This window comes from Zwartia panacis (assembly GCF_030410395.1).
GTDB classification, from domain to species: domain Bacteria; phylum Pseudomonadota; class Gammaproteobacteria; order Burkholderiales; family Burkholderiaceae_B; genus Zwartia; species Zwartia panacis.
The window spans coordinates 1-87,109 of sequence record NZ_JAUHHF010000014.1 but is presented as its reverse complement, the minus strand read 5'-3'; the positions used below and the strand labels follow the sequence as shown (position 1 = coordinate 87,109).

73 protein-coding genes and 1 tRNA gene are annotated in these 87,109 nt (G+C 53.4%); 28 read left to right on the top strand and 46 right to left on the bottom strand.

Features of this window, described 5'->3' with window-relative positions:
- Positions 1 to 551: 551 nt before the first annotated feature.
- From rng to QWY30_RS14730, 3 genes are all read left to right on the top strand, one after another.
- Entirely contained in the window at positions 552 to 2,015 is a 1,464-nt protein-coding gene (rng, locus tag QWY30_RS14740; RefSeq protein ID WP_290242287.1) for a ribonuclease G, read from the top strand.
- A gap of 152 nt (positions 2,016 to 2,167) precedes the next feature.
- On the top strand, positions 2,168 to 3,163 hold the full coding sequence (locus tag QWY30_RS14735; protein WP_290242285.1) for a Bug family tripartite tricarboxylate transporter substrate binding protein: 996 nt from the start codon (positions 2,168 to 2,170) through the stop codon (positions 3,161 to 3,163).
- Between the two features lie 2 nt (positions 3,164 to 3,165).
- Positions 3,166 to 4,206 carry a hypothetical protein gene (locus tag QWY30_RS14730; protein WP_290242283.1) on the top strand — a complete coding sequence of 347 codons (1,041 nt, stop codon included), beginning with the start codon at positions 3,166 to 3,168 and terminating at the stop codon, positions 4,204 to 4,206.
- Between the two features lie 11 nt (positions 4,207 to 4,217).
- Here the strand turns inward: QWY30_RS14730 and QWY30_RS14725 are convergent, their stop codons facing one another.
- From QWY30_RS14725 to msbA, 4 genes are read right to left on the bottom strand one after another with little or no spacing between them, the layout of a single operon-like run.
- Positions 4,218 to 5,597, bottom strand: coding sequence for an amidase (locus QWY30_RS14725; RefSeq protein ID WP_290242281.1), 1,380 nt, complete (start codon positions 5,595 to 5,597; stop codon positions 4,218 to 4,220).
- Positions 5,594 to 5,833, bottom strand: a complete 240-nt coding sequence (locus QWY30_RS14720; RefSeq protein ID WP_290242279.1) for a hypothetical protein — start codon at positions 5,831 to 5,833, stop codon at positions 5,594 to 5,596. Before QWY30_RS14720 ends, QWY30_RS14725 begins: the two co-directional genes overlap by 4 nt.
- A 43-nt stretch (positions 5,834 to 5,876) precedes the next feature.
- Positions 5,877 to 6,728 carry a nitroreductase family protein gene (locus tag QWY30_RS14715; protein WP_290242277.1) on the bottom strand — a complete coding sequence of 284 codons (852 nt, stop codon included), beginning with the start codon at positions 6,726 to 6,728 and terminating at the stop codon, positions 5,877 to 5,879.
- 12 nt (positions 6,729 to 6,740) lie between these two features.
- The gene (gene msbA, locus QWY30_RS14710; RefSeq protein WP_290242275.1) at positions 6,741 to 8,516 is read right to left on the bottom strand and encodes a lipid A export permease/ATP-binding protein MsbA; all 1,776 of its coding nucleotides are present in this window, start codon (positions 8,514 to 8,516) and stop codon (positions 6,741 to 6,743) included.
- Between the two features lie 287 nt (positions 8,517 to 8,803).
- On the opposite strand from msbA, the gene QWY30_RS14705 reads away from it, so the two are divergent.
- Positions 8,804 to 9,589: a glycosyltransferase family 9 protein gene (locus QWY30_RS14705; protein ID WP_290242273.1), complete on the top strand. Its 786-nt coding sequence runs from the start codon at positions 8,804 to 8,806 to the stop codon at positions 9,587 to 9,589.
- Positions 9,590 to 9,604: 15 nt separating this feature from the next.
- On the top strand, positions 9,605 to 10,372 hold the full coding sequence (locus QWY30_RS14700) for a YdcF family protein (protein WP_290242271.1): 768 nt from the start codon (positions 9,605 to 9,607) through the stop codon (positions 10,370 to 10,372).
- Here the strand turns inward: QWY30_RS14700 and QWY30_RS14695 are convergent.
- The 4 genes from QWY30_RS14695 to dnaE are packed head-to-tail and all read right to left on the bottom strand — an operon-like array spanning position 10,348 to position 16,900.
- A complete protein-coding gene (locus QWY30_RS14695; protein ID WP_290242269.1) occupies positions 10,348 to 11,502 on the bottom strand; it encodes a glycosyltransferase family 4 protein in 1,155 nt (384 codons plus the stop codon). The genes QWY30_RS14700 and QWY30_RS14695 overlap by 25 nt on opposite strands.
- On the bottom strand, positions 11,495 to 12,199 hold the full coding sequence (locus QWY30_RS14690) for a polysaccharide deacetylase family protein (protein WP_290242298.1): 705 nt from the start codon (positions 12,197 to 12,199) through the stop codon (positions 11,495 to 11,497). The genes QWY30_RS14695 and QWY30_RS14690 overlap by 8 nt, the downstream gene beginning before the upstream one ends.
- 47 nt (positions 12,200 to 12,246) lie before the next feature.
- On the bottom strand, positions 12,247 to 13,386 hold the full coding sequence (locus QWY30_RS14685; protein WP_290242296.1) for a glycosyltransferase family 4 protein: 1,140 nt from the start codon (positions 13,384 to 13,386) through the stop codon (positions 12,247 to 12,249).
- A gap of 25 nt (positions 13,387 to 13,411) precedes the next feature.
- A complete protein-coding gene (gene dnaE / locus QWY30_RS14680) occupies positions 13,412 to 16,900 on the bottom strand; it encodes a DNA polymerase III subunit alpha (protein ID WP_290242267.1) in 3,489 nt (1,162 codons plus the stop codon).
- A gap of 104 nt (positions 16,901 to 17,004) precedes the next feature.
- Here dnaE and QWY30_RS14675 point away from each other — a divergent pair, with 104 nt between their 5' ends.
- The gene (locus QWY30_RS14675) at positions 17,005 to 17,904 is read left to right on the top strand and encodes an aspartyl/asparaginyl beta-hydroxylase domain-containing protein (RefSeq protein ID WP_290242265.1); all 900 of its coding nucleotides are present in this window, start codon (positions 17,005 to 17,007) and stop codon (positions 17,902 to 17,904) included.
- 31 nt (positions 17,905 to 17,935) lie between these two features.
- On the opposite strand, the gene hrpA is transcribed toward QWY30_RS14675, so the two are convergent.
- Positions 17,936 to 21,796 carry an ATP-dependent RNA helicase HrpA gene (hrpA, locus tag QWY30_RS14670; RefSeq protein WP_290242263.1) on the bottom strand — a complete coding sequence of 1,287 codons (3,861 nt, stop codon included), beginning with the start codon at positions 21,794 to 21,796 and terminating at the stop codon, positions 17,936 to 17,938.
- A gap of 82 nt (positions 21,797 to 21,878) precedes the next feature.
- Between hrpA and argA the strand changes: the two genes are divergently transcribed.
- Both argA and QWY30_RS14660 read left to right on the top strand, forming a co-directional pair.
- Positions 21,879 to 23,279 (top strand): amino-acid N-acetyltransferase, encoded by a 1,401-nt coding sequence (argA, locus tag QWY30_RS14665; protein WP_290242262.1) that lies wholly within the window; start codon positions 21,879 to 21,881, stop codon positions 23,277 to 23,279.
- Positions 23,280 to 23,357: 78 nt separating this feature from the next.
- A complete protein-coding gene (locus QWY30_RS14660) occupies positions 23,358 to 23,630 on the top strand; it encodes an oxidative damage protection protein (RefSeq protein ID WP_290242260.1) in 273 nt (90 codons plus the stop codon).
- 5 nt (positions 23,631 to 23,635) lie between these two features.
- On the opposite strand, the gene rpiA is transcribed toward QWY30_RS14660, so the two are convergent.
- Genes rpiA through radA form a run of 7 tightly spaced genes read right to left on the bottom strand, consistent with a single transcriptional unit; the run spans position 23,636 to position 31,177 of the window.
- Complete coding sequence (rpiA, locus tag QWY30_RS14655; RefSeq protein WP_290242258.1) at positions 23,636 to 24,307, bottom strand: ribose-5-phosphate isomerase RpiA; 672 nt, start codon at positions 24,305 to 24,307, stop codon at positions 23,636 to 23,638.
- A 20-nt stretch (positions 24,308 to 24,327) separates the two neighbouring features.
- Entirely contained in the window at positions 24,328 to 25,719 is a 1,392-nt protein-coding gene (locus QWY30_RS14650; RefSeq protein ID WP_290242256.1) for a DNA recombination protein RmuC, read from the bottom strand.
- Between the two features lie 29 nt (positions 25,720 to 25,748).
- Positions 25,749 to 26,108, bottom strand: coding sequence for a Spx/MgsR family RNA polymerase-binding regulatory protein (locus tag QWY30_RS14645; RefSeq protein WP_290242254.1), 360 nt, complete (start codon positions 26,106 to 26,108; stop codon positions 25,749 to 25,751).
- A gap of 29 nt (positions 26,109 to 26,137) precedes the next feature.
- Positions 26,138 to 26,863 carry a 3-deoxy-D-manno-octulosonic acid kinase gene (locus QWY30_RS14640; RefSeq protein WP_290242252.1) on the bottom strand — a complete coding sequence of 242 codons (726 nt, stop codon included), beginning with the start codon at positions 26,861 to 26,863 and terminating at the stop codon, positions 26,138 to 26,140.
- A 16-nt stretch (positions 26,864 to 26,879) separates the two neighbouring features.
- Positions 26,880 to 27,293, bottom strand: coding sequence for a group II truncated hemoglobin (locus tag QWY30_RS14635; RefSeq protein ID WP_290242250.1), 414 nt, complete (start codon positions 27,291 to 27,293; stop codon positions 26,880 to 26,882).
- A gap of 30 nt (positions 27,294 to 27,323) precedes the next feature.
- A complete protein-coding gene (locus tag QWY30_RS14630; RefSeq protein ID WP_290242248.1) occupies positions 27,324 to 29,813 on the bottom strand; it encodes an ABC transporter permease in 2,490 nt (829 codons plus the stop codon).
- Positions 29,810 to 31,177: a DNA repair protein RadA gene (gene radA, locus QWY30_RS14625; protein WP_290242246.1), complete on the bottom strand. Its 1,368-nt coding sequence runs from the start codon at positions 31,175 to 31,177 to the stop codon at positions 29,810 to 29,812. Before radA ends, QWY30_RS14630 begins: the two co-directional genes overlap by 4 nt.
- A gap of 108 nt (positions 31,178 to 31,285) precedes the next feature.
- Between radA and hpnC the strand changes: the two genes are divergently transcribed.
- From hpnC to hpnE, 3 genes are read left to right on the top strand one after another with little or no spacing between them, the layout of a single operon-like run.
- Positions 31,286 to 32,092, top strand: coding sequence for a squalene synthase HpnC (gene hpnC, locus QWY30_RS14620; RefSeq protein ID WP_290242244.1), 807 nt, complete (start codon positions 31,286 to 31,288; stop codon positions 32,090 to 32,092).
- Positions 32,093 to 32,096: 4 nt separating this feature from the next.
- Complete coding sequence (hpnD, locus tag QWY30_RS14615) at positions 32,097 to 32,975, top strand: presqualene diphosphate synthase HpnD (RefSeq protein ID WP_290242243.1); 879 nt, start codon at positions 32,097 to 32,099, stop codon at positions 32,973 to 32,975.
- Positions 32,972 to 34,348, top strand: coding sequence for a hydroxysqualene dehydroxylase HpnE (hpnE, locus tag QWY30_RS14610; protein ID WP_290242241.1), 1,377 nt, complete (start codon positions 32,972 to 32,974; stop codon positions 34,346 to 34,348). Before hpnD ends, hpnE begins: the two co-directional genes overlap by 4 nt.
- Before the next feature lie 5 nt (positions 34,349 to 34,353).
- On the opposite strand, the gene crcB is transcribed toward hpnE, so the two are convergent.
- From crcB to alaC, 4 genes are read right to left on the bottom strand one after another with little or no spacing between them, the layout of a single operon-like run.
- A complete protein-coding gene (crcB, locus tag QWY30_RS14605; protein WP_290242294.1) occupies positions 34,354 to 34,740 on the bottom strand; it encodes a fluoride efflux transporter CrcB in 387 nt (128 codons plus the stop codon).
- A 10-nt stretch (positions 34,741 to 34,750) separates the two neighbouring features.
- Positions 34,751 to 36,160 carry a threonine synthase gene (gene thrC, locus QWY30_RS14600; RefSeq protein ID WP_290242239.1) on the bottom strand — a complete coding sequence of 470 codons (1,410 nt, stop codon included), beginning with the start codon at positions 36,158 to 36,160 and terminating at the stop codon, positions 34,751 to 34,753.
- Complete coding sequence (locus QWY30_RS14595; protein WP_290242237.1) at positions 36,157 to 37,464, bottom strand: homoserine dehydrogenase; 1,308 nt, start codon at positions 37,462 to 37,464, stop codon at positions 36,157 to 36,159. The genes thrC and QWY30_RS14595 overlap by 4 nt, the downstream gene beginning before the upstream one ends.
- Entirely contained in the window at positions 37,464 to 38,648 is a 1,185-nt protein-coding gene (alaC, locus tag QWY30_RS14590) for an alanine transaminase (protein ID WP_290242235.1), read from the bottom strand. The genes QWY30_RS14595 and alaC overlap by 1 nt, the downstream gene beginning before the upstream one ends.
- Positions 38,649 to 38,852: 204 nt before the next feature.
- Here alaC and QWY30_RS14585 point away from each other — a divergent pair, with 204 nt between their 5' ends.
- The 5 genes from QWY30_RS14585 (at position 38,853) to pbpG (ending at position 43,830) form a co-directional block, all read left to right on the top strand.
- Positions 38,853 to 39,302 carry an Mth938-like domain-containing protein gene (locus QWY30_RS14585; protein WP_290242233.1) on the top strand — a complete coding sequence of 150 codons (450 nt, stop codon included), beginning with the start codon at positions 38,853 to 38,855 and terminating at the stop codon, positions 39,300 to 39,302.
- The gene (locus QWY30_RS14580; RefSeq protein ID WP_290242231.1) at positions 39,302 to 39,769 is read left to right on the top strand and encodes a peroxiredoxin; all 468 of its coding nucleotides are present in this window, start codon (positions 39,302 to 39,304) and stop codon (positions 39,767 to 39,769) included. Before QWY30_RS14585 ends, QWY30_RS14580 begins: the two co-directional genes overlap by 1 nt.
- Before the next feature lie 51 nt (positions 39,770 to 39,820).
- The gene (locus tag QWY30_RS14575; protein ID WP_290242229.1) at positions 39,821 to 41,539 is read left to right on the top strand and encodes a PhoH family protein; all 1,719 of its coding nucleotides are present in this window, start codon (positions 39,821 to 39,823) and stop codon (positions 41,537 to 41,539) included.
- A 17-nt stretch (positions 41,540 to 41,556) separates the two neighbouring features.
- On the top strand, positions 41,557 to 42,591 hold the full coding sequence (pdxA, locus tag QWY30_RS14570; RefSeq protein ID WP_290242228.1) for a 4-hydroxythreonine-4-phosphate dehydrogenase PdxA: 1,035 nt from the start codon (positions 41,557 to 41,559) through the stop codon (positions 42,589 to 42,591).
- A gap of 81 nt (positions 42,592 to 42,672) precedes the next feature.
- Positions 42,673 to 43,830: a D-alanyl-D-alanine endopeptidase gene (gene pbpG, locus QWY30_RS14565; protein WP_290242226.1), complete on the top strand. Its 1,158-nt coding sequence runs from the start codon at positions 42,673 to 42,675 to the stop codon at positions 43,828 to 43,830.
- Positions 43,831 to 43,857: 27 nt separating this feature from the next.
- Here the strand turns inward: pbpG and QWY30_RS14560 are convergent, their stop codons facing one another.
- The 9 genes from QWY30_RS14560 to QWY30_RS14520 all read right to left on the bottom strand — a co-directional run bounded on the left by QWY30_RS14560 (position 43,858) and on the right by QWY30_RS14520 (position 50,832).
- Positions 43,858 to 45,234 (bottom strand): replicative DNA helicase, encoded by a 1,377-nt coding sequence (locus tag QWY30_RS14560; RefSeq protein ID WP_290242224.1) that lies wholly within the window; start codon positions 45,232 to 45,234, stop codon positions 43,858 to 43,860.
- Between the two features lie 7 nt (positions 45,235 to 45,241).
- Entirely contained in the window at positions 45,242 to 46,063 is an 822-nt protein-coding gene (locus QWY30_RS14555) for an RIO1 family regulatory kinase/ATPase domain-containing protein (protein WP_290242221.1), read from the bottom strand.
- Positions 46,064 to 46,131: 68 nt separating this feature from the next.
- Entirely contained in the window at positions 46,132 to 46,587 is a 456-nt protein-coding gene (rplI, locus tag QWY30_RS14550; RefSeq protein ID WP_290242217.1) for a 50S ribosomal protein L9, read from the bottom strand.
- A gap of 14 nt (positions 46,588 to 46,601) precedes the next feature.
- Entirely contained in the window at positions 46,602 to 46,874 is a 273-nt protein-coding gene (rpsR, locus tag QWY30_RS14545; protein WP_290242216.1) for a 30S ribosomal protein S18, read from the bottom strand.
- A 12-nt stretch (positions 46,875 to 46,886) separates the two neighbouring features.
- Entirely contained in the window at positions 46,887 to 47,192 is a 306-nt protein-coding gene (gene priB, locus QWY30_RS14540; RefSeq protein WP_435433417.1) for a primosomal replication protein N, read from the bottom strand.
- 12 nt (positions 47,193 to 47,204) lie between these two features.
- Positions 47,205 to 47,579: a 30S ribosomal protein S6 gene (gene rpsF / locus QWY30_RS14535; protein WP_290242214.1), complete on the bottom strand. Its 375-nt coding sequence runs from the start codon at positions 47,577 to 47,579 to the stop codon at positions 47,205 to 47,207.
- 174 nt (positions 47,580 to 47,753) lie between these two features.
- Positions 47,754 to 49,613, bottom strand: a complete 1,860-nt coding sequence (dxs, locus tag QWY30_RS14530) for a 1-deoxy-D-xylulose-5-phosphate synthase (protein WP_290242212.1) — start codon at positions 49,611 to 49,613, stop codon at positions 47,754 to 47,756.
- 8 nt (positions 49,614 to 49,621) lie between these two features.
- Positions 49,622 to 50,536, bottom strand: a complete 915-nt coding sequence (locus tag QWY30_RS14525; RefSeq protein WP_290242210.1) for a polyprenyl synthetase family protein — start codon at positions 50,534 to 50,536, stop codon at positions 49,622 to 49,624.
- Complete coding sequence (locus QWY30_RS14520) at positions 50,533 to 50,832, bottom strand: exodeoxyribonuclease VII small subunit (RefSeq protein ID WP_290242291.1); 300 nt, start codon at positions 50,830 to 50,832, stop codon at positions 50,533 to 50,535. Before QWY30_RS14520 ends, QWY30_RS14525 begins: the two co-directional genes overlap by 4 nt.
- Before the next feature lie 238 nt (positions 50,833 to 51,070).
- Between QWY30_RS14520 and QWY30_RS14515 the strand changes: the two genes are divergently transcribed.
- On the top strand, positions 51,071 to 52,249 hold the full coding sequence (locus QWY30_RS14515; RefSeq protein WP_290242208.1) for an aromatic ring-hydroxylating oxygenase subunit alpha: 1,179 nt from the start codon (positions 51,071 to 51,073) through the stop codon (positions 52,247 to 52,249).
- 72 nt (positions 52,250 to 52,321) lie between these two features.
- Positions 52,322 to 53,203, top strand: coding sequence for a protease HtpX (htpX, locus tag QWY30_RS14510; RefSeq protein ID WP_290242207.1), 882 nt, complete (start codon positions 52,322 to 52,324; stop codon positions 53,201 to 53,203).
- 137 nt (positions 53,204 to 53,340) lie between these two features.
- Here the strand turns inward: htpX and polA are convergent, their stop codons facing one another.
- Positions 53,341 to 56,061 carry a DNA polymerase I gene (gene polA, locus QWY30_RS14505; RefSeq protein WP_290242204.1) on the bottom strand — a complete coding sequence of 907 codons (2,721 nt, stop codon included), beginning with the start codon at positions 56,059 to 56,061 and terminating at the stop codon, positions 53,341 to 53,343.
- Between polA and QWY30_RS14500 the strand changes: the two genes are divergently transcribed.
- Both QWY30_RS14500 and QWY30_RS14495 read left to right on the top strand, forming a co-directional pair.
- Entirely contained in the window at positions 56,060 to 56,740 is a 681-nt protein-coding gene (locus QWY30_RS14500) for an LOG family protein (protein WP_494338499.1), read from the top strand. The two genes, polA and QWY30_RS14500, sit on opposite strands and share 2 nt — an antisense overlap.
- Before the next feature lie 96 nt (positions 56,741 to 56,836).
- Positions 56,837 to 58,321 (top strand): NAD-dependent succinate-semialdehyde dehydrogenase, encoded by a 1,485-nt coding sequence (locus QWY30_RS14495; RefSeq protein WP_290242202.1) that lies wholly within the window; start codon positions 56,837 to 56,839, stop codon positions 58,319 to 58,321.
- Between the two features lie 92 nt (positions 58,322 to 58,413).
- Here the strand turns inward: QWY30_RS14495 and typA are convergent, their stop codons facing one another.
- The 8 genes from typA to scpB all read right to left on the bottom strand — a co-directional run bounded on the left by typA (position 58,414) and on the right by scpB (position 70,015).
- Complete coding sequence (gene typA / locus QWY30_RS14490; protein ID WP_290242200.1) at positions 58,414 to 60,234, bottom strand: translational GTPase TypA; 1,821 nt, start codon at positions 60,232 to 60,234, stop codon at positions 58,414 to 58,416.
- 9 nt (positions 60,235 to 60,243) lie between these two features.
- On the bottom strand, positions 60,244 to 61,059 hold the full coding sequence (gene truB, locus QWY30_RS14485; protein WP_290242198.1) for a tRNA pseudouridine(55) synthase TruB: 816 nt from the start codon (positions 61,057 to 61,059) through the stop codon (positions 60,244 to 60,246).
- Positions 61,060 to 61,082: 23 nt separating this feature from the next.
- The gene (gene rbfA, locus QWY30_RS14480; RefSeq protein WP_290242196.1) at positions 61,083 to 61,484 is read right to left on the bottom strand and encodes a 30S ribosome-binding factor RbfA; all 402 of its coding nucleotides are present in this window, start codon (positions 61,482 to 61,484) and stop codon (positions 61,083 to 61,085) included.
- Between the two features lie 10 nt (positions 61,485 to 61,494).
- Positions 61,495 to 64,572 (bottom strand): translation initiation factor IF-2, encoded by a 3,078-nt coding sequence (infB, locus tag QWY30_RS14475; protein WP_290242195.1) that lies wholly within the window; start codon positions 64,570 to 64,572, stop codon positions 61,495 to 61,497.
- A 79-nt stretch (positions 64,573 to 64,651) separates the two neighbouring features.
- Positions 64,652 to 66,130: a transcription termination factor NusA gene (gene nusA / locus QWY30_RS14470; protein WP_290242193.1), complete on the bottom strand. Its 1,479-nt coding sequence runs from the start codon at positions 66,128 to 66,130 to the stop codon at positions 64,652 to 64,654.
- Positions 66,127 to 66,621 carry a ribosome maturation factor RimP gene (gene rimP, locus QWY30_RS14465; protein WP_290242191.1) on the bottom strand — a complete coding sequence of 165 codons (495 nt, stop codon included), beginning with the start codon at positions 66,619 to 66,621 and terminating at the stop codon, positions 66,127 to 66,129. Before rimP ends, nusA begins: the two co-directional genes overlap by 4 nt.
- A 215-nt stretch (positions 66,622 to 66,836) precedes the next feature.
- A complete protein-coding gene (locus tag QWY30_RS14460; protein WP_290242188.1) occupies positions 66,837 to 69,029 on the bottom strand; it encodes a pseudouridine synthase in 2,193 nt (730 codons plus the stop codon).
- Positions 69,026 to 70,015 carry an SMC-Scp complex subunit ScpB gene (gene scpB / locus QWY30_RS15975; protein WP_435433416.1) on the bottom strand — a complete coding sequence of 330 codons (990 nt, stop codon included), beginning with the start codon at positions 70,013 to 70,015 and terminating at the stop codon, positions 69,026 to 69,028. Before scpB ends, QWY30_RS14460 begins: the two co-directional genes overlap by 4 nt.
- A 76-nt stretch (positions 70,016 to 70,091) precedes the next feature.
- Here scpB and QWY30_RS14450 point away from each other — a divergent pair.
- A tRNA-Met gene (locus QWY30_RS14450) sits at positions 70,092 to 70,168 on the top strand.
- Positions 70,169 to 70,700: 532 nt separating this feature from the next.
- Here the strand turns inward: QWY30_RS14450 and QWY30_RS14445 are convergent.
- From QWY30_RS14445 to QWY30_RS14435, 3 genes are read right to left on the bottom strand one after another with little or no spacing between them, the layout of a single operon-like run.
- Entirely contained in the window at positions 70,701 to 71,186 is a 486-nt protein-coding gene (locus tag QWY30_RS14445; RefSeq protein ID WP_290242185.1) for a hypothetical protein, read from the bottom strand.
- Positions 71,186 to 71,980 carry an enoyl-CoA hydratase/isomerase family protein gene (locus tag QWY30_RS14440; RefSeq protein ID WP_290242184.1) on the bottom strand — a complete coding sequence of 265 codons (795 nt, stop codon included), beginning with the start codon at positions 71,978 to 71,980 and terminating at the stop codon, positions 71,186 to 71,188. Before QWY30_RS14440 ends, QWY30_RS14445 begins: the two co-directional genes overlap by 1 nt.
- A 36-nt stretch (positions 71,981 to 72,016) precedes the next feature.
- The gene (locus tag QWY30_RS14435) at positions 72,017 to 74,353 is read right to left on the bottom strand and encodes an acyl-CoA dehydrogenase family protein (RefSeq protein WP_290242182.1); all 2,337 of its coding nucleotides are present in this window, start codon (positions 74,351 to 74,353) and stop codon (positions 72,017 to 72,019) included.
- 91 nt (positions 74,354 to 74,444) lie between these two features.
- Between QWY30_RS14435 and QWY30_RS14430 the strand changes: the two genes are divergently transcribed.
- Complete coding sequence (locus tag QWY30_RS14430; RefSeq protein ID WP_290242180.1) at positions 74,445 to 75,137, top strand: nitroreductase; 693 nt, start codon at positions 74,445 to 74,447, stop codon at positions 75,135 to 75,137.
- Between the two features lie 26 nt (positions 75,138 to 75,163).
- On the opposite strand, the gene QWY30_RS14425 is transcribed toward QWY30_RS14430, so the two are convergent.
- From QWY30_RS14425 to QWY30_RS14410, 4 genes are read right to left on the bottom strand one after another with little or no spacing between them, the layout of a single operon-like run.
- Positions 75,164 to 76,054 carry an isocitrate lyase/PEP mutase family protein gene (locus tag QWY30_RS14425; protein ID WP_290242178.1) on the bottom strand — a complete coding sequence of 297 codons (891 nt, stop codon included), beginning with the start codon at positions 76,052 to 76,054 and terminating at the stop codon, positions 75,164 to 75,166.
- Positions 76,051 to 76,563 carry a LeuD/DmdB family oxidoreductase small subunit gene (locus QWY30_RS14420; RefSeq protein ID WP_290242176.1) on the bottom strand — a complete coding sequence of 171 codons (513 nt, stop codon included), beginning with the start codon at positions 76,561 to 76,563 and terminating at the stop codon, positions 76,051 to 76,053. The genes QWY30_RS14425 and QWY30_RS14420 overlap by 4 nt, the downstream gene beginning before the upstream one ends.
- On the bottom strand, positions 76,560 to 77,843 hold the full coding sequence (locus tag QWY30_RS14415; protein WP_290242175.1) for a 3-isopropylmalate dehydratase large subunit: 1,284 nt from the start codon (positions 77,841 to 77,843) through the stop codon (positions 76,560 to 76,562). The genes QWY30_RS14420 and QWY30_RS14415 overlap by 4 nt, the downstream gene beginning before the upstream one ends.
- A 16-nt stretch (positions 77,844 to 77,859) precedes the next feature.
- Positions 77,860 to 78,852 carry a Bug family tripartite tricarboxylate transporter substrate binding protein gene (locus QWY30_RS14410; protein WP_290242171.1) on the bottom strand — a complete coding sequence of 331 codons (993 nt, stop codon included), beginning with the start codon at positions 78,850 to 78,852 and terminating at the stop codon, positions 77,860 to 77,862.
- 201 nt (positions 78,853 to 79,053) lie between these two features.
- Here QWY30_RS14410 and QWY30_RS14405 point away from each other — a divergent pair, with 201 nt between their 5' ends.
- The 4 genes from QWY30_RS14405 to QWY30_RS14390 are packed head-to-tail and all read left to right on the top strand — an operon-like array spanning position 79,054 to position 83,071.
- Entirely contained in the window at positions 79,054 to 79,929 is an 876-nt protein-coding gene (locus QWY30_RS14405) for an HpcH/HpaI aldolase/citrate lyase family protein (protein WP_290242170.1), read from the top strand.
- 43 nt (positions 79,930 to 79,972) lie between these two features.
- On the top strand, positions 79,973 to 80,935 hold the full coding sequence (locus tag QWY30_RS14400) for a Bug family tripartite tricarboxylate transporter substrate binding protein (RefSeq protein WP_290242168.1): 963 nt from the start codon (positions 79,973 to 79,975) through the stop codon (positions 80,933 to 80,935).
- Positions 80,936 to 80,940: 5 nt separating this feature from the next.
- On the top strand, positions 80,941 to 82,161 hold the full coding sequence (locus QWY30_RS14395) for a CaiB/BaiF CoA transferase family protein (protein WP_290242167.1): 1,221 nt from the start codon (positions 80,941 to 80,943) through the stop codon (positions 82,159 to 82,161).
- 10 nt (positions 82,162 to 82,171) lie between these two features.
- On the top strand, positions 82,172 to 83,071 hold the full coding sequence (locus QWY30_RS14390) for an amidohydrolase family protein (protein ID WP_290242165.1): 900 nt from the start codon (positions 82,172 to 82,174) through the stop codon (positions 83,069 to 83,071).
- A 24-nt stretch (positions 83,072 to 83,095) separates the two neighbouring features.
- On the opposite strand, the gene QWY30_RS14385 is transcribed toward QWY30_RS14390, so the two are convergent.
- Positions 83,096 to 84,169 (bottom strand): 3-deoxy-7-phosphoheptulonate synthase, encoded by a 1,074-nt coding sequence (locus tag QWY30_RS14385; protein WP_290242163.1) that lies wholly within the window; start codon positions 84,167 to 84,169, stop codon positions 83,096 to 83,098.
- 120 nt (positions 84,170 to 84,289) lie between these two features.
- On the opposite strand from QWY30_RS14385, the gene dinB reads away from it, so the two are divergent.
- A complete protein-coding gene (dinB, locus tag QWY30_RS14380; protein ID WP_290242161.1) occupies positions 84,290 to 85,438 on the top strand; it encodes a DNA polymerase IV in 1,149 nt (382 codons plus the stop codon).
- Positions 85,439 to 85,548: 110 nt separating this feature from the next.
- Positions 85,549 to 86,958 carry an amidase gene (locus QWY30_RS14375; RefSeq protein ID WP_290242159.1) on the top strand — a complete coding sequence of 470 codons (1,410 nt, stop codon included), beginning with the start codon at positions 85,549 to 85,551 and terminating at the stop codon, positions 86,956 to 86,958.
- The last annotated feature ends 151 nt before the right edge of the window (positions 86,959 to 87,109 follow it).

Genomic DNA, 87,109 nt, shown 5'->3' with positions numbered 1-87,109 from the left:
CATGACCTGAGTAAACCCAGGCCGGTGATACGTCGCTGCTCAAAGGAAGTGAGGTTATTTACATCAAGCTTTTACACTTAACATTCATTTCCAAACTTCTTTGTGAGCACTTGATTTCGTTTGCAATTACTGAACCTGTTACAGCCCAGCAACCTGCGACACTCATTCCAAGCGCCCACACTTATCGGTTGTCAAATTTTTAAAGAACAAGGTACTGCGAATTCTGTATTGCCTTTCTCAGCAACTTGCGTTTGGTTATGTGCCAGAAGCAGAGAAACGAGATTATGAAGGAGTTTTTTATCCGTGTCAAATTAGTTTTGTTTGATTTCAAATTATTTCAATCAGAAACTAACTAACTCAATACTAAAGATTTCAACCATTCAACCTGATTTAGAACATCCACTAAAACATCTGTTAGGTCGTGAACAAAGTTTTCCTGTCGGCAACCTTGAATCGCGAAGTACTCATAAAGATGATTCTTATAAAGATGTTTAAAACCAAGCCAGCTACTATAGCACAACTACTTAATGCACGATTTGAATTGAGCCGATATGAACGAAGATATTCTGATTAACGTGACACCCTTTGAAACCCGCGTGGCTTTGGTTGCGCGAGGAGCGGTCCAGGAACTTCATATGGAGCGCAGTACGCAGCGGGGAAAGGTGGGCAACATCTATTTGGGCAAGGTTGTCAGAGTGCTTCCGGGCATGCAGAGCGCATTTGTGGAAATTGGCCTTGAAAGAGCCGCATTTATTCACATCGCCGATCTACGGGAAAATCGAACCGAGCGTGCAATGGCTACGACACCGACCCCCATTGAAAAGTTGTTATTTGAGGGGCAAAGTCTAATGGTGCAGGTCATTAAAGACCCTCTGGGTACAAAAGGCGCGCGTTTATCGACCCAAATTAGTATTGCCGGAAGAATGCTAGTGTATTTGCCGCACGAACCTCTTATCGGCATTTCACAAAAAATAGGATCAGAGGCCGATCGGCAAGCCCTGCGCGAACGAGTACAAGCCTTGGTTCCACCTGAAGAAAAGGGAGGCTTTATTGTCAGGACGCAAGCAGAAGGCGCAACGGATCAAGAGCTCGAGGCGGACTTAGCCTACTTGAAGAAACTCTGGACAAGTGTGCAGCAAGGCGCGCGCACCCTCCCCGCCACGAGCCTGCTGCACCAGGACTTGACGCTGGCTCAACGGGTCCTGCGGGACATGGTGACACCCGAAACGCATCAGATACTGGTCGACTCACGCAGTGTGACCACAGAACTCAAGGCATGGGCGGACATTTACACGCCCTCCGTGTCAGACCGTATCAAACATTACAGCGGTGAGCGCACGCTGTTTGACACAGCGAATATCGAGGAAGAAATCGTACGGGCGCTTTCGAGACGCGTTGATCTTAAATCCGGTGGCTACCTGATGATTGATCAAACCGAGGCGCTCACCACAGTGGATGTCAACACTGGGGGATTTGTCGGGGGACGTAATTTTGATGACACGATTTTCAAAACCAACCTGGAGGCCGCTCAAGCCATCGCGCGTCAGCTACGACTGAGGAATCTGGGTGGCATCATCATCTTGGATTTTATCGACATGGACGACATCGCCCATCGCGAAGCGGTCCTGGCGGAGTTGAACAAAGCGCTTTCCTTTGATCGCACACGCATGACGGTGAATGGCTTTACACAGCTCGGTCTGGTTGAGATGACACGCAAACGCACACGCGACTCTCTTGCCCATCAATTATGCGAGCCCTGCCCGACCTGTCAGAGCCGAGGAAATGTTCGAACAAACAAAAGCATTTGTTATGACATATTGAGAGAAATTTTGCGAGAAGCGAAACAATTCAATCCGCGTGAATTCAGAATACTCGCATCACAGGGAGTGATTGATCTGTTTCTGGAAGAAGAAAGCCAGCATCTCGCCATGCTGGGCGATTTTATTGGAAAGAAGATCTCCCTTGAGGTGGCCACAGACTACACACAAGAGCAATATGACATTGTTCTGACGTAAAAGTCGGTGACTTATCGTCACTTGTCAATACAGGATCATATGGATGCAGGGAGGCATCCGAATCGATGACATGAGCGCTACACTCGACTGATGTTGTCAAGAGCATTTTTAAAAATGCCACACGACATCACATTTACCCACAGGAGACATATATGGCAGAGGCATCAAAAAAACGGCTGACTGGAGCATTCAAACTTGCGGCAGTGGCAATCTCGGGCGCCCTAAGTTTTACGGCTGCGCAGGCTCAATCAAACTACCCCAACAAACCCATTAAATTTGTTGTTCCCTACTCTGCAGGCACCACCACGGATGTGATTGCGCGCGTGTATGCGGACAAGCTAGGTAAGGTACTTGGTCAAAACGTCATTGTGGACAACAAAGCCGGCGCAGGAGGCAATATTTCGGCCGAATCAGTGGCGCGCTCGGCACCTGATGGTTACACACTAACCTTTTCCACCAGTGCAACCCACGCAACGAACCCAGCGCTTTATAAAAACGTGAGTTTTGATCCGATCAAGGACTTTACGCATATTGCGATGATGGTTTCCGCACCCAATATGCTGGCTATCAATCCGAAGATTCCAGTCAACAACATGGCCGAGCTGATCGCTTACGCGAAAAAGAATCCTGGCAAGCTGACTTACATTTCGGCCGGCTCAGGTACCTCACCGCATATGGCTGGTGAATTGCTCAAGACCATGGCGGGCATCGATATTCAACACGTCCCATACAAAAACATCAATCAGGGCTTCACAGACTTGTTCGCCGGCACGGTTTCGATGACGTTCTATCACGTTCCAGTGATCTATCCTCACGTCAAGGAAGGACGCCTCAAAGCACTTGGTGTCGCCACGAGCGAGCGCAGTCCGATCGCTCCCGAAGTCCCACCGATCTCTGATACTGTCAAAGGCTACGACTTGCGACCATGGTGGGGGCTTGCGGGCCCAGCTGGCATGCCTAAGGATGTCGTCGACAAGCTTTATGCCGCCACAACCCAAGTGCTGGCAGACCCAGAAGTGCAAGAAAGGTTTAAAAACCTTGGCCTGATCATCACTCCAATGACGCCTCAGCAATTTAACGATTTCACTGTGACCGAATTGGCCAAGTGGAGCAAAATCGTCAAAGACTCGGGCGCAACCGCTAACTAGTCATGAAACAACAAGAAACAGTTCTTCTACCCACCACTGTGGTGGGTAGCTATCCCCAGCCTGATTGGCTCGTCGACCGCGAACAACTCTCGAAAGGCGTTCCTCGAACGCGTCAGCATGAAATTTGGCGTATTCCAGCCGAGCGACTCGAACAGGCGCAAGACGACGCCACCATTCTTGCGATACGTGACATGGAACGCGCGGGGATCGACATCATTACGGATGGAGAAATCCGCAGAGAAAGCTATTCAAATCGTTTCGCCATGGAACTCGAAGGCGTCGATGGGGACACACCAGCGATCATCACCTCGAAAGCAGGACTCAAAACACCCGTTCCGCGTGTAGTCAGCAAAATAATACGTACACATCCTGTCGAGATTCGCGATCTGCAATTTTTAAAAGCAAACACCGACCGCCTGGCCAAAATCACCCTGCCCGGCCCTTTCACCATGGGTCAACAGGCAAAGAACGAGTTCTATCGTGACGATGAAGAAATGGTAATGGATTTTGCTGCCGCCGTTAATGCCGAAGCGCTGGACTTGCAAGCGGCGGGAGCGGATTTTATTCAGCTCGACGAACCATGGTTGCGTCATGATCCCGAGGCGGCAAAGCGTTACGCAGTCAAAGCCATCAATCGTGCGCTCGAGGGTATTACTGTGCCCACGATCGTTCATTTGTGTTTCGGCTACGCCGCCGTTGTCAAAGGTCAGAAACCCACGGGTTATTCGTTTCTGCCTGGATTAAGCGACACGATTGCAAAACAAATCTCGATTGAAGCGGCGCAACCCCGACTCGATCTCGGCGTCTTGTCGGATCTCGCTGGCAAAAAAATCATGCTTGGTGTCCTGGATCTGGGCACACATGATATTGAAACTTCCGAACAAGTCGCGCAACGCATCCGCGCCGGACTCAAGTACGTTGCAGCAGAAAACATGATTCCAGCGCCTGACTGCGGCATGAAATATCTACCCAGACATGTGGCCTTCGGCAAGCTCCGTGCACTCGCCGAAGGTGCGGCACTGGTCAGAAAAGAATTGTCCTGATTTGAAAGGAATCAGGACAGCTCCGGATGCATCTTGTGCCAGGGGGTGGCTTGTTCATAAGCCGCTCCCACCCGCAACACGGTGACCTCGTCGTAGTTTTTGCCAATCAGCTGCAGCGAAATTGGCAAGCCTTTTCCAGACAAGCCACTCATCATGGCGAGTGCCGGATGGCCTGTTAAGTTGAAAGGCACACGTGCCTGCCGCGTATAGGTACGCACGACCTCTGAGACATCGTCAATGCGGCATGCCGGATCAAGAGAGTTGGCCGCGAGCAAAATATCCACTTCGCCAAATGCATGATTAACGGCGTCGCTCAGTATTCCGCGCAATTGCATCGCATGAACATAATCACCCGCACTCAGAAAAGCACCGCACAAAAGTTTGCGCCGGGACATTTCCGCGTAGTCTTCAGGCCTATTGCGCAGATTCCTTGCATGAATCGCCCAACCTTCTGACATCAGAATAATTTTCTGCGCAGAACTGAACTCTTGAAGTGACGGTAAATGGATATCTTTGACCTCTGCGCCCAGCTCGCGAAAAACTTTGCAGGCTTCGTTGAGCGCCTGGGTAACTTCTGGATCAGCCTGCTCGTCCTTTTCATGAAAATGTCGAACAAAACCGATTCGAAGACCTTTCACGCCCAAGCCAAGGTCTTTCGCATATGAAGTCGGTCTGCGAGAGGCAGGCGCAGCAGAAGTTTTCACCATCGCATCCAGCAATAAGGCGACGTCTTGAACCGTGCGTGCCATGGGTCCGACATGATCAAGGGACATGGACAAGGGATAAACGCCACGGCGAGAGACCAAATCATAGGTTGGTTTGAGACCCGCCAAACCGCATGCCGCTGCAGGGTGACGAACCGAGCCCCCAGTATCCGTACCCAGCGCGAGAGGCAGGAACCTGGCAGCCAGGGCGGTACCAGAGCCGGAGGACGAACCACCGGGATGGTGCGCAATGTTCCAGGGATTTCTTGCGGGCGGAAAAGGCAGATCAAAAGAGGGCCCGCCAATTGCGAACTCGTGGAGAGCCAACTTACCGAACAAGATTGCGCCTGAAGCACGCAACGCTGTAATGACCGAAGCGTCCTCAGCCGCCACGTGATCGAGCATCACTTTTGAATGACAGCTTGTGCGTTGCCCCGCGATATCGATGATGTCTTTGATGCCAACAGGAACGCCATGCAAGGGTCCGAGACTACGACCGGCCCGGATCTCTCGATGGGCATCGCGCGCGGCTTGGAGGACCTCCTCGCGATCAAGCTGAATAAAAGCCCGATATTGTGGTTCTAAGGCATCGATTCGGGCAAGCAACCCTTCGATGACCTCGACAGGAGAAAGCGTCCCCGACGCGTAACCATGGCTTATTTCAGAGGCAGTCATCCAGTGCATCATAGTTTCACCTGCATTACGGGCCAGACCTCAGTGGTGTTGTCTGCTGGTGACGTGAAAGAAGCACGAATCTTCAGAGCAGTCCGTGCAGCTGTAGCGACATCATCGGGAAAATGTGTCATGGCCCGCTCGAGCCCTGCGAGCCTGGCAAGCGTTTCAATATCCACGCTCTCGCTACTTGAGCCACTTGAGCCACTTGAGCCACTGCCTGAACCTGTCATGTTTTTCTGTGTATTCACCTGATATCCCCCTTATTAAAGAATCATTTTTTATTTTTTTACTTTACTTCAAACTGAATTTTTTACTTCTGATAAATGCACCAAAATCCGCTCGCTCCGGCACAGAGTAGTGACGAGCTTTATCCTCAGACCAGCCATTAAAATCCGCATCCGGATATATATTTGCATGGCGCTGACGACGGAGCGGGAAAAGTGCATGTCGACGCACATCATAGGCATCAATGTGCTCTCTGAGATTGGACTCATCGTATTGATTGAGATGCGTTGTCACCGCCAGGGGAAGCCGTGGCGTCATCCGACCAGCCTCCAGGGGATAGCCAACACACAGCCCGGCAACTGGAAACACAGCTTCAGGCAAACCAAGCAGATCGCTGGTTTGTTCAGGGTGATTACGAACTGCGCTGATTGGAACAGTCACCAAGCCAACCGCCTCGGCCGCACGGATAAATTGCGAGAGAACGATGCCGGCATCGACAGCGGCGTTCATGAAATGATCAAGGTGATCGTTGGCAAAAGGTTTGCCACGCCATTGTCCGATCTGTCTGATTCTGCGGTTGTTACCACAAAACATCAAAAATACGGGTGCGTCATTGATCCAAGGCATATCAGGAATCAAATCTGCGATGGCTTTGACACGGAGTGGATCAGCAACATGAATAATGTCGGCTTGCTGCAAATCAGACTTCGACGGAGCCGAAAGCGCACAGGCAAACAACAGATCGAGTAATTCTTGTGAAACAGGCTCTGGTGCCCACTTACGGTGAGAACTATGCGTCAGCATTCGCAGCAGCTCATCTGCGCCCGATAAAGCATCCGGAACCTTGACCGGTGCGCCAAATCTCCTAAGCGCCGCATCGGCGAGTTGTTCAGACAACGAGATGGGGCGTTGGGCCATGACTGACAACTCCTAATCTTCGCGAAATTGCATCTGATAGAGCGCGGAATAAGCGCCTCCGCGCGCAATCAACTCACTGTGGGAACCTTGCTCGACCACCTTGCCATGATCCATGACCACAATCTTGTCGGCGTTTTGAACAGTTGAAAGTCGATGGGCAATGACCAGTGTTGTTCGCCCCTTCATCAACGTCTCAAGCGAAGCTTGGACCTGTCGCTCGGACTCGTTATCTAGTGCGGAGGTCGCTTCGTCAAGAATCAGGATCGGCGCATTTTTGATCAACGCCCGCGCAATCGCAAGTCGCTGCCGTTGGCCTCCGGACAGACGGGTTGCATTTTCTCCCACGGGAGTTTGTAACCCTAGCGGCAGAGCTTTGACAAAATCGAGCAGGTTCGCAGCGGCCAACGCGTTCATGATTTCATCCTCGGAGGCGTCATGCAAAGCGCCGTACCCTACGTTGACGGCAATGGTGTCGTCAAAAAGAACCACATCCTGACTCACCAGGGAGAGCTGTTCGCGCAACGCCCGCAAATCCAGAGAGGCAATGTTGCGACCATCGATCAATACCTCGCCTGAGGAGGGAGAAACAAATCGTGGCAACATATTCACCAAGGTCGTCTTGCCACTGCCCGAGCGCCCCACCAAAGCGACTGTTTGACCAGGCTCCACGGAAATGGTGACATCCGACAATGTGTCAGTCTGCGCGTCCGCAAAGCGATGGGAAACATGACGAAACTCAACGCGACCCAGCGCACGCCCTTCAAAACGCCCCGTTCCGGTCTCTGGTTCGGAAGGCTGATCGACCAATGTAAAAACACTTTCAGCTGCGACCAGCATTTTTTGCATCTTGCCGGCCACCTTGGTTAAGCGCTTGATTGGATCAAAAATTTGGGCAAGTGCAGCCATAAATGCCGCAAAACTTCCGACGGTTAGTGTGCCTGTATTAGCCTGGTTCAGTGCAACAGCAATCACGGCAGCCACAGCAATTGCTGTAATGACCTGAGTAATTGGAGTCATCGCAGCGTCTGAAGTCGCCGCACGCATGTCAAATCTTCTCAATCGACCGCTGACATATGAAAAACGATTCCGTTCGAAGGCATAACCATCAAATAACTTGACGACTCGCTGCCCATCGATCCCCTCACTGACTGCACGCGTCAGTTCAGCATTCATATTGACGGTATCTTGATTGATTCGTCTCATTCTCGCGATAAAAGAACGGGAAATTAAGACTGAAATCGGCATTGTTACCAAAATGATCAGCGTAAGCTCCCAGGACATGTAAAGAAGCACGCCAATCATCGCCAAGACAATCAAGGACTCGCGGACAATAACAGTGATAACTTCAGTGGCGTAACTTGTGACATTGCCCGCATCTACAGTAAATCTATTAAGTAGCCTGCCTGTATCGCCTTTTTTAAACTCACTGTCGGGCATAGTGAGTAACTTTTCAAACATATCGCGTCGGACGCCAAGCAATACGTTATTAGCCACCCACGCTAACAAATAATCGCTAAAAAAATTACAAAGTCCGCGTAAAAAAATCAAACCAATGATGACAATAGGAACCTGCCAAACATACTCGGGCTTTGCACCAGAAAAACCCTCATCAAGCAGGGGCTTCATGGCTACTGCAAGAGTCGGTTGAGTTGCTGCAGCACCCGCCATGCATAGAACAGCAACGGCGAGCCCTTTCCAGTAAGTTCCAACGCGACTGTAAATTCGTTTCCACAGGTTGGTTTTAAGCGACTGAGAAGACGCAGACGCTGATCTGGCATTTGAAGTCAAAATGTGGCTCTAAAATCTGATGATTCATCAATTTTACCCGCCTGAACCATTCTTAGTCATTAGAATGTGTCGAGATTTCTACCTAATTAAACTTAACAATGGCCGCACTACCCTCAATGCAACAATCAAACACCATACTTATACGCCTTCCAAACTGGATTGGTGACACATGCATGTGCCTACCTGCTCTGGATTTATTAAGTCAATCCGGAGTGCCCTTTGTAGTGTGCGCTCGTGGTTGGGCCAAGCCACTCTTGGCAGGGTTGCGTACGGAGGGATTTATAGAAATGACAGACTCACTCAACGCTAATGTTCAAGCGCTACGCCACTGGCGACAAAAGCATCCTTACCACCAGCGTGCCTTACTCATGCCTGACTCTTTTTCCAGTGCACTCACCTTTAGGCTCGCTGGTTTTAAAAGTGTTGGTTGGCGTGATGATGGCCGCTCGTTGCTATTGAAATGGCCGCAAACTAAACCTACTGAAAAAATTCATGCCGTCGAGGCATGGTTCGAACTCACTAAACGTGCACTCCATTGCTGGGGACGGGATACATCAAAAGCTAATCTCAAAGAATCACTTCATTTACCAATTACCAATGAACACAAGCAATCAGCAGCTGCAGCACTGCGGGAGGCAAATTTAAAAATTGGTGAGTTTGTTTTGATTGCCCCGACAGCGAGCGGAAAGCACCATGGTCAAAATAAAGTATGGCCGCATTTTGACGCTCTTGCTCGAATTTTGCAAAACAATCGTGTCAACGTTGCAATGTGCCCTCCCCTGGATGAGCAGGCGCAGGCAAACCGAACTGCCCCGACAGTAGACATCATTCGACCCTTGGATTTAGGCGCTTTTTGTGCCCTGACTAACATGGCTAAACTAGTCATTTGCAATGATTCAGGTGTAGCGCACTTATGCGCTGCAGCTGAAGCAAAACAACTCACTCTATTTGGCGTAACTGACATTGCACGAACGCGCCCCTGGACTCATAAGAGTTGTAACATGGGAAGTTTTGGGCAGTGGCCAACTGCCGGCGAAGTTGTTACACGCGTTCAACAATTATTGGTACTCTAAAGCGGGATAAAATCGTTGCTTGCCTCGATACCTTTCTCAAATCTACTGCTTTATCCACCAGGCCTCAGTCTGATTTTATTGGCCTTAGCCATTTTGCTTAGCGTATTTAAAAAGCACACCTTTTCCATTGCACTTTCGATCCTAGCGATCACTTGGGTGCTGATTTGGTCATTGCCTGCTACCTCTCTTTTTTTAGGCGGCCTGCTTGAATCACGATATCCGTACAAAGATCCAAAAGACTTACCTCGTGCAGATGTGATTGTTGTTTTCGGTGGAAATACCCAGGCTAATCGAGCAAACTGGTTTGAACCTTACAACCGTGCGACCGCCATCGACCGGATTGATCGTGCTGAGGCACTTTATCGATCAGGAAAAGCACCAAGGATTTTATTGTCAGGCGGGGCTAGAGAAGGGAAAGTGAGTGAGGCACAAATCATTGCTAGGATACTTAGACAGAGAGGAATTCCTGACTCTGCACTCTTACTAGAAAACGACAGCAGGAACACCTCAGAAAATGCCAGATTTACTGACATTACCATGCGCAGTCAAAAACTCAGAAGCGCTTTACTCGTCACTTCAGCATTGCATATGCCAAGAGCGTTAGCAACTCTGGAAAAGCGCGGCATTCATGTCACCGCTGCTGGTGGCGCCCCTCAAATTGTACTTCCCTCATCAAACGCACCTAATATATGGTTGCCGCACCTTCGTAGCCTTGATGCGAGCAGAACCATTATTAAAGAGTATCTGGGTCTATTCGGTTACTGGGTAAGGGGTTGGTTGTGATGTGTTTTTTTCAGCGATAAGACCTTCATGTATAGCGTCTCATATTGCTGCGCAACAGAATCCCAGGAAAAAAATTGAACTAGAGTTTCACTTTCTCTGACCAGCTTTGCCCTTAACTCGAGGTTCTCTCCCAGTGAAAAAATAGCGTTAACCATTTCCTCTGCGTCCCTTGGGTTGTTCAAGACCCAAGCATCATGCATGTGTCTAACGTAGCCTGCAAAGCCACAGTAGCTCTCTGCACTCAGAACAACGGGCAATCCATGCGCCATCGCTTCTAAAGGTGCCATACCAAAACTGTCCAACAGTGTTGGATGCACGCAGATATCTGCACTTTGATAATAAGACGATACGCTCGGTGTAGCATCGATCAACTTCACACGCGTCTTTATTTCAGGGTGATAACGAAAAAGATATTGCCTAGCTTCACGATCGGCCCCCAATACAAGAAGTTTGTAGTGCTCGGGAAGTTTTTCCAGAGCTTGCAGTGAAACCGCAAAACCTTTCAAAAGGGGATTACGTGCGACCATGATGCAAACGATATCAGTATCTCGTAAATCCAACTGCTGGCGCATACTGGAACGTAAGAGAGGATCTGTTGCTTGCGCAAGAGCACCTGGTGGAATCAATTCAATCGAATCTACAGAAGGATAGGCAGTGTGAAGCTGTTTGCATACAGTCGGTGATACTGCCACTACCTGTCTCCCGGGAACAAAGCGCAGAGAGGATAACTCTAACCACAAGTAAGCAATATTGCGAGGCTGGAAGCAACTCAAATAACCCTGCCATCTAGATTTCATAAAAAAACGACGATACTTCACCGGAACAACATGAAAAACATGAACATCTCCGGATGAACCCAAGGCATGTGTATGTACCAAGTCATAGCCTGAGGCGGATAGTTTCTTAGTCTGATATGCAAAATAAAGCGCACGTATCCAACTTGGGATCCATTTGATTATTTTGACGTGAACTTCTTTCACCGGCAAATCGTGATCAAATTCACAACCTATTACGGTGACATCATGTCGTCTAGACAATATCTCAAAAAGATTGACGGCATAGGCTTCTGCCCCGCCAAACTTGCGGCCGAAACGTTCTGAGATGAGTGCAATGCGTAACCGCTCAGCCACGCCTTCGATCCTCATAGCGGGTGAAGCACTTCTGAAAAAAACGTAAAATGGGTGTAGATCTCCAGACTCCCACACGGGGCAGTAGAAAGGGGGAATCGTCTGAATTTGCTAACCCACGCTGAGTCGTCGTGGCATTTTGATATCCTGCCTCGAAAACGATATCTGCATGCTGAGTAGTGAGTTGGCCATACGGATAACAAAATGCAGTCACCTCTTCTTGAAGCGCATCAGACAACACACGACGAGAATGGGAAATTTGGTATCGCGCTTCTTCAAAAGACAACTCTGGCAAATGAACGTGATCAAGCGTGTGAGAACCAACTTCCTGCCCGGCTTGAATCCACGCCCTTGCTTCACTTTGGGACATTAGAGGAGAAAAAGGGACATTGTTTTGCGAGTCCCAGAAATTTCCTCCGCCAAACTGATTAGCGACAAGATAGTTTGTAGAGGTAAAACCAAGCTCAGTTAGCACAGGCAGTGCATGCTGATAAACGTTACGGTAACCATCATCAAACGTAATTCCAAATACCTTTCCGGATCGCTCCCCCTTTAAATATGGCATCAGGTCACGCATACTTAGACCGCGATAACCGAACCGATGCATCCAGTACATTTGACGCTTGAAATTTCGAGGATGAACCGTCAAGCTGCGAAAAGATGTTCCTCTTGGTGCAGGCAAATCAATTTGGTGATACATGAGAATAGGAATGGGTCGGGAAGATCCGAGACGCTCTTGCATGTGCATCATGCCGCACCTTTTTTCCTAAAAAGCTTGCGCTGGTCAACCCCTCGATCAAGCCAGCGTCTGTAGCATTGTTCAGTACGCCGCACCAATGCTTGCGGAGTAAATTCAGATTCTGGATTTTTCCAAATCCGATCATATCCTGCATCCCCCATCTTTCGTCTAAGAGAGGGATTTTCGATGAGTGTTGTAATAATGTCTCTCAAACCTTGATCATCGTCAAGCTTAACAAGGAAACCTGTTACGCCGTCAATCAACATTTCAGGTACGCCCCCAACCGCCGTACCAATGACAGGAAGCTTTGCAGAGGCCGCTTCAAGATAAACCGTACCGCTAGCTTCGAGGCGTGTCATTAAACAAAACATATCAAAACCCAACATAAGGCTATGCACGTCATTTCTTTGACCCAGCAAATGTATGCGTTTTTCAAGGCCTAGTGACTTAATTCGTTCTTGAAGAGAGCGCATCACATCGTTACCGCTTCCAACGATGACTAGATGCAATTTGCTGTGAGTTGAAAATAAAGGCTCCATAGCTCGGATGAGCTCTAGATGACCTTTGTTCGGTCGCAAAGCCCCGACACAACCCACTACAATGCTTTGAGGGGTTAGTCCGAGTTCTTGACGTAAGGAGTATTGATCAAGTGCAGAATGTTTGAACACCGGAGTGTAAACATTTTCAATCCGATCAGGGGTAACACCTCTAGAAATCAATTGATTACGAACAAACTGACTATCCGTTGTCACACAATGCGGTAGCCATGTGTAAGATAACAGCGAATTGACACGGTTTGCTAGGTGACGAGAACGCACAATCAGTGGAGTGCCAGCCAACCTACCTGCGATCGCACAAAGAATGGTATCTCGCCGACTATGCGTATTGAGCACATCAAAACGGCCATTTTTAAGAATATGCAGCATCTTGGCAACGCCACGAATGAAATTCAGCGCACCATCCATATTCATAGTGTGTACGACAAACCCCTCAGCTCGTAATCGAGTTGTCAGTTCGGCATGAGGTTGACAAACAGCTTCAAGGTAGTGTCCAGCATCACGCATGGCCATCATTTCTTTGAAAATACGGTGTTCCTGACCACCAAAATCAGTTGCTGCTTCAGAGTGGATAATTCTCAAAGGTTTAATGGGCTGCATATTTATCAGATCTCAATCACTTGTAAGCAACTTCAACATCCCCTGCTGACGTCCAACTGGTCAATTGTTCAACCAGTTTATCGGATAACCTCACACGCCAAGACTCATCAAGCCTCAGCGTACATAGCGCGGTGTCTGTCTGATACTGAATCTCGACTGGAGTACCCGGCATACCATTTTCAGGGGCAGCACGAAATGGATTCAGTACGCGTTTGAGCATCAAAGCATCGGCATTTCCGTTGAGCCGGATACGTAAGGCTTTCGCGCGTGCTTCGCGGGCGAGTTGCAAATCGAAAATCTGCTCGGCCACGACACGCATCCCGCCTGAATACTCGTCATTGGTGACCTTGGCCTGAACAATCAAGAGCTGATCGTCGCGCAAACGATTTCGGTGCTGTTCCATCAGCTCGCCATAGACTGACACCTCGATCTGTGCAGTTCCATCATCCAGGACAACAAACTGCATTTTGCCGCGCCGAGTCATCATCGTTCTTGAACCAGCGATGACACCGGCAAGCCACTGGGGATCTCGTGAAGGCTCAAGCCGACTCAACGCCTTGGTGACAAAATTTCTGACCTCGGCGCGCCAGGCATCAAACAAATGACCACTGAAAAAATAGCCTAGTGCAAGTTTTTCCTCGGACAAACGCGTATGTAAATCCCAGGGAGCGCACTGCGCAAGCTCGCTTTCAACAACGTCCGCACCGTCATCACCAAACAAGGAAACCTGATTGGCGCTGCGGGCGGCCTGCTCCGCCGCCTCAAGCGCGGTGCCGAGCGAGGCGATCAGCGCGGCCCGATTCGGTTCGATTTGATCGAAGGCACCTGCCCGGATCAAAGCCTCGATACTTCGGCGGTTGACAGTATGACGATCAATCCTGCGGCAGAAATCAAACAAGGAAGTAAAAGGACCGGCTGCGCGCGCGCGCAATATTTCCTCAACCGCTGCCTGACCCGTGCCTTTGACTGCGCCCATCCCGTAACGAATCGTGCGCGGAGGCAAACCTTGAGCAGAGTGTTCGTCCGCGACAGGTTCAAAACGGTAGCCTGAGGCATTCACATCAGGTGGCAAGACCTTGATACCATTAGCCAGACAATCACGCCAAAAGATTTGAACCTTGCCGGTGTCGTCCATATCGGAGGACAAGGTTGCCGCCATGAACTCTGCAGGATGATGCGCCTTGAGCCAAGCCGTCTGATAGGCGATCAGGGCATACGCTGCTGAGTGAGACTTGTTAAAACCATAGCCTGCGAAAAGCTCCATCAGGTCGAAAAGCTTGACCGCGAGTTTAGCGTCGTAGCCCTTCTTGATCGCCCCCTGCTCGAACAACTGCCGGTGCGCCGCCATTTCCTCGGGCTTTTTCTTACCCATGGCACGCCTGAGCAAATCCGCGCCGCCGAGTGAATAGCCGCCGATGATCTGCGAAATCAACATCACCTGCTCTTGATACACGATCACACCGTACGTACTTTTCAGTGTGTTTTCAAGATCAGGGTGAAAATAATCAACAGACGCGCGACCGTGTTTACGGTTAACGAAATCGTCCACCATCCCCGACTCAAGCGGTCCTGGTCGGAATAGCGCCAACACGGCGACAATGTCTTCGAAAGTATTTGGACGCAGCTTTTTCAGCAGTTCCTTCATGCCCCGCGATTCGAGCTGAAAAATCGCAGTCGTGTTGGCATCGCACAGAATTTGATAAGTCGCCGGATCATCCAGCGATAAGGACATGATGTCGAATTCACGCATGCCTGGATTGAAAGCACGCACGAAACGCACCGCCCAATCCAGAATTGTCAGGTTGCGTAAACCCAGGAAGTCGAACTTAACCAGTCCAGCGGCTTCGACGTCATCTTTATCGAACTGGGATACCGCGCTGCCCTCCTGACCAGGCTGACAGTAGAGTGGACAAAAATCGGTCAGCTTACCGGGCGCGATCAACACACCACCGGCATGCATGCCAACGTTTCTCGTCAAACCCTCCAGCGGACGCGCAAGATCCACCAAGGCGCGAACCTCCTCTTCGGATTCGTAGCGCGCCTTGAAAGATGGCTCATCCTTGAGAGCACGATCAAGGGTCCAGGGGTCTGCTGGATTGTGAGGGATTAGCTTAGACAAACCATCGCACAGCATGTAGGGCATATCCAGAACCCGCCCGGCGTCCCGCACAACCGCTTTAGCTCCCAGCGTGCCAAAAGTCGCAATCTGGCTCACGGCCTCGCGACCATACTTTTGCTTGACGTACTCGATCACGCGTTCGCGATTATCCTGGCAAAAATCGATATCGAAGTCTGGCATCGATACCCGCTCGGGATTAAGAAATCGCTCGAACAGCAAATCGTAGCGAATCGGATCCAGATCCGTGATGCCAAGGGAGTAAGCCACCAGAGAGCCTGCTCCTGAACCTCGACCCGGCCCCACAGGAACACCATTGCTTTTACCCCAGTTGATAAAGTCCTGAACAATCAGAAAGTACCCAGGGAAACCCATGTTGATAATGGTCTGACACTCAAGGGCCAGGCGAGCCGAATACTGGGGCATCGCACGCGCGCGCTCCTCAGGGTCGGGAAACAACTGCAACATCCGCTTTTCAAGACCGATTTCGGAGAGCTGGATCAGATAATCATCCAGGGACACGCCATCAGGGGTGGGAAAATCAGGGAGCTGTGGCTGCCCCAGCACAAGGGTCAAGTTGCAGCGCTGCGCAATCGCCACCGCGTTGGCTAGAGCCGATGGTACGTCACGGAAGCGCTCCACCATTGCTTCGGTGGATTGGAGATACTGATCTGGCGTGAAATGCCTAGGACGGCGTGGATTCGTGAGAATCTCACCCTCGGAAATGCAGACGCGTGCTTCGTGGGGCTGAAAATCCTCTGGACCCAAGAACTGGACGGGATGCGTGGCCACCACAGGCAGGCCGCACTCAGACGCCAAAGTCAGCGCGGCACGGACGTAGGACTGATCCGCGTCCGCCTCTGTTCGCTGAAGCTCAATGTAGTAGGCACCAGGAAAAGCTTTTTTCCATTGCAAAGCGAATGTCTTCGCCAACTCCGGATTTCCAGCCATCAAGGCTTGACCCACGTCGCCTGCTCGGGCCCCAGACAAGGCAATCAGACCTTGCGTGCCCTCTAGCCACTCGCGGCGCATCTCTGCACGCCCGCGATGCGCATTATTGAGCCAAGCGCGCGTCAAGAGCTCGCATAATGCCAAATATCCCGCACGACTCGCGACGAGAAGTAAAATGCGGTAAGGTTTGTCACGATCTTCGTCGTTTGTCAGCCAGACATCGCAACCCGCGATCGGCTTGATACCGGCAGAACGCGCTTCTTTGTAGAACTTGATCAAACCGAAAACGTTCGACAAATCGGTCAATGCAACGGCTGGCTGGCCGAGTTGAGCGACGCGGCGAATAAGTTCCGGGATGCGGACAGTACCGTCCACCACCGAGTATTCGGAATGGACGCGCAGGTGAACGAAAGGTTGTGATTGAACGGTTTCTGACATAGGTCAATTGTACCTATTGTTGAATCATCTATAGTTATTTTTAGTCACGATTAAAGTACCCGCGCCGTGAGCATACGGCACAACGTTTGAGCAAGGAATACAGCATGAAATGGATTGTTCTGGGAACCTGGATTGGAGCCGTACTATTTGCTCACTTCCGTGGTCGCGTCAGACTTCCGCTGGGTCGCCAGCTGCTGGATCACTCGATTATTTTGGCCCCGATCAACGCTTTCATGGTGTTGACCTCCCGCGTCCCCACCACCCCCTACATTCCAAATGAGACCATGCCCGAGCTCAAGTTGCTCGAGGACAACTGGGAAACCATTCGCGACGAGGCGCTGCACCTCGCGAGCCTGCGTGAAATCAAAGCGCCCGAGCTTCACAATGACATCGGTTTCAATTCTTTTTTCAAATATGGCTGGAAACGCTTTTACTTGAAATGGTATGACGCCAAACACCCCTCCGCAGTCGCGTTATGCCCGAAAACTGTCGCGCTTCTCAACCAAATTCCCTCGGTCAAGGCAGCGATGTTCGCAGAGCTGCCTCCAGGCGGCCAGCTCAATCCGCATCGCGACCCCTTTGCGGGCTCCTTGCGTTACCACCTGGGTCTGGCTACACCGAACGATGACCTCTGCTACATCGATGTGGATGGTATTCGTCACAGCTGGCGTGATGGCAAAGGCGTGATTTTCGATGAAACCTATGTGCACGACGCCTACAACAAATCCCAGCAAAATCGCATCATTTTGTTTTGCGATGTCGAGCGTCCGTTGAAATGGCGCTGGGCGGAATGGTTCAACCACTGGTTTGGCAAAATCGCCATGTCAGCTGCAAGCTCTCCAAATGCAGAGACGGATCAGACAGGGTTTGTGAACAAGCTCACCCATTACCACTGGGTCATTGATCAAAAGCGTCGTGCGTTCAAAAAAGCGAATCGCACTGCTTACAAAGCCACTAAATTTGGCTTGATAGCACTTGCGATCGTCTTATTTATCGTCTGGTAATTGATCGTCTGGTCATTACCCAGTCAGCGGATCAGCGTTGCATGGCTTCCCAGGTTTTTTGCAATCGTTTGACTGACACCGGCATTGGTGTGCGCAGTTCTTGAGCAAAAAGCGCGACACGCAACTCTTCGAGCATCCAGCGAAACTCGTCAAGTCCCGCATCCGGAGCGCCTTTGAGCGCACTGCGGGCGCGGTTGTATTGGTTCAGTACGGGGGCCATTTCAGCCATGAGACGCGCATCCCGGCCAGGGTCCGATTTCAGTTTATCAATCCGTGCGACTGCAGCCTTCAGATAGCGGGGCAAATGGACGAGCTGAGTGTATGGAGTTTCCACGATAAACCGAGCCGACACGAGTTGCTGCAAGTGCTGCTGTAAATCGGCGTAAGCGCCGGGATTCGTTTTAGCCTGCGGGAGCTTGCGCAAAGCTGCAGTCCATCCCTCGAGCACCGCGAACGCTAACCGAGCGACCTCTTGGGCCAGCAAGCCAAGCTTGGTCTTAGCCTCCTGGCGACGTGCCTCGAAGGTCTGTGCATCATCCGGCCAAGGCTCGGACAGGCAAGCACCAATCAACGCGCAATCAATGATTTGATCTCTGAGTTGCTCCTGGGTGCCGAGCTGCAAATACAGCATGCCCATTTTGGTCAGCTCGTGCAGATTCTTTTCGAGAAACTTAACTTGTTCCCGTAAAGCCAGACGAAACAAGCGAACGAGTCCTCGCTTGTGCGCCTGAAGTGCGACCTGCGGATCATCAAAAACATCCAGCGCACAGGCTGCCCCACGCTCGACAAGAGCGGGATAGCCCACAACAACCTGATCTTTTCGACGGATCTCCATCAGTTCAGGGAGTTTGCCAAAACTCCATTCCGTGATTTCGTCCTGAGACAGGACGCTTGCGACCTCCTGGTCCCGGGTGGCGAGTTTCTGAAAGGTGGCTTGCGCCTGCTTGCCGAGTTCGGCTTTGATTTGCGCAAGATTACGGCCCGCCGACAACATGCGTCCATGCTCGTCTACGACTTTGAAAGACATGAACAAATGGGCAGGCAAGGTTTCGGGCTTGAAATCCGTCACCAATGGCCTAATTTTCAGTTGCTGCCAGATATCCTGAATCAGCGCCTCGACCAATCCGCATGGGGGGTGCTCGAGTCGGTCATACCAACGCTCATAAAACCCTGCGGCATAATCAGGCAGCGGCACGCAGTGGCGCCGAATTTTTTGAGGCAGCGACTTGAGCAAGAGCTGCGCCTTTTCCTTGAGCATGCCAGGCACAAGCCATTCACAGCGGGCGGCATCCACCTGATTCAGAAAATAAAGGGGAACCGTCACCGTTAACCCGTCTTTGGGAGAGCCTGGTTCAAAGTGGTAATCCACCGCGAGCCTCACACCCTGCCATTCGAAAAATTTGGGGAATACGTCGGTGGTGACGCCCGCTGCCTCGTGCCGCATCAATGCATCGCGTGTCAACATCAGCTGTTGAGCTTGATCTTTAGTCAAACCCTTGACCCAGTGCTCGAGCGTCGCAGTCTGATAGATTTCAGCCGGCAAAAGTTTGTCGTAAAAAGCTTGAATCAAGGCATCGTCAACCAAAATGTCCGGGCGTCTGGTCTGATGCTCAAGCTTTTCGATCTGAGCGATCAGCTTGCGGTTATGTGCCAGAAAAGGAAGCGGACTATCGATGTCGCCAGGAATCAACGCTTGGAGGATAAAGATTTCACGCGCCTGCTCTGGCGCAATCGGTCCGTAATGCACACGTCGTCCCGAGTAGACCGTCAAACCATAGAGCGTGGCTTTCTCGTTGGCGACGACCTGTCCAAGTTTGCGCTCCCAACGCGGATCGCTCCAGGAGCGTTTAAGCAAGTGACCCGCGACACGCTCAACCCAAGCAGGGTCAATTTTGGCGACGCAGCGCGCGTATAACTTGCTTGTGTCGACAAGCTCTGCGGCCATGATCCATTTGCCCGCCTTTTTCAACAAACGCGACCCTGGGTGAATCCAGAAACGAATATCGCGCGCGCCCAGATAGTGACCCGCCTCCTCTGCTTTAAAACCAAGATTACCGAGCAAGCCGGAAAGCAGGGAGAGATGAATTTGCTCATGCGTGGCCTCAGTCTTATTCAGACGCCAGCCCTGCTCGCCGACAAGCGCCATCAACTGACTATGGATGTCATGCCACTCGCGCAATCGCAGAGGAGAAAGATAATGGGTGCGCAACAGCGCGACCAGTTTGCGTTGGGATTCCTTGTGTCTGACCTGTTCGTGATACCAGTTCCAGAGTTTTACATAAGCGACAAATTCTGATTTGTCGTCGGCAAATTTTGAATGCGCCTGTTCAGCCGCCTCGCGCGCGTGCATGGGTCTGTCGCGAGGATCTTGAACCGATAGAGCGGAGGCGATGACCAGCATCTCGGTCAAACAGTGATGATCGCGCGCAGCCAAAATCATTCGCCCCAATCGCGGGTCGACCGGAAGTTTCGCCAACGCGCGACCTGTCTCGGTGAGTGCGTCGGGTCTGTCGGAATCAGGGTCGATTGCGCCAAGCTCTTGAAGTAAATGATAACCGTCAGCAATCGCGCGTCCGCTTGGCGGATCGACAAAGGGAAACGTTTCAATATCATTCAAACGTAACGCCTTCATGCGCAAGATCACACTGGCCAGTGAAGAGCGCAAAATTTCTGGATCGGTGAATGCCGCACGATCCTTGAAATCTTGTTCAGCGTAAAGCCTGATGCAGACTCCCGGTCCGAGACGGCCGCAGCGTCCTGCACGCTGGTTCGCGGAGGCCTGGCTGATAGGTTCGATGCGGAGTTGTTCGACTTTGTTTCGCCATGAATAGCGTTTGACACGCGCCAGCCCACTATCGATCACAAAACGAATGCCTGGCACAGTGAGAGAGGTCTCGGCCACGTTGGTGGCCAACACAATCCTACGAGCGCTTGTGCGAGGACGAAAAATTTCTTCTTGTTCGTCCTGCGACAAGCGGGCAAACAAGGCGAGCACCTGCGTCCCGGGAGGATGATGCTTGCGTAAGGCTTCGGCGCATTCGCGAATCTCGCGCTCGCCGGGTAAAAACACCAGAATATCGCCCGGCCCCACGCGGGCACACTCATCCACGGCCTCAACTAGCGCATTGATGAGATCGCGTTCCTCATCACGCGCCAAACTGCGCTCGGACAAACCAGTTTGTGTTGGATGCCCCGATGTCAGACCTTCCTCTAGCAATGGGTTGATGACAGGGCGATAGCGTACCTCGACAGGGTAAAGCCTTCCGGAAACTTCGATAACAGGCGCGGGCTCACCCTGTTGATTGGCAAAATGCCTTGCAAAGCGTCCCGCATCGATCGTCGCGGACGTAATGATGACTTTGAGATCAGGCCTGCGCGCAAGGAGCTGCCGAAGGTAACCCAGCAAAAAATCGATATTCAGGCTGCGCTCGTGCGCCTCATCAATGATGATCGTGTCATACCGTCTCAACAAAGGATCGCGTTGGGACTCCGCCAGCAAAATACCATCCGTCATCAGCTTGATGGCAGTTTGGGCGCTGCTGCGATCCTGAAAACGGACTTGATAACCGACCCACTCGCCAAGAGGTGTTTGAAGTTCTTCGGCGATTCGACGCGCCACCGAGCTGGCCGCAAGCCGTCTGGGTTGGGTATGGCCAATCATTTTTTTCAATCCCCGCCCCAGCTCCAGACAAATCTTGGGTAGCTGAGTGGTTTTGCCTGAGCCCGTCTCCCCGCTCACGATCACGACTTGATGGCGTGCGATGGCCCGGGCGATTTCCTCACGGCGTGCGCTGACCGGTAAATCCTCTGGATAGACGATCTTGGGGGGCTGGCGTGGGGAAATGACAACGCTTTCCGGCGTTATGTCGGCTGAGCGCTTTGATTCGGGCATATTTTCTAATCCGATGAACGGCTCATTATAAAATTTATATTTCAAACTCACAGCGCTCACGAGGTTAACAACACAAGCCGCCATGCCAGACAAAAAAGCACCAGAGGTCGGAACCGCCCAAGAATCTCCAAATATCAGCCCCGAAGGGACTGTTTCTGCCCAAGAGGCGCCTGAGTTCGCAGCGGCGCAGTTCGTTCGCTGGTTCAGGGAGGTTGCTCCCTATGTCCATGCTTTCAGAGGCAAAACCTTTGTCGTGGCCTTTGGAGGCGAGCTTGTTCAGGCCAATGCCCTGAACACCCTGATTCAGGATCTGTCGCTCCTTTCCGCGCTTGGTATCAAACTGGTTCTTGTGCATGGCTCCCGTCCTCAGGTTAACGAACAATTACGTCTGAAAGGCTTTAGCCAGCAGTTCGACCGGGGCCGTTCCCCAACCGATGCGGATGCGCTCGAATGCGCCAAAGAGGCCGCAGGTGAAATTCGCCTGGATATCGAAGCGGCATTCAGCCAAGGTTTACCCAATACCCCCATGTCGCATGCCCAAATCCGGGTGATCTCGGGAAACTTCGTGACGGCGCGTCCAACTGGCATCATCGATGGCATTGATTACAAGCACACGGGCCAAGTACGCAAGATCGATGTCGATGCCCTGCGCTTTGCGATCGAACGTGGCTCGATCGTGCTGCTTTCCCCTCTTGGCTTCTCACCGACTGGCGAGGCATTCAACCTCTCCATGGAAGAGCTCGCCACGAGTGTCGCCACCAAGCTGCGTGCTGAAAAGTTGATTTTTCTGACTGAAACGCCAGGTGTGCTGGCTCCAGACGGTAGTGTGGATACAGAGCTTGCGCGACTGGACGCCGATGCCCTGCTTGCCTCGGGCGAACTCGACGAGGACACGGCCTATTATTTGCAATACGCTTCCCGGGCAGTCAAGCGTGGAGTGACCCGCGCCCACCTGATTCCTTTCTCCAGGGACGGTGTGGTGTTGCTCGAGATCTTTACCCATGATGGCGTGGGCACCATGGTGGTCGAAGATACGCTGGATGACTTGCGTCCTGCAACGATCGACGATGTGGGCGCGATTTTGCAACTCATCGAACCGCTTGAACAAGACGGTACGCTGGTGCCACGCGGTCGTGCCGTCATTGAACGCGAAGTTGAAAACTTTACCGTGCTCGAGCATGACGGCGTGATCTATGGCTGCGCAACCCTCAACAACTATCCGGACGACCAGATGGCCGAAATGGCCTGCCTAATCGTTCACCCCGAGTGGCAAGGCGCCGGCGAAGGAGAAATATTATTGCGACACATGGAGTCCAGGGCGCGCGCGCATGGCGCGAAACGGCTCTTTGTATTGACCACACGAACCTCACACTGGTTCATTAAGCGTGGTTTCGTGCAAGGTGGTGTCGCGGATCTTCCGAAAGAAAAACAAGCACATTACAACAGGTCACGCAACAGTCTGATTTTTATCAAACGCCTGTGAAGCTTGGGGCTTTGAGGAACTACCAGACGTCAAACGCCCTACAATGATGAATCGATATGTTTTTGGACAGGACTAAAAATGAGCCGTACCGTTCAGTGTTTAAAGCTTAAAAAAGAAGCCGAAGGCTTGGAATTTCCTCCCTACCCCGGCGAGACAGGCACTAAAATTTGGCACAGCATCTCCAAACAAGCTTGGCAGGACTGGCTCAACGTTCAAACCCGCCTGGTCAACGAGAACAGACTCAACCTGGCAGATGCGCGTGCGCGAAAGTACCTCAAAGAGCAAATGGAAAAGTATTTGTTCGAGGACATTGATGTTGAAGCGCAGGGTTTTGTCCCCCCCTCCGCCTGAGTCCTTCAACCGAGGCGACGCACTCCCTGCTGCGTCGCAAGCAGTGCCGTATCCGCGGGGCTGAGGGCGAATAAGCCATTGGTCACCACCCCAGGTACGTTATTCAGTTTTTTCTCCAATTCTGGAGCGTCCGTGATGGTCAGTCCATGGATGTCTAAAATCTGATTACCATTGTCTGTGATAAAACCCTCGCGCAAGACAGGTTGTCCACCCAGTGCGCGCGCCACGCGCGAAACAGCTTCACGCGCGATCGGCAACACCTCGATCGGTAAAGGAAATCGACCCAAACTGTCCACCAGTTTGCTTTCATCCGCGATACAAACAAACTGCTTCGCAACAGAAGCAACAATTTTTTCACGTGTCAACGCCCCGCCACCGCCTTTGATCATGTGGAGCTGACTATTGATTTCGTCGGCTCCATCAACATAAACAGGCATGGTTTCAACCTCATTCAAGTCCAGTACCGCAATGCCGTGTCCAGCGAGACGCTTTGCGCTGCGCTCCGAACTCGCGACTGCTCCCCGAAACTTTCCGCGATACTTTGCCAGACCATCAATAAATAGATCAGCGGTGGAACCCGTCCCGACACCGATCACTGCTTGAGCAGTCAACATCGGTTCGATCAATGCCAAGGCCGCATCAGCGGCCTGTTGCTTAAGATCTTGTTGTGAAAGCATGCTGGGGATCCTGTTAAAAATTATGGATGTTGATCTGGATTAGAGAGCGCGTCGCGTGAGGGATCATCCTCGGAACGGCCATATTCATCTGACTCAGGGGCAAAAGCCGCGCGAGCCTGATCGTCGGGCAAAGCCTCTACACCTTTCAAACTTCGCAGCATGACACGTGTGCGCGACTCGGTCTGACCGATTTTATGACTCGCTGAATCAAGCGATTTTTTCACATTGGCTAATGAATCGCCAAACTTTCCAAACTCTGTTTTGACAGCACGCAATACCTGCCAGACCTCGGAAGAACGTTGCTGAATGGCGAGCGTCCTGAATCCCATCTGCAGACTGTTGAGCAACGCTGCAAGGTTGGCGGGACCCGCCACATTCACGCGCAGATCATGCAATCTATCCAGCAAACCGGACTGACGCAATACCTCCGCATACAGACTTTCGCTGGGCAAAAACATGATCGCAAAATCAGTTGTGTGGGGAGGAGAGACATATTTAGCCACAATCGTTTTTGCCTGCAGCTCGACTGCCCGCGCTAAGGCCGCACCGGCGGCTTTGATACCCTCTTTGTCGGCTGTATCGTGCGCGTCCATCAGACGCTCATATTCTTCTTTTGGAAATTTGGCATCAATCGGCAACCATACGGGTTGATCCAGGAGACCCTGACCGGGCAACCTGATCGCAAACTCAACCTGGGCGTCGCTGCCTGGCACAGTTTTGATGTTTTGCGCATACTGATCAGGTGTCATGCTGTCCTCGATCAGTCGCGCAAGCTGTACCTCGCCCCATGTTCCACGTGTTTTGACATTGGTCAGCACGCGCTTGAGATCACCCACACCCGCAGCCAAGGTTTGCATTTCGCCTAGGCCTTTTTGAACCGACTCCAGACGATCGGACACTTGTTTAAATGACTCCGTTAACCGAGTCTCCAGCGTCGCATGAAGCTTTTCATCCACCGTACGACGCATCTCATCGAGTTTGGCAGAGTTATCCGTCTGGAGTGACAGTAATCGCTCTTCCACCGCGACACGAAGTTCGGCGATCCGACGCTCGTTGGTTTGGATTAGCGTCTGTAATTGATTCGAGAAATCTGCGGCAAAACGACTGAGAGAATCGGCGCTTTCAGTGCGCCCGGCGGCTGCATCACGCGCCATTGCTGCGCGAAACTCGGCATCGCTTTGGGCGAGCTCCACTCTCAATGCGCGTGAGGATTCAGCCAGCTCTGCGCGCAGTTGGCGTTGCGACTCAGCTTGTTCCGAGCGCAAACCACGCTCCAGTCGTTCCTGACCCGCCACGATCTGATCGAGACGGGGATCAGATTGCGCCGCAAGCGTACGACCTGCACGTAACCATGCAAGAAAGGAAAACAAAACTGCCAGACAAGCCGCAACAGCGATAAGGGGTAACAGCATGTCAGGCACATTGAGCGCGGATAAATCGATCAACGGACACCCAGCTTTTCAGCGTAGCGTTTCTCATTGAAACCCACTGTCACGGACGCGTCAGGAAAGACAGCCAATGGACGTCGTATCAACGCAGGATACTGCGCGATCAATGACAACCACTCTTTGTCTGAACCGGGTGATTTCAAACTTTCATCCAGATTGCGCCAAGTCATCGAGGCGCGATTCACGAGTTTTTCCCAGCCGCCTAATTCTTGCGCCCAGTTCTTAAGGCTCGCAGCCGGGATCGGTACATCGCGATAGTCTTGAAACTGATGGGCAATCCCTTTTTCATCGAGCCAAGCTCTGGCTTTGATGCAAGTACTGCATTTGGCGAGCCCGTAGAGTTTGAGAGACATAAGGAGTCCTGAAAAAATACATCAAGCGTTTAAAAATCCGATTTTAAAGGGTCGGCGTGATATCCCTCAAGAAGCGCCTGCCAATATTCACTCTGTCTTGCAAGAGAGAGTTTTTTGAGTGATCGCAACAGGCGCGCGAGATTTTCAGTACGCTGACCAGGCGTAAGCTTTCCCATACGTCCGCGATCAAAGTCAATCAACCAGACTTTTCCCTTGGCATCATAAAGAATGTTGTAGACGTTGAGATCGGCATGCCAGACCCCAAAGCGGTGCATCCGCGCAATGGCAGCGCCGCCACGCGACCAAATTTCGAGAGCGTCGCTTTGCGCCAAAGGACGGGCACCCGGAATGCATTCGGTCAACAGTGCCGCCCGGTATGTCATGCCCGAGCGCCATGCCGCGGCACCGAGCGGACGCGGCACAGGCAGGCCGGCACGCCACATCATGCGCAACAGATCGAACTCCAAGCTTGAACGTGTCTTTTCTAGGCCTGACCAAAAATAGCGGTCCTGCACAAATCTAGCCACCAACCCGCCTCGCCGGTAATACCTGAGTACCGCATCAAAAGCACCGACGCGGACAAACCATGCCGCGGCGCGTCCGCCGACGGTGACAGGTCGTGCGTTGAGTGAGGGAGTCTGCGCATCGAAACATCCCCATATGGACGTATCGGGCCTGCAGCTTTCGCTCAACGCATGATCCACACGGAACCAGCGATCGGCGAGCGCAAGCTGATCGACTGTTTGATCAAGCATATCCTCATTCATCGGCTCAGCCCTCGCGGTTCCGCATCCAATCGGCGACCCCAAAAAAAATCTCCAGCATCTTGTCCAAAAGAGGCTCTGGATAATCAAGCTCTTTCATCGCCCGTGCCATACACAGCAACCATTGATCTCGTTCGGCAATTCCAATCGAAAAGGGTAAGTGGCGTGCGCGCAATCTAGGATGTCCGAAACGTTCAATGTAATGCTGAGGTCCGCCAAAGTATCCGCACAAATACCAAAACAATTTGTCACGGGCTTGCTCCAAGCTCGCGCCATGAACCTCGCGCAACAATTTGAGATCCGAATCCATGTCCATCAGATCGTAAAACCGATCGACCAGAAGACGGATTCCAGTTTCTCCACCCAAAATATCAAACATCGAAGGCCCTTCGGGCTTTTTTTGTTGCTCAAGTTGATTCATTCGTTGGTATTTCCGCGGCCTGAAACGCTCTTAGGAATGATGTCGCAAAATGGTCAGCGGCGGACTGTTTAGCACACCGCGCAAGACAAGTGCTCCGGCCAGCCAGGCGCCTAACATGCAAACTGACAGACCGAGCAACCAAGGCCATAGCGAAAAACGCATGTCGAACTCAAAGACCCAGTGTGACAAGGCCCACGCGCCAAGGGTCGCACCCCCAGCGGCCAAGAATCCAGCCAAGGCACCGACCGAGAGCAATTCGATCCTTTGGGCTGAGGCAAGTTGCCGCCGGGTCGCACCGAAGGCTCTCAACAAGGCCGCTTCTCTCAAGCGCTCGTCGCGGGTCGCCGATAATGCCGCTGCCAGCACCATGGCACCCGCAAAAACTGAAAACACAAAAAGACCTTGCACAGCCACAGACACTTTATCCAGAATATTTTGTAGCTGACTCAGAATCGCGCCTACATCAAACACTGTCAGATTGGGAAACTGCTTGACAAGCTCCTGTGTCACGACGAGGCGGTCAGGCGGCAAATAAAAAGCTGTCATCCATGTCTGTGGCGCATCTTTGAGGGCAGCTGGTGTAGTGATCGCAAAGAAATTGGCGCGCATAGAATCCCAATCCACACGCCTGAGACTCGTGACCTCGAGTCGAACCTTTTCACCCGCGACATCGAACTCCATCATATCGCCCAGCTTGAGCCCCAGGGACTTGGCTAAACCGATCTCAAGCGATACCTCTGGACGTGCCGCATTGAAGTCACGTCCTGCCACGATCTGACCGGGGTCGGCCAAACGTTCTGCATAAGACAGGTTGAATTCTCTTTCAACCAGTCTTTGCGCGCGCGCCTCTGCGTAATCCGCAGCGGACACAGGTCGATCATTCAGGGCGACTAATCTTCCACGCACCATAGGCGAAAGTCTCACTTGCGTCAGACCCGCTTCGCTGAGTGTTTTTTCAATACTGGGTACCTGGTCATTTTGAATATTGATCAAAAACCGATTCGGTGCGTCAGCGGGTAAGGTGCGTTGCCAGCCCGCCAGCAAATCCGTACGCACAATCGTCAACAATAAAATCGCCATCATGCCGACTGCGAGCGCACTTGTCTGCGCAATGGTGGCCCCCCGTCTGCGCACAACGCCTGCGAGCGCGAAACGAAGCACGGGGAAAGGTTTGAGTCGTTCTCGCAGACCGGACAATGCCCACAATACAACGATCCCAAGCCCTGCGAAGACTGCTGCTGCAGCGAAGAAACCCAAGGCCAGACCGATCCCGAGCTTGACATCGTTGGCCACCCACCACATCAAGACCGAAAAGCCAGACAAGCCCAAAACATAACCAGCAATGCTTTGGAGCGGTATGCCGTCTTGCTGAGCACGCAATATTTGTGAAGGCGGCACATGACGCAATCCGTTGAGCGGCGGCCATGCAAACGCCAACAATAACCATAATCCTGCAAAGAGTCCTTGCAAGGCGGGCTCAATCCCTGCGGGAGGCAAATCGGCACCCAGCAGCCCCCCCAGCGCCCTGACCATCAAGGCTTGCCCACCCCACCCCAGCGCCAGACCCACGATGGATGCACACAAGCCTGTGAATATGAACTCACCCATCAGGATCGTCGTCACTTTGACCTGGGTCGCGCCCAGGCAACGCATCACAGCGACACTGTTCAGGTGGCGCTGACTGAAACGCCTGGCACCAAGTGCCACGGCTACGGCTGCGATAAGAACAGACAACATGGCGACCAACGCAAGAAACTCCTGGGCACGATCCAGTGAGCGTCTGATTTCAGGTCGTCCAGCCTCAATTGTGACGATTTTTTGACCTGCCGTCATGGCACTGGCCAGCCACTCTTTGAATTGTTCCACTGCGGGCGAGTCACCCGCGACCAAAAAGTTGTAGCCAATCCGGCTGCCAGGTGCGATCAGACCCGAACGACTGAGGTCTTCGGCGCGAACCATGACACGGGGGGCGAGATTGACAAACTGGGCACCGCGATCTGGTTCGTAGGTAATGACTCGAGCGATCTTCAGGCCCAAGTCACCGACCTTGATCGTATCGCCAATTTTTAAACCTGTCTGACTCAATACCTGAGCATCCACCCAGGCCTGGCCGACCTCAGGAGCGACAGTGGTTTGCAGTTCGGGTCCGCCCGGGACTTCAGTGGTCCGAAGCCCACCCCTTAGCGGATAACCCAGCTCCACGCCTTTGATCGAAGCCAGCACCAACCGGCCTTCAGATCCCACCATCGAAGGAAACTGCCACCCCAGAACTGTGCGCAAGCCGGCATTTCGGGCGCGCTCCACAAATGTCGCCGGAATGGGTGAGGAGGATTCGACTACAAGATCCGCACCGAGCATCTGCGTCGCATCACGTTCAAGCGCACGACCCACCCGGTCCGCCAAAAAGCCCACACTGGTGACGGCCGCCACCGCGATCACCACAGCCAGACCTAACAGACGCAGATCACCCGCCCGCGCATCGCGCCAAGTCTGCCTGCAAATCATTTTCAATATGCTCATGCTCTTAACCGGTCCAGTGCGTCCTGAAGACGATCCACAGCCCAAACCTCAAGTCCCTCGATCGGTTGCCTTGGTGCGTTCGCCTTGGGAATGATTGCGACTGAAAACCCAAGCTTGGCCGCCTCACGCAAACGCTCCTGACCACGCGGAGCAGGTCTGACCTCGCCGGCGAGTCCGACCTCTCCGAAGGCAAACAAGCCCTTGGGCAGGGGTCGATCCCGCAAAGAAGACAAAATCGCTAACAGCACCGCAAGATCCGCGGCAGGTTCGGTGATTCGCACACCACCGACCGCATTGACAAACACATCCTGATCAGAGGTCGAAACCCCGGCATGCCGATTCAGGACGGCAAGCAACATCGCCAGACGGTTGCCTTCCAGGCCAACAGATAAACGGCGCGGATTGGGCACATGCGCAGTATCGACTAGCGCCTGGATTTCCACCAGCAATGGCCGGGTTCCCTCTTGGGTCGCCATGACGCAAGAGCCAGACACTTGCGCGGAATGCTGAGAAAGAAAGAGCGCGGAGGGATTTGCCACACCTCGCAGGCCTCGGTCTGTCATTGCAAATACGCCGAGTTCGTTGACCGCTCCAAAACGGTTCTTGAACGCCCGGATCAATCGAAAAGAGGAATGCGTATCGCCCTCGAAATACAAAACAGTATCCACGATATGCTCCAGCACCCGTGGTCCGGCCAAGGCGCCATCTTTGGTCACATGACCGATCATGACAATCGGAATACCCGCCTGTTTGGCTAAACGCGTTAATTGGGCCGCGCACTCCTTGACCTGAGAGACTGAGCCAGGTGCGGCCGTCAACTCACTGGAGTAGATCGTCTGGATCGAGTCAATCACGGCGACAGCAGGCTTTTGTTCGAGGAGCGCAGACTGAATAGACTCCAGTCGAATCTCTGCGAATAAGTCCACCTCCTCTCCGGAAAGACCCAGTCGGCGCGCACGCAAAGCAACCTGCTCGGCGGACTCCTCACCCGTGACGTACAACACCCTGCGTTCACCGGACATGGCAACAAGTGCTTGAAGCAATAAAGTGGATTTCCCGATACCAGGGTCTCCACCGATCAACACCACAGCGCCCGCGACCAATCCGCCACCGAGCACGCGGTCAAACTCGGGAATACCCGTAGAAATCCGCGGTAATTCAAGCGCTTCGACGTCCGACAAACTCCGCAACGCTGTTGAAGCCGCAAGCGGAGCGTAGCGGTGCTGTTCGGCCTGTGCGGCTAGACCGTGATCGCGCGACTCCTCAAGCGTATTCCAGGCTTGGCAATGGGGGCACTGCCCCAGCCATTTCGGGCTGACGCCGCCGCATTCGGAGCAAGTAAAGATAGTTTTGATTTTGGCCATGAAATTCTCTGGCGCTGGATGCACCGCATATTGCTAGTCTAACGCAGGGGTGAACCACTACACTGCGTCATCCCTGTCCAATCCGGACTAATTAAGCATTTTTTACTCATGGCCGTTGACCATTACGAAAACTTTCCTGTTGCTTCGATTTTGCTCCCCAGGCATCTGAGAAGCGCAGTCACTGACATCTACCGGTTCGCCCGTGGCGCGGATGACATCGCGGACGAAGGCGATGCCCCACCGGCCGAGCGGCTGGCCGCGCTACAGGAGTACCGAGAGGCCATCCTTTTGATTGCAAATGGAGACCTCCCGGCCGACCGGTTCAGACCTCTGGCACACACCATTGAGAAACATGCGCTGCCAACCGAAGCTTTTTTGGATCTCCTGTCAGCCTTCGATCAAGATATCGTGCAAAAACGTTATCAGAGCTATGCCGACCTGCTCGATTATTGCAGGCGCTCGGCCAATCCTGTCGGCACCTTGATGCTTCACTTGTACAAGACCACTGATGCCCATGCCATGGAGCTCTCGGCCGCCATCTGTTCGGCTTTACAACTGATCAATTTTTTGCAGGATGTGGCCATTGACTGGAAAAAAGACCGTATTTACCTGCCTCAGGACGAGCTTGAGTATTTTGGCGTGACTGAAAATCATTTTGCCGTTGCCCGTACGGACCAGGCATGGTGCCAGCTCATGCAGTTTCAGGTGAATAGGACCAGAGGCTTGTTAAACTCCGGACGTCCCCTTGGACGAATGCTTTCGGGCAGAATCGGTCTCGAACTCAGATTGATTATTCAAGGTGGTTTGAGAATTCTCGAAAAAATCGAGCATGTACGTTTTGATGTTTTCCGGCATCGCCCGACACTTGGCGCCCAGGATTGGGCATTGATGTTCTGGCGTGCATTAAGAGCCTGATGCGATGACCCCTAGCGAATATTGCCAAGAAAAAGCAGCCAAAAGCGGTTCCAGCTTTTATTACGCTTTTCTATTTTTACCTCCGGAAAGACGTCTGGCGATCACGGCGCTCTACGCTTTTTGTCGTGAAGTCGATGATGTGGTGGATGAATGCACGGATCCGTCCATCGCCAGAATCAAACTGGCCTGGTGGCGGACTCAAATCGAAGCCATGTTTCAGGGCAAGCCAGAGCACCCCGTCACACTCGCCCTCGCCCCCCATTTGAAACCTTTTGACATCACCCAGGAACGCTTGCTCGCCATTATCGATGGCATGGAGATGGACCTCGACCAAACTCGATATCTGGACTGGCCGGGGCTGGAAAAGTACTGCTGGCATGTCGCCGGCGTGGTCGGGGAGCTATCGGCAGGGATTTTTGGTTATCGGGATTCGGCGACGCTGCAGTATGCAAGCAAACTCGGTATTGCGTTTCAACTCACCAACATCATCCGCGATGTCGGTGACGATGCACGTCGTGGTCGCATTTATCTCCCCATCAGCGATCTGCAACAATTTGGAGTTCGGGCCGCCGATGTGCTGAACAGTCAGTATTCAGACAACTTTTCCGCCTTGATGGCTTTTGAGGCCAAACGCGCTCGCAAACTTTACCGAGAAGCCGTCGACGCCTTGCCAGAGTGCGACAGACGCGCTCAGCGACCCGGTTTGATGATGGCGGCCATCTACCACGCCTTGCTCGAAGAAATCGAACATGAAAAGTGGCAGGTACTGGATCAGCGTATTTCGCTCACGCCTATTCGAAAATTTTGGCTTGCCTGGAAAAATTTTGTCGGCGCCGGTCGTAGCGTGCTGAAACAAATCAGGCGATCGAGCGATCCGTCGTGAAACTCGCCGTGATCGGTGCGGGCTGGGCGGGCCTGGCTGCAGCACTTAGTCTGCAAGACCGTGGCGCACACGTCACGGTCTTTGAGGCGGCCCCCTTGCCGGGTGGACGCGCCCGCGGTGTCGACGATATCCACATGGGAAACATCGACAACGGTCAACATCTCATGCTCGGTGCGTACACCGAGACCATCAAACTGATCGAAAGTCTGCATCCCGGTCAAAACATTGATCAACGCCTTGTGCGTGAGCCGCTTCATCTTGAAAGCGCGGATGGCACATTCAGGCTCCATGCGCCGAGGTTGCCCGCCCCCTTCAATACACTGGTCGCACTCCTTTTCACAAAGGGGTTGCCTACGTCGGACCGCGTTCTTGCGTTGCGCATGATGGTGAGCTGTCGGCTCGGTGGTTGGCAAGCAAGGCCGGGAGAAACCGCCGCACGACTCTTGTCGCGTTATCAGCAATCGACGTTGCTGAGTCGCAAGCTCTGGTCCCCTTTGTGTCTGGCTGCGCTCAACACACCTCTTGACAGTAGCTGTGCGCAACTTTTTCTCAATGTCTTGCGCGATAGTCTGGATGCCCATCGCGAAGCAAGCGATTTGCTGATCCCACGTCTGGATTTGACTGAACTCTGGCCAGCCGCTGCGTCTCGCGCACTGACCATGCGTTATCGCCATCTTGTACGCAAGGTTCAGGCCAAACCTACACATGTCGAAATCGATGGAGAAGTCTTTGATGGCTGTGTCGTGGCCACGCCTCCTTACGCCGCAGCGCGAATCTTGTTCGATCAGGCAGAAGTGACTGCATCGGTTATGCGAGCGTCCGCCGATATGCGAACGCCTGAGCAAGAGTCAGAAATTTCTTTGTTCCGGATGCTTGGTGCTTTTAATTATCGCGCGATCGCGACACTCACCCTGGAGCTGGAATCGGACTGGCGCTTACCTCGCAGCATGATGATGCTCGATGAGAACCACTCTCGGGGACATGTCGGGCAATGGGTCTTTAATCGAATCGGACACAACAAACAAATTACTGTCGTCATCAGCGATTCAAGCGATTTTTTAAAACAAGACAGAGCGCGCTTTGTCAGTGATATTGCCTCGCAAGTGCGTGAGCAAACCGCCAGACACCCTCAATGCAAAGCACCTATGCCTGACGTCAGGTATCAAAGACTGATCGTGGAGAAGCGCGCGACATTCGATGCGACCCCCGATTTAGCGAGGCCGGCAAACCGAAGCCCTTGGCCACGAATCACCTTGGCGGGCGACTGGACGGATACCGGATACCCTGCTGTACTCGAAGGCGCCGTGCGAAGCGGTCGTTCAGCCGCTGCAGTGTTACTCCGACAACTAGGGTCATCAAGCGCCCGAGAGTGATGAGCTTATCCCTTGATGCTGTGGGCGGTTAACAAACCGAGAAAAGTCAGCACCAAAGATCCTGCAAGACTCAACCCAGCATAAGACACCGCCATGCCAAAACGGCCTTCCTCGACGAAAGCCACCACTTCGGCTGAAAAGGTTGAAAAAGTCGTCAAGCCACCCAGAAAACCAGTCACGAGCAGCAAGCGCCAGAACTGTGGCCATTCAGGATGCGCAGCCACCAGGCCCAGAACCAGGCCGACTAAATAGCCACCAAGCATATTGGCGGCGAATGTGCCCCACGGCAACATTTCAGCATGCCGATTGAGCCACAGGCCCAACAACCACCTGAGCCAAGCCCCAGCCGTTGCGCCGGCCGCAACAGCGAAGAAATGGGCAGAGGTGAGCATTTGCACGATATCAGGTACTGGCGTGTTCGGTGATGTACGCGCGAACGCTTGCGACATCGCAGGGCAAGACAGTAAAGCGCTGCGGCAAGGACTCAAGATTTTCCAGTCCGGCGGGTAGTGGCGCAGGCATACCCAATGCTTGCTCGATCACCTCGGAGAACTTCGCGGGCAATGCGGTCTCCAGCACGAGCATGGGAACGCCTGGCTCGACATATTTGGCGGCGACCTTGACCCCGTCCGCGGTGTGGGGATCGATCAACACCCCGGTACGCGCATGGACAGCGCGTATTGTGGCCAGTCGATCCTGATGCGTGCTGCAACCCGCGACAAAGCCATAGCGGCGGTCTAACTCTGGCTTCATCGCTGACAGATCAAAGAAACCTTCACGCGACAATTCGCGCCAGAGTCCGGCGACGCGCTCGGCATCACGACCGACCAGATCGAACACAAATCGTTCGAAATTGGAGGCACGCGAAATATCCATGGAGGGACTTGATGTCGCGAAAGTCTGTGCCGCCCCGCGTGGTCTGTAGATACCCGTACGAAAGAATTCTTCAAGCACGTTATTTTCATTCGTCGCCAACACCAACCGGCGAATCGGCAACCCCATCGAACGCGCGATGTGTCCCGCCAGAATATTGCCAAAATTGCCAGAAGGGACTGTAAAGGAAACCTCTTGGCCGGGCGCGGAAGTCGAGCGCAACCAACCATGAAAGTAATACACAATCTGCGCCGCGATACGCGCCCAGTTGATCGAGTTGACGGCACCCAGTCGGTATTTGGACTTGAAAGCCAAATCGCCAGACAGTGCTTTGACCACATCCTGGGCTTCGTCAAAGACGCCTTTTACAGCGATGTTATGGATATTGGCATCCTGCAGCGAATACATCTGGGCGCGCTGAAACGCACTCATGCGACCGTGTGGGGACAGCATAAACACGGCGACGGCATCCTTACCACGCATGGCATACTCGGCTGCCGATCCAGTGTCACCTGAAGTCGCGCCCAAGATATTGAGCGTCGTGCCGCGCTGTTTCAAAACGTATGGAAAAACTTGTCCGAGAAACTGCATCGCCATGTCTTTGAACGCCAGCGTCGGACCTTCGGAGAGACTCAGGAGCGACATGCCGTCGTAGAGCGGTCGCACGGGAACGATCGCTTCGGTTTTAAAAGACTCCTTGCAGTAGGCGGATGCCGTCATTGAAGCCAGTGTCGTGCGATCAATGTCAGTGACGAACAAAGACAAAACCTCGGTCGCCAATGCGTGATAGGGCAAGGTGCGCCAAGTTTCAAGTGTCTGCGCTGAAATCTGGGGAATGCTTTCTGGAACGGCTAGGCCGCCATCGGGCGCCAGACCCTCAAGCAAAATATCGGAAAACGCTTGGGCATTCATTCCGCCCCGGGTTGATACGTATTTCATGACAAACTTTCCACTCTCAAACGGGTCACGCTTGAACGAACGAATTGAAGGGACTCGATCCGGGCAATCGCAGTATTGATATTCCTCTCCAGGGCTTGGTGCGTCAGGAAAATCAAGTCGGCACTCCCGTCCGCATCAGAAGGCTGCTGGATCATCGAACCGATCGAGATACCGGCATCCGCCAATACTCTTGCAATGTCCGCCAAAACGCCAGGCTGATCCGCCACCGTCATGCGGAGATAATAGGCAGTCACCACGTCTTCGATCGACAAAATCGGGGTGTCAGCCATCGCATCAGGCTGAAACGCCAAATGAGGCACGCGGTGCTCTGGATCGGCTGTATGCAGACGTGTCACGTCAACGATATCGGCCACGACAGCTGAGGCCGTAGGCTCCTCGCCAGCGCCTTTGCCGTAATAAAGAGTCTGACCCACCGCATCGCCGCGTACGAGGACTGCATTCATCGCACCCTCGACGTTGGCAAGTAAGGAAGAGCTGGGTACCAGGGCGGGATGAACACGCAACTCAATCCCGTTGGAGCGTCGCTTGGTGATACCTAACAATTTAATCCGGTAACCTAGGCGCTCAGCAAGCTTGATGTCTTCGGAGGCAAGCTGTGAAATACCTTCGATGTGCGCTTTGTCGAACTGCACTGGAATCCCGAATGCCAGCGAAGCGAGCAACGTCAGCTTGTGGGCGGCATCGACGCCTTCGATATCAAATGTCGGGTCAGCCTCGGCATAGCCAAGCTTTTGCGCCTCGGCCAGCACAGTCGCAAAAGGCAAACCACGCGAGCGCATTTCCGACAAGATGAAATTGGTCGTGCCGTTGATGATACCGGCCACCCATTCGATGCGATTGGCTGTCAACCCCTCGCGCATGGCTTTGATGATTGGAATACCGCCGGCGACTGCGGCTTCGAAAGCCACCATGACGCCCTTGGCAGAGGCCGCGGCAAAAATCTCTGTGCCATGCTTGGCAAGCAAGGCTTTGTTGGCAGTCACGACATGTTTGCCCTGCGCGATCGCCTCGAGTACAAGGTCGCGCGCGAGTGTATCCCCGCCAATTAACTCAACCACGATATCAATCGAAGGATCACGCACCACGGCGAAAGGATCCGTCCCCACATCGACGGCCGAGCCAAGCATGGCGCGTGCTTTTGCCAAATCGCGTACAGCCACGCGAGTGATCTCGATGCTGCGACCCGCACGACGGGAAATTTCACCCGCGTTGCGGGCCAGCACTTTCCAGGTGCCGCCACCGACAACGCCCAAACCCAATAGACCGACCTTGATTGATTCCATTACAGCAACCCATCCTTGCGAAACATTTCTTTGATGCCGCGCACGGCTTGACGCGTACGCTGCTCATTTTCAATCAGGGCGAACCTGACGTATTCGTCTCCGTAATCTCCGAAGCCTATCCCAGGAGAAACCGCGACCTTGGCCTCCTCGAGGATCCGCTTGGCAAACTCCAGAGATCCGGCCGCCCGGTAGGGCTCGGGAATACGCGCCCAGATGTACATGGAGGCTTTGGGATTGTCCACCATCCAGCCTGCCTCATGAAGACCCTTGACCAGAACGTCCCGGCGACTCTGATATTTCTCCACGACTTCTGACACACAATCCTGAGGTCCCTCAAGCGCCGCGATCGCAGCAACTTGGATAGGAGTGAACGTGCCGTAGTCATGGTAACTTTTGATACGGGCCAGCGCGCTGACAAGTTCTGCGTTGCCGACCATGAAACCAATCCGCCAGCCTGCCATGTTGTAGCTTTTACTCATGGTAAAAAACTCAACCGCGACCTCGCGGGCGCCGGGCACCTGCATAATCGAGGGGGCCTGATAACCATCGAAGCAAATATCGGCGTAAGCCAGATCATGCACCACGATGATGTTGTGTTCCTGAGCGAGCTTGACCACGCGTTCAAAAAAAGACAAATCCACACATTGGGCAGTCGGATTGCTCGGGAATCCCAAAATCATCATTTTTGGCTTGGGAATGGACTCACGTACCGCGCGCTCGAGCTCTTCAAAGAAATCTGACCCCGGGGTCATCCGCACCGAACGGATATTGGCGCCCGCGATCACAGCACCGTAAATATGGATGGGGTAGCTTGGATTCGGAACCAGAACAGTATCGCCCGCATCGAGTGTCGCCAGCATCAGGTGGGCCAGACCTTCTTTGGAGCCGATCGTGACGATGGCCTCCGAATCCGGGTCGAACTGTACCTGATAGCGCCGCGCGTACCAGTCGGTGATGGCCTTGCGCAGGCGTGGAATGCCCTTGGAGACCGAATATCCATGCGTAGTCGGGCGCTCTGAAGCCTCGACCAGTTTGCTGACGATATGAGGAGGTGTCGCACCATCGGGATTACCCATCGACATATCGATAATGTCCTCGCCACGCCGACGCGCTGCCATTTTGAGCTCAGCCGTGATGTTGAAAACGTAGGGGGGCAGACGCTCGATGCGAGAAAACTTTCTCATCCTCAATCCTTGTGTAAGAAAAGCTTAACTTTGCTTTATTTGCAGCGCAGCAAAACCCTGTAATCTAGCGCATCGGGACCAATGCCGCAAATCGGTTCCCACCCGTTGAAAAAAACAGTTGTTTCTATCCCTTTTACTGCTTGCGCTGTCATCACAGCCAACGAGTGATTGCGCTATCATCAGCCGAACTAGCTGGAGTATTTATTGAAGCTTCATACAGACACCAACGCGGCGCTCAATACCGTCACCGGTTACGGTCACGGCTACGTCGAAATCAACAAAACCACCTACAGTCACGCCATCGCATTCGGGCCAGAGGGGCCGGTCAGACATTGGCTGGTCGAGAACGCGGAAGACATCTCCACGGCTCATTTATTACTCGCCGCAGGTCTGGCGCTCAAGCCCATCGACCCACTCGCTTTTTTAGACTCGGATCAGCCTCCTCAACCCGAAGTCGAAGGCGATCGACCTGAAGTACTTCTGGTTGGTACCGGTTCACGCCAGCGCATGCTGGATCACAAGATCATCTCGCCGCTGCTGCGCGCAGGCGTGGGCGTCGAATGCATGACAACCGAAGCAGCAGCTCGCACGTACAACATTTTAATGGCCGAAGGCCGTCAAGTGATCGCCGCTTTATTACCGGAGAAAATCTGATGAGTACAGCTCTTATAGGCAAACCCGCACCGGGCTTTTCCGCACAAAGCACCTTTGGTGAGATTTCTCTCGAACGTTGCCTTGGACGTGGCGTCATTCTCTATTTTTATCCTAAAGACAACACCCCGGGCTGTACAACCGAAACACAAGATTTTCGTGACCTGCATGATCAATTTTTAGCAATCGGCTGCGTCGTGATCGGCGTCTCGCGAGACTCGCTCAAGTCGCATGAAAATTTCTCAAAGAAACTTGAACTGCCCTTTCCCCTGATCGCCGACACAGATGAAACAGTTTGCAATGCATATGGCGTGATCAAGCTCAAACAAATGTATGGCAAGCAAGTTCGAGGTATCGAACGCAGCACTTTCCTCATCGATGCGAATGGAAAACTCGTCCAGGCTTGGCGTGGGCTCAAAGTGCCAGGACACGCGCAAGAGGTCCTACAAGCCGCAAGCAGCTTGACCTGATTCATCCTCATCCACAACTTTTTATCGCTTGCACCCCGGGAGATTTCTCGTATGCCTTTGCCAAAGCTGCCCACACGCCCTGCCGCCATTCTCGATGTCGCAGACCTCAAGCTCGAACCCAAAGATACGACCGCCCCACGCGAGCCGAGCAGCTCCTCTGACCCACACCCATTGATCGAGGCAATCGAAACTGTTGCGTTGAAACCCATTGCGATGGAGAAACCGTCGAAGTCCATCACGCTTGATCTGTCGAGTTTGTCCGAAGGCGCGGAAAAGCTCTCGACAAAACCGAAAGGGTCTGTGCGTAAGAAACCAGCCGGGTCAACCACCACAGTCAAACCCGCATCCAAATCTTCCGGTCATGCGGTGCGCAAACTGTTTGTGCTCGATACAAACGTCTTGCTCCATGATCCGAGCTCACTATTCAGATTTGAGGAACACGACGTATTCCTGCCAATGATGACACTCGAAGAACTCGATCATCAAAAGAAAGGGATGTCTGAAGTTGCCAGAAACGCGCGCCAGGTGAGCAGATCTCTGGATACCCTTGTCGGCGAGCATCGTGATCTTGAATTGGGTCTACCCCTCGATGGGCTCGGTCACAAAGATGCCACCGGTCGCTTGTTTTTCCAGACAACCGCTATGGCGAGCACACTCCCACCGGATCTTCCGATGGGCAAAGCCGACAATCAAATTCTTGGCGTCGTGCGAGCATTACATGACAAGTTTACCGACCGCGAAGTCGTACTGGTATCCAAAGATATCAATATGCGGCTCAAGGCGCGAACGCTGTCGCTGTCGGCTGAGGACTACTTCAACGACCAGGTCCTTGAGGACTCTGATCTGCTGTACAGCGGGATGCTTGCCCTGCCGGATAATTTCTGGAACAAACACGGCAAAGGTGTGGAGTCCTGGCAGCAAGGAGGCACAACCTATTACCGAATCTCGGGACCACTGTGCCATCAGTTCATGGTGAATCAATTTGTCTATTTTGAAGGACCGATGCCGCTCTACGCGCAAGTGCGCGAAGTCAGTGGAAAAACAGCTGTGCTGGCGACGCTGCGGGACTTTACACATGGCAAAAATAATGTCTGGGGTGTGACGGCCCGCAATCGCGAACAAAATTTCGCGATGAACCTCTTGATGGATCCAGAGTGCGATTTTGTCTCCCTGCTTGGACAAGCAGGCACTGGAAAAACACTCTTGACGCTAGCGGCGGGACTTGCGCAAGTCCTCGAAACCAAACGCTACTCTGAGATCATCATCACGCGAGTGACCGTTCCCGTTGGCGAAGACATTGGATTTTTGCCCGGCACCGAAGAAGAAAAAATGCAACCCTGGATGGGCGCGCTGGAGGATAACCTCGAAGTGCTCACCATGGGAGAAACCGAAGGCGGCAGTTCAATTGGCAGTGGTCAGACACATGACTGGGGACGCACCGGCACGCTGGATTTAATCCGCTCGCGGATCAAGGTCAAGTCGCTCAATTTCATGCGCGGCCGCACATTTTTAAACAAGTACCTGATTATCGACGAGGCGCAAAACCTGACGCCCAAACAAATGAAAACGTTGATCACGCGGGCAGGACCGGGTACCAAGGTCATTTGCCTGGGTAACATCGCGCAAATCGATACACCCTACCTGACCGAAGGCAGCTCCGGGCTGACCTTTGTTGTCGATCGTTTCAAAGGCTGGCCTCACGCGGGACACGTCACGCTGCAGCGTGGAGAACGCTCTCGCCTCGCAGACTACGCGGGCGAAGTCCTTTAAAAGCGCCACACACGTTTATGTCGACAAACAGACGCATACCGCTTGCCATGACCTTGGGCGATGCTGCTGGCATCGGTCCGGAAATCATCGTGAAACTTCACGCCGCTGGACTGACTGCTCCGTGTGTCGTGTATGGTGATGCGGGCGCTTTAAGACGCGCTTGCGCCCTACTTGGACAGCCTCTCAATATCATTGAATTGTCGCCACAAGATGCGCTGACCGGGGACTATCAACAAGCGGGCAGTCTATTCGTCAAACCCACAACTCCAACCCTACCCGCTGACCTTCCGTATGGTGTCGTGGATGCGCGTGCAGGGAAAGCTGCTGTTCAAGCACTCGAGCGTGCAATTGATGACGCCATGGCCAAGCGCGTACGCGCCATTGTCACTGCGCCGTTGAACAAAGAGTCCATGCACGCTGCTGGCATCGATTATCCCGGTCATACTGAAATTCTTGCAGAACGTTCAAACACAAAGCATGTCGCCATGATGTTGGTGAATGACCAGTTACGTGTGATTTTGGCGACGATTCATATTGCACTGGCTGAAGTGTCACCTACCTTGAGTCAAGAACTTGAGCTACGAACCATTGAGCTTGCGGCACAGGCGTGTCAAGGCATGGGCATCGCCTCGCCGCGGGTCGCGGTGGCTGGACTCAATCCACACGCAGGAGAACACGGCAAGTTTGGACGTGAAGATTTAGACATCATCGCGCCTGCGATCGCACAAGCACGTGCCAAAGGGATCGATGCTTCCGGACCCTGGCCCGGCGACACCGTGTTCATGCGTGCCCGCAGAGGTGAATTTGATATTTGCGTGGCTCAGTACCACGATCAAGGTCTCATTCCAATCAAGTATTTGGGGATTGATGAAGGCGTCAACGTCACGGTTGGACTGCCTTTTGTCAGAACCAGTGTCGATCACGGTACGGCTTTTGATATTGCCGGCAAAGGGGTTGCTGATCCCTCCTCTCTGATGACCGCGTTCAAGCTTGCCCTCAGCCTCACCCAGGCAAAATACGAGCAAAATGATCAGGGTAAACCCTTGATTTAAATAATGTTAATAAATAAATAGTTTAACTATCCTAGCTAAGTATATAATTTGAATAGTTTTTATACTTAAAGGGCGCTAGGAATGCGTGCAGGTCGTTTGTTTTCCCTTAGAAAAGTATGCCTCACAGGCTTGGTCAGTCTGAGTTTGGCACTTGTTAGCAGCCCAAGTTTCGCGCAAAGTACGACAAGCAGCACGCAAACATCCAAAGCGAAACCGTCACAAACCAAAAAAACTACACAAAATACCTCTGCATCGAAAAAGAGCACTGCTACGTCGACTCAGTCGAAAAGCAAAACCTCCGCGAATACCAAACAAAAGAAAGCGGCTCCTGGCGGCACACCACAAGGCACGCGCGGCAGCAAGTCGACCTCGACAACGCAGAAAGCACTCGCGGCAGGTGCGACGACAGCTGCTGTCGCAAGCGCTGCAAGCGCTCAACGCGCGCAAGCGGACCGCAAATCCGGCAACCCTGCGAGCGCCTTGCGTTCAAACGTTGTGTTTGTTCAAGACCTCAACAGCAAAGCGGTGTTGTTTGCACGTAATGATGATGTCGCGCGCCCCATTGCGAGCATTACAAAACTCATGACCGCCTTAGTGGTAGTGGATGCCAAGCAGCCGCTCGATGAAATGCTCCAGGTCACGCAAGATGACGTCGATGTGGTGAAATTCAGTCGTTCACGCTTGGCTGTCGGTGTCAGACTTTCACGTGGTGACATGCTGCATCTCGCGCTCATGTCTTCCGAAAATCGGGCAGCCAACGCTTTGGGTCGCTACTATCCGGGTGGCATGCCTGCCTTTGTCGCGGCTATGAACAACAAAGCGCGAGAGCTGGGCATGCACGACAGCCGCTTTGTCGAGCCCACAGGTCTATCCAGTGCGAACGTTTCGACACCCAGAGATTTGGTCAAATTGATGCAGGCCACAGCCGCCAGACCCAGTATTCGTTACTACACCACAAACCAGCAACACGAAATTTCAACGCGCGGACATGCGACATTGTTCCGCAATACCAATATGCTCGTGACCAATCCAAACTGGGATATCAGAGTATCCAAGACTGGCTTCATCAACGAAGCCGGTCAATGTTTGGTAATGGTTGCCCGGATCAACAACCGCGACACCGCGATTGTATTGTTGAATGCTGACGGTAAAGGCACGCGCATCGGTGATGCAGTCAAAATCAGACAACTCGTGCAAAACCGTCAAGCTGTCGCGATGTCTCGTACGGATCTGAACTAAGTCCCGACCCGCACACTTTTACATCCATCAATAGCTTGCGCCGCCACCCGCAAAATTCAAGAAGCGGGTGCTTGAACCCTGGAAAGTCAAGCGTACTGTCCCGATCGGACCATTTCGCTGCTTGCCAATGATGATCTCTGCAGTACCCTTGTCTGGCGAATCAGGGTTGTAGACCTCATCGCGATAGATAAACAAGATCAAATCTGCGTCTTGTTCGATGGCGCCCGACTCGCGCAAGTCGCTCATGACCGGTCGTTTATTCGGCCGTTGCTCCAGACTACGATTGAGCTGGGACAAGGCGATGACAGGACACTCCAGTTCTTTACCCAGTGCTTTCAGAGAGCGGCTGATTTCAGAGATCTCTGTCGCTCTGTTTTCACCCGCTGAACTGGCCCCCATCAATTGCAAGTAATCGATCACGATCAGACCGAGTTTGCCGCATTGTCGAGCGAGGCGACGGGCGCGCGCGCGCACTTCGACAGAACTCAATGCAGGCGTCTCGTCGATATACATCTGCGCATCCTGCATGCGCTGAACGGCGTGTGTCACGCGCGGCCAGTCATCGGCCAGCAACTTTCCCGTGCGCATACGATGCTGATCCAGCATACCGACTGAGCCCAGCATGCGCATCGCCAATTGGACGGCGCCCATTTCCATGGAAAAAACAGCAACAGGCAGACCTTGCTCGATTGCGACATGCTCGGCGATGTTCATCGCAAGCGAAGTCTTACCCATGGAGGGCCGCCCTGCTACGATTACCAAATCGCCCGACTGCAAGCCTGAAGTCATCCGATCCAGGTCTGTAAAGCCGGTGGGCACGCCCGTCACATCTGTATCACCTTCGCGGTGATATAGCTCATCAATGCGCTCGACAACTTCCGAAAGCAAAGGCTGAATTTCCCTGAAGCCCGCACTGGCTTTGGCGCCCTCTTGGGCAATTTTAAAAACCTTGGACTCCGCCTCATCGAGCAATTGACGCGCTTCTTTACCCTGAGGATTAAACGCAGTCGCGGCAATCTCATCGGCAACCGACACGAGTTTTCGCAGCATCGAGCGCTCGCGCACGATCTCTGCATAGCGCCGGATGTTTGCGGCCGAGGGCGTATTATGCGCAAGCGCATTCAGGTATCCCAGCCCACCCACTTCCTCGGACTTGCCAACGCTGGCGATCGACTCGTGGACAGTCACAACATCAGCGGGACGCGAAAGGTTGATCAAACGAGAAATGTGGTGCCAGATCAGTCTGTGATCATAGCGATAAAAGTCCTCTTCGTTGACAACGTCCGTGACGCGCTCCCACGCCCCATTGTCGAGCAAAAGCCCGCCCAAAACCGATTGCTCCGCTTCGACGGAGTGAGGAGGAACACGCAAATAGTCAAGCTGTGGATCTGGGGGATTATTCATGGATGAATCATAACCTCAAGGCATCCGTGACGTACAAGAAGCCTCGGACATCACGTCCCGGCAAGCGACGCAATAACCATCCGAGATAATGTTGCACGACAGCAAAAAGTCTACCTAAACGGGTGAGCTGCATTCTCACTGCAGGGTCTGGATTTGCCTGCAGATAAGCATCCAGTAATCTTGCACACAAAGCCCGACGCTCCAGCTCGGAAAACTGTTCGACCCTCAACCCTGCCATCGAGGACATCATCTGATACACGTCATAGGCTTGTCCGAGCGGCCGGGAAAGTGCTTCTGCAATATTTTCCTCAAAATCGATGCGAGTTAGCACACCATCCTGCACCATCAAGTTACGCAATTGAGCACCGCCGTGAACAAATCCTGCCTGATGAAATTGCGCCAAGTCTTGCGCGGCTAAATCCATCCAAACGAGTTGTTCCTTGAAATCAGCCTCACGAATTTTTGAGGTCAGACTTTCACCTTCATAGGAAAGCACCAACACGCCTGGTGCGTGATGCAATACCTTGGGAACGCGATATCCACGCGCTTGCATAAGAATTAATCTCTGCGTCTCGGCCTCAAGACCATTACGCAATAGAATCCGCGCGGAGGGCTTTTCTCTAAAACCCAGCCAGCAAAAGACTGAGATTAACGAGGCGCGTAAATACCTGATGCAATAACTCAAAAGTCCTAATGCAGAGAGCCTTCTCACTTTGATGGCACAGAGTCTCCCACCAAGATCTTCGATGAAGACATCGTTTGACACTCGCGTGTGACGCGCAAGCCATTCATTCAACGCTTGGTGAAAATGATCTGTGGATTCGCTCATCAGCTTGAAATATCAACCATATAAAAAAGCCGGCAACCGCCGGCTTTTTTGTGAAGCATGAACCGGTCTTAGACCAGATCGCCCACTACGACTACATTGATGCTAGTCACCACGTCAGGATGCAGGGCAATTTGAATAGCAGTCTCACCAACAGCCTTCAGAGGACCCTCTGGCAAACGAATCTGTGACTTTTCAATGCCAGCAAAACCAGCTGCCACCAAACCTTGAGCGATATCCATGTTGGTGACGGAACCAAACAAACGACCGTCAACGCCGGCTTTTTGCTTGATGCTCAAGGAGAAGTTCTCCAGACGAGCACCCAATGCCTGGCAAGCGGCCAGTTTTTCAGCTTGAGCTTTCTCAAGCTCAGCGCGACGCAATTCGAACTCTTTGAGAGCAGCTTCGGTTGCACGACGGGCTTTTTTCTGTGGAATCAGGAAATTGCGGGCATAGCCATCGCGCACGCGAACAACTTCACCGAGGTTTCCAACGTTAACGACTTTTTCGAGCAGAATGATTTGCATAATGTGCCCCTGGATCAGTTGTGGTTATCAGTGAAGGGCAGCAAAGCCAAAAAGCGCGCACGCTTGATCGCTGAGTCGAGCTGTCGCTGATAGATTGCTTTTGTACCCGTCAAACGAGCGGGAATGATCTTGCCGTTTTCCTGGATGAAGTCACGCAGCGTGTCCAGATCTTTGTAATCGATCTGATCGATACCAGCAGCGCTGAAGCGGCAGAATTTGCGACGCTTGAAAAGCGGATTCTGTTGGGTGAACTTCTTTTTTTCTTTACGTTTACCGAAGAAAGCCATGATATGCCTTGTTCAAATTTGTTGAATATGCTGCGCATGCAGCCGATATTTTTGAGAATCTTTACGAACCGGAGCCAGAAAACCCTGAAGCCGGACCTTGCTACCTAAACTCATCGTGCCAGCCATCTGTGCCAGATCCCCCATCGCGACAACAATCAAATTCAATGCGATACGACGTGGTTGACCTGCTTCTATGACCTCGGACTCATGTGAAAGTAAAAACTCTAAAACTGGAACGCCTGCGGGTGTGTACCTGAGAGGTGACAGTTCAGAGATTAATCCCTGCACTTCAAGCCGATTCACATCTGACTGAGCCACAAAGACTCCGGCTTACTCGATGTCGTCGGGTGCCGATTCTGCAGATGCTTTACGGGCCTCTTCGCGCTCGACCTGTTTCATCATGATTGAAGGCTCTGTCTCAGCAGCTTTTGTCTTGATAACGAGGTGACGCAACACAGCGTCGTTGTAACGGAAAGAGTGCTCAAGCTCGTCGAGCGTCGCCTGGCTGCATTCGATGTTGAAGCAAAGGTAATGGGCTTTGACAAGCTTCTGGATTGGGTAAGCCAACTGGCGACGGCCCCAGTCTTCGGTACGGTGGACTTTTCCACCCTGCGTGGTGACCAGCGCCTGATAGCGCTCAACCATCGCGGGAACTTGCTCGCTCTGGTCTGGATGGACAATAAAAACAACTTCGTAATGGCGCATGCAATGCACTCCTGTGGATATCCGGTCGAAGAAAAACTTCTGCCGGGGGCAGCCCGCCAACAATGAGATCTAGCTGAGGTAAAAATCAGACCTAAAAATCATGCTGGTCGAGCAAGAAAGTCTATTATTTTCGCGCATTTAGCGCATTTTGGCAAATCAGGGTGCGGATCCCGGTCAAGATGTGAAGAAACGCGTCCGGATGGCGGCCTCAATGCCGGCCGCATCCAAACCAGCTCCCGCAAGCAAAGCCCCCTGCTCTCCATGATCGATAAACCTGTCAGGCAAGCCAAGATGCAAAATAGGCGTGACCACCGCATGGGCGGCAAGCGTCTCAGAGACTGCAGCCCCTGCGCCGCCCATCACACAACCCTCTTCAAGTGTCACGAGGCCGAGTGGATGCTCAGCCGCCATCTGGAGCACCAACTGTGTATCGATAGGCTTGACAAAGCGCATATCCACCACGGTGAGGTCAAGTATCTCAGCCGCTTTGAGCGCGGCAGGCAAAAGCGTGCCAAACACCAGCACCGCCAAGCCAGAACCTCGCCGGCGAACGATGCCTCGCCCCAAAGGAACGGTATCCAGACCTGCAGCCACTACCGCACCCGCACCGGAACCTCTGGGGTAACGCACGGAAGCGGGGCCCGTGTAGTGATAACAGGTTGAAAGCAGCAATCGGGTTTCATTTTCGTCCGAAGGCGTCGCCACCACCATATTGGGAATACAGCGCAAGAAAGCGATGTCGTAATTGCCTGCGTGAGTCGCACCGTCCGCGCCAACCAGACCCGCTCGGTCCAGGGCAAAAGTCACATCGAGATTTTGAAGAGCCACATCGTGGATCAACTGGTCATAACCGCGTTGCAAAAAAGTCGAATAAATGGCCAGCACGGGTTTTTGACCTTCACACGCCATGCCTGCCGCAAACGTGACGGCATGTTGTTCGGCGATACCCACATCAAAATAACGCGTCGGGAAGCGCCGCTCGAACTCGACCATACCACTGCCCTCGCGCATGGCGGGCGTCACTCCGTTTAGCCTTGGATCGTGTTCAGCCATATCGCACAACCATTGGCCAAAGACCTGGGTGAAAGTGACTTTAGGCGCGGTCGTTGATTTTTGAATCCCCACGGCAGGATCAAACTTGCCAGGTCCGTGATAGAGCACCGGATCGGCCTCGGCGAGCTTGTAGCCCTGGCCCTTTTTTGTGACAACGTGCAAAAACTGAGGCCCTTTCAATGCACGCATGTTTTGCAGGGTCGGTATCAGTGCATCAAGATCATGGCCATCGATGGGACCGACGTAGTTAAAACCCATTTCTTCGAACAATGTCGCCGGCGTCACCATTCCTTTGGCATGCTCTTCGAGACGGCGAGCCAGCTCAAGCACCGGGGGGACATGCTGGAGCACTGCCCGGCCGACGTTTTTCGCTGCGGCATAAAACTGTCCGGACAACAAGCGTGCAAGGTAGCGATTCAGGGCTCCGACTGGCGGAGAAATCGACATGTCGTTGTCGTTCAGAATCACAAGCAAATTGATATCAGGCGTGACGCCCGCATTATTCATTGCCTCAAAAGCCATGCCTGCGGACATGGCGCCATCACCAATGACAGCGATGTGCTGTCGCGCGACACCCGCATTGCGCGAAGCGACCGCCATGCCGAGCGCGGCCGAGATCGAAGTCGAAGAATGAGCCGTACCGAACGCGTCATATTCTGACTCTGATCGCTTGGGAAACCCGGAGATCCCGCCAAACTGGCGAAGCGTACTCATCGCCTCCTTGCGTCCCGTTAAAATTTTGTGCGGATAGGACTGATGTCCGACATCCCAGATGATCCTGTCATGAGGCGTATCGTAGACGTGATGCAGCGCGACAGTCAGTTCGACAGTACCAAGGTTGGACGAGAGATGACCACCTGTGCGAGACACAGTTTGCAAAACAAAAGCGCGCAGTTCATCGGCGAGCTTTTTGAGCTCGCGCCTATCCAGCGCCTTGAGGTCCGCAGGTTTTTCAATTCGATCAAGCAAATCTGTAGCCATATTTCTCGTCAATGATCACGCAACACAATGAAATCCGCGAGTCCGGCCAAATAGCGCCCAGATTCGCCCAAGGGCGCGATTGCTTCAATCGCTTCCCGATGTAATTTTTTTGCCATGATCTGAGCAGACTCAAGACCCAAGAGCGTCACGTAAGTCGGCTTGTTCGCAGCAGCATCCTTGCCAGCTGTTTTACCTAACTTAGAAGTGTCGGCAGTCACATCCAGTACGTCATCGACCACCTGGAAAGCCAGGCCCATCGCCTTGGCATAGCGTGTCAAAGCACCCTGTTGCGGCCCGTCCGCACCGGCCGCCAATCCCCCCAACATCACGCTCGCAGACAATAACGCACCCGTTTTCAGAGAATGCATGTGCTGTAGAGCATCTTGCGATAAAACCTTTCCGACACTTTCGAGGTCGATGGCCTGACCGCCAGCCATCCCAAGACTACCGGCTGCCTGTGCAAGTGTCTGTGTTGCCTGGACAATTTTTTCAGGCGCAACAGGCATTTGAGCGAGACAATCAAAAGCCAGCGGCTGAAGCGCGTCACCCGCAAGCAGCGCGGTCGCCTCATCGAAGCGCACATGCACTGTTGGCTGACCGCGCCGCAGCGAATCATCGTCCATGCAGGGCAAATCATCATGCACCAAGGAATAGGCATGCACGAGCTCGACCGCGGCGGCGGCGCAGTCGAGCGCACGCTCGAATGCAGGATTTCCACTTTGATTGTCGGCGCATCCATAACCGGCTGCATAGACCAATGCGGCCCGGACCCGTTTGCCTCCCCCGAGCACAGCGTAGCGCATGGCCTCATGCAAACGAGCGGGAATGATATCGACCTGTGGCATCTCCTTGTCCAGAACATGCTCGATATGCGCTGCTCGGGCACCCAGCCACGTAGAAAAAGAAGGTAACACGGCGCTCATTCTGATTGGCGATCCGTCGCGTCGAAGGGTCGCAACAGGCCTGCCTCGAGCACATTGATCTGTTGCTCAGCCTGCGACAGGCGCTCCTGACACACGCGTGTCAGAGCCACGCCTCGGCGATACGCGGCCAGAGACTCCTCGAGTGGCAGCTCGCCAGACTCCATTTGTGCCACGAGCGCCTCCAACTGGGCCAGCGCTGTTTCAAAATCCTGGGGCAAGTCGGAAGGGGTCGACTCAACCGCCGACGCTGGAGATGAGGCCCCTGTGCTGTCGGGCGAGGTTGCCTCCGGGTTCACAGCAGAGGCTGCTTTGCTGGGCTTGATCAAACGTAACTCCAAAGGAGAGGAAGGCCCGTTCAACGAACGTGCCAGTGCAAACTGATAAATAATGCGTAATTGTACGAGATCACAGGGTGCTGACCACCTTTTAGCTTGGGTTACAATCCGGTCTTTATTATGGTGATCGGCCAAACCGATTTTTCTTCGCGCCAGAGTGTCATTCATCACCCTGGCATGCTTCCATGCGGAGGGAATCATGACCGACATTGGTCGGATGGTGCATTTAGCCCCGGCTCGCACTCAGCTGCACGTCAGTTCCTATTTTGACGAAGCGCTTTTTGCACGCGAGCAAGCTAACATTTTTAAACAGTCCTCCTTGTATGTCGGGCACCACAAAGGTGTGCCCAACCCCGGAGACTGGCGTAGTTTGTCCCATGAAAACAATGGGCGCATACTCGTGCGCGGCGAAAATGGCGTCGAACTGCTCTCCAATGTCTGTCGACACCGGCAAGCATTGATGCTGGGCGGAAAAACCGGCAACGTAGCGGGTCATGTCAATACCCATGGCAATCTTGTGGGTACGGGCGGCAACATCGTATGCCCCCTGCATCGCTGGACCTATGACAAGAAAGGTCAGCTCTTGGGAGCGCCCCAGTTCGATGACAAACCCTGTCTGAACTTGGAACGTTTTCCAATCAAGGATTGCCACGGCTTGCTGTTCGAAGGACCACGAGATCCGGTTCAAGACATCGGCAGTCTGTTTACGCGTCCCGAGTTCGACTTTTCCGATTACGTCCTGGATCATGTCGAAGTACACCAGTGCAATTACAACTGGAAAACTTTTATCGAGGTTTATCTCGAGGATTACCATGTCGCGCCGTTTCACCCGGGTTTGGGCCACTTTGTGACCTGTGACGACCTGTCATGGGAGTTTTCCGAGCAATACAGCATGCAGCGAGTGGGCGTGCATCGCGCGCTGTCTCAACCCGGCTCGCCTGCGTACAAAACATGGCATGAAAAGTTGCTCCAATTCCGTCAGGGGCGCGAGCCTGATTTTGGAGCGGTCTGGGTCACTTACTTTCCCACGCATATGATTGAGCTCTATCCTCATGTGCTGGTACTTTCAACGCTTTACCCGAAATCACCCCAGGAAACGGTCAACATTGTTGAGTTTTACTACCCTGAGGAAATCGCGCTGTTCGAACGCGAATTTGTTGAAGCTCAGCGTGAAGCCTATATGGAAACCGCGATCGAGGATGACGAAATCGCCGAGCGCATGGATGCGGGAAGGCGAGCGTTGCTTGCGCGCGGCGTCTCTGAGACCGGACCTTACCAGTCACCCATGGAAGACGGAATGCAACATTTTCACGAGTGGTACCGGACTGCGATGGGAGATGGGCTAGAAGGTCCCACAGGGAACTCTTTAAATCCCTGATTGTCACAGTTACACTCTGTGCCGTTGGTTGTCATTCCCTTTAACTTTCAACAAATAGTTAAACAAACAAACATGAAAAGAATCGTTCTATTTCTCATTACCAACCTTGCGGTCATGCTCGTGCTGAGCGTGACGCTGAGCATTCTGGGTGTGAATCGGTTCATTACTGAACAGGGTCTGAACGTTCAGATGCTGTTGATCTTTTCGTTAATCGTGGGCTTTACTGGTTCGATTATCTCCTTGCTGATCAGCAAACCCATGGCAAAGTGGAGCACAGGTGCCCAAGTCATTAATCCTCAGGCACCCGGTGGCCCACGCGAGGCTTGGCTGGTCGATACTGTGCACCAGCTCGCCGATCGCGCTGGAATCGGTCGCCCCGAAGTCGCGATTTATGAAGGTGAGCCCAATGCCTTTGCAACGGGAGCTTTTCGAAACGACTCTCTCGTTGCAGTTTCGACAGGCTTGCTAGATGGCATGACCGAAGAAGAAATATCAGCGGTGCTGGCGCACGAGGTTGCGCACATCGCCAACGGCGACATGATCACGCTTACCCTCATTCAGGGTGTGGTGAATACTTTCGTGGTGTTTTTCGCACGCATCGTGGGTTACTTTGTTGACCGCGTATTGCTTAAAAATGACAAGGGTCTCGGTGCTGGCTACTACATCACCGTGATTGTCTGCGAAATCGCTTTTGGCATTATCGCCAGCCTGATCGTGGCCTGGTTCTCCCGTCAGCGTGAGTACCGTGCGGATGCTGGCTCGGCGCAATTGCTGAGCTCGCGCGAACCCATGATCCGAGCGCTTGCTCGACTGGGCGGCCTGGAGCCTGGTGACTTGCCCAAGAGCTTTGAGGCCTCGGGAATTGCTGGTCGTGGTGGTATCAGTGCGATGTTTGCCACCCACCCTCCTATCCCCGCCCGCATTCAGGCTTTGCAGCACATGCCTGTGCGTTGAAATCAGTACAAAGCTCGTTTGAAAAAACCGCGCATCTGCGCGGTTTTTTTTATGCACGAATCAATTGTGCTTCGCTCATGAACATCGCTCATGAACATCGCACATTTACATCGCTTATCTGCACACCACTTTTTGAATTAGTGCGCCTGCTCCCAATTAGGACCAACCCCCACCTCTGCGACCAAAGGAACTCTGAGGCTTGCAACCTCACACATCAAACGAGGCAGGTTTTGTTTGATCAGATCAATCTCGTCATCGGGCACATCCAGCACCAGTTCGTCATGAACCTGCATCACGATTTTGCTTTGCAGACGCTGATCTCGCAGCCAGTTTTGCACCGCTACCATGGCAAGTTTGATGAGATCGGCCGCCGTACCCTGCATAGGCGCATTGATGGCCGCACGCTCGGCTCCTGCGCGACGCGCGCCGGCGGCATTGATATCCAGCAACCAGAGTCGTCGACCAAAAACAGTCTCGACAAAGCCCTGAGCATGCGCAAGTGTCTTGGTCTCAGCCATATATTGCGCCACGCCGGGATAGCGGGCGAAATAGCGGTCGATGTAGGATTGGGCAGCATCTCTCGTGATTCCGAGATTGCTGGCCAACCCAAAGGCGCCCATGCCATAAATCAAACCAAAATTAATCGCCTTGGCCGCCCTTCGCTGTTCGCTCGTGACCTCCGCCAGGGGCACACCGAAGACTTCTGAAGCGGTCGCACGGTGAATGTCCTCTCCTGCTGCGAATGCCTTTTGCAGATTTGCGTCATTCGACACATGCGCCATGACCCGCAATTCGATCTGTGAATAGTCCGCCGAAACGATTTTGCCCTTTGTGGCAATGAAGGCCTCACGGACACGACGACCCGCCTCGGATCGCACAGGAATATTTTGCAAATTCGGATCGGACGATGCGAGACGTCCCGTGATCACCGAAGCCTGAGAGTAATGCGTATGCACCCTGCCCGTTGCGGGATTCACCATTTTGGGGAGTTTGTCGGTGTAAGTGGACTTCAGTTTGGCGAGTCCGCGATACTCCAATAAAACCTTGGGCAGTGGGTAATCCTCTGCGAGTTTTGTGAGCACCTCTTCGTCGGTCGACGGGGCGCCACCGGCAGTCTTGCGCACCACCGGGAGTTGCATCTTTCCAAACAGGATTTCTCCTAGTTGTTTGGGTGAATTGAGATTGAAAGGCTGTCCCGCAAGTTCATAGGCGCGCTGTTCAAGCGACAAAAGTTCTTGGCCCAACACATGGCTTTGACGCGCCAATTCTTCGGAGTCGATGCCGACTCCCGTGCGCTCAATCTCGAATAACACGCGTGAAGTTTGCATCTCCAGTTGATAGATGAATTCAAGCTTGGGTTCCTGCCGGACACTGGGGCGTAGGACCTGGTGCAGGCGGATGGTGAAATCAGCATCCTCACAGGCGTACTGGGTGGCCCGCTCAAGGTCGACCTGGTCAAAACCGATCTGATGCGCGCCCTTGCCGCAAATTTCCTCATACGTCACGCCTTTGATCCCTAGGTAGCGCTGGCATAACTCGTCGAGTCCAACACCCCGGTGTGACTCCAGCACATAAGCTTGCAACATGGTGTCGTCCGCAACGCCCTGCAAATCGATCCCTTCATTGGCGAAAACATGCGTATCGTACTTGGCATGATGCAACAACTTGGCGGCCCCTGCGTCCTCCAGCCAGGGCTTCATCAGCCTCAGCACTTCCTCTTTGGGTAACTGTCCCTGAGCGTCCGTGCCACGATGGCCAATGGGGATATAACAAGCACTGCCCGCCTCGACCGAAAGAGATATTCCGACTAAACGCGCCTGCATGGCATCCAGCGAAGTCGTCTCGGTATCCAGCGCCACGCACTCGGCCGCGCGGATCTTTTCAAGCCAGGTCTCCAGGGTCGCCTTGTCCGTGACCATTTCATAGCGCTTATGCTCTGGTGCGGCAGGTTTGGCAGCCTCCACAGGGGCTCGCGAGTCTCCTGCGGGAACGCGCTCCTGGTCGCCTGTCAACTCACGCAGCCAGGAACGGAATCCATAGCGCTCGTAGAGTTTGAGAAGCGCCTCTTTGTCCGGACTTTTGGGTGAGAGCATCTCGATGTTGGGGACAATCTGACTCAAGTCGCAATCGATTTTGACCGTGAGTAATTCACGGGTAAGCGGAAATTGGGGGATGGCGGCGCGCAAATTTTCACCTGCGACACCTTTGATTTCACCTGCGCGCTCGATCAAGGCATCGACTGAGCCGTACTCGTCGATCCATTTGGCAGCCGTTTTAGGTCCCACTTTTTGAACACCGGGTACGTTATCGACCGTATCCCCCACCAACATCAGGTAATCCACAATGCGCTCGGGCCCGACACCAAATTTACGCACGACGGCGCTTGGGTCGAGTCGCTCATTGGACATGGTATTGACCAAAGTCACGTGAGGTGTGACAAGTTGGGCTAAGTCCTTGTCACCGGTGGAAATAATGGTGTGAACATCGTGATCTGTCGCCCAATGGGCCAAAGTACCGATGACATCATCGGCTTCGACGCCCTCCACACCGAGCACCGTCCAACCCATGGCACGAATCGCCTCATGAATCGGTTCGATCTGGGCGGCCAGATCCTCAGGCATCGGGGGGCGATGTGACTTATATTCTGGGTATAAGTCTTCACGAAAGGTCTTGCCTCGCACATCGAACACACATGCGGCATACTGCGCCTGATAGTCATGCAGCATTTTGCGCATCATGTTGACGACGCCATAAATGGCGCCCGTCGGCTCACCCTGCGCGTTGCGTAAATCAGGCATGGCGTGAAAGGCACGATACAAATAACTCGATCCATCTACTAGCAACAAGGTTTTTTTCATGGGCCACAAAGAAGAAGTAGTTTCGCCGGCAGTCCAGCAAACAACCCAAATTATGTCAGAGATGCTGCACGCAGCCGACACTCTGGCCAAGATTGGCCCCGCAATCAGCATCTTTGGAAGCGCCAGGATCAAAAAAGACTCCCCCCATTACGCCACAAGCGAAGAAATCGCCCGAGGTTTGGCAATGGCCGGCTTTACGATCATCGCAGGAGGCGGGCCCGGCATCATGGAAGCTGCCAATAAAGGTGCTTACGAGGCGGGTGGCACCAGCGTTGGTTTGCATATCAAGCTGCCAAAAGAGTCCAAACACAACGAATTTCAGACCATCAGCCTGCCTTTTCAGCATTTTGTCTCTCGCAAAGCGACATTTTTCATGCATAGCCTCGCCTATGTCGTGTTGCCAGGCGGCTTTGGAACATTGGATGAGCTCTTTGAGGCAGTCACCTTGATGCAAACGGGGAAAATCCCCCCAGGCCCGGTCATTTTGGTCGGCACGGCATTCTGGGAGGGATTAATGAGTTGGATACGGAGCCAACTGGAACAAACCGCATTGATCAATCCTCTGGATCGACACACCCTGATCATTGAAGATCACCCGCAACGCGTGGTGCAACATTTAGTCGATTTCTATCAGGATCATCCGGGAATCATGGGGCGGCAGCCGAACGCGCCCGTATGAAGAACAAGTACGGAGCAGCACGACCGGTCGTCGCTGCACTAGAATAAAGCGAAATTGACGCATTGTTCACATTAATAGTCTAAAGCTGGAGAAGAAATGGATCGCGCAGTATTCCCCATGAAGTTGAATAACCCTGACTTGCTACGCTCGCAGTCTTACCTGAACGGAAAATGGGTCGATGCCAAAAATGGTGAGATGTTCGCCGTGGACAATCCTGCGACAGGTGCGCATATCGCACACGTCGCGAACCTAGGCGCCGAGCAGGCCCAATTAGCCATCGATGCCGCAAGCGCCGCGTTTCCAGCTTGGCGCGCGCGCACTGCCAAGGAGCGTTCAATTATTTTGCGCAAGTGGTTCGACTTGATCAATGCCAACACGGATGATCTGGCGCGCATCATGACCATCGAGCAAGGCAAACCCTTTCCTGAGGCGAAAGGTGAAATCGCCTATGGCGCCTCCTTTGTCGAATGGTTCGCCGAGCAAGCCAAGCGCGTAATGGGTGACACGATCGCTGCGCCGATCGCGACCAACCGTATGCTGGTGTTGCGCGAGCCGATCGGCGTATGCGCTGCGATCACACCATGGAATTTTCCAACCGCCATGATCACGCGCAAAGTCGCCCCCGCGCTGGCAGCGGGTTGCACGATCGTGCTCAAACCCGCGGAACAGACCCCCCTCTCAGCACTCGCCCTCGCGGTTCTGGCTGAACAGGCAGGTATTCCTGCAGGTGTTCTGAACATCCTCACCGCAGATAGCGAACAGTCCATCGCAATCGGCAAAGTCCTGTGCACAAGCCCGACTGTCAGAAAGCTCACTTTCACAGGCTCCACGCCAGTTGGAAGAATCCTGATGCAGCAAAGCGCACCCAGCATCAAGAAAATGTCCTTGGAGCTTGGTGGACACGCACCCTTTATCGTGTTTGAAGATGCGGACATCGACGCGGCGATCGAAGGTGCGATGGTTTCCAAATACCGTAATGCCGGACAAACCTGCGTGTGCACCAACCGTTTTTATGTTCATGCCAAGGTGTACGACAGTTTTGCAGAAAAACTGGCCGCGCGTGTCTCAGGCACCTTGTCTGTTGGCGAGGGCTTCGAAGACAAAGTCACGACTGGCCCCCTGATTGATGATGCTGCTGTGGCCAAGGTTGAGGAGCACGTCCAGGACGCAGTTGCCAAGGGTGCAAAGATCCTGTGTGGCGGCTCCAAACACGCGCGAGGTGGACGCTTTTACCAGCCAACGGTCATCACTCAGGTCAGCGAGGACATGCTTTGCATGCGCGAGGAAACCTTCGGCCCTCTCGCGCCGATCGTCAAGTTCACCGACGAGGCCGAAGTCATTCGCCTGGCGAACAACACCGATTATGGTCTGGCTTCATATTTCTACAGCCGCGATATCGGACGTATTTTCCGCGTGGCTGAAGCGCTCGAGTACGGCATGGTAGGTGTCAACACCGGTCTCATTTCAAACGAAATGGCACCCTTTGGCGGCGTCAAGCAATCGGGACTGGGTCGCGAGGGTTCGGTTTATGGCATGGACGATTTCATGGAAATGAAATACGTCTGTCTGGGTGGGATCTAAGCCGCATCGACATCCCCAAGGTTTGGAATTGTCATCCAAAAAAATCGCAGCCTAGGCTGCGATTTTTTATTACCCTCAAGACTCGCGCAGTATTACGCGCCCTCACGGGACATCTTGCGACGCTCGTGTTCTTTGAGGTAGCGCTTGCGCAAACGAATGCTCTTGGGCGTGACTTCGACTAGCTCATCATCACTGATAAACTCGACCGCATACTCAAGACTCATATCAATCGGTGGAACCAGACGCACCGCTTCATCCGTGCCGGATGCGCGCACGTTCGTCAGTTGCTTGCCTTTGATTGGATTGACGACCAAGTCGTTGTCACGACTATGAATCCCAATAATCATGCCTTCATAGACAGGATCGTTATGTGAGACGAACATGCGACCACGATCCTGTAACTTCCACAGGGCGTACGCCACAGCAGCGCCATCATCCTGACTGATCAGCACCCCGTTGCGACGCTCGCCCAGCAAACCTTCTTTGACTGGACCATAGGCATCAAAGGTATGACTCATCAGACCGTTTCCACGGGTCATCGTCATAAAATCGCCTTGAAAACCGATCAGGCCACGTGCGGGCACACGATACTCAAGACGGGTGCGTCCACGGCCATCACTGACCATGTCGAGCAACTCCGCCTTGCGCATACCGAGCTCTTCCATGACCGCGCCCTGCGTATTGTCTTCGAGGTCAATACTCAGATTCTCGTAAGGTTCGAGCTTGACGCCGTTTTCCTCTTTAAACACCACGCGTGGACGAGAGACGGCTAGTTCGTAACCTTCGCGTCGCATTGTTTCGATCAGAATCGTCAGGTGCAATTCTCCGCGACCCGCCACTTCAAAGACGGTATCGTCGTCTGTGTCACGAACGCGCAACGCCATGTTTGACTTGAGCTCTCGATCGAGACGCTCGCGCAACTGACGGCTTGTCACAAACTTACCTTCGCGACCTGCCAGTGGGCTGGTATTGACCATAAAGTTCATTGTCAGCGTAGGCTCGTCAATCTTGAGCATCGGCAGACCTTCGACCTTTTCAGGCGAGCACAAGGTCGTACCGATCGCGATGTCTTCGATGCCGTTGACCAACACGATGTCGCCTGCAATGGCGCTATCGACGATCTCACGCTCGAGACCTTTGAATTTCAACACCTGGTTGACTCGACCTTTGAAAGTCGCGCCATCTGGACCGTTGAGACACACAACATCCATACCGGTTTTGACACGGCCGCGGCGAATACGACCGATACCGATTTTGCCTACATAAGTGCTGTAATCGATCGAGGTGATCTGAAGCTGCAAAGGCGCATCGGGATCATCTTCACGCATCGGAACGTGTTCAAGAATGGCATTAAACAGAGGACGCATATCGCCTTCGCGCACGTCTTCTGTCAAACCTGCATAACCATTCAGACCTGAAGCATAAATGACGGGGAAGTCCAATTGCTCTTCCGTTGCACCGAGCTTGTCGAACAATTCAAAAGTCGCATTGATCACAAAGTCGCAACGTGCGCCCGGGCGGTCAACCTTGTTGATCACCACGATAGGTTTGAGTCCGAGCGCAAGCGCTTTTTTGGTCACAAAACGTGTCTGCGGCATGGGACCTTCGACAGCATCGACCAGCAACAGCACGCCATCGACCATCGACAGCACGCGCTCGACCTCTCCACCGAAGTCGGCGTGTCCGGGGGTATCAACGATATTGATATGCGTACCTTCGTATTCGACGGCGCAATTCTTTGACAGAATCGTAATGCCACGTTCTTTTTCGAGATCGTTCGAGTCCATAACGCGTTCGGTCATGCGCTCATTCGAGCGAAAAGTACCGGACTGACGCAAAAGTTGGTCGACGAGTGTCGTTTTGCCATGGTCGACGTGGGCAATAATGGCAACGTTACGCAATGCGCGTGACATACAGATCCTTTAATAAGACTGAGCGGACACATCGTCCGCGGGTGATACATGAATGGAACCAGGCAAACCGTCGCCTAGCGAAGCTGTGCTTTTTTTCGCTGGCACAAGCTCAGCGGGTAAATCTTCCAACGCAATCAACACACTCTCTGGCGTTTGCATTGATTGCAAGGTTTCGAGTGCAATCGCATCCTGAAGAGAAAACGGACCCACTTGCGTCCGCCGTAACGCTGACAAGTGGGCAAAACAGCCAAGCGCGCGACCAATGTCCTGCGCAAGTGTACGAATGTAGGTTCCCTTTGTGCACAGGACCTGGATCTCGGCAGACATGGGGCTAAAACTCAACAAATCAAGCTGTCGAATCGTGATCTCTCGCGGTTCGCGCTCAAGTGTGATGCCTTGACGCGCATACTCATAAAGGGGCTTTCCATCCCGTTTCAATGCCGAAACCATGGGAGGAATCTGTAATTGGGTCCCTTTGAAGGTTTCGAGCACATCACGCAATGAATCTTCGCGCACACCGTCAAAACCCTCGGGGGCTTGACTCACAACGATACCGGTCAAGTCACCGGAGTCCGTTTCACTGCCAAAAGCAATCGTTGCGCGATAGCCTTTGTCAGCCCCCAGCATCGCACCGGAAATTTTTGTGGCGCGTCCCATGCAGCATACGAGTAAGCCGGTCGCAAAAGGATCAAGCGTGCCCGTATGGCCCGCTTTTTGAGCATCCATCGCATGTTTGGCCCGCTGAAGCGCATGGTTACTCGACAATCCCACAGGTTTGTCCAGCAACAACACACCATCGAGCACGCGCCCGCGTCTTTTAGCCATCGTCAGTTTCCAAAACGACAGCCTTACGGCTTGTCTTCAGGCTCGTCGGGAACGCCTGCGTACTGGCCAGGCAGATTGGCCTGGTCAATCAATGCGGACATCTCGATCCCGCGCTTGAGGCGAGGATCATGAAAGAAATGCAGTGTAGGCACAGTGTGGATGTGCAACAACTTATATAACTGGGAGTGAAACCAACCCGCTTTTTCGTTGAGCAAAGCTTGGGCTTGCTCAGGCTCAGCACCCAGTACCGTAAAGTAAACCTTGGCGTGCGCATAGTCGGTCGTCAACTCGATCCCGGAAAGCGTGATCAAACCCGCGCGACTCATGTCGATTTCGCGCTGAATGATGATGGCCAGATCTTTTTGGATCTGGTCAGCAAGCCTTAAATTGCGGCCGGGAGAGGTTTTTTGTTTATGACGACTCATTTAGTGGGCATTAAAGCGAGCGAGCCACTTCCTTGATTTCAAAGATTTCCAATTGATCACCGACCTGCAAGTCGTTGTTGCCTCGCAAGGTGATCCCGCAATCAAAGCCTGATTTAACTTCTTTGGCGTCATCTTTGAAGCGACGCAGCGAATCAAGCCAGCCAGTCCAGTGCACGACGTTGTTGCGCAACAAGCGGACCTGGGAGTCGCGACGAACCACCCCATCAGTCACCATACAACCTGCGACTGTACCGATGCGCGAAATCGTATAGACCTCGCGGATCTCAACCATGCCGATCACTTCTTCCCGCTTCTCAGGAGCTAGCATGCCAGACATGGCAAGTTTGATTTCGTCGACCGCGTCATAAATGATGTTGTAGTAGCGGATATCCACGCCGTTGGATTCGGCCAGCTTTTTAGAGCTCGCATCCGCACGCACGTTAAAGCCGATAATCACAGCACCAGAGGCGATCGCCAGGTTGACGTCGCTCTCTGAAACGCCACCGACCGCGGCATGCACCACTTGCACACGCACTTCTTCAGTGGACAGCTTCAGCAAGGAGGCCACCAAAGCTTCTTGTGAGCCTTGAACGTCTGTTTTGACGATCAGGGACAAGGTCTGAGAGCCTTCGGCGATATTTTCAAACATCGACTCGAGCTTGGCAGCTTGTTGACGCGCAAGCTTCACATCACGGAACTTGCCTTGACGGAACAAAGCGATCTCGCGAGCACGACGCTCGTCGGCAAGAGACATCAATTCGTCTCCAGCTGAAGGGACTTCGGTCAAACCCTGAATTTCAACGGGAATCGAGGGACCTGCTGACTGGATCGGCTTACCGTTCTCGTCAAGCATGGCTCGCACTCGGCCGTAACTTGCGCCTGCCAGCACGACATCACCGCGATGCAATGTACCGCTCTGAACCAGAATCGTTGCAACCGGACCGCGACCTTTATCCAGTCGCGCTTCGATCACCAGACCTTTGGCGGGTGCGTCGATCGCAGCTTTAAGCTCAAGAACTTCCGCCTGGAGCAAGACGTTTTCAAGCAACTCATCAATACCCTGACCGGTCTTGGCAGAGACAGAAATAAAGGGCACATCGCCGCCGTATTCTTCGGGAACGACTTCTTCGACGACAAGTTCTTGTTTGACGCGCTCTGGATTGGCATCAGGCTTGTCGATCTTGTTCACGGCGACAACCAGTGGCACACCAGCCGCTTTCGCATGGTGAATCGCTTCTTTGGTTTGTGGCATCACGCCGTCATCGGCAGCAACCACCAAAATCACGATATCAGTCGCTTTCGCACCGCGTGCACGCATTGCCGTAAAAGCTTCGTGGCCCGGGGTATCCAGGAAGGTCACCATGCCGCGTTCTGTCTGAACGTGATAGGCACCGATGTGCTGGGTAATTCCGCCCGCTTCTCCGGAAGCCACTTTCGCGCGTCGGATGTAATCCAACAATGAGGTTTTACCGTGATCGACGTGACCCATTACAGTCACCACCGGTGCACGCGCAAAGAGTTGAACATCTTCGTGCGGCGCGGATTCGTCCAGGAAAGCCTCGGGATCGTCAAGCTTGGCGGCGATAGCTTTATGGCCTAACTCCTCGACCACAATCATCGCAGTCTCTTGATCGAGCACCTGGTTAATCGTGACCATCTGACCAAGTTTCATCAAGTGCTTGATGACCTCGCCAGCCTTGACGGACATTTTGTGTGCCAAGTCAGCAACGCTGATCGTTTCGGGCACGTGAATCTCACGGGCGATAAATTCGACAGGAGCGGGTTCACGACGATCTTGAACGACGTTGTTCGCACCACGCGCGCCCTTTTTGCCGCCAGCTTTACTTTTACCACCGGCACGCCAGCCTTCACGACCAGGCGCTGCAGGTGCGTCGCGCTTTTCAGCAGGTTTCTTACGCGAAGCATCGTCGGTCCAAGTCGAAGCGATTTCGCCCGACTTGAGTACTTTCTTACCCGAAGCGTCCGCTGCGCCTTCTTTTTTAGCGCCTTTCGCTGTGGCAGGACCATTCGGCTTGTGCAAAGTCCCGGACAGTGCTGCAGCTTCAGGCTCCGGAGGCCGCACCACTTTGCGAGGACGATTCAGCATTTCGCGCAAAGCAGCCGCCTCGGCTTCTGAGGCGCGACGGGCCTCATCGCGTGCTTCGCCCTCAATGGGCGCGGCATGGACGGGCGCAACGGCCCGGCCACGCGTTGACTTGGCTGGTTTGACGGACTCAGCGGGCAGTTGCGCCTCGTGTGCTGAAACAGGATGAGACTTATCCGACTCTTGCGCCGAAACCTGAACCTGAGCCTGCTCAGGCTCCGCGGAAACATCGACTGATTCTGGCGAAACCGCAGGAGTGCTATCGCCAGGCTTGACGGATGCAGCCGTTGCGGCAACTTTGTCCTCAGGGGCATCGGCACTTTCACTTGCAGGCGTAGCCAAGGGCTCTGATGAAATGCGGGTTGTACTTTCTGCGCGGTCTTTTTCTGGATCGCCAGACAAGCTGTCAACGTTGACTGACTCAGGCGCTGTGCTGGGCTGAGCAGCTAAAACCGTTGTCGACTCAGGCTGGTGGGCGATAGGCTCGACAACTTTGTCAGTCGCGGAGTGATCGGTCTGTGCAGGCGTGGCATCTACATCGGCAGAGGATGTCGAAACAGCTTGGGCCTGAGACTGAGACTGCGCAGACGCGAGTTTGGGCGCTGCCGAGATCTCTTGGGACTCCGCGGGCGCTGTTTTTGGAGGCTCTGAGCCAACCACTTGGGATGGCGCATCACTGAGCTCAGGCGTATCGCGTTTAACAAAGACACGTTTCTTACGGACCTCGACCTGGATAGTGCGCGACCGACCGGAACCATCAGCCTGACGGATTTCGGAAGTCTGACGACGGGTCAGTGTGATCTTCTTGCCTTCGGTGGCCCCGTGCGAGCGACGCAGAGACTCGAGCAAGCGAGCCTTATCGCCATCAGTGACATTATCTTCCACTGAATTGAGATCGACGCCAGCAGCGCGCAGCTGTTCTAGCAGCACATTGGCAGGCATTTTCAGCTCGATAGCGAACTGGGCGACTGTGTTACTCGACATTAGACTCTCTCTTACCTTTTTACAGCGTTACAACTTCAAGCGCGAGGCGGCCGATGCCGCCCAACCGACTGACATCTTTTTACTGATCTTCGAACCAGTGCGCACGGGCAGCCATGATGAAATCACTCGCGACCTTCTCTTCGAGACCCGACATTTCAATCAACTCATCGGTGGCAAGCTCAGCGAGATCATCCCGCGTCGTGACTCCGCCAGCAGCCAGCTTGGCGACGAGCTCAGGGGTCATGCCCTCGAGCGACAGCAAATCTTGCGCGGTCTCAACACGCTCTTCCTGGGCAATTGCCTCGGTCAGCAGCGCATTGCGGGCACGCGTACGAAGCTCATTGATCGTGTCTTCATCAAAAGACTCGATCTCGAGCAGTTCCTGCATCGGAACGTAAGCTATTTCCTCGAGGCCCGTAAAGCCTTCGTCAATCAGAATATCGGCGACTTCCTCGTCCACATCCAGACGCGACATGAACGTGCTGCGCAATTGGGCGCGTTCGAGCTCTTGCCTGTTTTGACTTTCTTCGGGTGTCATGATGTTGATTTGCCAACCCGTGAGCTCGGAAGCCAGACGAACGTTTTGTCCTTTCGATCCGATCGCCTTGGGGAGGTTTTCCTCATCCACCACGACATCCATCGCGTGGCGATCTTCGTCAACGACGATCGACTCGACGTTTGCCGGTGCAAGAGCACCGATCACAAATTCGGCAGGATCTTCGGACCACAACACGATATCGACCTGCTCTCCGCCCAGCTCATTACGCACAGCGGTGACACGCGAACCACGCATACCCACGCATGTTCCAATTGGGTCGATGCGTTTGTCATAAGCCACCACAGCAATTTTGGCGCGCACGCCTGGGTCGCGCGCAGCACCTTTGATTTCCAAAAGTCCCTGCTCAATCTCGGGCACTTCATTTTCAAAAAGCTGCTTGATGAACTCGGGAGCCGTACGAGACAAAATGACTTGCTGACCACGCGCAGTGCGATCGACTTTCAATACCCAGGCTCGAACACGGTCACCGACGCGAAGATTCTCTTTGGGAATCATTTCGCTACGGGGCAAACGCGCCTCGATTTTGCCCGTTTCAACAATCACATCGCCTTTGTCCATGCGCTTGATCGAACCCGAGACGATCATTTCGCCGCGGTCCAAAAAGTCGTTCAGGATCTGCTCGCGTTCGGCATCGCGAATGCGCTGCAAGATCGCCTGCTTGGCAGCCTGGGCACCAATACGGCCGAACTCGATTGGCTCAAGCGGTTCTTCGATGTATTCACCGACTTCGATGTCAGCGACGATTTCACGCGCATCGGAGAGCATTTCCTGCTGATCAGGTTCCTGCAGACCTTGCTCGTCAGGCACCACCAGCCATCGACGAAAGCCTTCGTGATCTCCCGTGGTGCGATTGACGGACACGCGGATGTCGGCGTCCTCTTTAAAGCGCTTTTTCATGGCCGATGCCAAAGCACCTTCGAGTGCGTCGAACACAACGTCTCGTGTCACGTTTTTTTCACGCGCCAACGCGTCTACTAACAGAAGAATTTCGCGACTCATCGCTTTTTGCCCTTGAAATCCAGAACAGGATTCAGCTTGGCGCGTTCTACATCCGAAAACGCAAACGCCACCTGCCGAACCTCGCCTTTTTTTGCCTCAAACTCAATACCGAAAGGCAAGACCGCCCCGGTACCCGTAGCGTCGGCAGATCCACTCAGATCGACCAATTCGCCAGAAAAAACCTTTTGATTGTCTACCGCTTCGCGCAACTTGACTTCGATGCGCTCACCAATAAAACGCTTGAAATCCGCCTCAGTCTTGAGGGGACGATCCACACCAGGCGAGCCGACCTCAAGCCTGCGGTAATCAATATTTTCAACTTCGAACACACGTGACAGATGCTTTGAAACCTGCTCGCAGTCTTCGATCCGAATTCCTTCGGGCCGATCGATCGTGACGCGCAAAAGGCCAAGCGCTGCGCGCTCAATGTCGATGAACTCGACATCCATGGAGGCTAAAGCCTGCTGCGTAATTGTAAAAAGATCTGCCATACGTCCAAAAAAAAAGGGCTGAAAACAGCCCATTTACAACAAATTTGTCGACCTGTGCCCGAAGGCGCTGCAACCAGAGCCGGGCTCGGTGGAGCGCTACCCGCTGGATCTATCCTGACGCGGATAGTGCTCGCAGACAATGCTCGATAGCCCTAAATTCTAGCATGATTTATGGAAAAAGTCTTGACGCAGCAACCATTTACGTGAGCTTGCTGCTAGCGTCCACCGCGAGACGACTTGGTAAAACCAAGTCGCGACTCATGAGCGGAAGCACCGCGTGGCTGCCAGTCATCACCTTTCGGAGCAGGTCGACCTGTCCCGGCACCTTGGCCAGGTTTGCCACGGGCTCCAGCAGGTTTGCCAGGACCGCGCCCTCCTTGTTTAGGCGGTCTACCTTGCCCGGCTGGACCGCCAGGTCCGCGCGGGCGCCCCTGTCCGGGCTCGCGACTGAACTCACGACCCTGATCCGCCCCCTGCGAGGTCGAATATTCTCTGCCCATGGCACCTGCCTGAGCTCCGGGGCCTTGCTGAGGCCCCCTGCCCGCGCCCGCTGGCCCAACGGGACGACCTGGACGGGCCGCGCCTTTGGGGCCTCCCGACTTGTTGCCGCCACCGAAACCAGGACCGCGCGGGCCTGCGCCATGTGGGCCGGAGGGCTTGCCTCGACCACCACGACCTGCGCCGGGATGACCGTTGGCATAACCGCCACCTACAGTCAGAACTGCTGGCGCATGCTCGACAGGATGAACAAAGGGACCCGGCTTTCCGGTGCGACCACCTTGGACTTTGCCACGTCGGCCGACTTTTGCGCCATGCGTACCATTTCTTTCCAGTGTGCCAAAGCCAGGTGGCAGCGCGCTGTCATGCGAAACAGGTTGCTTGGGCGACCGTGAACGTCCATCCGCCGAATCATCATCGCGCAGGAGACCGACTTGAACCATTAGGGCAGAAACCAGTTTGGAATCGAGCTCTTCCCATCGGCCGCGGCGCAATGTCGTCGGCAACACAATGTCTCCGAAACGGGTTCGAATCAGTCGACTCACGGTCAAACCAACAGACTCAAACATCCGTCGGACTTCGCGATTGCGGCCTTCGTTGAGAGTCACGCGATACCAGCGGTTGCTGCCTTCGCCGCCAATAAACTCGATCATGCCAAAGCTGGCCGGACCATCATCAAGGGTCACACCATCCAGCAATGACTGCCTTTGCTCAGGCCCGAGTTCACCAAGCACGCGCACCGCGTACTCACGCTCGTTGCCATAACGAGGATGCAGCAAGCGATTCGACAAGTCACCCGACGTTGTAAAAATCAGCAATCCTTCCGTATTCAGATCCAGGCGACCGATCGACAACCATTTACCGACCTTCATTTTAGGCAAACGCGAGAAGACATTTGCACGACCATTCGGATCATCATGACTGACGATTTCACCGGCCGGCTTGTGATAAAGAATCACTCGGGGAGGCTTTTTAGTGTTCGTGCGCGTAATCGGACGACCATTGACGCGCACGGCATCATTTGCCCCCACACGCTGCCCGATATGCGCGGGCTCGCCGTTCACTGAAACACGTCCGGCGATGATGAGCTCTTCCATCTCTCGACGCGAGCCTATTCCCGCATCCGCAAGCACTTTATGCAACTTTGGCATCAGAACATCGCTGTTCAGATATTTGTTCAGACGCTGCTCCATCCGGTCGGCTTGACTCAAATAGGACAGCGCCTGTTCAGCTTCTTTCTCGGCCGCGACGGGATCACCCAGATCCACAACATCGCGGACATCTTCGTCAAATGAAACATAGTCCGACCGCGCAGAAGAACGTGTGTCCTCGGAAGGGCGTCCCGTTTCCGGGGAGTCGCTGCGGCGACGTCGGAAGGGCGTGCGCAGTTTTCGACCACGCGGTTTAGGCGTGACAGAACCAGCGTCGTATGCGCTACCCACGTCTGTTACAGCTTGAGCCTCAACAGGAGTATGCGCAAAGCTTGCAGCAGGCACTTCGGGTACGACGGCCTGTGCCACGACGACTTGAGGTGTCACTTCAACGCTTGAGGTTTCAGCGTGCGCGACATCTATTTTGGGGACGCGAGGCTGCCTGGGTTTGCGGGCAGGTTTGAGAGCAGGGACTTCAGATGCCTGAGGGGCTTGAGAAGATTCTGCGGACATCGCTGGAGCGATGGCTGCTGCCTCTTCAGCAACGACCCGGGCCGAGGCTCGGGTTGACTTACGGGCGGTGGTTTTACGCACCACAACCTCAGCAGGTGTTGATGTAGAGTCTGAGGACGACTCGACGGGAGTCGCCGTTTTAGCTGCACTTTTTCTTGCGGGTGTTTTGCGCACGGCCTTTTTGACGGCTACCGCACCCTCTTCTTGGGCACTCACGACTTTTTCTTCGATATTCGGTTTAGTCACTTGGACTCCAGATTTGTATTATGTGTGTTTTGCTTTTCGACAGACTCGGCTGACTCAACAGATTCAGGCTGCACTTCGTCCGAGGGTTCTTCGTTCGATATTTCCAGGTCACTGTGCTCTGCGACATCTAGCTCAACCGAATCGAGTTCGGGAGTTGCAACTTCTATCACTTCAGCTTGAACCTCTGACGTTTCAGATTCGACTTCTGAGGCTTCAAGTGCAATATCTTGTTGATGTTCCAGATGTTCGCTCTGCGCGGATGAGGCCGCCGCCCCTGAAAGTGCAGCGGCTTCCAATGTCAGAGACTGTAATGCTTCAGACATTTCAGCTGCTCCGAGTGCGGGCAACTCATCCAGAGCACGCAAACCTAAATCATCCAGAAATTGTTTAGTCGTCCCCAGAAGCCCAGGACGTCCAGGACCATCGCGATGACCAATCACCTCGACCCAGCCACGATCCTCGAGCGTTTTGATAATCTGAGACGAAACCGTGACACCGCGAATGTCCTCAATGTCTCCGCGCGTCACGGGTTGGCGCCACGCAATAATCGCGAGCGTTTCCATCACGGCACGAGAGTACTTGGGAACACGCTCCGGACTCAGCCTCTCGAGATAGCGCTGCATGGAGGCACGACTTTGAAAGCGCCAACCAGAGGCAAGTTCGACGAGCTCCATTCCCTTGTCGAGCCAGTCTTGCTGGATGGACTCAAGCACTTCGGTCAAACGACGCGAAGATTGCGATTCTTCTTCGAAAAGCTTTCGAAGCTCTGACAAGGGCATGGGACTGGAGGCGCAAAGAAGCGCAGTCTCAACCACACGCTTGGCCAATTCAATTTCTACCGTTTCATCAGTGTTTGTTGCTCCATCAGAGGCTGTCGCTTCATCTGGACTTGTTTCTTCTGTGACGACCAAAGCACTGCTTTGTTGCACATCATCTTGAGTAGGCGCCTCGTGCGACTCGCTCTGCATGTCTTGCCGATCGTTCATGAAAGTTCTTTTTCCTTTACTCGCCCGAAGGCAACTTGTCCCTAAACGGGATATACGCTATACTTCATTCTTCAGACGCGGGGTGGAGCAGTCTGGCAGCTCGTCGGGCTCATAACCCGAAGGTCGTAGGTTCAAATCCTGCCCCCGCAACCAAATACAACTGGTCGATCGCTTATGGCGCTCGGCCAGTTTTATTTTCAGTGTCCACTTCTTTCACTGAACACAAATCAAAACTGGATCAATTCGCACGTCCAACGCGACCAAAATGTCACAGCGCTTGCAATCACGCGCGCACAACAACGACATAAAATATTGATTAAACACAACTCGAATAGACGTTCATGGCAAAAACCAAACGCTATTAGATGTGAAGTCGTTGATACGGGTACGACTGTTTTTTCGCAATCTGGACGGCACGAAGCCAATTATCAAAGCCTTATAAATCAAGGTCTTATATGGTTTCAATATATTGATTGGTATTAATTAAAATCGCTCTGGCGTTGATTTCGCATATCTGAATATGCTTGAACAGAGGCTGCTTACCAAGCAAAACACTAACAAAGCAATGCATTGACTCAGCTATAAGCTTTCCAAACAATGCACTAGGTATGTTTGCATTCTACTGCATACCTCTCTGGATCTTCAAGCTTTTGAACAAACTATTTTCCAGATGTCTTTTTTATGCTCAGCGCGCGTTCAATATTTCTAACAAGTTTTTAGCGTCATCAACTGGGTCACTCACCCTAAAAGTGTGCTGGTGAAAGTAACGCTGCCCAAGAAAAGGGGTATGACGCAAAGTATGCGTCAACTGTGCGGTTTCAATGGTGTCAGACTCAATCAAGACACGCTCTAGCCGTTTCTTACGGTCCCTCAGCGCCTCGAAAAAAAGCGAACGCAAGGCATCGCCAAGCGCGCTATGCATGCCGCAACACAGACAATTTTCTTGCGCAGCCGATTGCAAACTCGGCTCCAAACGCGGCAGTGTCATCACGCGCGGATGACGAAGAGGTTCTACAGACACGGACTCGTCCGGTCGAGTCCCCATCACAACGCTATCCACAAACGTAGGGTGAGTCAGAACATTGTTCAGAAAAGCCCGGGTCACCGAAACGCTCTCCCCCACCACCAGAACGAGTGGAATCCTCCGAGTTTGGGCGGATGGCTCGAACATCAGTCCAGGCTTCCCGGCCATTGAAATGCGGAAGGTTTTTTATTCAGGAACCGTTGCACAGCATCCGTATGCCACTGACTGGTTCGCGCCACAGCCTGCGCGTCAGCCTCGATATCCATCATGGTATCCAGAGAGCTATTCATCGATACATTCATTGCGCGTTTTGTCATCGCAAGCGCGGCGGGTGCGGCGAGCGCAAAACAGCGAGCCATTTGCTGCGCACGCTCCAGGACACGACCTTGTGGCAAAACTTCAAGAACGATGCCGAGTACATGTGCCTGCTCGGCATTCAACTCCCGGGCGGAGAAAGCGAGTTCCTTTGCGCGTTGAGTGCCCACGATGCGGGGCAAGGTATAAAAAGCCGCGCAGTCCGGCACCAGTCCCAAACGCATGAAAGACATGCAAAATCGGCTGCTTGAATCAGCCAAGACAATATCAGCCGTCAATGCCAGACTAAAGCCTGCGCCGAAGGCGGCGCCCTCTACCGCAGAAATGACAGGAATCTCGAGGCGAAGCAAGGTCTCAATCCAGGAAAGGTAGTCATGGCGCATCCGGTGACGGCCCTCCTCGGGCGCGAGCGTACCCGCTCCCATGACACTGATATCCCCTCCGGCGCAAAACGTACCGCCTGCACCTGTGATGATCAAAGCACGCAAGTCACGGTTCTGCGGAAGTGAAAAGACAACCTCTTTCAGCTCTTCGCGCATCACAGCGTCGATCGCGTTTTTACGTGTGGGCCGATTCAAAGTCAGCGTACCCACACCGTCTTGCATCTCAAACTTAATCGTTTCCAAAATTTCAACCCCTTTGAGAGTGTGTCGCGCTCTGACTCAGTCAGGCAGTTTCAACACGTGTTTAGCGATAATTTCTTTTTGCACTTCAGTACTGCCACCGTAGATTGTCGATGGAATCGAATTAAACATGATGGCGGGAATATTCATTCCAGAGGCCACAAGATCAGTTGTATGACCGGTCGCGCCATGTTCCTGAGCGTATTCAACCATCGTCATGCAAATGCGTTGATAGGTGTCAGTTCCCCATATTTTGAGCAGAGAGACACTAGGCGGTAACGGTTCCCCTCGCTTGACCATATCAGCATAATGCGTATAGGCACTGATCTGATCAGCCACGTCCAGACAAAGCTCTGCATAACGGGCTGCAAACACCGCATCGTCCATCAAACCCGTTTGCTCCGCCAAGGTTGTGAGTTGACCTAAAGCATAGCGCGACTGTTTGGGACTCCCCAGAAAAATTCTCTCAAATCCAAGCAAAGCCTTGGCGATCGTCCAGCCTTGATTGAGCTCTCCGACAAGATTTTCAACTGGCACTCGAACATTGTCGAAAAAAACCTCACAAAACTCTTCGTAACCCACAATGTCTTTGATCGGACGAATGGTGATACCTGGCAAGCTCAGATCGATCAGCAAAAAACTGATGCCAGCTTGTTTCTTGGCCTCTTTATCCGTCCGCACCAGGGCAAACATATGCGTCGCATCTTGAGCCAAGGTCGTCCAAATTTTTTGTCCGTTTACGACAAAGTCGTTTCCGTCGCGAACCGCTTCGGTGCGAAGCGCAGCAAGGTCTGATCCCGCACCTGGCTCAGAATATCCCTGACACCAGATGTGTTCGCCTGCAAGAATTTTAGGAAGAAACTTTTGCTGCTGTTCTGGACTGCCGCGCTGGATCAGCAAGGGACCGATCATCACGATACCCATATCCGGTGCGCGGGCAACACCGTACTGCTCCTGCTCCTCGACATACGCAATCATTTTCTCGGGTGACAGGCCCATGCCGCCGAATTTTTTGGGCCATGCCGGCGCGACCCATCCCTGTGCGGACAAGGTGCGATACCAGTTTTCAATCTCATGCCAATGCAGTCGACGGGGCACATTACGCATGGCGTCTGGATAGTGTTGGGCATAGAATCCGCGCAACATATTTCTGAAATCTGCCTCTGGCATGTCATCCCAATCGGCGTCTCGTGGAAAGTCCATGACCTCGGTCGCGCTTGACTCATTCGCCTCGAATTTGACATGTTTAAGGTAGCGTTGTCTGTGACGGCTCTGATTGCCCAACCAGGCGCTCAGATACAAGGCACGTTTGAAATACAAGCCGATGTCGCACTCGTCTGTAAAACCCATCGCGCCATGAAACTGAATCGCCATCCGTGTGACTAGCAACGCTGCGTGAGAACAACGGGCTTTGGCTCGACTCGCCAGGGCAGCCAACCCGCGATGCTCGCTCGGCGGTGTCACGCTGATCGCGTGACCGATCGTCTCTATTTGACGCAGCACATCCTCCAAGCAAGCAGAGGCAAGCTCTACTTGAACATAAGCGTCGACGGCACGATGTTTGAGCGCTTGAAAACTACCGATTGGTTTGCCGAACTGTGACCGAGTACAGAGGTAATCGAGGGTCATTGCCAGAGCTTTTCGCATCACGCCGACCAATTCCGCGGACTGGATGATTCGCGCGCAATCGTTTGCTTCATCGACGATCGCCCGCACGACATCACCAGACATCAAGACATGCGAATCCGGAATGCTGACAGCATTGAAGCTGATCTTTGTCATGATGCTTCCATCGACGCAGCGCAGATCCTCACGGGTGACTCCCGAAGCCTGAGCAGGCACCCACACAAGCATCAAGCCGATCTGCGCGCGCACCAACACCACCCAGCCATCAGCTCCGCTTGCGGGTGTCACGAACTGCTTGGCGCCTTGAATCAACCATGAATTTTCGCCACGCACAGCAGTCGTTTGAATCTGTGATGGACACTCCAGTTGCCCCACAGACTCTTGCCATGCAAGACCGCAAACCAGCTCGCCGGCCGTCAACTGTTCCAGTAATGACGTGCGAAAAGGACTGGGATGCGAGCGGCTCACGACGATCGCGACCTGCACAGCGCAGGGGATGAGAGGCTCTGGCAATAGATACTGGCCCGCCTGTTCGGCGATCGCGGAAAACTCTCTCAAGCCAAGACCCAGTCCGCCATCCTCCTCGCCTACAAGAACACCCAGCCAGCCAGCATTGGACAATTCACGCCAACTGGCACGGTCAAAGCCTGAATCAGAGTCACGCAATTCACGTAATCTAGAAATCGTATTCTGACGACTCAGTAGATCTTGGGCACTATCCCTGAACGCCTCAATTGCCTCCACACCCATCTCATGTCTCCCCTGATCATTTGAGCGATTGTTTGATTACAAAAATGTACTACAGTAATGAAAGACAACTTACACGCAGAGACAAGTCATCATGATTCAGAGCAACGAACAAAAAATCGTCGACCAAGCGATTACCTCACGTCACTCAATGCGGGCCTTTCTACCCACACCCGTCGCGCGGGAAGACATCGAACAAATGCTAGCAGTCGCGGCTCGCGCACCTTCCGGCTCGAATACTCAACCCTGGAAGGTATACGTGCTGACGGGAGAGATCAAAGACCGTGTCTCAAAAGAGATCCTCAAGGTCTATCAGGACCCCGCGCAGTTTGAGGCGCTCACCGAAGACTACAAATACTATCCCACCCAGTGGGATTCACCCTATATTGAGCGGCGACGCAAAGTCGGTCTGGATTTATACAAGTTACTGGGCCTGGGGCGCGAGGATAAAGCCGGCATGCATGCGCAACATGGGCGCAACTACACTTTCTTTGACGCACCCGTCGGCATGTTTTTCACCATTGATCGCACGATGAATACAGGCTCATGGCTTGACTTTGGATGTTTTCTCCAGAGCCTAATGATCGCCGCACGCGGTCGCGGACTCGATACGTGCGCGCAAGCTGCATTTAATCGATTTCACAATACCATTCGCGCTGCGACCGGTATTCCGCAAAGCGAGGTCTTGATGTGCGGCATGGCGCTTGGATACGCAGACATGTCAAAAATAGAAAACACACTCATTAGCGAACGCGAACCTGTGTCTGCATTCACCAAATTTCTTTAAATAATTGTTTCTGCACATGCATTCACTCAGTCGAAGCGCTTTTCCCAGGCTTCGACTTCGCTGAGCCCCAACGCCTCATTGTATTGAGCCGATGTAAACATGTTGGTCTCGTAACCAGCCATATTGCCAGCTTGACGCAAATGCGAAAGCGCAGCACTCATGGCGTGTCCAAAAACACCCCGCGCCATGGCTGGATATATTGCCAAATCCACGCCTGCTTGCTTGAGTTCAGATGACTGGAGGTTTCGCAGGTCTTTTGCGCTGTCGACGTTCACAACAACCGGTACCGACACGCCCGCTTTGATGGCCAGAATGTCTTTCAAAATGTCAGGATTGGACTTGAGTTCGACAAAAACAGCATCTGCGCCGGCCTGAGCGAATGCCTGCGTGCGCCGAATCGCTTCTTGCAAACCAAGCGCCCCTGCTGAGTCCGTGCGTGCGATCAATACGAAGTCCGGATCGGAACGGGCCGCACTGGCGGCTGCGATTTTGGCGACGGCCTCGTCAAAATCAATCACTGTCCGGTCGCCCGGCATTTGCGCGCAGCGTTTGGGTGAAACCTGGTCCTCCATATGAATGGCAGCCACACCAGCGGCCTCGAACTCCATGATCGTACGCCGGACATTGACAACATTGCCATACCCAGTATCCGCGTCACAAATCAAGGGGATATTGACACTTGCTGCCACGCGCCGGGCGTGGTCCGTCATCAAGGTCAGATCGACCAACCCGACGTCGGGCCGTCCGAGCAATGTCGCAGACACGCCGTTACCCGTCATGTAAACAGCTGTAAAACCTGCCTGTTCGACAAGTCGCGCGCCATACCCGTCATAGATGCCAGGTGCGCGTACAGCCTGCGAACCGAGTAACTGCTGGCGTAACGAACGACGCTTCTGGGATGCGGAAATCATGCTCATGCGAAATTCCAGTCTGGGTATTTTTGTAAAAACGGAATCAAGCCCCCCATTGAGAGAATCGCGAGAATCTCAGAGGGCAAAGGATGTGTTTTCTGGAGGATGCGACCTTCGCTGCTCAGCAAGCCTCGGGCTAAATCCAGCTCAAGCTTCTGCCCTTCGAGAATCGAGGAAGTATCGCATTCGAATACCGCTAATCCATTGTTAATGGCATTGCGAAAAAACTGTCGGCCAAAAGATTTGGCAACGATCGCGCGCACTTTCATTGCATGCATCACATGTGTGGCTTGCTCGCGCGACGAGTTGATGCCGAAATGCTCGCCAGCCACAAGAATCCCTCCCCCTTGGCTTGCGATACGTGAAGCAATGCCTGGCGCGAGCTGTTCATAAGCATGTTGGGCGACGTAAGCCACATCCTTGCCCGGCAAATATTTATTGGAGCAGTGAATGTCTGTATTGACGTCATCGCCGAGCAGAAACGCGGAACCTGAGAGGAGTAAAGTTTCGCTCATGCCGCCGACCTCCAAGTACCGCCTTCCACCAGCCGGGGATCCGTGATGTACCCTGTTAGCGCGGAGGCCGCAACAGTGGCGGCCGAACCGAGCCAGATATCAGCGTTTTTGTTGGTCAGGCGACCTTTAAAATTGCGATTGGCTGTCGAAATCACGGTATCACCATCGCCGGGAACCAGCCGGTTCGTGATCCCCACGCAGGTGCCACAGCCTGCTGACTCAAATGAGGCGCCGGCTGTTGTCAGAATTTCGATCAGCCCTTCTCTCAATGCCGCCAAATAAATCTGGCGCGAAGCTGGCGTCACAATCATACGCACGCCCGGGGCAAGTTTGCGTCCTTTCAAAATCGAAGCGGCCTGACGAATATCATCAAGGCGACCATTGGTACAAGTTCCGATGAGTGCAAACTGGATTTTCTGCTTCTCGATTTGGTCAACGCCTACGATATCGTCGACCTCGTGCTTGCGCGCCAGTTGCGGTGCAAGATTGGCGACATCGATCGTAAAACGCTCAGCGTAATGTGCATCAGCATCCGCGAAAGTAGGCAGAGGCGCGCGGGCTCCATGCGCTTCAAGCCAGGCGAATGTTTTTGCATCGGGTTCAAGAATCGCGGCTTTTGCGCCAAGCTCGGCAGCATGGTTGCACAACGTCATGCGATCATCGATCGCCATCGCACGAACAGCATCGCCAACATATTCGATCGCGTGATAGTTCAACCCCTCGGCACCGAATTTGCCCAGCATGGCGAGAGTGATGTCCTTGGCCCAAACACCCGGAGACAATTCACCTCTGAGATCAATCCGTACGGTCTGGGGCACCCTGAACCAGAGCTTGCTACTCATCATGACCGCGGAAACGTCCGTGCCCTCAATGCCAGTTCCAAAGGCGTTAAAGGCGCCATACGTCACCGAGTGCGTATCTGTTCCAACCACCAAATCGCCGCAAGTCAGGTGTCCGCCTTCAGGTAACACCTGATGACATATTCCATCACCGATATCGTAGAGACCCGTCCCTCGTTTTGCAGCGAACGTTCGCATCTGCGAATGAATATCGGCCGCTTCTTGATTCGGTGGCGGTGAGTAATGATCAAGAACAAGAGAGGTTTTTTTCGCGAACTGCAGAGGTTTGTCACCAAAACGATCAATCATTTTGATCGTATTCACTGCGCGAGTATCAGTCACCATCGCGTAATCTACTTCGGCGATCACAACCTCTCCAGCCTGAACGCGATCCCGGCCAGCGTGTCTGGCCAGAATTTTTTCAACAATTGTGGAGCCCAAGATGCTTCCTGAAAAATTAAAATTTAAGTGTACGAACCACTTTGCCCCAGGTGTCATACTCCTGAGTTACAAAGGCTCGCATTTCCTCGGTGGTTGAAGGATCCGGTTCCATGGCCTGGGCGCTTAGACGCGACAGGGTCGCAGGATCGCGAATCGCCTTGACGATTGCTTCATTCAGTTTTTGAACGATCGGGGCTGGTGTGCTGGCAGGTGCGATGAAACTGTACCAATTTGTCGCAAGGTAACCTGGAAAGCCCAGTTCCGCGATCGTCGGAACATCAGGCAAAGACTCGGCCCGCTTGGCGCCTGTGACCGCGAGCGCGCGGAGTTTACCGGCTTTAATCAGAGGGATGGCAGTGGGAGCGCTTGCGAAAATAGCTTGAATCTCACCGCCAAGCAAACCATTCATGGCAGGTCCACCGCCTTTGTAGTTGATATGCTGTGCGGTCGTGTCAGCGCGCTGTTTAAGCAGCTCGCCGGAAAGATGGCCCGCACTGCCAAAGCCGGAAGAACCATAAAACAGAGGTTTATCCGTACTTTTCGCCGCGACCAGATAATCGGCAAACGTCTTGATGTCTGAGTCCGCACGCACGACCAGCACATTTCCGAATGTCACACCATTGCCCAGCATCGCAAAATCTTTCAAGGTGTTGTAGGGTGTGCCGTTTGGCATGTGTGGATTGACGGCCAGTGAACCAATGTTCGCGAGACCGATCGTGTAACCATCCCCGGGCGCTTTCGCCACAAGATCAGCCGCAATGTTTCCGCCTGCGCCGGGCTTATTGTCCACGACAACCGTTTGCCCCAGAATTTCGCTGAGTTTGATGGCGATCGTTCTTGCAGCAGTGTCCGTCCCCCCTCCGGGCGCGAACCCGACGAGAAGTTTGATGGGTTTATTCGGGAAACCAGAAGCGGCGTTCGTTTGAGTTTGCGCGATACACGACATACCAGCACTCATGCCGATCACTAGGGCGCCTGTCAGTAATTTTTTTAGTCTGATTGCGAACATGGGAGGGTTCCTCAAAAAACATTGCCTGAAGAATACTACGGTGAGGCCAAGGGAATTTATACAAGTTCAACACCGGCGTATAGATGTTCGCGTGCTGCATTGCAACACTATTTCGGATGAACATGTAGAAGTCAGTCTTAGACTATTCTATAAGGGTTAGCAGACTAGCGACTTTCTCCAATCCCCAATCTTCGCCACCACATGAGAAGCAAACTTTTTGTACCCGGCTCGCGCCCCGAACTTTTTGATAAAGCCTTAGCCAGCGCGGCCGATGGCTTGTCCTTCGATCTCGAAGACGCTGTTGCCGAAACCAAGAAAGCCGAAGCGCGGGCGAGGCTGAGCGAATGGATGGATCTCGAAACCGTTCGCCTGAGTCAAAAAACGATCATCGTACGTATCAATGGCATGGACACACCGCATTTCGAACAGGATATTGCTCAGGTTGTTCGCTCCGGACTGAACATGATCAATCTTCCTAAACCAGAGAGTCCAGATGCGGTGAGACATACCGTGGCACTTGTGGAGCGTGCCGAACGCGCCAATGGCGTGAACCGCGACGGAAAAACCCCCGTCCAGATTTTATTAAATATCGAGACCACAAAAGCGTTACGAACCGCCTATGAACTCGCCAGTGCCCACCCTCGGGTGGCCGGATTACAGCTCGGGTTGGCTGACTTGTTCGAACCCATCAATATTTCACGCAAGGAAACCTTCGCGGTTAAATTCGCGATGATGCAACTCAAACTCGCTGCCGCAGAAGCAGGTGTGAATGCTTTTGATTCTGCCTTCGCAGATATCAAGAATACTGAGGGATTCATGGAGGAGGCTGCATTCGCTGCCAGACTCGGTTATGTTGGGAAAAGCTGCATTCATCCCAGCCAAGTTGCGATGGCAAACGAAGCCTTCCGCCCTTCGGACGAAGCGATCGCGCATGCTTTGCGTATTTTAGAGGCCGCTCGGGAGGCCGATGCGCAAGGAATCGGTGCGTATGTTGTCGACGGAAAAATGATCGATCCGCCCTTTTACAAAAGCGCGCTCAAGCTCGTTGAAAACGCAAAACGTCTCGGACTGATTTAACCCCCCTACTCTTCATTCATCATCTTTCAAGCGAACCTTACCGATGAAAAAACTATTCAAACTCCTCTGCCTGGCGACCTTGATCCCTGCAGCCGCAGTGGCGCAAACGAACTTTCCCACCAAGCCAATTACCCTGCTAGTTGGCAGTGCACCCGGCGGCTCTAATGATACCTTTGCCAGAACGATTGGCCGACATATGCAAGACGCGCTTGGGGTATCCGTCGTGGTTGAAAACAAACCGGCATCGGGAGGCGTGCTGGCAAACGCGCTCGTGGCCAAGGCGCCTGCCGATGGCTACACCCTCGTCGTGCTGTCTTCAACCTTCACCACGGGTGCGGCTGTCAGAGACAACCTACAGTACGACGCAGTCAAGAGCTTTGCTCCAGTGTCGATGCTTGCCCGAGGTCCTTTGCTCATCACTGTCGGAAACAACACGCCTTTCAAGACCTTGCCAGAACTCGTCAGTTACGCGCGAGCCAATCCCGGCAAGTTGAATTACGGCAGCTCGGGGGTCGGGAGTATTAATCAATTCGCAACAGAAATTTTGTCAGATGTCGCGAAAATAAAAATGACGCATGTCCCCTACAAAGGCATGGGTCCCGCAGTCAACGATCTGATGAGCGGACAAATTGACATGATCATCGCGAGTGCGCCCTCTCTGTTGACGCATGTCAACAATGACAAGATCAGAGGCTTGGCCGTGACGACCGCCAAACGCTCGGAAATCGCACCCAAGATACCTTCCCTGGATGAATATGGATATGGATCGGGTGCAGTCGATCTCTGGTGGGGCGTGCTTGCGCCGGCCGGAACGCCCGATGCTGTCGTACAAAAACTCAACACCACGATCAATAAAATCATCAACTCTGAGGAAATGAAGGCCTTCTTCCTGAAGCAAGGCGCAAGTCCCGTCTCCATGACCCCGGCTGAGTTTGGCGCCTACATTTCCAACGAATTGGCTCGCTGGAAAAAAGTCGCTGCGATGGCGAACATTCAAGCGGAATAATAAGTATGAATGATTTCACTGCAGATCAAACAACGCCAAGCACAGGGCCATCAAGCTTGCCTCTCAGAACCGGACCGCGAGGACCGCTCTCTGGTATTCGGGTCATCGACATGTCGGCCTACATTGCGGGACCCTATGGATGCTCGTTACTGGCTGACCAAGGTGCGGAGATCATCAAGATTGAACCACCGACCGGAGATAATTTACGCAAATATCCCTCCAGTCTGGCGACCGAAAGTCGGGCATTTCTGGGCGTCAACCGTAGCAAACTGGGCGCGGTGCTGGATATCAAACATCCGGAGGATCTCGATACACTGCTTTCGCTTATCGAAAGCGCGGATGTGTTGGTCCATAACTTCAGACCAACTGTCGCGCCGCGTATCGGCATTGGTTACGAGCAGTTAAGGGAGTTGAATCCTCGCTTGATTTACTGCGCAGTGAGTGGCTATGGCGAGTCAGGTCCGCTCAAAGACAAGGCGGGTTTCGATCAAGTCCTGCAGACCATGACAGGGATGGCCATGCTCCAGGGCAAAAAAGAAGGTCCCCCGGAAGTCCTGTACGGCTCGGTCGTCGATTTTTATGCCTCGGCGCTTGTCGCAGGTGCTGTTTCCTCGGCACTGTTTGAAAGGGAACGTTCTGGTCTGGGGCAGTTTGTTGGCGTATCGCTGCTGGATGCCGCCATGACGATGCAGTCGACTCGTCTGGTTTGGGCCGACAGCGAAGGTCGTGATGTCGGCCGAGATATGCGCTCGGGTGGTATCACCGGAATTCATCCCACTAAAGATGGCTATCTCTATATCTCCGCTAACACTCCGCATTTCTGGAATGCATTATGTGAAAAAACGGGGATGACCGAGCTTTTAGGTAATGAGCGCTATGACACCGTGCGCAAACGGGCGCAACATCACACTGAAATTGTGCCTGTTTTACACAGAGCACTCGCCGCTAAAACAGCGCTGGATTGGGAAGCTTTATTCGGCGAGGAAGTCCCCTGTGCTGCGGCGCGATCCATCGAAGACATGTTTGACCATCCCCAAGTCCTCAGCCAAGGCTTGATTGCCACCTATCAGCATCCGGTTGTGGGACAGTACAGGGCGCTGAAGCGTTCTGTGCGATTTACGCGCACGCCAGGCCCCGAGCCCTTTGCCGCTCCGACCCTCGGGCAACATACTGAACTCATCAAAACCGAGGCGCGCAGGATTCGTCAGAACAAGAAAAAATCTTAATGGTTACCGCATGATCACGACTCAGCAAAACAAGCAGGATATCGTCGTGCCCAATAGCAAGGGCACACAAGGTCCAGCCCTAAAGGTCCCAGAGAACACCTGTGACGCGCATCTGCACATTTATGACGATCGATTTCCACAGGCCGTGGATGCGGCATCCGCACTCGAGCGGGCCACAGTCAATGAATACCGGCTCCTGCAGCAAAGACTGGGAACGCGTCGCGCAATTATTGTGACGCCACGCAGTTATGGCTGCGACAATCGCGTGACCGTCGACGCTATTGCTCAGCTCGGCCTGGATCGGGCACGAGGCGTCGCGGTCCTGCGCAGTGACGCGTCAGATCAAACCATGGATCAATTGAACCGCGTGGGTATCAGAGGGCTGAGATTTTCACTCTACACACCCAAAAACGCCGCGGCAAGTTTTGAGATGGTTGAACCGCTCGCCAACCGCATACAGCGTCTGGGCTGGCATCTTCAATTGCACTGGACAGCCGATCAGTTTGTGGAGCACGCCGCCATGCTTGAACGGCTGCCCTGCCCGCTTGTGATTGACCACATGGGCAGACTCCCGCAGCCAGTTGGACTCAAACATCCAGCTGTAGCGGTGATCGAACGTTTACTGGAGACAGGAAAAACTTGGATCAAACTTTCTGGTGCCTATCTGGACAGCCAGCTTGGGGAGTCACATCACTTTAGCGATGTGGACGTAGTCGCCCGTCATTGGATCGCGAAAGCGCCCGACAGACTTGTCTGGGGAAGCGACTGGCCACATCCGACTGAAACACACAAGCCCGATGATGCCAACATGCTTGACCGTTTGAGTGTGTGGACAAACGATCAGGAAGTAATCAATCAGATACTGGTGCACAATCCCGCACGTTTGTACGGGTTTGAGCCATCGATCTGAATACGGGAGTAGAGCGAAACGCCCTCAACCCAGTACGGGTCTTAATCGACGCGCGGCATCTCGCAGCATTGCCTCGGTCGTTTCCCAATCGACGCAACCGTCAGTCACTGAACAGCCGTAAATCATTTTGCTTTGATCCGCCTGGATCGGCTGATTGCCAGCCACCAAATTCGACTCGATCATCACTCCCACAATCGAACGGTTGCCAGCCACGATTTGACTGACGACATCGGACATGACCAGAGGCTGTAGCTCCGGCTTCTTGTAACTGTTGGCATGTGAGCAATCCACCACAATATTGGGACGAATTTTGGCCTTCACCATTGCCTGTTCAGCGAGAGAAATCGAAACAGTGTCGTAATTAGGACGCCCATCACCTCCACGCAGCACGAGATGACCGTAAGGGTTGCCCGTACTGTGTACGATCGACACCTGACCCTCACCGCTGATACCCAGGAAACGGTGAGGTCTGGCGGCTGACAAAATGGCATTGACTGCAACCATCACATCGCCGTTTGTCGCATTTTTGAAACCCACCGGCGTCGACAAGCCTGAAGACATTTCCCTGTGTGTTTGTGACTCCGTGGTCCGGGCGCCAATCGCGCTCCATGCGACCAGATCGCCCAAATATTGAGGCGTAATGGGATCAAGCGCCTCAGAACCCGCCGGTAAACCAAGCTCATTGACCTCGAGCAAAAACTTGCGCGCCAGGGACATTCCCTCGTCAATACGAAAGGAATCGTCCATATGAGGGTCGTTGATGTAGCCCTTCCAACCAACGGTGGTGCGTGGCTTTTCAAAATATACCCGCATGACGATCAACAGGACATCGGACACCTCGTCGGACAAAGCTTTGAGCTTGCGGGCGTACTCCATACCGGCGACGGGATCGTGAATCGAGCAAGGTCCAACAACGACAAAGCGACGTTTATCTTCTCCGCGCAGGATGTTGTTGAGTGCGTCCCGTCCGGCCCTGATCGTCCGGGCGGCCTGTTGACTCAAGGGAAGCTGCTCGTGGAGCTCCTGTGGCGTGGGCATGGAAAGAAAAGCGGCAACGTGCAGATTTTCAGTCGAAGTGTCTGGGGATGCGGAATTCATGATGATCAGAGTGGCCAGGTAATGCGCACGTTTGGTGCGCGAGGTTCGTTTGTTCTAGTGTAAAACATCCGCCAAAGAGACTCCTCTCAAAAACGCGTGGGTTTCAAATACACTGAAAACATGACGCGCAGACGCCGAATCGCACACTTGGACATGGATGCATTTTTTGCATCGGTCGAATTACTGAGCTTTCCCGAACTCAAGGGAAAGCCGGTTGTCGTCGGCGGCCGAAGCACAGAACCACCCAAAATGGATGAATCGGGAGTCAGACACTACGCACGCTTGCGAGACTATGTGGGTCGGGGCGTCATCACCACATCGACCTACGAAGCCCGCGCACTGGGTGTATTTTCCGGTATGGGTCTCATGAAGTCTGCTGCCCTGGCACCGGACGCGATACTTTTACCCGCCAACTTCGAGGCCTACAGGCATTATTCCAGGCTGTTTAAAACAGCTGTCGCCACCATTGCACCGCAGATCGAAGATCGAGGAATAGACGAGATCTATATCGATCTTACTGATCTGGATCAAGATACTGATCGCTTGGCTTTAAGGATTAAACAGGCGGTTCGGGATGCCACCGGCCTGAGCTGTTCAATCGGCATCAGCCCGAACAAACTGCTGTCAAAGATTTGTTCAGACCTGGATAAGCCTGATGGTGTGACCATTCTGGATCATGCAGAGTTATCGACACGCATCTGGCCATTGCCTGCAAAGAAGATCAATGGGATCGGTCCAAAGGCGAATGAGAAACTCGCAGGTTTGGGCATTCATACCATTGGTGATCTTGCCTCTGCCGAACCGCAGATGCTGATCGCACACTTTGGGCGTGCCACAGGACATTGGCTGCATCAAGCCGCCCATGGGATCGATGAGCGACCTGTCGTGACTTCCTCGGAACCCAAGTCTCTGAGCAGGGAAACCACGTTTGAACGTGACCTGCATGTCTCGCAGGATCGCGCGCGACTCTCAAGCGTTTTTACTGAGCTCTGCAATAGACTGTCCGAAGACCTGTTGCGCAAAGGGTATGCAACCAAAACGATTGGCATCAAAGTCAAATATGCTGACTTTCAGGTGTTGACGCGCGACCTCACCTTGACTGCGCCTGTATATGAAGGCGGAGCGATCAGGCGGGCGGCAACCGAGTGCCTGCGTCGCATTCCCCTTGATCAAAAAATACGTCTCCTGGGCGTTCGGGCAGGCAGTCTGATGCCAATCGCCTCGATCGCTCAGGACACACAAAGCTATCAGCCTGACCTGCCCTTTTAAGGATCGCCCACATAGAGGAAATAAGCTGCGCCGAAGGTGATTTCGGCGTTATGCTAGATTTTGAGATTACCGATTTCCAGCCTATTTTTGACATTCCACAGGATCTTCTTATGAGTCAATTTGAGCATCTCGACCTCGTTAGCGCCGCAGATGGCATTACTAAGAAAAAATTCTCCTCAAAAGAATTAACCGAGTGGTCGCTCAATAGACTAGAAACCGTTGGTCGCCAATTCAACGCCGTTTTTCGGATTGATCATGACCTGGCCATCTCTCGCGCCAAAGCGCTTGATGCGCTTCAGGCAAGTGGACTGTCAATGGGCCCACTTCACGGGGTTCCTCTGGCGCATAAAGATCTCATCGAGGTTGCCGGCAAGGAAATGCATGTCGGTTCCAAGATTTTAAAAGGCAACATCGCCAAAAAGAATGCGTGGGTGATCGACGAACTTGATCGCGCCGGGCAAGTCAATCTCGGTGCCTTGCATATGGCTGAGTTTGCGATGAGCCCGACCGGATTTAATGGTCACTATGGTCATGGGCTCAACCCCTGGAATCCAGATTATCCCTGCGGGGGCTCCTCGAGTGGCTCAGGCATCGCCGTCGCGGCGCGACTCGTTTTCGGCTCTCTGGGCAGCGATACGGGCGGCTCCATTCGACAGCCCGCTTTCATGTGCGGTATCACAGGCATCAAACCCACCTCGAAACGTGTCAGCATCGACGGTGTATTCCCACTGTCCCACACGCTTGATTGTGTGGGACCTCTGGCTCAAACCGCGCGTGACTGTGCTCGCTTGCTCACGCACATCAGCCGACCCAATCCAGATGATCCCTGGTGCACGACCCATCCCAACGAAGACTACGAGCTTGCGCTCACGGGCGATCTGAAAGGTATGCGTATCGGCGTACCCCAGGATTTTTACCGCGAGAACCTTGATCCGGAAATGTCTTCCGCATTGGATGCCAGTCTGGAAGTATTGCGAGCAAGAGGGGCGGAACTTGTCGAGGTTAAGGTTCCAGACATGTTGCGTATTCATGAAATGACGGCGATCGTTCTGACGGCCGAGGCTGCTCAAGTTCATCGAAAGTGGTTTGAACAATGTCCACAAGACTATAGCGATCAAGTTCGCGCCAGAATCGAACCCGGCTTTAGCCAATCTGGTGTTGATTATGTTCAGGCGCTTAGAGCGAGAGATGCTTTCATCAAAGAGTATTTGGAAACAAGCCTGGGACATTGCGACGCCCTGCATGTCCCGGTAGCCCGCATGCATACACCTACGATTGCTGCAACGACTACCGGAGATCTCAGCACTGTGCTGCAATCCATCAGCCAGCTGACCTATACCAACCGCGCGGTGAATTATCTGGGCTTGCCCGCGATCAGTGTGCCCGCAGGCTTTTCAAGCCGCAAGATGCCCCTGGCTTTTCAATTGATTGGCAAACCATTTGCCGAGAGCACCATTTTAAAAATCGCGGACGCCTACCAGCGAGATACTGAATGGCACAAAGCGCGGCCCAACATCTAACTGCGATTGAACAAGACAAATTCTGGAGATGTAATGGACGCCTCCCTCCCTGCTGGGGAGTGAGGGGGACAGAAAAGCAGAGAGCCCTCGCTTTACCTAACGGCATCTAAGTGCCAAAGTGGAGTTTCTTAAACCAACCACAAACGGTAAT

Excerpts from the sequence above, each read along its gene's own strand:
- rng (WP_290242287.1), top strand. The coding sequence starts at position 552 with ATGAACGAAGATATTCTGATTAACGTGACACCCTTTGAAACCCGCGTG.
- QWY30_RS14735 (WP_290242285.1), top strand. The coding sequence starts at position 2,168 with ATGGCAGAGGCATCAAAAAAACGGCTGACTGGAGCATTCAAACTTGCG.
- QWY30_RS14730 (WP_290242283.1), top strand. The coding sequence starts at position 3,166 with ATGAAACAACAAGAAACAGTTCTTCTACCCACCACTGTGGTGGGTAGC.
- QWY30_RS14725 (WP_290242281.1), bottom strand. The coding sequence starts at position 5,597 with ATGATGCACTGGATGACTGCCTCTGAAATAAGCCATGGTTACGCGTCG.
- QWY30_RS14715 (WP_290242277.1), bottom strand. The coding sequence starts at position 6,728 with ATGGCCCAACGCCCCATCTCGTTGTCTGAACAACTCGCCGATGCGGCG.
- QWY30_RS14705 (WP_290242273.1), top strand. The coding sequence starts at position 8,804 with ATGACAGACTCACTCAACGCTAATGTTCAAGCGCTACGCCACTGGCGA.
- QWY30_RS14690 (WP_290242298.1), bottom strand. The coding sequence starts at position 12,199 with ATGTATCACCAAATTGATTTGCCTGCACCAAGAGGAACATCTTTTCGC.
- dnaE (WP_290242267.1), bottom strand. The coding sequence starts at position 16,900 with ATGTCAGAAACCGTTCAATCACAACCTTTCGTTCACCTGCGCGTCCAT.
- QWY30_RS14675 (WP_290242265.1), top strand. The coding sequence starts at position 17,005 with ATGAAATGGATTGTTCTGGGAACCTGGATTGGAGCCGTACTATTTGCT.
- hrpA (WP_290242263.1), bottom strand. The coding sequence starts at position 21,796 with ATGCCCGAATCAAAGCGCTCAGCCGACATAACGCCGGAAAGCGTTGTC.
- argA (WP_290242262.1), top strand. The coding sequence starts at position 21,879 with ATGCCAGACAAAAAAGCACCAGAGGTCGGAACCGCCCAAGAATCTCCA.
- QWY30_RS14660 (WP_290242260.1), top strand. The coding sequence starts at position 23,358 with ATGAGCCGTACCGTTCAGTGTTTAAAGCTTAAAAAAGAAGCCGAAGGC.
- rpiA (WP_290242258.1), bottom strand. The coding sequence starts at position 24,307 with ATGCTTTCACAACAAGATCTTAAGCAACAGGCCGCTGATGCGGCCTTG.
- QWY30_RS14650 (WP_290242256.1), bottom strand. The coding sequence starts at position 25,719 with ATGCTGTTACCCCTTATCGCTGTTGCGGCTTGTCTGGCAGTTTTGTTT.
- QWY30_RS14645 (WP_290242254.1), bottom strand. The coding sequence starts at position 26,108 with ATGTCTCTCAAACTCTACGGGCTCGCCAAATGCAGTACTTGCATCAAA.
- QWY30_RS14640 (WP_290242252.1), bottom strand. The coding sequence starts at position 26,863 with ATGCTTGATCAAACAGTCGATCAGCTTGCGCTCGCCGATCGCTGGTTC.
- QWY30_RS14635 (WP_290242250.1), bottom strand. The coding sequence starts at position 27,293 with ATGAATCAACTTGAGCAACAAAAAAAGCCCGAAGGGCCTTCGATGTTT.
- QWY30_RS14630 (WP_290242248.1), bottom strand. The coding sequence starts at position 29,813 with ATGAGCATATTGAAAATGATTTGCAGGCAGACTTGGCGCGATGCGCGG.
- radA (WP_290242246.1), bottom strand. The coding sequence starts at position 31,177 with ATGGCCAAAATCAAAACTATCTTTACTTGCTCCGAATGCGGCGGCGTC.
- hpnC (WP_290242244.1), top strand. The coding sequence starts at position 31,286 with ATGGCCGTTGACCATTACGAAAACTTTCCTGTTGCTTCGATTTTGCTC.
- hpnD (WP_290242243.1), top strand. The coding sequence starts at position 32,097 with ATGACCCCTAGCGAATATTGCCAAGAAAAAGCAGCCAAAAGCGGTTCC.
- crcB (WP_290242294.1), bottom strand. The coding sequence starts at position 34,740 with ATGCTCACCTCTGCCCATTTCTTCGCTGTTGCGGCCGGCGCAACGGCT.
- thrC (WP_290242239.1), bottom strand. The coding sequence starts at position 36,160 with ATGAAATACGTATCAACCCGGGGCGGAATGAATGCCCAAGCGTTTTCC.
- QWY30_RS14595 (WP_290242237.1), bottom strand. The coding sequence starts at position 37,464 with ATGGAATCAATCAAGGTCGGTCTATTGGGTTTGGGCGTTGTCGGTGGC.
- alaC (WP_290242235.1), bottom strand. The coding sequence starts at position 38,648 with ATGAGAAAGTTTTCTCGCATCGAGCGTCTGCCCCCCTACGTTTTCAAC.
- QWY30_RS14580 (WP_290242231.1), top strand. The coding sequence starts at position 39,302 with ATGAGTACAGCTCTTATAGGCAAACCCGCACCGGGCTTTTCCGCACAA.
- QWY30_RS14575 (WP_290242229.1), top strand. The coding sequence starts at position 39,821 with ATGCCTTTGCCAAAGCTGCCCACACGCCCTGCCGCCATTCTCGATGTC.
- pdxA (WP_290242228.1), top strand. The coding sequence starts at position 41,557 with ATGTCGACAAACAGACGCATACCGCTTGCCATGACCTTGGGCGATGCT.
- pbpG (WP_290242226.1), top strand. The coding sequence starts at position 42,673 with ATGCGTGCAGGTCGTTTGTTTTCCCTTAGAAAAGTATGCCTCACAGGC.
- QWY30_RS14560 (WP_290242224.1), bottom strand. The coding sequence starts at position 45,234 with ATGAATAATCCCCCAGATCCACAGCTTGACTATTTGCGTGTTCCTCCT.
- QWY30_RS14555 (WP_290242221.1), bottom strand. The coding sequence starts at position 46,063 with ATGAGCGAATCCACAGATCATTTTCACCAAGCGTTGAATGAATGGCTT.
- rplI (WP_290242217.1), bottom strand. The coding sequence starts at position 46,587 with ATGCAAATCATTCTGCTCGAAAAAGTCGTTAACGTTGGAAACCTCGGT.
- rpsR (WP_290242216.1), bottom strand. The coding sequence starts at position 46,874 with ATGGCTTTCTTCGGTAAACGTAAAGAAAAAAAGAAGTTCACCCAACAG.
- rpsF (WP_290242214.1), bottom strand. The coding sequence starts at position 47,579 with ATGCGCCATTACGAAGTTGTTTTTATTGTCCATCCAGACCAGAGCGAG.
- dxs (WP_290242212.1), bottom strand. The coding sequence starts at position 49,613 with ATGGCTACAGATTTGCTTGATCGAATTGAAAAACCTGCGGACCTCAAG.
- QWY30_RS14525 (WP_290242210.1), bottom strand. The coding sequence starts at position 50,536 with ATGAGCGCCGTGTTACCTTCTTTTTCTACGTGGCTGGGTGCCCGAGCA.
- QWY30_RS14515 (WP_290242208.1), top strand. The coding sequence starts at position 51,071 with ATGACCGACATTGGTCGGATGGTGCATTTAGCCCCGGCTCGCACTCAG.
- htpX (WP_290242207.1), top strand. The coding sequence starts at position 52,322 with ATGAAAAGAATCGTTCTATTTCTCATTACCAACCTTGCGGTCATGCTC.
- QWY30_RS14500 (WP_494338499.1), top strand. The coding sequence starts at position 56,060 with ATGGGCCACAAAGAAGAAGTAGTTTCGCCGGCAGTCCAGCAAACAACC.
- polA (WP_290242204.1), bottom strand. The coding sequence starts at position 56,061 with ATGAAAAAAACCTTGTTGCTAGTAGATGGATCGAGTTATTTGTATCGT.
- QWY30_RS14495 (WP_290242202.1), top strand. The coding sequence starts at position 56,837 with ATGGATCGCGCAGTATTCCCCATGAAGTTGAATAACCCTGACTTGCTA.
- typA (WP_290242200.1), bottom strand. The coding sequence starts at position 60,234 with ATGTCACGCGCATTGCGTAACGTTGCCATTATTGCCCACGTCGACCAT.
- truB (WP_290242198.1), bottom strand. The coding sequence starts at position 61,059 with ATGGCTAAAAGACGCGGGCGCGTGCTCGATGGTGTGTTGTTGCTGGAC.
- rbfA (WP_290242196.1), bottom strand. The coding sequence starts at position 61,484 with ATGAGTCGTCATAAACAAAAAACCTCTCCCGGCCGCAATTTAAGGCTT.
- infB (WP_290242195.1), bottom strand. The coding sequence starts at position 64,572 with ATGTCGAGTAACACAGTCGCCCAGTTCGCTATCGAGCTGAAAATGCCT.
- nusA (WP_290242193.1), bottom strand. The coding sequence starts at position 66,130 with ATGAGTCGCGAAATTCTTCTGTTAGTAGACGCGTTGGCGCGTGAAAAA.
- rimP (WP_290242191.1), bottom strand. The coding sequence starts at position 66,621 with ATGGCAGATCTTTTTACAATTACGCAGCAGGCTTTAGCCTCCATGGAT.
- scpB (WP_435433416.1), bottom strand. The coding sequence starts at position 70,015 with ATGAACGATCGGCAAGACATGCAGAGCGAGTCGCACGAGGCGCCTACT.
- QWY30_RS14445 (WP_290242185.1), bottom strand. The coding sequence starts at position 71,186 with ATGTTCGAGCCATCCGCCCAAACTCGGAGGATTCCACTCGTTCTGGTG.
- QWY30_RS14435 (WP_290242182.1), bottom strand. The coding sequence starts at position 74,353 with ATGGGTGTGGAGGCAATTGAGGCGTTCAGGGATAGTGCCCAAGATCTA.
- QWY30_RS14430 (WP_290242180.1), top strand. The coding sequence starts at position 74,445 with ATGATTCAGAGCAACGAACAAAAAATCGTCGACCAAGCGATTACCTCA.
- QWY30_RS14425 (WP_290242178.1), bottom strand. The coding sequence starts at position 76,054 with ATGAGCATGATTTCCGCATCCCAGAAGCGTCGTTCGTTACGCCAGCAG.
- QWY30_RS14420 (WP_290242176.1), bottom strand. The coding sequence starts at position 76,563 with ATGAGCGAAACTTTACTCCTCTCAGGTTCCGCGTTTCTGCTCGGCGAT.
- QWY30_RS14410 (WP_290242171.1), bottom strand. The coding sequence starts at position 78,852 with ATGTTCGCAATCAGACTAAAAAAATTACTGACAGGCGCCCTAGTGATC.
- QWY30_RS14405 (WP_290242170.1), top strand. The coding sequence starts at position 79,054 with ATGAGAAGCAAACTTTTTGTACCCGGCTCGCGCCCCGAACTTTTTGAT.
- QWY30_RS14400 (WP_290242168.1), top strand. The coding sequence starts at position 79,973 with ATGAAAAAACTATTCAAACTCCTCTGCCTGGCGACCTTGATCCCTGCA.
- QWY30_RS14395 (WP_290242167.1), top strand. The coding sequence starts at position 80,941 with ATGAATGATTTCACTGCAGATCAAACAACGCCAAGCACAGGGCCATCA.
- QWY30_RS14390 (WP_290242165.1), top strand. The coding sequence starts at position 82,172 with ATGATCACGACTCAGCAAAACAAGCAGGATATCGTCGTGCCCAATAGC.
- QWY30_RS14385 (WP_290242163.1), bottom strand. The coding sequence starts at position 84,169 with ATGAATTCCGCATCCCCAGACACTTCGACTGAAAATCTGCACGTTGCC.
- dinB (WP_290242161.1), top strand. The coding sequence starts at position 84,290 with ATGACGCGCAGACGCCGAATCGCACACTTGGACATGGATGCATTTTTT.
- QWY30_RS14375 (WP_290242159.1), top strand. The coding sequence starts at position 85,549 with ATGAGTCAATTTGAGCATCTCGACCTCGTTAGCGCCGCAGATGGCATT.